This window comes from Blastococcus tunisiensis, from assembly GCF_900112815.1.
Classification (GTDB): Bacteria; Actinomycetota; Actinomycetes; order Mycobacteriales; family Geodermatophilaceae; genus Blastococcus_B; species Blastococcus_B tunisiensis.
The window spans coordinates 265,823-380,083 of sequence record NZ_FOND01000002.1; the positions used below are offsets into that span (position 1 = coordinate 265,823).

The window sequence follows — 114,261 nt, forward strand, 5'->3', positions numbered from 1 at the left end:
CCGCAGTGCCAGCACCACGTGCGGGCCGACCCGGCGCCGTCCGCTGCCGACCGGGATCTCGGCGGTGGTGAGCACGTCGGCGGTCAGCTCCCCGGTCGGGACGTCGACGTGCGGGGGGAGCCGGACGGCCAGGACGGCGGCGGCGCCGAAGACGGCCGCCGTCGCGCCCAGCTCCCAGTCGAAGCCGAGCACGGAGGCGACCCCGGCGGCGATCGCCCCGGCGACCCCCGCCGTCACCAGGCCGAAGACCGAGAGCCGGGCGTTGGCCGAGGTCAGCGACATGGCGCCGGGCAGCACCCGGGGGACGACGGCGGCCCGCAGGACGTTGTGCGCCTTGGACAGCACGAGGACGCCGAGGGCGGCCGGGTAGAGCCAGAGGTCGTCGAAGTGCCGCATCATCACCAGCGCGAGCACCGCGCGCCCGACGTGGCTGCCGGCCATCGCCCAGCGCCGGCCCCGCTGCAGCCGGTCCAGCAGCGGCCCGATCACCGGCGCGAGGACGGCGAAGGGCGCCATCGTCACCAGCAGGTACAGGGCAACGTTGCCGCGCTGCGCGTCGGTCGTCGCGGCGAAGAACAGCGTTCCCGCCAGCGAGACGGCGATCATCGCGTCGCCGGCCATGTGCAGTGCGTTCACCCACAGCAGCTGGGTGAGCCCGCTCTCGCCGGCGCCGTCCGCCCGGCTGGCGGCGCGCACCCGGCGCGCGGCCGCCGTGGTGAGCTCCTTCGACCGGGCCGCCGCGACGCGGGTGACGGTCAGCTTCGCCGGTCCGGTCCCCCGCCCGGGGAGGGTCGGTGCAGGGCTCTCGCCCTCGGCCGGGGGGTGGTCCACCGGAGGCATCGGCCGGGTCGGGGGCGACGGCACCTCGAGCGGAGTCGTGTCGGCCCGTTCCAGGGGCGGGGGGACGCTGCGACCGCCCGTGCGCAGGCGCCGGCCGGCACCGGGGGGACGACGGGAGGCGCGCACGGCTCCCATGGTGCCGCACCGGGCCGATCGGGTGGTCCGCAGCGGAGGTGGACGCGTCAGGGACACTGGACCGGTGACCGAGTCTCCTGCCGATGTCCCCGTCGACGTGCTGGCTGCCGCGGTCGATCTCGCCCGCGCCGCCGCCGTCGAGACCGCCGGCGACCCCGCCCTCGTCGGCGACCACCTCGGGGCGACGCCGGAACCGGTCGGTCCCGCGACCGACGAGGTCCGCCCCGAGGCTCTCGGCGAGGTGCTGACGCACACCTTCGCCAGCACGGTGCCCGGCTACGTCGGCTGGCACTGGGCGGTCACCGTCGCCCGGATCCCGGGCGAGGACCAGGTCACCGTCGACGAGGTGGTCCTCCTCCCCGGCGACTCGGCCCTGCTGGCCCCCGCGTGGGTGCCCTGGCAGGAGCGGCTGCGCCCCGGGGACCTCTCGGTCGGCGACGTGCTGCCCTCCACGGAGGACGACTCCCGGCTGGTGCCGGCCTACCTGGCCGACGACGACTCGGCCGAGGACCCCGAGGGGCGGGTGGTCGCCGAGGAGCTCGGCCTGGGCCGCGAGCGGGTCATGTCCGCCGAGGGTCGCAGCGACGCGGTCGGACGCTGGGCGACCGGCGAGTTCGGCCCGTCGTCCCCGATGGCGCGCCAGGCGCCCGGTCCCTGCGCGACCTGCGGGTTCTACCTGCCCTTGGCGGGGTCGCTGCGCCGGCTGGTGGGTGCCTGCGGCAACGCCTACGCCCCGGCCGACGGCCGGGTGGTCGCCGCCGACTACGGCTGCGGGGCGCACAGCCAGGCGACCCTCGTCGCCGACGAGGCCACCGAGGTGGTCCGGACCGCGCGCTACGACACGGGCACCTACGACGTCCTGTAGGAGAAGACCCCGTCCTCCCCACCCCTCGCGGGCTCGGGGCGGCGCCCTGGACGGCCCCGGCCCTGGAGGACGGCCGCTCCCTCACCTCACCGGCGGGGGAGCTGGCCCTGCAGCTTCATGATCCACAGGCCCAGCGATCCCAGGGCGATCGCGGCGACGCAGGTCCAGGTCCACATCCGGTCCACGCGGTCGCCGAGCACGAGCAGGACGACGAGCGCGACCGCCCAGAGCCCGATGCCGACGAGCACGACGCGGGCGGTGTCCACCCGCAGGGGCGGCGGTGACTGCTTGGTCGGTCGGGGCACGGGGCGACCTTAGGCGCAGCGCCCGCCGGCGGCGCAGAAGACCGTGCGACGGGTGGGGCGGCGCGTGATCCCGGCGCAACGAGCGTGTGGCACGCTGTCGCCGCTCGTCGCCAGCAGTCGTCCGTTCCGGGGAGTCCGCATGCCCGACCCGTCCCGTCCCACCGCGGGATCCACCAGCAGCCCCGACGAGGGCACCCCCGCGGACGTGGTGGCCGCCGAGCCGAGCGCGCCCCGTCGCAGTCCGGGTCCGCAGGTGCGCCCGAAGAACGGGATCGACCGGTACTTCGAGATCAGCGCACGGCACTCCACCACGGCCCGCGAGCTGCGCGGCGGGCTGACCACCTTCTTCACGATGGCCTACATCGTGGTGCTCAACCCGATCATCCTGACCAGCATCGCCGGGCCCGACGGCACGCCCGGGGCCGACGTCGAGGGCACCGTCCTCCCGTTCGGCTCCATCGCCGCGGTCACCGCCCTGATCGCCGGCGCCATGACGATCCTGATGGGTGTCGTGGGCCGGTACCCCTTCGCGCTGGCGACCGGCCTCGGCATCAACGCGATCGTCGCGGTCTTCGCGGCCACCCAGCTGTCCTGGCCGGAGATCATGGGCCTGGTCGTGCTGGAAGGCCTGCTCATCACGGTGCTCGTGCTCACCGGTTTCCGGAAGGCCGTGTTCGAGGCCATCCCGCCGCAGCTGAAGACGGCGATCGCGGTGGGCATCGGCTTCTTCCTGACCATCATCGGCCTGGCCGACGCCGGGATCATCCGGCCGGGGAACCCGCTGATCAGCTTCGGGATCGGCGGCCAGCTGGCCGGCTGGCCGACGCTGGTGTTCGTCGTCGGCCTGCTGCTCATGAGCGTGCTCGTCGTCCGCAAGGTCAAGGGCGCCCTGCTGATCGGCATCGTGGTCACCACCGTGCTGGCGATCGTCGTGGAGGCGATCGCCGACATCGGTCCGCGGTTCGGCGACGACGGCGAGAACGCCCGCGGCTGGTGGCTGCAGGTCCCCGAGCTGCCCGACGACGTCGTGAGCAGCCCGGACCTCTCGCTGCTCGGGAACTTCTCGCTCTTCGGTGGCTTCGAGCGGATCGGCGTCCTCGCCGCCCTGCTCATCGTCTTCTCGATCATGATCGCCGACTTCTTCGACACCGTCGGGACCGTGACCGCCGTCGGTGCCGAGGGCGAGCTGCTCGACGAGAACCGCAACCTGCCGAAGTCGCAGCCGGTGCTGCTGGTCGACTCGCTCGCCGCCGCGGCCGGCGGGGCCGGCAGCGTCTCGTCGAACACCACCTACATCGAGAGCACCGCCGGTGTTGCCGACGGTGCCCGCACCGGCCTGGCCAGCGTCGTCACCGGTGCGCTGTTCCTGATCGCCGTGTTCTTCACCCCGCTGGTGGCCGTCGTGCCGGCGGAGGCGGCCGCACCGGCGCTGGTCATCGTCGGCGCCCTGATGGTCACCCAGATCCGGTATCTGAGCTGGGACGACATGTCCCTGGTCATCCCGGCCTTCCTCACCATCGCCCTGATGCCGTTCACGTACTCCATCACCAACGGCATCGGGGCGGGCGTGGTCAGCTTCGTGCTGCTGCGCCTGGTCACCGGGCGGCGCCGGGACATCCACCCGCTGATGTGGGTCATCGCGGCGATGTTCGTCGTCTACTTCGCCCTGGAGCCGCTGCAGCAGCTGCTCTGACGAAGGGCCCCGTCCCCCCACCCTCCGCGCGCTCGGTGCGGGACCCGGGACAGGCCCTGCACGGGGGCCGGGCGGCTGGTCCTGAGCTAGGCTAAGCACCGTGAGTCGGACGACGCTGGACACCGCGGCGCTGGCCCACGACCTCCGGCTGGCCGTCATGCGCTTCTCCCGGCGGCTGCGCAACCAGCGGGTCGACACGTCGGTCACGCTCACCCACCTGGCGGCGCTGTCCACGCTGCGGCAGCACGGGCCGATGAGCCCCGGCGAGCTGGCGGCGCAGGAGCGGGTGCAGCCACCGTCGATGACCCGGGTCGTGGTCGCGCTCGAGGGCATGGGCCTGGTGACCCGGACGCCGCACCCGACCGACGGCCGCCAGGTGGTCATCGACCTCACTCCGGCCGCCCAGGGGCTGCTCGACGAGGAGGCCCGCGCCCGTGAAGCGTGGCTGTCGGGGCGGCTGCAGGACCTGGCGCCGGAGGAACGGGCGGTGCTCCGCGAGGCGGCGGAGATCATGGAGAAGCTCGCGGGTGGGTGAACCGCACGAGCACTGACCAGTCGCCGCCGCCGGACGCGGGCACGGGCTCCTTCCGTGCGCTGCGCGTCCGGAACTTCCGCATCTACGCCTCGGCCAACCTGGTCAGCCTCACCGGCACCTGGATGCAGCGGATCGGCCAGGACTGGCTGGTCCTGCAGCTCTCCGACGACAGCGGCATCGCCCTCGGGCTGATCACCGCGCTGCAGTTCGGCCCCAGCCTGCTGCTGAGCATGTACGGCGGTGTCCTCGCCGACCGCTACGCCAAGCGCAAGGTGCTGCTGGTCACCCAGGCGCTGATGGGCGTGCTCGCGCTGCTGCTGGCCGTCCTGGTGGTCACCGACGCGGTGGCGCTGTGGCACGTGTTCGTGCTGGCCGGCGGGCTGGGGTCGGTCTCGGCGATCGACGCCCCGGTCCGGCAGGCGTTCGTGTCGGAGATGGTCGGCCCCGCGCTGCTGACCAACGCGGTGAGCCTGAACTCGACGATCTTCAACGGCGCCCGCCTCATCGGGCCCGCCGTCGCCGGCCTACTCATCGGCTGGTCGGGCGGGGACACCGCCCCGGCGTTCTTCGTCAACGCGGCCAGCTTCGCGTTCACCATCGCCGCGCTGGCCGGCATGCGCGCCGCCGAGCTGCAGCCCAGTCCGCCGGTGGCCCGCGGGAAGGGCCAGCTGCGCGAGGGGCTGCGCTACACCTGGGCGCACCCCGACCTCGTGCTGGCCATGACCCTGGCCTTCGTGATCGGCACGTTCGGCTTCAACTACCAGGTGACCATCGCGCTCATGGCCCGGGAGCAGTTCGACCTGGGCGCGGAGGCGTTCGGGCTGCTGTCCACCACCTTCGCCGTCGGCTCGCTGACCGGCGCGCTGCTGTCCACCCGGCGCAGCGTCCGCCCGCGGCAGCGGTTCCTGGTGATCTCCGCCGTCGTCTTCGGGCTGCTCACCGTGGTCGCCGGACTGATGCCGGGGTACGCGTCCTTCGCCGTGCTGCTCGTGCCGACGGGGGCGGCGGCCCTGGTCTTCAGCGTCGCCAACAACAGCTTCGTGCAGCTGGGCGTCGATCCGCAGATGCGCGGCCGCGTGATGGCCCTGTACTTCATGTGCTTCATGGGTGGCACGCCCGTCGGTGCGCCGCTGATCGGCTGGATCTCCGAGCACCTGGGTGCGCCGTGGGGGCTCATCCTCGGCGGGGCGGTGTGCGCCGTCGCCGGGCTCGGCGCTGCCGCCTGGTTGGCGCGGGGACGGCGGGTCCGGCTCGAGGGCGGGTTCCGGCCGCCCCGGCTGCGGATGCGGATCGGCGCCCCGGGGACGAGGGTGCCGTCCGCGCGGCTGCGCGCCGCCGGGGAGGCCGCCGCCGAGCAGGGGTCGGGCCACTCCAGCGTCGGTGGCTGACCCTCCCGTCCGCCCCGCCGGCGGGGTACCGTCGCCGGCACCCTGAGGGGACCGGGAGGCGACATGCACGTCCCACTGCTGCAGATCGGCGGCACCGTGGCCGTCATCGCTGCACTCATCGCGTGGACGGGGCCGTCCGTCCGCTGGGCGCACCGGACGGTCCAGCGCCGCCGGCAGGCCCGCAACCCGGCGCCCGGGCACCGGCCGCTGCAGGTGGTGGCCGCCGACGTCCGCCGGCTGGCCCGCTCGATCGCCCTCGTCCCGGCCGGGGCGCCGATGGCCCGCCGCCGCGCCCTCGCCGCCGCCTACGACGACGTGCTCGTCGAGGCCGCCGAGCTGCTGGAGATCCCGCACGAGCTGCGGACCGCGCCCGCCGGGCCGCCGCGGGACGCGGAACGGCTCCGGCTCCTCGCCGCCCTCGAGTGCGCCGGGCTGACGGTGCAGGGCTGACCGCCGGCGGCCGGCGGCTGTTCGTCGCCGTCGACCCGCCGGAGCCGGTCCGCTCGCACCTCGCCACCGCGGTGGCGGCCCTGCGCGACCTGCCCGGCGCACCGCGGTGGGGAGCGCCCGACCGCTGGCACCTCACCCTGCTGTTCCTCGGTGCCGTCCCGCCGGAGCGCCTGCCCGCCCTCGTCGCGGCCGCGGGCCGGGCGGTCGACGGCACGCCACCGATGACGCTGCGGCTGGCCGGGGGCGGCCGGTTCGGGTCGCTGCGCCGCCCGCAGGTGGCCTGGGTGGGCGTCGAGGGCGACGTCGCGGCGCTGACCTCCCTCGCCGGGCGTCTCGCGGCGGCCGCCCGCGGGCTGGGGCTGCCGGTCGAGGACCGGCCGTTCCGCCCGCACCTGACGCTGGGGCGCTGGCGGCCACGGCAGCCCGCGGACGGGTCGGTGACCGACCGCCTGGCCGGGTACCGCGGGCCCGCCTGGCCGATGACCGAGGTGCGGCTGCAGGAGAGCCACCTGGGCCCGGCACCCACGTACGAGACGGTCACCTCCTGGCCCCTGGTGAGGTGAGGGGGTCCTTCGATCACCAGGCGTACTCCATGGGGGCCGGCTGGTAGCCGGGGAAGATCTCGTCCAGCCGGGCCAGCGCGGCGTCGTCCAGCTCGACCTCGAGCGCGGCGAGCGACCCCTCGAACTGCTCCATGGTGCGCGGGCCGACGATGGGCGCGGTCACGGCCGGCTGGTGCAGCAGCCACGCCAGCCCGACGTCGGCGGGACCCCGGCCGAGGTCGCGGCAGAACGCCTCGTACTGCTCGAGCGCCGGGCGGTGCTGCTCGATCCGCTTCTGCTGGCGGTCCTCGTTGCGCCGTCCGCCTTCGGTCTTCTCCAGGACGCCGCCGAGCAGCCCGCCGGCCAGCGGGCTCCACGGGATGATGCCGACGCCGTAGTGCTGCGCCGCCGGCAGCACCTCGAGCTCCACGTGCCGGGTGAGCAGGTTGTAGTGCGACTGCTCGCTGACCAGGCCCTGGAAGGAGCGGCGGGCGGCGGCCTCGTTGGCGGCCGCGATCTGCCAGGCCGCGTGGTTGGAGGAGCCGACGTAGAGCACCTTGCCCTGGGCGACGAGCGTCTCGCAGGCCTGCCAGATCTCCTCCCACGGCGTGCGCAGGTCGACGTGGTGGAACTGGTAGAGGTCGATCCAGTCGGTGCCCATCCGGCGCAGCGAGGCCTCGCAGGCGCGCACGATGTTGCGGGCGGACAGGAAGGTGTCGTTCGGCCAGTCGCTCATGCCGCCGTAGACCTTGGTGGCCAGCACCGTCTTCTCCCGGCGCTCCCCACCCTGCGCGAACCAGCTGCCGAGCACCTCCTCGGTGCGGCCCTTGCCGGCGTCGAAGCCGTAGACGTTGGCGGTGTCGAAGAAGTTGATCCCCTCGGCGTGCGCCCGGTCCATGAGGGCGTGCGAGTCGGCCTCCTCGGTCTTCCAGCCGAAGTTCATGGTGCCCAGGCAGAGGCGGGAGACCGTCAGGCCGCTGCGGCCGAGGTGCGTGTACTCCATGGAATCCCACCCTGGCACCCTGATCGTCGTGCCGCAGAACGAGCAGACGACCGCCTTCGACACCGCCACCGCCGTCCGGCGCACCGAGGGCGGGGGGCTGGGCGCTGACCTCGACCCGGGGTGGGACGTCGGCGGCGGCATCCTCAACGGCGGCTACCTGCTGTCCGTCGTGGGCCGGGCCGCGGTGCTGGAGAGCCCGCACGCGCACCCGGTCGCGATGTCGGCCAGCTACCTGCGCGCCCCGGCCGCGGGACCCGTGACGCTCACGGTGGAGCCCGGGCCGTCGGGCCGGACGCTGGCGCACTCGCTGATCACGCTCGCCGACGCCGGCGGGCCGGCGCTGACCGTCCAGGCGACGACGGCGACCCTGACCTCGGCGCCCTCGGACTACGGCCACCCGATGCCCGACGTCCCGCCGGCGGAGGAGTGCTTCTCCATCGCCGAGCACCGGGACCTGGCGCCCCCCGGGGTGCAGGTGCCGGGACTGTCGCTGAAGGTGGACAGCCGCATCGACATCGCGACGGCGGGGTGGGCGTTCGGGCAGCCGTCGGGGGAGCCGGTGCTGCGGGCCTGGATGCGGTTCGCCGACGGCCGCGAGCCCGACCCGCTGGCCCTGCTCACCTTCGCCGACGCGCTGCCGCCCACCAGCTTCGCGATGGGCGCCATGGGCTGGGCGCCGACGGTGCAGCTGCAGGTGCTGGTCCGCGCGCTGCCCGCACCGGGGTGGTGCCTGGTGGAGGCGCGGTCGAGCGAGATCTCCGGCGGGTGGATCGACGAGGACTACCGGATCTGGGACTCCACCGGCCGCCTGGTCGCCCAGAGCCGCCAGCTCGCCCGCGCCCCGCGCTGACCGCTGCGATGAGTTCCGGCCGCGGCCGCGGTCTGCACGTCCATGACCACCGCGATCGACACCCGCACGCTCGACACCCCTGAGGCATCGCTGGCCTACGACGTCCGCGGTCCGCTGCCGGCCGCGGACGGCCGGCCGCCGCTGTTCCTCATCGGGCAGCCGATGGACGCCAGCGGCTTCGGCACGCTCGCCGGGCACGTCGCCGACCGGACGGTGATCACCTACGACCCGCGCGGCCTGGGCCGGAGCACGCGCACGGACGGGCGGACCACGCAGACACCCCAGCAGCAGGCCGACGACGTCCACCGCATCATCGAGGCGGTCGGCGGGCCGGTGGAGATGTTCGCCAGCAGCGGGGGAGCGGTGACGGCGCTGGCCCTGGTCGCCGCGCACCCGGCGGACGTGACGACGCTCGTCGCCCACGAACCGCCGCTGCTCGCCGTCCTCCCGGACGCCGACCGGGCCGTCGCGGCCACCCGCGCGGTGCAGGAGCTCTACGCGGCCAAGGGCTGGGGCCACGGCATGGCGGCGTTCATCGGGCTCACCTCCTGGCAGGGGGAGTTCACTGACGACTTCTCGGCCACCCCCGCCCCGGAACCGGCGGCGTTCGGCTTCCCGGCCGAGGACGACGGCTCGCGCGACGACCCGCTGCTGTCGTACGACTCCGACGCGATCACCGCCTTCCGGCCCGACGTCGCGGCGCTGACGGCCGCCCCCACCCGGATCGTCATCGCCGCCGGGATCGGCTCCCGGAACACCCTCACCTGGCGCACCTCCGTCGCCACCGCCCGGGCGCTGAACCGGGACGTCACCGTCTTCCCGGGCGACCACGGCGGCTTCCTCGGCGGCGAGTTCGGCCAGCAGGGCGAGCCCGAGGCGTTCGCCGCCCGGCTGCGCGAGGTCCTCGACGGGGACTGACCCGGCCGATCAGGGCTCGGGCAGCTCGATCGGCCCGGTCAGGTAGCGCTGGACGTTCGGGCCGACGGTCGCGGCGAGCCAGTCCGGGGAGGCCGACACCAGCGGCTCGAGCTTCAGGACGTAGCGCCCGACGACCAGGCCGATCAGCTGGGAGGCGGCGAGCGAGCCGCGGATCTCCCGTTCCCGGGCCGGCATGTCCAGCGTGCCCACGACCCGGCGGAGCACCTGGCTGACGAGGAACTCCCGCAGCAGCCGCGCCGACCACTCGTTGGTGACGGCCGACCGCACCAGGGCCAGCGCCGCGGGCCGCATGGGTCCGTCCCAGACCCGCAGCAGCATGCGGACCACGTTGCGCCCGAGGTCGTCCCGCCCGCCGGCGAGCACCTCGGGCAGGAAGTCCCCGGGGTCCGCCGGCGCCTGGATCGCGGCCAGGAAGAGCTTGTCCTTGCTGCCGAAGTAGTGGTGCACCAGCGCCGGGTCGACCTTCGCGGCGGTGGCGATCTGGCGGATCGTGGCGCCGTCGAAGCCACGCTCGGCGAAGGCCTCCCGGGCAGCCGCGAGGACGGCGTCCCGGGTGTCGGGGTTCCCGGGGCGCCGTCCCGACCGGCGTGCCGGTCCCGGTGCGCTCAGCTGGTCCTCCTCCGCAGGGTCGCCGCCGCGAGGGCGAGCGCGATCAGGGCGGCGCCGGCGACGATCGCGACGTCCACCCACATCGTGCCGGTCGCCTCGGTCGACCGCCCGACCTCCTGCAGCGCCTCGACCGCGTAGGTCAGGGGGAGCACGTCGCTGATCGCCTGCAGCCAGCCGGCCATCTGCTCGCGCGGGACGAGCAGCCCGCACAGGAAGAACTGCGGCAGCACGACCACCGGCATGAACTGCACCGCCTGGAACTCGCTGCGGGCGAAGGCGCTGGCCAGCAGGCCCAGGGCCACACCGAGGACCGCGTCGACGACGGCGATGAGCACGACGAGCCACACCGAGCCGGTGACCTCGAGGTCGTAGACGGTGGTCGCGATCGTCACCGTGACCACGGCCTGCAGGGCCGCCGCCAGCCCGAACGCGATCCCGTACCCGAGCAGCAGGTCCAGCCGGGCCATCGGCGTGGTGAGCAGCCGCTCGAGGGTGCCCGATGTGCGCTCGCGCAGCATGGCGATGCTGGTGACCAGGAACATGACCATGAACGGGAAGATGCCGAGCATGGTCAGGCCCACGCGGTCGAACAAGCTCAGCTGCCCCGGGGGCGTCGGCAGGTCCTGCCACAGCAGGTAGAGCAGGCCGAGCAGGACGCTCGGCAGGACCAGCATCATCGCGATGGTGCGGTGATCGTGCCGCAGCTGGCGGAGCACCCGGCCGGTGGTCGCCATGATCAGCCGAGGACTGACGTGCCCGGTCGTGACGCGGGGCGGGGTGGACGTCGTGGCGCTCATGCCGCCACCTCCTCACGGGCGCGGACCACGTTGAGGAACGCCTCTTCGAGATCCTCGGAGCGGCCGTCGGCGCGCAGCTGGGCCGGCGTGGAGTCGGCGATCAGCTCGCCGTCGCGGAGCAGGAGCAGCCGGTCGCAGCGGCCGGCCTCGTCCATCACGTGGCTGGAGACGACGAGCGTCGTCCCCGCGTCGGCCAGGGCGTGGAACCTCGCCCACAACTCGACCCGCAGCACGGGGTCGAGCCCGACCGTCGGCTCGTCGAGCACGAGCACCTCCGGTCCGCCCACGAGTGCGCAGGCCAGGGATGCCCGGCCGCGCTGCCCACCGGAGAGGTTCCCGACCAGCTGCCCGGCGGCGTCGGCGAGGCCCACGTCCGCGACCGCGTCGTCGGCCTCCCGGCTGCCCTTCCCGTACAGGGCGGCGAAGTAGCGGGCGTTCTCCCGGACGGTGAGGTCCTCGTAGACGCTCGGCGCCTGGGTGACGTAGCCGACCCGGCTGCGCAGGGCGGGGGAGCCGGCCGGCTCGCCGAGCACCGTGACGGTGCCGGACCGGACCTGCTGCACGCCGACCAGGGCCCGCATGAGGGTGGTCTTGCCGCTGCCGCTGGGCCCCAGCAGGCCGGTGACCTGCCCGGCCGGGACGGCGAACGACAGCCCGGGCAGCACGCGCCGGCGGCCCCGGTCGACGACGAGATCGGTGACGGTGACGGCGTCCATGCCGGCCTCCAGAAAACTCAACGGCTGATGAACTCAACGCTAGATGAGTTGCCCGCCCGCGGTCAACGGAGCCCTTGGTCCCGCCCGGCGATGATCAGCCCACCTGATCGTGGAGCGTCCTCCCTCACGTGCTGCGGTGAGGGAGGACGCCGCATGATCAGGGACCCTGATCGTGGCTGGGGCGGGCAGGCACAATCGCGGGCGTGCCCGCACCCGTCGTCATCACCGATCCGCAGGACCCGCGGGTCGCCGACTTCCGCGACCTCAAGGCCGGCGACCGGCCGGAGGGCACCCCTCGCTGGGGCGGGCCGGTGATCGTGGAGGGCGTGCCCGCCGTCCAGCGGCTGCTGGCCTCGCCCTACCGGGTCCGCGCCGTGCTCGGCGTGCCGGGACGGGTCGCGGCCCTCGACCTGCCGGAGGGTGTCGCCGCCTACGAGGCGGACAAGTGGCTGCTGTCGGAGGTGATCGGCTTCCGGCTCACCCGGGGCGTCATCGCGTCGGCCGACCGGCACCCGCCGGCCCCGCTCGACGAGCTCCTGGCCGGCCCGGACCCGTCGGCGCCGCGCCGGCTCGCGGTCCTGGAGGGCCTCAACGACGCCGAGAACCTCGGCTCGATCGCCCGGTCGGCGCTCGCGCTCGGGATCGACGGGCTGCTGCTCGACCCGCGCTGCGCGGACCCGTTCTACCGGCGCTCCGTGCGGGTCTCGATGGGGCACGTCCTCGCGCTGCCGTTCGCCGTCCTGACCGACTGGCCGGCCGGTCTCGACCGGCTGCACGACGCGGGGTACACGACCGTCGCGCTGACGCCGGCACCCGACGCGATCGACCTGGCCGATCTCGACCCGGTCGCCCACCCGCGCACGGCGGTGCTGCTGGGCGCCGAGGGTCCGGGGCTCACCCCGGAGGCGCAGCAGGCCGCCACGGTGCGGGCGCGGATCCCGATGCGGGCGGGCGTGGACTCCCTCGGCGTCGCCGCGGCCGCGGCCATCGCCTTCGCCACGCTGCGCTAGCGAAAGGGCCCGGTCCCCCTCACCACTCGCGAGCTCGTGGCGAGCCTCTGGACGGGGCCGGTCAGCCGCGGAGGGAGAAGCGCGCGAGGTGCGCGCGGGCCTCCTCGGCGTGCGCCGGGTTGCACATGACGTCGTAGCGCCCGGCGACGATCGTGCGGGTGCTGACGAAGTCGCGGCGGCCCTGCGTCGCGGCGTAGCCCATGCCGCCGAAGACGGCGCCGAACACGAGCCCGACCGCCAGGCCGAGCAGCACCGAGCCGATCCAGCCCCCGCCGTCGGTGGCGAAGATGCCCAGCAGCAGCCCCACGAACAGGCCCCACCAGGCGCCGGCGGCGGCACCCGCGGCGACGGCCCGGCCCATGGTCAGCCGACCGGTCACCTTCTCGACGCTGCGCAGGTCCGATCCGATGATCGTGACGTTCTCGACGGCGAACTTCTGGTCCGACAGGTAGTCGACGGCGGCCTGGGCCTGCTCGTAGGTGTCGTAGGACCCGACCTGGACGCCGCCGGTGGGCATGGAGACGGAGGCTGTCATGCCCTCTTCAACTGCCCGGCCGGCCGGCGTGTTCCCCGGGGCTCAGCGGTGCCGGCGGACCCCGAAGACGATGTCCTCCCACGCGGGGATGCGGGCGCGCGGGTCCTCGTCCTCGCCGCGGCCCAGGACGACGGTGTCGTGGTCGGCCACCTCGTCGAGGAGGGCGTCGAGGGACCGCTCGTCGGCGGGGGAGCCGCTGGCGGGGTGCACGTCCCGCACCGGTTCGTCGTCGTCGTGGGCGAGCAGCTCGGCCGGCAGCACGTCGGGGGTCACCGTGTCGTGGACGACCGCGTCGTCCTCGCTGTCGCGCACCACGCTCACCGGGCGCGGCCGGTGAGCCGCCGGGGCCAGGCCCGCGGGGACGTCGGGGACGACGCGCACCAGCCGGGTGCCCTCCGCGAAGTCCATCGTGGCCGCGTCGGCGGGGGTGACCGTGCGCGAGGGGAGGTCGAACGTCCACCGGGTGAGGCCGGACTCCTCGCCCGCCCGCCAGGCGCCGGTGACCTGCCAGCTGCCGTCGTGCGTGCGGTGGGCGTCCCAGGCGACGTCGCCGATGTCGGAGTCGATCAGCCGCAGACGCTCGTCCATGAACCGGTGCAGGGTGCCGCCGGGGGCGCCCTCGCTCAGCCGGACACGGGCCTCGCGGGCCTGCTCGGCCACCCGCTCCCGCTCCTGCAGCACCGGGGAGGCGAACCGCATGATCCGCTCGACCCGGGTGCCGGAGGCGGCCGCCACCTGCTCGGGGGTCTCGCCGGCACGGATGCGCGCCTGGATGACCCGCGGCGGCAGCTCCACCCCGGCGTCGACGTCGATCTGGGTCAGCCGGCGGGTGTCCCCGCGGGCCGCGGCGCGCAGCCGGTCGTCGATGGGCAGCGAGAACCGCTCGCCCTCGGCGCCATCGGCCCCCTCGGTGGCCAGCACCAGGCTCTTCCCGTCGTCGGAGAGCGCCACGAGGCGCAGCGTGCGCATGGGCGGACCTCCTGACTGCGCGACCCGGCCGCCGGAGAGACGGACCGGAGCACGAGGCTATCGGCGTGCCGGGGACAGTGCGCGGAGGCGGCCCCGTGCGGCGCGTCCCGGCCGCTCTCGCGACGGCGGTGCCGAACCGGCCGGCCCCCGCCGATACCGAGCGATGTCACGTGCTGGAAACACGCGGTCCGCACAGTGGAGCCTGCACGCGGGCCGGCGAGCGATCGAGGAGGTGTCCCGTGGTCAGTCCACTGACCGATCGGCGGTCGTCCGCGCCCGCCGGACTGCTGGCCGCCCCCGCCGAGGCGTCCCCCGAGCTGCTGCCCGCCGAGGTGCGCAGCGCCGTCACGGAGATCGCGGCGGCCCCGGGTGCCTGGTGCCCCGCGCTGTCCCCGGACGGCTCCTGCGTCGCCTACGTCACCGACCGCTCCGGCATCCCGCGGCTGGAGGTGGCCGACCTGGACGGCGCCGCGCCGCCGGTCGTGCTGTCGGGCCCGGGCCAGGAGGTGGTCTCCGTCGCCTGGTCGCCCGACGGCGGCTGGCTGGCCTACCTGGTGAGCCCGGGCGGGTCCATCTGCGCCGAGCTGCACGTCGTCCGCCCGGACGGGAGCGACGCCCGCCTCGTCGCCGGGGAGGATCCGCGCGCCACGGTCTTCGCCGGCGGCTGGACCGGGCCCGGGCACTACGCCTGCTCGATCGCGCCCGGGGACGGTCCGGACGCCGACGTCGTCCTGGTGGACGCCGCCACCGGCGAGCACCGCACCCTCGCCCGCGGCGGTTTCCTCGCCGTGACCGCGGTGTCGACCGACGAGCGCTTCGTCCTGGCCCGGCGCGGGCCCCGCGCCTACCGGCACGTCGTCGTGGTGGACGTGGCCACCGGGGTGCAGCGCCGGTTGATCGGTCTCGACGCCCCCGGCGGCATCGCCTCCGAGGACGGCCGCTTCGGGCCCGACGGCCGCTCGGTCTACCTGCGGGCGTCCCTGCCCGGGGAGCCCTTCGCCGACCGGTCCGGGCTGGTGCAGGTCCCGCTGTCCGAGGACGGCGTCCCGGGCGCCGGCCGCGTCGTCCTCGCCCGCCCGGACGCCGACCTGGACGGCTACGCCCTGCGCGCCGACGGGACGGCGCTGGCCGTCTGGAACGCCGGCGGCGTCACCGAGCTGCGCGTGCACGCGCTCTCCGACGGGTCCTGCGTGCGCGAGGTCCCGCTGCCGGAGCCGGTGATGCCCGGCTGGTCGCTGTCGGCCGACGGCGCGACGATGATCGCCGAGCTCACCGGGCCCCGTTCCCCGCGCCGGCTGGTCCGCCTCTCGCCGGCCGACGGGACGGCGGAACCGCTGCCGTCGCAGCCGCCTCGACCGCGGGCCGCCGGTCTCGTGACCCCGGTCCGGTACGACTACCGCGCACCCGACGGGCTGCCGCTGTCGGGGTGGCTCTACGTGCCCCGCGGGGTGCGGGGACCCAACCGCACGGTGGTGAGCTTCCACGGCGGCCCCGAGGGCGAGGAACGACCGGACTGGTCACCGCTGGCCCAGTCGCTGGTGGCCGCCGGTTTCACGGTCTTCGCGCCGAACGTGCGCGGCTCGGGCGGCTTCGGCCGGGCCTTCCTCACCGCTGACGACGGTCCGGCGCGGGAGGGCTCGTTCGCCGACGTCGTCACCACGGTCACCGAGCTCGTCGCCGCCGGCATCGCCGCACCGGGCCGGATCGGCGCGCACGGCTGGTCCTACGGCGGCTACCTCACGCTGGTGGCCCTCACCCGCTGGCCCGACCTGTTCGCAGCGGGCGTCACGGGCGCCGGCATGAGCGATCTGCGGACCTTCTTCGCCGGGACCGAGCCGTGGATGGCGGCGGCGTCGGTCACCGAGTACGGCGACCCCGTCGCCGACCGCGACCTGCTCACCGCGCTGTCGCCGATCACCGACCTGGAGCGGCTGACCTCCCCGGTGCTGTTCGTGCACGGCGACCGCGACACGAACGTGCCGGCCGCGGAGTCGGTGCAGGCCCACCAGGCGCTGCAGGCCCGGGGTGCGCCCAGCGACCTGCTGCTGCTGCCGGGCGAGGGGCACACGATCGTCGGCCGGGACCACCTGGTCGAGCTCAGCGAGCGCGTCGCCGCCTGGTTCGATCGCTGGCTGTGAGCAGCCCCTTCGCCGACTACCCCGCATCCGCTCCGGACGAGGCGGTCCTGCCCGACGGCCGGCTGCGCGCGGAGTACGCCGGGCTGGCCGCCGTCCTGGCCGGGCTGGGGACCACGGGGCTGACGGCCACCGCGGGCGCCCTCGCCGCCGAGGGCGCTGCCCGGGGGCTCGCGGTGGCGACCTGGGCCGACGGGCGGCAGACGGTGCGCCCCTTCTCCCTGGACCCGGTGCCGTGGATCCTGCGCGCCGACGAGTGGGCCCGGATCGCCGCCGGCGTGCAGCAGCGGCACCGGGCGCTCAACGCCTTCCTCGCCGACGCCTACCGGGCGGCGGGCCGCCGGCGCGGTGACGTGGACCGGGACCCGGAGGTGGTGCGGGCCGGCGTGCTGCCCGGGTGGGCGGTCGCGCACAGCCCGGTGCGCGACCCCGACGCCGTGGCCCAGGCCTGGCCGGGGCAACGCCGGGCCACCCTGGCCGGGGCCGACGTGATCCGCACGGCGTCCGGGGGGTGGGTGGTGACGGCGGACCACCTCCGGATCCCGGCCGGCCTCGGGTACGCACTGGCGGCCCGGGACGCCGTCCGCGCCGCCGCCCCCGGGCTGCTCGCGGCGGCGGGCGACGTCGCCGACCCGCGGGACGCGTTGCCGCTGCTGCGCGCCGGGCTGGCGGCCGCCGCGCCACCGAGGTGCACCGGCGCGCCCCGGCTCGCCGTGCTCACCGCGGGGAAGAGCGACAACGCCTGGTTCGAGCACCGGCTGCTGGCCGACGCCCTGGGGGCGCCGCTCGTCCGGGCCGGGGACCTGTGGCCACGCGCGGACGGGGGGATCGAGGCGGCGGTCGACGGCGAGCGGCTCCCGGTCGACGTCCTCTACCGGCGCTTCGACGACGGTCTGCTGGGCGCCTTCCGCACCCCCGTCGGCCAGCCGCTGGACGGGCTGCTCACCGAGGCCGTCCGTGCCGGCCGGCTGGGGCTGGCCAACGTGCCGGGCAACGAGCTCGCCGACGACGCCGCCGGCTACGCCTGGGTGCCGCAGATGATCCGCTTCTACCTCGCCGAGGAGCCGCTGCTCGGCTCGGTGCCGACGTGGGTGCTCGCCTCCGAGGACCAGTGGGCGCAGGTGCGCGGCCGGCTGCACGAGCTCGTCGTCACGCCCGTCGCGGGGTACGGCGGGCGGGGGTCGGTCGTGGGGCCGGCCTGCTCGGCGGCGGAGCTGGCCTTCCTGCAGGCGGAGGTGGCGGCCGCGCCCTACCGCTTCGTCGCCCGGGAGCCGGTGCCCTCGACGACGGTGCCGACGCTGGTGGACGGCGTGCTGCGACCGCAGCAGGCCGACCTGCGGGTGCTGTCCGTCGTGGGACCGGACGACGACGTGACCGCGCTGCCGGCGCTGCTCGCGCGGGTGACCGACGGGCCGGACCCCGCGGCCCGCTGGTCGGGCGGGGGCAAGGACACCTGGATCGTGGGCTAGTACCGCGACGGGCAACCTTCGCCTGCACGCACTCGCGCCCAGGAACATTGTGCGCAAGTCGGCAGCTTCCCTTCCGGAAACTGCTGACCAGCGCACATTGTTCGGCCGCGGCAGACGCCTCCCGCAGGGGCGAACGTTGGCAGCCGGGGCACTAGCTAGCCGACCGGCCCACTCCGTCGGCTCGCGATGACCACCGTGGTGCCCTCCGGCCCCGGGATGGCGGTGACCTCGCCGACGGCGCTCATCAGCGTGGAGCCGCGTCCGCGGTCCATGCTGGGCACGCGTTCCCGCCACTGACCGTGGTCGCGGACCGTGATGCGCACCCGCCCGCCGCTGATCGCGGCGGTGACGTCGACGTAGGGCTCGGTGGGCTCCTGGGCGTGCTCGATCGCGTTGGTCGCCGCCTCGCAGGCGGCCAGCAGCAGGTCGTAGGCGTGGTCCTCCCCGACGCCGGCGGCCGCCAGCCAGGCGCGCAGCCCCCGGCGCAGCGCCGGGATCGACGAGGCGACCGAGGGCAGCCGCCACCGGGCGTCCGTCCCCGGCCCGGAGGGCTCCTGCGGGCGGCGCGGCTCGGGCGCGGCCGGCCGGAGCGGCGCCGCTGGTGGGGTGGTGGCCCGGACGGCGGTCCGGACGGCGGGTGTCCCCGGCTGCGGTGCCGGGACCGGCCGGGCGTCCGGGCGGCCGGCCGCGCGATCGAGCACGGCCCGCACCCGCGCGATCGAGCACGGCCCGCACCCGCGCGATCAGCTCGTCGGCGCGGAACGGCTTGGCCAGGTAGTCGTCCGCGCCGGCCTGCAGACCCTCGACCGAGGCCTCCTGCCCTGCCCGTGCGGTCAGCATGATCACGGGGACCGACCGGGTGGCGGGGTCGCTGCGCAGCGCACGCAGCAGCTGGAAGCCGTCGACCCGGGGCATCATGACGTCGGTCAGCACGACGTCCGGCCGGCGCTCCGCGACCGCCGCCAGCGCCTCCTCGCCGTTCGCCGTCGTCCGCACCGACCAGTGCGGGCCGAGCAGCCGGGTCAGGTAGGCACGCATGTCGGCGTTGTCGTCGACCACCAGCACGTGCGCGTGGTCCGCCGCGGCCGGCTGGTCGGCGGGGCGGGAGGTGTCCTCCTCCCAGCTCGCCGCTTCACCCCGGGCCCCCTCCGACGGGTGGACCGGGGTGATGCTCTCCTCGTCGGCGGCGTCGGGGGCGCCGTAGGGGAGCGCGACGGTGAACGTGCTGCCCGCCCCCGGCTCGCTGGTCACCGACACCTGCCCGCCGTGCAGCGCGACCAGTTCGTGGACCAGGGCGAGGCCGATGCCGGTGCCCTCCCGGGTGCGTGCGGTCGCCCCCGGGACCCGGTGGAACCGCTCGAAGAGGTGCGGCAGCTCGGCGGCGACGATGCCGACGCCGGTGTCGGCCACCGTCAGCTCGACCCCGTCGTCCCGGGCGCGCAGGGCGACGTCGATCCCACCGACGAACGTGTACTTCACCGCGTTCGCCAGCAGGTTGACCACGACCTTCTCCCACATCCGCGGGTCCACGTGGACCGGCCGGTCCAGCGGGGGGCAGTGAACGGTCAGGCGCAGGCCGGCCCGCTCGGTGGCGGCGCGGAAGATGCCGGCGAGCTCCCCGGTGAACGTGGCCAGGTCGGTCGCCACCCGGACGGGGCTCGCCCGGCCGGCCTCGATGCTGGCGACGTCGAGCAGGTCGTCGACCAGGCGCTGCAGCCGCCGGCCGTTGCGCATCGCCAGCTGCAGCTGCTCGCGCGCCGCGGCCGGCAGCGGGTCGGCGGTGTCGTCCAGGACGTCGCCGATCGGGCCGAGCAGCAGGGTCAGCGGCGTGCGCAGCTCGTGGCTCACGTCGGAGAAGAACGTCGTCTTCGCCCGGTCGAGCGCGGCCAGGGACTCCGCGCGTTCCCGCTCGGCCGCGAACGCGCGCACGGTGGCCACCGCGCCGGCGAACTGGCCGCTCACCAGCTCGTGGAACGTCCGGTACTCCTCGTCCAGCGCCCGGTTCGGGCTGGTGCCGAGCAGCAGCAGCCCGACCGGGTCGCCGTCGCGCGACGGCGCCATGGGCAGCACGACCGCGTCGGCGACGGCGTCGCCGAACGGGCCGCCGGCCAGGCCCAGGCCGCGCACGTCCGTCGGCAGGTCCGCGGCCCCGCCGGCGACGTCGGGCAGCAGGTCGGGGTCGCAGCCGGCCACCGCCACGCGGCGGTGCCGCCGCCCGTCCGGATCGGCCAGGTAGACCGCGGCGAACGGCACGTCGAGCGGGCTGTCGGCCAACGCGCCGCACATGGCCGTGACGGTCTCCTGCTCGCTCCGCAGGGAGCGGCCCTCGGTCGCCAGCCGGTGCAGCAGCCGCTGGCGTCGCTCGCCGAGCACCTGGCCGGTCACCTCGGTGCACACGGCGTGCATGCCGGCGACCTGCCCGGAGTCGTCGAAGGCGGGGGCGTGCGAGACGGTGAAGTAGGTCTCCTCGCGGTACCCGGAGCGCTCGAGGAGCAGCAGCAGGCCCGGCAGCCAGGACGCGTCGAGCGTCGTCATGGCGTGCTCGATCGGCGGGCCGAGCGCGTCCCAGCCCTCGGCGAGCGTCTCCCGGATGTCCTGGCCGATCGCCGGGTGCTTGCCGCCGATCAGCGGGGCGTAGGCGTCGTTGTAGAACTGCAGGTGCTCCGGGCCCCAGGTCAGGACCATGGGGAACCTCGACACCAGCACCGTGCGCACGGCGTACCGCAGGGCGGCCGGCCACGTCTCGACCGGGCCGACGGACGTGCCCGACCAGTCCAGCCCGGCCATGAGCCGGCCGGCCTCACCGCCCGCGGCGAACAGCTCGCCGCGGTCCGGCCCCGGCACGGGATCGGGAACCACGTTCACCTCCAGCCGGGGACGGCCATCAACCGCAGGATCCGGACGGACCGGCCGGCTACAGGCGTTCGACCACGTGGTCGATGCAGGCCGTCAGCGCGCTGACGTCGTCGGGGTCCACGGCCGGGAACATGCCGACCCGCAGCTGGTTGCGGCCGAGCTTGCGGTACGGCTCGACGTCGACCACGCCGTTCGCGCGCAGCGTCCGCGCGATCGCCGCCGCGTCCACGGAGTCGGCGAAGTCGACGGTCCCCACGACCAACGACCGGTGCGCCGGATCGGCCACGAACGGGGTGGCGTACTCGGACTTCTCCGCCCAGCCGTAGAGCCGGTTCGAGGAGTCGGTGGTCCGGGCGACCGCGCCGGAGAGCCCGCCCAGGGACAGCAGCCAGCGGATCTGGTCGGCCAGGAGGAAGAGCGTGGCCACGGCCGGGGTGTTGTAGGTCTGGTCCTTGGCCGAGTTGTCGACGGCGATCGACAGGTCCAGGAAGCCCGGGATCCAGCGGCCGGAGGCCTTGATCTCGGCCACCCGCGCCAGGGCGTCGGCCGACATGACCGCCACCCACAGGCCGCCGTCGGCGGCGAAGGACTTCTGCGGCGCGAAGTAGTAGACGTCGGTCTGGTCGATGTCGACCGGCAGGCCGCCGGCCCCGCTGGTGGCGTCGATCAGCACCAGGGCGTCGAGGTCGGCGCCGTGCGGGCGCTCGATGGGGGCCATCACGCCGGTCGACGTCTCGTTGTGCGCCCAGCCGTAGACGTCGATGCCGTCCCGTCCCCGGGGGAGGGCCAGCGTGCCGGGCTCCGCCCGGGTGATCACCGGGTCGCCCAGGAACGGGGTCTCCTGCACGCCGGAGGCGAACTTCGCGGAGAACTCGCCGTAGGTGCCGAACGCCGCCCGGTCGCGGATCAGCCCGAAGGCGGCGGCGTCCCAGAAGGCCGTCGTCCCCCCGTTCCCGAGCACCACCTCGTAGCCGTCGGGCAGGTCGAAGAGCTGGGCGAGACCCTCGCGGATCTCCCGGACCAGGTTCTTCACCGGCGCCTGGCGGTGCGAGGTGCCCATGACGGCCGCGCCCTCGCCGGCGAGCGCCCGGAGCGCCTCGGGTCGCACCTTGGACGGCCCGCAGCCGAACCGCCCGTCGGCAGGCAGGAGCTCGGCGGGGATCGTGATGCTCATCCGGGGGCTTGCCTTTCAGCGAGACGCGGCGTCGGCCCCCTGCTGGGTCCCCCGCGAGCCTGCGGGTGGGGGAGGCAGGGGTCCTCACCCGAGGGGGGACGGGGTCCTTCTGCTAGCTCGGCGCGACCTCGGTCATCGACTTGGTCTGGATGGTGTCCCAGCCGGCGACCTCCTCGGGCTTGCGCGGGTCGGGGCCGATGTAGCGGGCCGACGGGCGCACCAGGCGGCCGGTGTTCTTCTGCTCGAGGATGTGCGCGCACCAGCCGGCGGTGCGGGCACAGGTGAACATCGAGGTGAACATGTGGCTCGGCACCTCGGCGAAGTCGAGGACGATGGCCGCCCAGAACTCCACGTTGGTCTCGACCGGGCGGTCGGGACGGCGCTCGCGCAGCTCCTTGAGCGCGGCGTTCTCCAGGGCCAGGGCGGCCTCGAACCGCGGTGCGCCGAGCTCCTCGGCGGAGCGGCGGAGGACGCGGGCACGGGGGTCCTCGGCCCGGTAGACCCGGTGGCCGAAGCCCATCAGCCGTTCCTTGCGGTCGAGCAGGTCCTTCACGTACTTCTCGGCGTCGCCGGTCTGCTCGACCTCGTCGAGCATGTGCAGCACGCGGGAGGGGGCGCCGCCGTGCAGCGGGCCGGACATCGCGCCGATGGCGCCGGAGAGGGACGCGGCCACGTCGGCGCCGGTGGAGGCGATGACGCGGGCGGTGAACGTGGAGGCGTTCATGCCGTGCTCGGCGGCCGACGTCCAGTAGGCGTCGACGGCGGCGACGTGCGCGGGGTCGGGCTCGCCGCGCCAGCGGACCATGAACCGCTCGACGATCGTGTCGGCCTCGTCGATGCGGCGCTGGGGGACGGCGGGGATGCCGATGCCGCGGGCGGACTGCGCCACGTAGGACAGCGCCATGACGGCGGCCCGGGCGAGCTCCTCGCGGGCCTCCTCGGCGTCGATGTCCAGCAGCGGGCGGTAGCCCCAGATCGGGGTGAGCATCGCCAGGGCGGCCTGGACGTCGACGCGGACGTCACCGGTGTGCACCGGGATCGGGAACGGCTCCGCCGGGGGGAGGCCGGGGCCGAACTTGCCGTCGACCAGCAGGGCCCACACGTTGCCGAAGGTGACCTTGCCGACGAGGTCCTCGATGTCGACGCCGCGATAGCGGAGCGCACCGCCGTCCTTGTCCGGTTCGGCGATCTCGGTCTCGAAGGCGATGATGCCTTCCAGGCCGGGTACGAAGTCGTCGGCCATCTCGCATGCTCCTCTGCGCGCGGGCGCTGCGCGCCGGGTTCTTGGCGCGCAGATTGCCAGCCGACCCTAGGCGGTGCGGCCCGGCAGGGCACACGGGGGGCCGGTCCCGGGCTGCCGCGGGGCCTGTCCGCGCCGACGACGGCCCGCGGTGCCAGCATGGCGGGGTGCCCGACCTCTCCCGCATGCGCAACGACTACACGGCCGGCCGGCTGACCGAGGAGGACCTCGCCCCGACGTGGGTCGAGCAGTTCGACCGCTGGTTCGGCGACGTCGTGGCCGCCGGGATCCCCGAGCCCAACGCGGTGGTCGTCGCGACGGCCGATGCCGACGGGGCCCCGGACGCCCGCGTCGTCCTGATGAAGGGCTACGACGAGGTCGGCTTCATCTTCGGCACCAGCTACGCCTCGGCCAAGGGGGCCCAGCTGGCGGCCAACCCGCGGGCCACGCTGGTCTTCCCCTGGCACGCCCTGCAGCGGCAGGTGCGGGTGAGCGGGCGGGTGGAGCGGATCGGTGACGCCGCCTCGGACGGCCTCTGGGACCCGCGGCCGCGGGGGGCGCAGCTGGCCGCGGTGGCGTCGGTGCAGTCGACCGTCGTCGACTCGCGGGAGGAGCTCGTGGAGCGGCTGCGGCTGCTCGACGAGCAGACCGCCGACGGGCCGGTGCCGCGGCCGGAGATCTGGGGCGGCTACCGGGTGCTGCCCGAGCGGGTGGAGTTCTGGCAGGGCGGCAAGGACCGGCTGCACGACCGGCTGCGGTTCGTCCGGGACGACGAGGAGGGTGGCGGCTGGATCGTGCAGCGACTGGCCCCGTGACGGAGGACCCCGCGACCTCGGCGGCGTTCAGAGGCTCGCCCCGAGCGAGCGAGGGGTGAGGGGAACGCGGTCCTTGCTCCCGCGAGCCCGGCGCGGGCCCCTGCAGCGGGTCCGGACGAGCGAACCGGCGACCTCGTGACCTCTCCCGTCGACCCGGTCGAGGGTGGCAAGGCGGTCGAGGAGCCGATCCCTCTCGGACGGCGGCGCAGCTGGGCGATCGACACCACCCCGCTGCGCAACCCGCACTACCGCCGGCTGTTCTGGGGCGTCGCCGCCACGATGCTGGGCCAGCAGATGACGCTGGTGGCCGTCCCGTTCCAGGTCTACCTCCTCACCGGGTCCTCCCTCCTCGTGGGCGTCACCTCCCTGGTGGCGCTGGTGCCGCTGGTCGTGCTCGGGCTGCTGGGCGGCGCGATCGCCGACGCGATGGACCGGCGCCGGCTGATGCTGATCACCTCGGTGGGTGCGGCGGTCACCAGCGCGCTGCTCGCCGTCCAGGCCCTGCTGCCCGGCGGCGGGAACCTGGTGCTGCTGTGGGTGCTCACCGCCTGCGTCTCCGGCTTCGCGGCGGTCAACCAGCCCACCCGGGCGGCGGTGATCCCGGCGATCGTGGGCCAGGCCAACATCGCCGCGGCCAACGCGCTGGCGATGACCGTCCGGCAGGTCGGCGTGATCGTGGGGCCGCTGCTGGCCGGCGTGCTCATCGGGATGGGCGAGCTGTTCCTCACCTACGCCGTGGACGCCCTGGGCTTCCTCGCGGCGGCCGTGCTGCTGCGCGGTCTGCCCCCGCTGCCGCCGGCCGGGGTGGACGGTCCGCTGCGGCTGCGGGCGGCCGTGCGCGGGGTGGGGGAGGGGTTCGCCTTCCTGCGCACCCAGCCGGTGCTGCTGATGACCTTCGTGGTGGACATCATCGCCATGATGTTCGCCTGGCCGCAGGCGGTCTTCCCGGAGCTGTCGCAGACCCGGTTCGCCGAGTCGCCCAACAGCCTCGGCTGGCTGTTCGCCGGCATCTCGATCGGCGCCCTGGTCTCCGGGCTCACGTCGGGCTGGGTCTCGCGGGTGGACCGGCAGGGGGCCGTCGTCCTCGCCGCGATCGCCGTGTGGGGGGTGGCGATCATCGGCTTCGGGTTCGCGCCGACGCTGTGGCTGGCCGTCCTCTGCCTCGCGGTCGCCGGCGCCGGCGACATGGTCAGCGCGGTGCTGCGCACGTCGATGCTCCAGCTCGCCGCACCCGACGACATGCGGGGGCGGATGCAGGGGGTGTTCATCGTCGTGGTCGCCGGCGGTCCGCGGCTGGGCGACCTGCGGGCCGGTGCGCTGGCCAGCGCCGCGTCGGTGAGCGTCGCGATGGTGTCCGGCGGCGTCGTCGTCGTGCTGGCGATGGCCGTCGTCGCGCTGGCCGTGCCGTCGTTCTGGCTGTTCCGCGCGTCGCGTGCCGACGCAGGTGCCCGGCCGGGCTCGCCCGCCCCCGAGAGTGGCGAGGGCCGGCCGGGCAGCGACTGAGGATGCCACAGCTCCGGCACGCCCCGGTGCCGGTACCGGGGCTCAGGCCAGCGCGTGGGCGACCACGGTGAGGTCGGCGACCAGGGCCCGGTAGGCGGCGTCGCGGGCGTCGTCCGGCGTGCGCAGGATCGCCGAGGGGTGCGTGGTCGCCAGCATCCAGGTCTGGGACGGCGCGTCCTCCTCCTCGTCGGCCGCCTCGACGCCGGGCGGGGTCCACGGGAGCAGCTGCCCGCGGTCCCTGGTGATCCGGAAGGACGGCGAGATCAGCGCCGTGGCGGCCGTCGCCCCCAGGCACACGACCACCTCGGGCCGGAGGACGGCGAACTCCGCCTCCAGCCACGGGCGGCAGGCCCGCAGGTGCTCGGCGCCGGGCTTCTGGTGGATCCGCCGCTTGCCCTTCTGCGTGAACCGGAAGTGCTTGACCGCGTTGGTGATGTAGGCGTCGCGACGGTCGATGCCGGCGTCCCCGAGCGCCTCGTCGAGCAGCCGGCCGGCCGGTCCGACGAACGGTTCGCCCTGGCGGTCCTCCCGGTCACCGGGCTGCTCGCCGACGAACACGATCCGGGCGGTGGGCGGGCCGTCGCCGAACACCGTCTGGGTGGCCGGCTCCCACAGCTCGCACGCCCGGCAGCCGGCGGCCGCCGTCCGGAGCCCGTCGAGCCCCACGCCGCCCGGCGGCTGCGCGATCCCGTTCTCGGTCACGCCTCGATGACACCGCAGGTCACGGTCCGGCGCGACAGGTGGCGGCCGATACGGTGCTGACCAGGAGATCCACCTACTGCTGGGGGAGATGTGCTCGAGTTCGACGGGCTCCACAAGAGCTTCGGCGACATCCGCGTGCTCGACGGGGTCGGCTTCACGGTCGCACCCGGCTCGATGTTCGGCTTCTGCGGCTCCAACGGGGCCGGCAAGACGACGACGATGCGCATCGCCATGGGCCTGGTCCGGCCGGACGCGGGCGAGGTGCGCTGGCAGGGCCGGGCCCTGGACCAGGCCACCCGGCGCCGGATCGGCTACATGCCGGAGGAGCGCGGCCTCTACCCCAAGATGAAGGTCGGGGAGCAGGTCGCCTACTTCGCCAGGCTGCACGGGCTCGACGGCGCCGCCGCCACGAAGGCCGCCGCCGAGTGGGTGGAGCGGCTCGGCCTCGGGGCCCGCCGGGGCGATCCCGTCGAGAAGCTGTCGCTGGGCAACCAGCAGCGCGTCCAGCTGGCCGCCGCCCTGGTGAGCCGCCCGGAGGTGCTCATCCTGGACGAGCCGTTCTCCGGCCTGGACCCGATCGGCGTGGACTCGCTGGCCGAGGCGCTGCTCGGGCAGGCCCGGGCCGGCGTCCCCGTCGTCTTCTCCAGCCACCAGCTCGACCTCGTCGAGCGCCTCTGCGACTCCGTCGGCATCCTGGCCCGCGGCCGGATGGTGGCCACCGGCACGGTCGAGGAGCTGCGCCGGCGCGAGGCCGGCCGGCTGCTGCGGGTCGTCGTCCCCGATGCCGCGCCGGACTGGGCCGCCGCCCTGCCCGGCGTCCGGGTCGTCTCCGAGCAGGCCGGTGACACGGTGCTCGAGCTCGCCGACGGGGCCGACGACCAGACCGTCCTGGCCGCGGCGCTGCGCACCGGCCGGGTCGCCCACTTCGCCTGGCAGCAGCCCACTCTCGTCGAGCTTTTCCGCGGGGCCGTGGCGGCCCCGACCGTCGAGGAGGCGGCATGACCGAGCCCAGCACCCTGAGCAGCACGTCCCTCGTCGGCCTGGTGGCCAGGCGGGAGATCTCGGCGCGCATCCGCGACAAGAACTTCATCATCAGCTCGGCCGTCATCCTGGTCCTCCTGCTCGGCAGCATGGCGCTGCAGGTGGTCCTCCAGTCGGGCACCGAGGAGTCGAGGATCGGCGTCGTCGGCGCCACGCCCGGCCTCGAGCAGGCACTGCAGGCCCAGGGCGACGCGCTGGAGGTGGACGTCTCCGTCGTCGAGCTGGACGACCAGGCCGCCGCGACGGCGGCGATCGAGGCCGAGGACGTCGACAGCGCGCTCGTCGTGCAGGACGGCGAGTACGAGCTGCTGGTCCAGGAGTCCGCCGGCGGGAGCCTGGAGGCCATCGTGCAGGGCGCCGTGGCGCAGCTGTCGCTCGCCGAGCAGCTCGCCGAGGCGGGGATCTCCGACGTCACCGTCCCCGAGGTCCCGGTCACCGCGCTGGACCCGGACGCCGACCAGGACGGCCAGCGCGTCGTCGCCGCGATCATCGGCGCGGCCCTGCTCTACGGCCTGCTCATCCTCTTCGGCCAGTTCATCGCGCAGGGCGTCGTGGAGGAGAAGTCCAGCCGCGTCGTGGAGCTGCTGCTCGCGACGATGAAGCCGTGGCAGCTGCTCGCCGGCAAGATCCTCGGGCTCGGCGTGCTCGGGCTGGCCCAGATCGTGGTCATCGCCGTCGTGGGGGTGGCCGGTGCGATCACCTTCGACGTCGTCGACATCCCCGGCGACCTGGTCGGGACGGCGATCTCGGTGGTGCTGTGGTTCGTGCTGGCCTACGCCTTCTACGCGGCCATCTTCGCCGTCGCCGCGTCCCTGGTCAGCCGGCAGGAGGACCTCGGCACGGTGCTCATGCCGACCACGCTGGTGCTCGTCGTCGCCTTCGTCGTCGGCATCCAGGCGGCCTCGGCGCCGGACGGGACGCTCGCCGTCGTCACGTCCTTCGTCCCCGGCCTCTCCCCGCTGGTGATGCCGGTGCGGCAGGCGGCCGGGGAGGTGGCGATCTGGGAGATCGGGCTGTCCGTCGTCCTCATGCTCGCCGCCGTCGCGCTGATCGTGCGGCTGGGCGGACGGATCTACGCCGGTGCGCTGCTGCGCACCAGCGGCAAGCTGAAGATGCGGGAGGCGCTGAGGGCCGAGCGCTCGTGACGAAGGACTCCCTTCCCCCCACGCCTCGCGTGGCTCGGCGCGGGCCCCTGAAGGGAGCCGGTGGCGGTGCGCGGACGAGGTGGGTTGGCTGTTCTGCCGGTCGGGTAGCCGCGCGGCATGGGCATGCAGCTGGGCTACACGATGATGACCGAGCAGGCCGGGCCGAAGGACCTCGTCCGCCACGTGGTGGGCGCCGAGGAGGCCGGCTTCGACTTCGCCGTCAGCAGCGACCACTACTTCCCGTGGCTCGACGAGATGGGTCACTCGCCGAACGCGTGGGTGACCCTCGGGGCGGCGGCCCAGGCCACCAGCCGGATCCCGTTCATGACCTACGTGACCTGCCCGACCTTCCGGTACCACCCGGCGGTCGTGGCACAGCAGGCCGCGACGCTGCAGATCCTCTCCGACGGCCGCTTCACCCTGGGCATCGGCGCGGGGGAGAACCTGAACGAGCACGTGGTCGGCGGCGGGTGGCCCGCGGCGGACGTGCGGCACGAGCGGATCGTCGAGGCCCTCACGATCATCCGCGACCTCTTCGACGGCGAGGGGTACACCAACTTCCGCGGCGAGCACTTCGACGTCGAGTCGGCCAAGCTCTGGGACCTGCCGGAGAAGCGGGTGCCGATCGGCTTCGCCGCGGGCGGGAAGCAGGCGGCGACGATCGCCGGTGAGCTGGCCGACGTCCTCATCGCGACCGACCCGATGAGCGAGCTCGTGGAGCAGTTCGAGTCCGCCGGTGGTGCCGGCAAGCCGAAGGTCGCCCAGATGCCGATCAGCTTCGGCACCGACAAGGCCGCCGCGGTCACCCGCGCGCACAGCCTCTTCCGGTGGTTCGGCCTCGGCTGGAAGGTCAACGCCGAGCTGCCCGGCCCGTCGGCGTTCGACGCGGCCAGCTCCGTCGTCCGGGAGGACGACGTCGAGAGCTCCATCCCGTGCGGCGACGACGTGGACGCCGTGATCAAGGCCGCGAAGGAGTACGCCGACGCCGGGTTCACCCACCTCGCCCTCGTGCAGATCGGCGGCGACCAGCAGGCCCCGTACCTGGAGTGGAGCCAGAAGTCGCTGATGCCCGCCTGGCGGGAGGCGTTCGGCGGCTGATCCGCCGCCGGCACACCTTGGGGTGAGGTCATCCCGCCGGGGGGCGCGGGGACCGCTCCCGGGCCGCGATCATCGGCGGCATGACCGAGGACCTCGACGCCCGACTCCGGGCGCTGCAGTCCTCCGACGACGTCTACGCGCTGATCGACCTCGGCTGCGACCTGGCCGACGTCGGGAGGCAGCAGGACGCCGAGTGGTGCTTCCGCCGCGCCGCCGAGCTCGGCGACTCCGTGGCCTGGTTCAACCTGGGCAACGCGCTCGCCGCGCAGCAGCGGTTCCCGGAGGCCGTCGAGGCCTACGAGGTCGCGCTGTCCCACGGCGAGCCGGACGCCTGGCGCAACCTCGGCAAGGTGCTCGAGGACCTCGGCGACCTCGCCGGCGCCATGCGCGCCTACCGCGGCGCGGTCGAGGCCGGTGACCTGGAGGGCGGGCTGCAGCTGGCCTTCCTGCTCCGCGAGCAGGGGGAGCGGCACCAGGCCATGGACGTGGCGATGGAGATCGCGGCCATGGGTGACCAGGAGGCGGCCGCCGTCGTCGCCTGCTGGCGCTGGTGCGCGACGCTGGACCCCGCGCTGGAGCCGGACCTGAGGGTCGGCGCCGACCACTTCCCGGCGGCCCGCGCCGACCTGGCCCACCTGCTCCGGGAGACCGGCCGGCACGACGAGGCCCGCTTCCAGCTGGAGAAGGGGGCCAAGCGCGGCGAGGCCGTCGCCTGGCTGCCGCTGGGCAACTTCTACGCCGACCACCTGCAGGACGACGAGGCGGCGGAGGAGGCCTACCGCGGGGGCATCGCCGCCGGTGAGGCGTACTGCCACCACAACCTCGCCGTGCTGCTGGCCGAGCGGGGCGACTACGACGGCGCCGTCGAGCAGTTCCGCCTCGGCGCGGCCGCGGGCGACCAGATGGCCGCCGACGCGCTCCGCGAGCTCGAGCACGGCTGAGCGACGACCCGTCCGGCTGCCGGGCGTCGGTACCTGCACCGACGTTCCGTGGCTGAGGACGCCGGTCCAGGTACCTGTGCCTGCGCCGGCCGGGGCCGGCCGGCGGACAGGGCCGTAGCCTGCACGACACACACGGGCCGGATACTGATCGTGTGTCCGAAGCCACTGTCGACGTCGCCGACCTCCGTTCCTCCAGCTCCGCGGGAGGGGCCGACCGGGCCGACGACGCCCCGCTCCGCGATGACATCCGCCTGCTGGGCCGCGTCCTCGGGGAGGTGATCGGCTCCCAGGCGGGGCAGGACGTGCTGGACCTGGTCGAGTCGACCCGCGTCGAGGCGTTCAAGATCCGCCGCTCCGAGATGGACCGGGCCGAGCTGGCGCAGCGGTTGGCGGAGCTGGACATCCGGTCCGCCAACCACGTGATCCGGGCGTTCAGCCACTTCTCGGTGCTGGCCAACCTGGCCGAGGACATCCACCACGAGCGCCGCCGCCGCTTCCACCGGCGCGAGGGCTCACCGCCGCAGGCCGGCAGCCTGGCCGCCTCCATGGAGCTCGTCGACGCCGCCGGCCTCAGCGCCGACGTCGTCGCCCGCGAGCTGACCGGGGCGCTCGTCTGCCCCGTGGTCACCGCGCACCCCACCGAGGTGCGGCGCAAGACCATCTCGCAGGTCCAGCGGCACATCGCCGACCTGGTCCGGGAACGCGACCGCGCCGCCGGCGGGGAGCTCGACGACGCGCGGTGGTCGGCGCAGCTGTGGCGCTCGGTGCTCACGCTCTGGCAGACGGCGCTGCTGCGGCTGTCCCGGCTGCGGCTGCAGGACGAGATCGACGAGGCGCTGCGCTACTACGACCTGTCGCTGTTCGAGGTCGTCCCCGCCATCAACGCCGAGCTGCGGCGGGCCCTGGATGCGCGCTGGCCGGACGCCGGCCTGCTGCGCCGGCCGATGCTGCTGCCCGGGTCCTGGATCGGCGGCGACCGCGACGGCAACCCGTTCGTCACCGCCGACGCCCTGCGGCGGGCCACCACGCGGCAGGCGGAGACGGCCCTGGGGCACTACCTCGACGAGCTGGACGTGCTGCGCGCGGAGCTGTCGATGTCCGACCGGCTGGTCACCCCGACCGCCGAGCTCTACCACCTCGCCGAGGCCTCGCGGGACGACTCGCCCTTCCGCGCCGACGAGCCCTACCGGCGGGCCCTGAACGGCATCTCCGCCCGGCTGGCGCACACCGCGCACGACGTGCTCGGCCGGATCCCCGGGCCGGCGCCGGCCACCCCGCTGCCGGCGTACGAGTCGCCGGACGAGCTGCGCGCCGACCTCGACGTCGTCGACACCTCGCTGCGCAGCCACGGCGCCGGGCCGCTGGCCGACGACCGGCTGCTGCGGCTGCGCGAGGCCGTCGAGGTGTTCGGCTTCCACCTGTGCGGTCTGGACATGCGGCAGAACTCCGCGGTGCACGAGGAGGTGGTCGGTGAGCTGCTGGCCTGGGCCGGGGTGTGCGAGGACTACACCGCCCTCGACGAGGCCGCCCGCGTCGACCTGCTCGCCGGCGAGCTGACCCTGCGCAGGCCGCTGGTCCGCCCGGGCGCCGAGCTGTCCGACACCGCCCGCGGGGAGCTCGACGTCCTGCTCGCGGCGGCCGACCAGGTGGCGCTGCTCGGCCCGCGGACCATCCCGAACTACGTCATCAGCATGTGCGAGTCGGTCAGCGACGTCCTGGAGGTCGCCGTCCTGCTCAAGGAGGTGGGCCTGCTCGACCCCGGCGCCGACGGGGGACCGGCGTCGTCCGTGGGCATCTCGCCGCTGTTCGAGACGATCGACGACCTGGAGGCGGCGGGGGCGACGCTCTCGGCGATGCTCGACCAGCCGCTGTACCGCTCGCTGGTCGCGGCCCGGGGCGACGCGCAGGAGGTCATGCTCGGGTACTCCGACAGCAACAAGGACGGCGGCTACCTCGCCGCCAACTGGGCGCTCTACCGGGCCGAGCTGGACCTGGTCGAGGTGGCCCGCCGGGAGGGCATCCGGCTGCGCCTCTTCCACGGCCGCGGCGGCACCGTGGGCCGCGGCGGCGGACCGAGCTACGAGGCGATCCGCGCGCAGCCGCCGGGGGCGGTCGCCGGGGCGCTGCGGATCACCGAGCAGGGCGAGGTCATCGCCGCCAAGTACGCCGACCCGGACCTGGCCCGGCGCAACCTGGAGGCCCTGGTCGCCGCGACCCTGGAGTCGACGCTCCTGGACATCGAGGGGCTCGGCGACGGCGCCGAACCGGCGTACGCGCTGCTCGACGACCTGGCCGGCCGCGCCCAGCAGGCCTACCGGGCGCTGGTGCACGAGACGCCCGGCTTCGTCGAGTGGTTCCGCGCCGCGACGCCGATCAGCGAGCTCGGCGAGCTCAACATCGGCAGCCGGCCGCCGTCGCGCAAGGCGGGCACCTCGATCGCGGACCTGCGGGCGATCCCGTGGGTGTTCAGCTGGTCGCAGGCCCGGATCATGCTGCCGGGCTGGTACGGCACCGGCTCGGCCCTGGAGAGCTGGATCGAGGAGGGCGGAGCCGGCAGCTCCGATGCCCGACTGACCCGGCTGCGCGAGCTGCACCGCACCTGGCCGTTCTTCCGCACCGTGCTGTCGAACATGGGCATGGTGCTGGCCAAGACCGACCTCGGCCTGGCCGCGCGGTACGCCGAGCTGGTGCCCGACGAGGAACTGCGCAGCCGCGTCTTCGACCAGATCACCGCCGAGCACGAGCGGACCTGCCGGATGCTGCTGGCGATCACCGGCGACGAGGAGCTGCTGGCGGACAACCCGTCGCTGGCCCGGTCGATCCGCAACCGCTTCCCCTACCTGGAGCCGCTGCACCACCTGCAGGTGGAGATGCTGCGACGCCGGCGGGCGGGCGACGACGACGAGCTGACCCGGCGGAACATCCAGCTGACCATCAACGGCATCGCGACCGCCCTGCGCAACAGCGGCTGACGAAGGAGCCCCTCCTCCTCACCGCTCGGGGGGTCGCTCCGCTCAGCTGCGGGCCGCGGCGGCCCGGACGGCGGCCAGCAGGGTCTCCCGCTCGTGCAGCGTGGTCCGGGCGCGCCCGCGGCTGGCGCCGAGGGCCGTCTCGGCGGCGTCGATGGCCCGCCAGTCGTCGAGCAGCACCGGCTCGACGCCGCGGGCGACCAGCGTGTCCACCAGGTCGTCCACGGGGCCGGCGGTCCGCAGCACGCCGTCGGCCGCGTCGGCCAGGAGGGAGGCGATGGTCTCCCGGGCGTCGTGCTTGTTGTGCCCGACGACGCCGCTGGGCCCGCGCTTGATCCAGCCCGCCGCGTACTCGCCCGGCGACACCTCCCCGTCCCGCAGGACGCGGCCGGCCTCGTTGGGCACGGTGCCCGAGCGCTCGTCCACCGGCAGCCCCGGCAGCGGGAGGCCGCGGTATCCCACCGAGCGGACGACGAGGTCGGCGGGGAGCACCTCCAGCTCGCCGGTGCCCATCGCCCGGCCGTCGCCGTCCACGGCGGTGCGCTCCACCTCCACGCCGGCCACCCGGTCGGTGCCGAGCAGCCGCACGGGCCGGCGGAAGAAGCGCAGCCGCAGCCGCACCCGGCCGCCGGTGGCGGTGTGGTCGGCCCAGCCGCGCAGCACGGCCAGGTTGCGGCTGACGTTGCGGTCGGTGGCCGCCCGCTCCTCGCTGCCCGGGTCCAGCTCGAGCTCGGCCGGGTCGACCAGCACGGTGGCGTCGGCCAGCCCGTCGAGCTCGCGCAGTTCCTGGGTGGTGAACGTCGCCTGCGCCGGGCCACGGCGGCCGAGCACGGTGACCTCCTCCACGGGGGCGGCGGCGAGGACGTCGAGCACGTGCTGCGGCATGTCGGTCGGCTCGAGCTCCTCGGGCGTGCGCGACAGCACGCGTGCCACGTCGAGGGCGACGTTCCCGACACCCACGACGACGACCGACCGCACGCCGGCCAGCGCCGCCTCCACCCGCGCCCGGTCGGCGTCGGGGTGGCCGGTGTACCAGGCGACCAGGTCGGTGGCGGCGAGGCTGCCCGGCAGGTGCTCGCCCTCGATGCCCAGCCGGCGGTCCAGCGAGGCGCCGTAGGTGTAGACGACGGCGTCGACGTGGCGGCGCAGCTCCGCCAGCGTGATGTCGCTGCCGACGTCGACGTTGCCCACGAAGCGCACCAGCGGGTGTTCCAGGCTGCGGTGCAGGGTGTCCCGGATGGCCCGCATCTTCGGGTGGTCGGGGGCGATCCCGTGCCGCACCAGGCCGAACGGCGTCGGCAGCCGGTCGATCAGGTCCACCGCCACCGGGACGGCGTCCTGGCGGGTGAGGGCGTCGGCGGCGTAGATGCCCGCCGGACCGGCGCCGACGACGGCCACGCGCAGCGGGTGCGCTCCGGACGGGGGAGCGGCCGACGGGACAGGGGCGGGTTCGTCGGCGGGCACGACTGGCATCCTGACCCCGTCCGGGCGGTCAGCACCAGAGCTGGCGCCCGATCCATCGTTCGCGGAGGCCTGCGTGTCCGTCGTCGTCGTCGCCACCATCACCCCGAAGCCCGACCAGGTCGACGCCGTGCGGGAGGCGATCACCGCCGCCGTCCCGAAGGTGCACGCCGAGCCGGGCTGCGAGCTGTACGCGCTGCACGAGGGTGATGGCTCGTTCGTCATGGTCGAGCGCTGGGAGAGCCCCGAGGCGCTGAAGGTGCACGGCCGTGCGGAGGCGCTGACCACGCTCGGCGGCGAGCTGGCCGACAAGCTGGCCGCCCCGCTGGACGTGCGGCGGCTGACCCCGGTCCCGGCCGGGGACGCCGGGAAGGGCGCGCTGTAGCGCTCAGTCGCAGGAGGTGTTGTGGTCCAGCCCGTCGCGGACGTACTGGCTGAGGACCACCTCGCCGCCGGGCAGCAGCGGGTCCTGCTCGCAGGCCTCGCGCGCCTGGTCGAGCGTCAGCGAGCCGGCCAGCCAGCTGTCCAGCCCGGCCAGCACGCTGTCGTCGTCGACCTCGCCGACGATCCGCGACCACTGGTAGCCGGTCGAGTAGACCCCGACCTCCGCGTCGCGGGAGAGCAGGTAGCCGGCCATGCCCTCGAGCGTCGCCCGGTTGCGGGCGCGCGCCTCGTCCGAGCCCTGCTGCCAGGTGTTCATCGTCTCGACGTCCAGCCACCAGGTGTAGCGGGCCGGCTGGCTGTCCAGCTGGGCCGCCCGCGCGGCGGGGACGAAGAACGACAGCACGCTGTTCTGCGCGCGCTCCCAGCCGTACTCCCAGGAGCAGGCCATCGAGTTGGTGCCGTCGCAGCTGCCGTACGGGGTCCAGCCGTCCGTGGGCCAGGTGGTGATCCGGTCGATCAGCTCGCCCGGGTTGGCGGTGTTCAGGTACAGCTGGGCGGGCGGCTGGCCGTCGACCTCGCCGGAGGAGTTCCAGGCCCAGGTCAGCTGGTCCTGCAGGCAGGGGTTGGCCCGGGTGGACAGGCCGCCGTTGACCCCGACGACGGCGAAGGCCCGGTCGCGGGGGAGCTCCGTGCCGCACTGCGGGTAGGACACGTCGTAGCCCACGGTGGTGGACGACGGGGAGCCTGCGGTGGGCGCCGCGGCCGCGGTCGCGGGCACGGCCAGGGCCGCTGTCGCCCCGAGGGCGACGACGGCGGTCCTCCACGCTGATGTCGGCATTGGCGGCGAACCTACACGCGTGGGCGATCCCGTGTCGCCGGGTCGCACTCATCCTGGGGAGCGCCGGTGACCGTCAGATCGCCTGGCACACCGGGCACCAGTAGAGGTTGCGCCCGGCCATGACCTCGGTGCGGACGGGGGTCCCGCAGATCCGGCAGGGCAGCCCCGTGCGCCGGTAGACGTAGTGCGCGTCGTCGCGCTGCACGACGCCGCTCCGGCGGGTGCGGTGCTCGGGCAGGGTGGTGACGATGCGGCCCATCCGGACCCCCGAGCGCATCAGCACGACCAGGTCGGCCCACATCCGCTGCCAGAGGTCGGCCGCCACCTCGCGCCCGGGCCGGAAGGGCGAGATCCCGTGCCGGAAGAGCAGTTCGGCCCGGTAGACGTTGCCGACGCCGGCGAGGACCGACTGGTCCATGAGCAGCGCGCCGATCGCCGTCCGGCTGCCTCCGATGCGGCGGTGGGCGACCCCGCCGTCCGCCCGGGGCCGCAGCGGGTCCGGGCCCAGGCGGGCCAGGATCGCCGCCACCTCCGGGGGAGCCAGCACCTCGCAGGCCGTCGGGCCCCGCAGGTCGGTCCACGCGCCGGCGCCGTCCGGACCCGGGGCGGTCCACCGCATGCGGAGGGCGCCCTTCGCCGGGGGCGGGTCCCCGGTGCCGCCGGTGAAGGCGCCGTACAGGCCGAGGTGCACGTGCAGGACGTCGCCGCCGAAGTCGGCGAACAGGTGCTTGCCGTAGGAGGACGCCGCCTGCAGGACCCGGCCGTCGAGCAGTGCGGCGCCGGCGGCGAAGCGCCCCTGCGGGCTGGTCACGTGCACCGGCCGCCCCGCGAAGGTCTGCTGCTGCTCGCGGGCCAGGCGGTGGAGCGTGTGCCCCTCAGGCACGGGATCCCCTCCGGGTTCCGGTCGCGGTCCCGCCGGAGCGGACCTGTTCGTAGCGGGCGAGGGCGACCTGCTGCTCGGCGGCGTGGTCGACCACCGGCTCGGGATAGCCGGGCGGGGGCCCGCCGGGTGCCAGCCACGGTTCGTGCACGAACCTGGCGGGGACGTCGCGCAGCTCCGGGACCCACCGCCGCACGTACTCGCCGTCGGGGTCGAACTGCTTGCCCTGCCGGGTGGGGTTGAACACCCGGTAGTAGGGCGAGGCGTCGGTGCCCGTCCCGGCCACCCACTGCCAGCCGTGGTTGTTGCTGGCCAGGTCGCCGTCGACCAGGTGCTGCAGGAAGTGCCGGGCACCCCGCCGCCAGTCCTGGTGCAGGTCCTTGACGAGGAACGAGGCCACGATCATCCGCACCCGGTTGTGCACCCAGGCCTCGCCGAGGAGCTGGCGCATGCCGGCGTCGACGATCGGGTAGCCGGTGCGGCCCTGCGCCCAGGCGGTCCACAGCTCCTCGGTCCCCGGGCCGCTGTCGTACTCGATGGCGCCGGCCCGGGCATCGAGCGGCTCGCGCGCCGACTCCGGGCGGTGCCACAGCACATCGGCGTAGAACTCCCGCCAGGCCAGCTCGTCGGCGAACCGGCGCACCGCCTCGGCGGTCCGGTCGTCGTCGGGGAGGGCGGCCAGCAGCGTCCGCGGGTGCACGCAGCCGTACTTGAGGTAGGCCGACAGGCGGCTGGTGCCGTCGGTGGCGGGGCGGTCCCGGGTGTCGGGGTAGCCGGGCAGCAGCTCCTCCCGGAACCGGTCCCAGGCCGCCAGCGCGGCGCTCTCCCCGGCCGCCGGGAGCCGGGTCGCGCCCAGGTCCTGGGCGGGCGGCAGGTCCTCGGACGCGACGTCGCGCAGCCAGCGCACCGTCTCCGGCCGCGGTGCCGGAGCCCGCCAGCCGTGCGCGCGCCAGGCCCGGGCGAAGGGCGAGAACACCTTGAACGGGGTGCCGTCGCCCTTGGTCACCCGGCCCGGCGTCACCGCGTACGGGGAGCCGGTGCGGAGGAGGGGGACGTCGCCCAGCGCCGCCTCGACCGCGGCGTCGCGCCGCCGGCCGTAGGGGCCGGTGTCCGCCGAGACGTGCACCGAGGTCGCGCCGACCTCCCGTACCAGGGCCGGCAGGACGGTGGCCGGTTCGCCGGAGCGGAGCACCAGCGCACCCCCGAGCGACTGCTGCAGGTCGGCCAGGCAGTCGCGGAGGAACTGCCGGCGCGGCCCACCCGCCGGCCGCCAGAGCCGGGGGTCGAGGACGAACACCGGCAGCACGTCCCCGCCGGGGCCGGCGTCGTCCAGGGCGGCGAGCAGTGCCGGGTGGTCACCGAGGCGGAGGTCGCGGCGGAACCACAGCAACGACGTCGGCACCTGCGGAGCGTAGGCAGCGGCCGGCGCGACCGCAGGTCAGCGGTCGGCGGTCTCCAGGCCGAAGTGCGGCCGGTCGTCGGCCGCGACGAGGTCCACCAGCTCGGGATGCTGCTGGATGTAGTGCCGGATGAAGGAGCAGTAGGGCAGCACGGTGAGCCCGCGCTCGCGGGCGGCGTCGAGGACCCCGGCCACCAGCGTGGTGCCGATGCCGCGGCCCCCGACACCCGGATCGACCTCGGTGTGCGGAAGGGTCATCGTGCTGCCGTCGACGTGATAGCTGGCCAGGCCGACGACGCGGTCGTCGAGCCGGATCTCGAAGCGTCCCCGCTCGGGGACGTCCACCACCTGCATGTCCATCGTGCTCGTCCTTCCGTCTTCCCCCCGGCGCCGTTGCCGGAACCTGACGTCTACCCGGACGGTAGTCCCGAGACGCGCCAGTTCGTCTCACCGGTGGTGACGAGTCGGGTGTGCCGCGTGTTCCAGGGGGACCGGCTAGCCTCTCCGCATCGGCGCGGCGGTTCCACCCCGTCACGCCGCCGCCCCCGTAGCTCAGGGGATAGAGCATCGGTTTCCTAAACCGTGTGCCGCAGGTTCGAATCCTGCCGGGGGCACCCACAGAAGAACAGCTGGACCGGTGCGTGGCGGGTGGGCGGTGGGTCTCGCCACGCGCGGGGTCCACGACCACACCGGTGCTGCGCCTTCGTGGCGCGCTGCCAGGCGGCCCGAGTCGCCCGACCGGGTGACCGTGCGGGCGCGCATGATCACGATCGCCCAGGATGCTCGCGATGAACGCGTGGTTGTTGCGTGCGGCCTGGTGGAAGCTCTCGATCGTGGTGGGGCTGCTCCTGGCCCCCTTCTTCGTGCTCCTCTTCCGGCTGATCGGCGACCGCAGTTGGACGGCGGCCGTCGTCCTCGCAGTCGGTGTGACGGTGATCTGCGCCCCAGGGCTCGGCTACCTGACCGCGAACGAGGTCCGCGACTCGATGGCGGCTGCCGAGGAGGTGCCCGAGCACGAACGCGCCCTGGTCGAGCGGGCGGCCCGCCGAGGCCCGGTGCCCGATGACGAAGGTCAGCGGGAAGCCGCTCTGCACCTCGTGGAGGATCGCCTGCTCGCGCTCCGGGCGACGCGGACTCGCGCTCTGACGTTCTCCGCCGTCCTCGTGCTCGTCACCGGCTTCTTCGCCGTCGCGCAGTCCGCATGGTGGTGGATCGCGGTCGCAGCGACCCTGGCGCTGGTGGCCCTCGTGCTCACCACGCCCGTGCGCCTGGAGCGACGGGTCGAACTCCTCCGCCGCGACGGCGGCTGAGTCCGGAGCCGTCGGCGACGTCGGCGGGACGCCACCCTGCCGGGCGCTCCCGGTCGGGGACCGCGCCGTCGTTGACCCCGGAACCTGGATATGAAACTCTCGCGCGCCGGATCCGGCCCGGGAAGGAAGCCCTTGTCAGCACAGCGACGGCGTCGCGGCCGCAGCGCGGTCGGTGCGATCCTGGCCGGCGTCGCCGTCCTGACCGGTACGGCCGGCTGCGGATTCCTCGACGACCTGGCCACGACCGAGGCGGAGGATCGGCCCGATGAGGCGTCGCCCGACTCCGGCGCCGTCCCCGTGGTCGTCGCTCCGGACCCCGACCTCCCGGTCGTCGTCGCCGAGGGCGACCTGCACACCGCCGGGGGTGGTCCCCTCGGGCACCTGGTCGTCACCCAGGGCCCGGTGCGCACCGGGCTCGTCCCGCCCGTGCCCGGGTTCTCCAGCACCTGCCCGGTGGAAGGGCCGTCGCTGCAGTACGTGGCGCTGGACTTCACCTACACCTCGACGAGCGATAGTGCCGCGCCCCTCGGCGGGCTGGCTGCCCACGTGTCGGTGAGCGCCGGACCCGGCACGCCGCCCGACATCGGGGACGTCGGGGTCTTCGCGGACTCCGGAGGCGATCCGGGGCCCTACTGTGCCGACTACCCGCCGCTGCCGACGACGGACACGTTCTGGAACCAGATGGGCGCCGACTCCGTGACCGTCTTCGTCGTCCTCGACCGGGCCGTCGGTCCCGGGTCGCCGGATGGCCGCAGCGACGCCTTCCCCACCGTGCAGCTGAGGATCTCGGAGCTGCGCTGGTTCACCGACCCCGCGTCGGTCCGCCGACTCTCCGCCGGAGAGATGTCGGCGGGGGCCGCCTGCTCGGACGACCCGGCCGCCTTCTGCGCGCAGCTGGGCTGACCAGGAGCCGGGCGAGCTCCGCTGATCGTCGGTCAGCCGCGGAGTGCTGCACGCGCGGCCCGGATGAGCGCGTCGGCGACCCGGCCGAGCGGGTCGGACTCGAGCCGCCACTGCTGCCAGTGGAGGGCGACGTCGACGGCACCGGCCGGGTCGAAGGACGTGACCGTGCGCTTCCCGTCCGCGAGCTGCAGCTCCGGGAGCATGCCCCAGCCGAACCCGAGCTCCACGGCGGTCAGGAAGTCCGCCGACGAGGGGACGTAGTGGACCGGCACGTCCACCGTCGAGGTCAGGTGCCGGCGCAGGTAGGTGTGCTGGAGGTCGTCGCGGCGGTCGAAGACGACCACCGGCGCCCGGCGCAGGGCCTCGTCGTCGGGACCGTCCGGCAGCCAGCGGTCGGCGAACGCGGGGGTGGCGCAGGGCAGGTAGCGCATCGCGCCGAGCGGTGTCACGCGGCAGCCGGCCACCGGTTCGGCGTCGGAGGTGACCGCGCCCATGACGGTGCCGGCGCGCAGCAGGGCGCTGGTGTGGCTCTGGTCGGAGCTGTGCAGGTCGAGCCGGAGCCGGCCGGCCAGCGGAGCGAGCGCCGGCAGGGCCCAGGTGGCCAGCGAGTCGGCGTTGAGGGCGATCGGCACGGTGGGCGCGGCGGCGCGGTCGTCCGGGTCGAGGGTCCGGCTGGTGTCGGCCACCAGGAGGCCCACCTGGCGGGCCAGCCGCAGCACCGGCTCGCCCGCGGGCGTGACGGTCGACGGCTTCCCCCGCTGCACCAGCACCCGGCCGGTGGCCGCCTCCAGTGCGCGGAGGCGCTGGGAGACCGCCGACGGCGTGACGTGCAGCCGCCGGGCGGCGGCCTCGAGGGTGCCCTCGTCGATCACCGCGACCAGCGTCCGCAGCTGGGCCAGATCCACGTCCATGAACAGCGACTCTAATCGTGCGTAAGAAACATGAGCTGGACTGTCGACACAGCCGCTCCTAGCGTCGGTCCCCGTGACGACGGGAGTGCTGGCCGCACTGGCAGGGCTGGGGATGGGCCTCTCGCTCATCGTGGCGATCGGGGCGCAGAACGCGTTCGTCCTCCGGCAGGGCCTGCGCCTGGAGCACGTGACCGTGGTCGTCGCGGTGTGCGCGGTGTCCGACGCGGTGCTCATCCTGGCCGGGGTCGCGGGCCACTCCTGGCTCGGTGAGCGGCTGCCGGGCGCGATCACCGTCATCCGCCTGGGCGGTGCCGCCTTCCTGCTGGGCTACGCCGTGCTCGCCGCGCGCCGGGCGCTGCGTCCGTCGGCCATCGCCGTCGACCCGGCGGGCACCCGCAACGGCCTGCTGGCCACCGTCGTCACCTGCCTGGCCCTGACGTGGCTCAACCCGCACGTGTATCTGGACACCGTGCTCCTGCTGGGCTCGGTGGCCGACAGCCGCGGCATCGGCCGGTGGTGGTTCGCCGCCGGTGCCGCCGTCGGCAGCGTGCTCTGGTTCACCGCCCTCGGCTACGGCGCCCGGCTGCTCCGGCCGCTGTTCGCCCGTCCGGCGGCCTGGCGGGTGCTGGACGCCGGCATCGCCGTGGTCATGGCCCTCCTCGGGCTGGGGCTCCTGGCCGCCGCGCTCTGACGCCGAACCCTCTGGTTCCCCGCCCGCCGTCGGCGTAGCGTCCGGCAGCACTGTGCACTGGATCACGGTCGAGGTGTTCGACGGCGCGACGCCCGCCGCCGGATGGGCCCGCGTGTGGCACGACCGGCTCATCGAGGCGGCGCTGACCGGTGCCGCCGTCTTCTGGGACGAGCACGAGCACCGGTGGGGCGTCGTCCTGGAGTTCACCTTCGACGACGAACGCCGGCGCGACGCCTTCCGCCAGGCCCCCGTGCTCCTCGCCGCCCTCGACGCGGCCCCCGACCCGGTCAACGGGGTGCTGGTCTACCCGCACCGCGGGGGTGGGTCCGGCAGCCGCCAGCCACGGCGCCCACGACCCGTGCTCGGCAGCGGTGCCGCGGAGCTGCCGGTGCCCACGAGCGACGAGGCCGTGCTGCCCTGCACGGCGTGGCCGGTGGGCCGGCCGACGCCCTGATCCCGCCCGGGCCAACTACCGTCGGTGCATGGTCCTGGTGGTCCTCGAGCTGGTGGTGATCCTCGCCCTGCTCGCCGCGCTCGCGTGGGTCCTCAGGAACAGCTGGCGGGAGGGCGACCCCGCGGCGCTGCCCGCCCGGCAACGGGCCGAGCTCGCGGCCGCGATCGAGCAGGCCAGGTGGGTGCCCGCCCACGACGAGGTGGACGGCGTCACGCGGGTGATGGTGCGGCGGGCCTACGTCGCGCTGGACGGCCGGCCGGAGGTGCTCGACGAGCGTGTCCTGGAGACCTTCCCCGCCCAGGACCCCGCGTGGGAGGCCCGGTTCACCGAGGCGATGTCCGCGGCCCGCTTCCGATGCACCTACCTGAACGCCGAGGAGGCGGGGTGACCGGTCCGCGGCACCGGGCACCGCGGACGGCAGGATGGGGTGCATGAGCCAGGTCGTCGCCACCGCCGAACGAGTCGTCCGAGCGCCTGCCGAGCAGGTGCGTGCCGCCCTCGCCGACTACGAGGGCGCCCGCCGCCGCGCCCTGCCCGAGCAGTTCAGCGACTACCGGGTCGAGGCCGGTGGGCAGGGGGCCGGCAGCCGCGTGCACTGGCGGTTCGCGGCCACGTCCAAGCGGGTGCGCGACCAGCTCGTCGCGGTCACCGAGCCCACCGCGGACTCCCTCGTCGAGTCCGACGAGAACTCCTCGATGGTCACCACCTGGACGGTGCTGCCCGCGGACGCCGGCGTCGCCACGGTCCGGGTCCGGACCACCTGGAACGGCGCGGGCGGCATCGGCGGCTTCTTCGAGCGCACCTTCGCCCCGAAGGGCCTGCGCCGGGTGTACGACGAGATGCTCGGGCGGCTCGAGGCGGAACTCACCGGCAGCTGAGCGGCGGCGCGGCCGGCGATCAGCAGGGACGATGGTCGGCGTGACCGCCGCACCCATCGCCGATCCGGGCCGCGACGTCGCGCTGGACGCGCTCGCCGACCTGCTGGCCGACGGGGAGTGCGTCGTCCTCTCCGGGGCGGGGCTGTCCACCGACTCCGGCATCCCCGACTACCGGGGCGCCACCGGAACACTCCGCCGGCACACCCCCATGACCTACCAGACCTTCACCGGCGACCCCCGCGGCCGGCACCGCTACTGGGCGCGCAGCTACGTGGGCTGGCGGCAGATCCGCGCGGCCCGGCCCAACGGCGGTCACCGGGCGGTGGGCCGGCTGCAGGCCGCGGGGCTCCTCGGCGGCGTCATCACCCAGAACGTCGACGGGCTGCACCAGGCCGGCGGCGCCTCCGGCGTCGTCGAGCTGCACGGTGGCCTGGACCGCACGGTGTGCCTCACCTGCGGCGACGTGGCCTCCCGGGCCGGGCTCGACGAGCGGCTGCAGGAGGCCAATCCGCACTTCGGGCCGCGCACCGACGAGATCAACCCCGACGGTGACGCCGAGCTGCCCGACGAGGTTCTCGACGGGTTCGTCATGGTGGGCTGCGTCGTGTGCGGGGACGGGCCGCTCAAGCCCGACGTCGTCTTCTTCGGCGAGACCGTGCCGCGCGACCGGGTGGACCGGTGCTTCCAGCTCGTCGAGTCGGCGGGCAGCCTGCTGGTCCTGGGCTCCTCCCTGGCCGTGATGAGCGGCTACCGCTTCGTCCTGCGCGCCGCCAAGCTCGGCATCCCGGTGGCGATCGTCAACGTGGGGCCCACCCGGGGGGACACCAAGGCCGACGTCCGGGTCGACGCGCCGCTGGGCGTCGTCCTGCCGGCGCTGGCCGCCCGCCTGTCCTGACCGGCGCCCTGACCCGGCGCCCGGGCCCGGCCTGACCGAGACTGGCGACGATGCAGACCTTCCTGCCCGTCGCCGACTTCGCCGAGAGCGCCCGGCTGCTGGACTCCCCGCGGCTGGGCAAGCAGCGGGTGGAGACGCTGCAGATCCTGCGCGCCATCGAGCTGCCCGACTACGGCTGGGCCAGCCACCCCGCCGTCCAGATGTGGCGCGGCCGAACGCCGGCGCTGGTCGCCTACGGCCTGGCGATGGCGCGGATCTGGCGGGAACGCGGTTTCGCCGACACCACCGCGGCGCAGATCGGTGAGTTCGCACCCGCGGTCGTCGGTCTGCCGCAGGAGGAGCTCGCCGCGGCCGGGCTGCTGCCCTCCTGGCTCGGGGACGAGCAGTTGCACCGGTCCCACCGGTCGAACCTGATCGCCAAGGATCCCGGCTTCTACCGGACGCGGTTCGCCGAGCTGTTCGGTCCCGAGCCCGACGACCTGCCCTACGTCTGGCCGGGACCGGACGACGTCCCGCCCGCGGCACCGCCGGAGGGGATCCCCGTCTGGGTGGTCCGTCCGCGCGCCCACAACGAGCTCGGCGCCTGCCTGGCGGCGGGCGTGGTCGGTCTCGGCACGCAGTCGGGCATCGACGTCGACGCCACCGGGCTGGGCCCGGTCGAGCTGCGCGCGCTGGCCAGGGAGCTGTCGGGACGGCGTCCGGCGAAGGACCTGCGCCAGCTCTCGGCGTTCCTCGACGAGCTGGTGCCCGGGCAGCGGGTGGCGCTGCCGGTCGAGCACGGCGCCGGCCTGCTGCTCGGCGAGGTCGTCGGGGACTACCTGTTCCAGGGCCGCGAGCTGCTGCCGCACCGGCGCCCGGCCCGCTGGGAGCGGGTCGTGCCCCGCTCGGCGGTCCGCCCTCCGGCGACCCTGCAGGACCCGCGGGCGCTGTTCCGCGTCACCCTGGACCCGGCGGCGCTGCCGGGCTGACCCCGCCCAGCGCCGCGGCGAGCCGGTCCGCGGCGGCACCGGCCGCCTCGGGGTGGGCGCTGGCGTGCACCACCGACCAGGCGGCCGCGTGCAGCCGGCGCAGCTCGACCCACGGGGCGAGCTCGGCGTCGGTCGGGGCGCCCGGCAGCGCGTCGAGGGCCGCGCGTCCGTCCAGGCGTCCCGTCGTCCGGAGGCAGGCGAGGTCCCAGGCGAGCGGGCCGCTGCAGGTGTCCTCCAGGTCGGTCCAGCGCCAGCCGTCGGGCGTGGCCAGCAGATTGCCGGGGTGGGCGTCGCCGTGCAGCCGGCGCAGCTCGCCGTGCAGGCGGGGGCGCACCCGCTCGAGCCGCCCGGCGAGCGCGTCGAGGTCCGCGTCGCTCACCCCCCACGCCCCGGCGCGGGCGCAGAAGGCCTCCAGGTCGCGCAGCGGGGTGTCCAGGGGGAGGCCGGTGGCGGGCTGCCGGGCGAGGTGCTCGTGCAGGTCGGCGAAGGCGGCGGCCGTCTCCGCCGGGCCCGGCCGCCGCGGCAGCACGGTCACGTGCGTCCAGAACGAGAGCACGGTGCGGCCGCGCCGGTGCGGGCCCGGGGGCAGGACGTCGCTCGGGGCGAGCACCGGCGCGCCGGCCGCCGCGAGCTCCCCGGCCAGCGACACCTCGCGGCCGAACGGGGTCAGCCCGTCGTCGCGCAGCAGCCGGGTCAGCGTCGCGACCCGGGCGACCACCGGTGCCGGCCGCAGGTGGAGGACGACGTTGATGCCGTCCTGGAGCACCTGCGGATCGGTGCGCAGGCCGTGCTCGGCGGCCACGCCCCGCGCGACGGCGACCGCCTCGGCGAGCCGGGCCTCGCTCACGCCCCGGGCAGCGGCACGTTCTGCAGACGCACCTGCCCGCGGGCGACGAGCTTGCCGTCGTCGGCGCGGGTGAGCACCACCTGCCAGAGCTGAAGGGTCCGGCCCTGCTGCACCGGCTCGGCGGCCACCTCCAGCCGCCCCGATGTCATGGGGCGCACGAAGTCGGTGTTGTTGTTCACGCCGACCGCGAACTGGCCACGGTCCCGGACCGCCAGGCTCGCGCCGATGGAGGCGGCCGACTCGACGACCGAGCAGTACACGCCGCCGTGCACGACGCCCCACGGGGTGTGCTGGTCGGGTCCGAGCTCGACGGAGCCGGTGACCCGGGAGCCGTCGGCGTCGGCCACCTCGAACCTCATCGCCGCCACGAAGGCGCTGGTGGCCGTGAGGTCGACGGCCGGGACCTCGCTCACGCGTCCCAGACCAGGCAGAAGGGGTGCCCGACCGGGTCGGCGTACACCCGGAAGTCGCCGCCGCCGCCGGGGAGCCGCCGGGCGCCCAGGGCGAGCACCTGCGGCTCGGCCGCGTCGACGTCGGCCACCCGGATGTCGAGGTGGAACTGCTGGGGGCGCTCGGGGTCCGGCCAGTCGGGCGGCCGGAGGTCCGGCGCCTGCTGGAAGGCGATCCGGTAACCGGCGCCGGTGACGACGACCCAGTCGTCGCCGGGGGAGCCCTGCACCTCCATGCCGAGCAGCTGGGCGTAGAAGCCGGCGAGCGCGTGCGCGTCCGGCGCATCGATGACGACGGAGTGGAGCTGACCGATCATGGCCTCATCCTGGCGGGACGGGGCGATGCGCGACAGCCGGAACCCGGCCGCGGTGCACGGCGTTCCGGACAGCCCCTGCTGCGGCGGCCCGGCGGCGTGACGGAGGATCGGGGCGTGGCCCTCCCTCCTGCGCCCCGCCTCGGTTCCCTCGAGTGGCTGCCCGCCGCCGAGTACCGCGACCTGCTCGCCGCGCCGGTCGCCGGTGCGCTCCCGTCGCTGGGCGCCCCGGCGTGGGTGGCCGAGATCGACGACGACCTGGCCGACACGGCGGCGTTCAGCGAGGCCTACGGCGTGCCCCTGGCGGCGTCGGCCAACTGCGTGGTCGTCGCGGCCCGCCGGGCCGGGCAGACGACGCTCGCCGCCTGTCTCGTCCTCGCCACCACCCGCGCCGACGTCAACGGGCTGGTGCGCCGCCACCTCGACGCCCGCAAGGCCTCGTTCGCGCCGCAGGACGTCGCGGTCGCCGAGTCCGGGATGGCGTTCGGCGGCATCACCCCGCTGGGGCTGCCCGACGGCTGGCCGGTGCTGGTCGACGAGGCCGTGGCGGCGGCCGACCTGGTGGTGATCGGATCCGGGATCCGCGGCAGCAAGCTGGCCGTCCCCGGAGCCGCGCTGGCCGCGCTGCCGGCCGCCCGGGTGCTGGCGGGCCTGGGCCGGCCGATCGCCGCGGAACCGGCGCCTCCTGCCGCTGCCCCGGCCCGCCCGCTGCGGGCGCCGGACGACAGCGACGTCGGCTGGGGGGACCGGCCCGCCGACCCCTCCGACGCCGACCGTCGCTACCTGGAGGACCGCCCCCCGCACTGGGGCAGTGACTGAGGGGCTACAGCTGCCCGGGCAGGCTGGTGGTTCCCGGGCCCGACGGGTCCTGGCCGGCGCCCATGCCCTGCTGACGGCGCAGCAGGTCACGGATCTCGACCAGCAGCTCCACCTGCGTCGGCTCGGTCGGGCCGGCCTCCTCGCCGCGCTTGCGCCGTTCGATGATCCTCCGCATCGGCACCACCACGACGAAGTAGACGACCGCCGCCGTCAGCACGAAGGTGATGACCTGGTTGACGAACGCGCCCCAGGTGAATGCCTGCCCGTCGACGGTGACCGTGCCCCCGTCGACGCCCCCGCCGCCGAGCAGCCCGATCAGCGGCTGGAGGAACGACTCGGTGAACGAGGCGACCAGCAGCGTGAACGCCGTCCCGATCACCACCGCCACGGCGAGGTCGACGATGTTCCCGCGCAGCAGGAAGTCCTTGAATCCCTTGAGCATGGGCTCATCCAGGCACAGCGGGGACCCGGGCACCAGAGCGGCCCGGCGTGTCACGGTGGCGGCAGGCTGATCGTGAGGGTGGCCGCCGTCGCCATCGCGGCGAGCCGGGCGGCGGTCGGTCCGTCCACGGCCAGGAGGAGCAGCCCGGCGGCGGTGTCCTGACCGTCGGCGCCGTCGCCCGGGGTGGCCAGGACGAGCGCCGCGGCGGCGATCACCTCGGCGGTGCCCGAGTCCGGTGCGGTGGCGAGGACGTCCACCCGGTCCCCGGTGTTCACCAACGCGGCCACGGCGAGGTCGGCCAGCCGCACCGGCGCCGCGACCTGCCCCTCGGGCAGCAGCGCCGTGAGCCCCCGACCCACGAGCCGGACGTCGGTCACCGGCTCGCCGGCACGGACAGCTCCGGCCAGCACCCGGCCGACCAGCTCCGCCGGGTCGGCGGTTCCGCCGGCCGGACGCAGCTCCGGGGGGAACCGCGCGGCGGCCAGGTCGGCGGCGACGAGGACCGCGCCCGCCGGGAGGTCGGCCGCCGCCACCGCCACCGGCAGCTCGGCGCGCACCTGCGGTGCGGCGGGCGACGGGTCGGGGCGCACCGCCAGGACCAGCGCCAGCACGACGAGCATCCCGGCGCCCGTCCGGCGGGCGGTGTGCACCGGGAAGCGGGGACGGGGGATGCGGGTCACCGGCCCAGCCTGGCGCCGGAGCGCGCCGACGGACCCCGGCAGGCCCGGGTTGTGGATCCGGTCGTCGGCTGTGGACGACCGGCCGCGTCAGCCGGCGGAGGTCGCCGTGCTGGAGGAGCTGCTCGCCGACGTGCTCGCGGCCGGGGCGGAAGAAGAGCTCTCCTTCGACGACGACGACGACTTCTCCTTCGACGACGAGCTCTCCTTCGACGAGGACGAGCCGTTCGAGGAGGAGCCCTCCGACGACGAGGCAGCCTTGCGGCTGTCGTTCCGGTAGAAGCCCGAGCCCTTGAAGACCACGCCGACCGAGCCGTACACCTTGCGCACCGCGGCGCCGCACTGCGGGCACTCGCTCACGGGGGCGTCGGTGAAGGACTGCACGACCTCGAACTCGTGCTTGCCCTCGGGGTTGGTGCAGGCGTACTGGTACGTGGGCACGGCGATGGCTCCCTGGCGCAACGATGGGTTCGACCGGCTGGCACTCGCACCCGGTGACTGCCAATGATGCGCCATCGCGGTACCGGGCGTCCACGGACGTCGCCCGGTGTGAGCAATCCGGCGGTAGGGTCCGCGGCGCTCGGGCGCCGTGCGCCGCGACGTCGAGCGGTGGCGCGCCGGCCACGCCCCGGAGGAGGAGGTTCGGACGTGATCGACGACGTCGTCGCCCGGTGGCACCGGTACATGCGGGGCGACCTCCCGGGCGGCCTCGCGGACCTGCTCGCCGACGAGGTCGTCTTCTACTCGCCGGTGGTCTACACGCCGCAGCGCGGCAAGGAGATCACCACGCGCTACCTCGAGGCCGCCGCCGCCTCGCTGGCCGGGGACACCGGGGGCGGGGACGGCGCCTTCCGGTACACGAAGCAGGTCCTCGCCGGCGACACCGCGGTGCTCGAGTTCGAGACGAGCGTGCACGGGAAGTACGTCAACGGCGTGGACGTCATCCGCTGCGACGACGACGGCCGGATCGTCGAGTTCCGGGTGATGATGCGCCCGCTGCAGGCGATCCAGGCCGTGCACGAGGAGATGGGCCGGCGGCTGACCGCGGGAACCTGACCGCCTCTGCAGGCAGTACGGTCTCGCCCGTGGCGGACGGGTGGCTCGACGACGAGCAGCAGCTGGCCTGGCGGGCCTGGCTCACCGTGTCCGAGCTCGTGCCGCGCGCGCTCGACGCCCAGCTGCAGCGGGACGCCGGCCTCAGCCACGCCGCCTACGTGGTGCTCGCGATGCTGTCGGAGTCGCCCACCCGCAGCCGGCGGATGAGCGATCTCGCCCGGCGCGCCAACCAGTCGCAGAGCCGGCTCTCGCACACCGTCGCCCGCCTCGAGGACCGCGGATGGGTCCGCCGCGAACGCGCCGCCGACGACGGCCGGGGAAACCTCGCCGTGCTCACCGACGCGGGGTACGACGTCGTCCTCGCCGTCGCGCCGGGGCACGTGCAGGCCGTCCGCGAGGCGGTTTTCGCCCCGCTCACCGCCGAGCAGACCCGTGCGCTCGGGGACGCCCTGGAGGCCATCGCCGCGCAGGTCGACCCCGACCGCAGTCTGCGGGTGCGGCACGGCGCCGACCTCGCCGACTGAGCCGACCTCCTCAGGCCAGGTGGCGCAGGAACGCCTGCGGACCGTCGAGGAACTGCCGCCAGCTCGCGACCAGCTCCAGCGCGGACCACTCCGCCTCGCGCAGCCCCCAGTCCCCGACCTCGAGGATCCGCGCCCCCGGCAGCGCCGCCAGGACGGGGGAGTGGGTGGCGATGACCACCTGGGCGCCGCGCTCCACCAGGCCGCCGAGCTGGACCAGGAGCGACAGGGTGCCGGTGAACGACAGCGCGGCGTCGGGCTCGTCCAGCAGGAAGAAGCCCCCCGAGTTCAGCCGGCTCCCCACGATCGCGAGCAGCCCCTCGCCGTGCGACATCTCGTGGAACAGGGGATCGGCCCCGCCGGTGGACTCGAGGTAGCTGTACAGGCCGTGCAGGGTCTCGTCGCGCAGGAAATACGCCCAGCGGTCGGCGCCCGGAGACCGCTCGACGATCAGGTCGAGCGACCCCGGCTCGCTGGGCCGGGTGACCAGCCGGGTGTTCCGGGAGCCGCCCTCGGCGTTGATGCCCAGGGCCGCGGCGAGCACCTCGAGGACGGTGGACTTCCCCGAACCGTTCTCGCCGACCAGGACGGTGGCCCCCGGCGGCACGTCCAGCCCGTCGCGCAGGATCTGGGCGATGGCGGGAACCGTCACGGGCCAGGTACCGGACGGCGGCCGCGGTGCGCCGGGATCGGGTCGGAACCTGCGCACGGGTTGTCTGTCCACGGCGGCATCCTGGCCGACCGGTCCGACGGTCCTCCCTCGCCGTCCGACGTCGTCTCGCCGTCCGGCCTGCCCGCTCGCGACAGGACGTCGTCCCGGCCCGGCGTCGTCCGTCGCGGTTCGACGTCCCCTCGTGTCGGGTCCCCGTCCCCGTCCCCGTCCCCGTCCCCGTCCCCGTCCCCGTCCCCGTCCCCGTCCGACGGTCCTCCCTCGCCGTACGGCGTCCTCCCTCACCGCCCACCGTGGGGGAGGACGCGCCACGATCAGGTGAGCTGATCGTGGCCGGGGTGGCCGGGGTGGCCGGGGTGGCCGGGGTGGCCGGGGCGTGGCCGGGCGGGGGCGGGGGTCAGCGGCCGAGGTGGCGGTAGCGGTGCAGCCGGCTGCGGAAGCGCTCGGTGTCGTCCCGCCCCAGCAGCCCGGCCAGCTCCTCGCCGAGCACCCGCCCGAGACGCAGGCAGAACTCGGTCGGCTCGTCGGCGGCGTCCGGCCACTCGGGCACCACCCGGTCGACGATGCCGGCCCGCCAGAGGTCGGTGGCCCGCACGCCCTGGGAGGCGGCCATCTCGTCGGCGCGGTCGACGGTCCGGTGCACGATCGCCGAGGCGCCCTCCGGCGGCAGCGGGCCCAGCCAGCCGTTCGCGGCGGCCAGCACCCGGTCGGCCGGCACGAGCGCCAGCGCGCCACCACCGGTGCCCTGCCCGAGCAGCACCGCGAGCGTGGGGGCCTTGAGGATCACCAGGTCGTGCAGGCAGCGGGCGATCTCGCCGGCCAGCCCGCCCTCCTCGGCCTCGCGCGACAGGGCGGCGCCGGGGGTGTCGATGAGCGTCACCAGCGGCAGCCGCAGCTCCTCGGCCAGGTGCATCCCGCGCCGGGCCTCGCGCAGCGCGGCCGGGCCGAGTGGCGCGGACATGCTCTGCCCTCGCCGGTCCTGCCCCAGCACGACGCACGGTGCGCCGCCGAAGCGGGCCAGGGCCAGCAGCAGGCCGGGGTCCTTCTCGCCGGCCCCGGTGCCGGACAGGCCGACGACGTCGGTGGCCGCCGTCCGCAGCAGCCGCCGCACGCCCGGGCGGTCCTCCCGGCGCGAGGCGGTCACCACCTCCCAGGCGGTGCGGTGGTCCTCCGGGTCGTCGGCGTCGGCGCCGTCCTCCGGTCCCGGCCGCTCGGCACCCCGGACGTCGGTGTGCCACGTCTGGCGGGCGGCGAGCACGCGCAGCGCCCGGTCGGCCAGGTCGGCGACCTCTTCGTGCGGGACGACCGCGTCGATCAGCCCGCGCTCGGCCAGGTGCTCGGCGGTCTGCACGCCCTCGGGGAACGGTTCGCCGTAGAGGGCCTGGTAGACGCGGGGCCCGAGGAAGCCGATCGAGGCGCCCGGTTCGGCGATGGTGACGTGGCCGAGGGATCCCCAGGAGGCCAGCACCCCGCCGAACGTGGGGTTGCGCAGGTAGACCAGGTAGGGCAGCCCCGCCTCCTTGTGCCGGGCGATGGCCGCGGTGATCCCGATCATCTGCAGGAACGCGACGGTGCCCTCCTGCATGCGCGTCCCGCCGGACACCGGCGCCGCCAGCAGCGGCAGCCCCTCGTCGGTGGCCCGCTCCACGGCGCTCATCAGCCGCTCGGCGGCCGCCACCCCGATCGAGCCGGCCAGGTAGCCGAACTCCCCGGCGACGACGGCGACGCGGCGGCCGCGCAGCCGGCCCTCGCCGGTGATGATCGACTCGTCCTGCCGGGACTTCTCCGCGGCGGCCCGGAGCTCCTCGGCGTACTCGGCCGACACGTCCGGGCGGACGACCGGCGAGTCCCACGACGTCCACGAGCCCGGGTCGAGCACGAGGTCCCGGAGGGACCGCGCGTCGAGCCGGGCGGGCTTCCCCGTCACGACTGCAGCCAGGCGCGGATGGCGTCGCCGTCGGCACCGAGGACGGGGGGCGCGCTGTGCTCGCGGCGGGTCGTCTCGGTCTCGCCGTCCGGCCCGGCGGCGAAGAACCGCAGCGGCGGGCCGGGCAGCTGCAGCGGGCCGAGCGTGGCGTGGTCGACGTCGACCAGCAGGCCCTGCGACAGCGTCTGGTCCCAGCCGTAGACCTCGTCGATGGTGCGCACCTTGCCGGCCGGGATGCCGGCGGCGGCGAGGCGGGCGAGCAGGTCCTCGGGCGCGATGTCGGCGAAGGCGCCCTCGAGCAGCTCGATGACCTCCTGGCGGCGGTCCACCCGCTCCCCGTTGGTGGCCAGCCCCGGCGCCTCGGCGTCGAGCCCGAACTCCGCGCACAGCTTGCGCCACAGCGACTCGCTGCCGCAGGAGAGCTGCACGCTCCCGCCCTTGCAGTGGAAGAGGCCGTACGGGGCGATCGAGGGGTGGTGGTTGCCCTGGGCGTGGCCGACCTTCCCGGCCACCGTCCACGCCGTCCCCTGGAACGCGTGCACGCCGACGATCGCGGCGAGCAGCGAGGTGCGCACCACCTGGCCCCGGCCGGTGCGCTCGCGCTCCATCAGCGCGGCGAGCACGCCGTAGGCGCCGTACATGCCGGCCAGCAGGTCGCCGATCGGGACGCCGACCCGCTGCGGGTCGTCCGGGCCGGGTCCGGTGAGCGACATGAGGCCGGCCTCGCCCTGGGCGATCTGGTCGTAGCCGGCCCGGCCGCCCTCGGGGCCGTCGTGGCCGAACCCGCTGATCGCCAGGGTCACCAGCCGCGGGTTGAGCTCGGCGAGGACGTCGGTGCCGAACCCGAGCCGGGCCAGCGTGCCCGGCCGGAAGTTCTCCATCAGCACGTCGGCGCGGCGCAGCAGCTCGGTGAGCGTCGCCTTGTCCGCGGAGTCCTTGAGGTCGAGGGTGATCGACTCCTTGTTCTTGTTGGTCGACAGGAAGTAGGTCGACTCGCGGTCGCCCCCTTCCGGCTCGACGAACGGCGGGCCCCAGCCGCGGGTGTCGTCCCCGCTGCCGGGGCTCTCCACCTTGATCACCCGGGCACCGAGGTCGCCGAGCATCATCGCCGCGTGCGGGCCGGCGAGCGCGCGGGTCAGGTCGACGACGAGCACGCCGTCGAGAGGTCCGGACACAGGAATCTCCCTCCCTCGCCCCCGCTGGCCGCGGCAGCTCCGTGCAGTCTCTCAGCGCTAAGGCATTTCGACCAGGGTGGGTCTACAGCCAGCCCGGGACGACGAACACCAGCCAGGCCAGCAGCGGTCCGATGGCCACCACGATCGCTGCGTAGCCCAGGATCTGCTTGTAGAAGCGGTCGCGGTCGACGTCCTGCGCGTTGGCCAGCACGAGCGCGCCGTTCGTGGAGAACGGGCTGACGTCGACGATGGTCGAGGCCACCGACAGGGCCACCACCACGCCGATCGCGCTGATGTCCCCGGCCTCGAGGAACGGCACCGCCAGCAGGATGGCGACGCCGATGATCGCGGTGGAGGACGCGAACGCGGACACGATGCCCCCGATGTAGGCCAGCAGGAGCGCGATCAGCAGCGGCACCCCGAGACCGATGACCGCGTCGCCGACGTAGTCGATCGTGCCGGCCTCCTCCAGGACGAACACGAAGGTGAGCACGCCGGCGATCAGCAGGATCGTCGACCAGCTGATCTGGGTGACCGCGCCCTTGTGCTGCTGCGCGGAGAACAGCGCCAGGACGACGGCGACGGTGATCGAGACGAACCCGATGTCGAGGTCGAAAGCCAGCGCCAGCACGGCGACGACGACCAGCCCGATCAGCGTGAGGACCTGCTCGAAGCGGACCGGCTCCGGCCGGTCGGGGTGGATGTGCTCGTCGTCGTCCCCACCCACGCCGGGTCCCGGTGCCGCACCGTGCCCGCGGACGAGGGTCCCGTGCGCGTGCTCGGTGTGCGCGATCGGCTCCGCGCCCACCTTGCGGCCGATCAGCTTCCGGCCGCCCAGGACGAAGAACAGCACGAGCGCGATGGCGATGTTGAAGAACAGCGCGCCGAGGAACACCGCCAGCGGGCTGCTGGGCAGGCCCTCGCCCTCGACGATGGTGTTCACCGTGACGCCGTAGACGCTGATCGGGGAGAACCCGCCACCCTGGGCGCCGTGGATGACCATCATGCCCATCAGCAGCGGGCTGATCCCGTGCCGGGCGGCGAAGGTCAGGGCGATCGGCGCGATGATCGCGACGGCGGCGGGGGAGAGTGCGCCGATCGCGGTGAGCACGGCGGTGACGAAGAACATCACCCACGGGATGGCGGCGACGTGCCCGCCGACCAGCTTCACCGCGCCGCGGACGAGCAGGTCGACCGTGCCGTTGTTCTGCGCGATGGCGAACAGGTAGGTGACCCCGATCAGGGTCAGCACCAGCCCGGCCGGGAAGCCGCTGATGATGTCGTCGGTGCTGAGGCCGACCGACAGGGTCCCGACGACGAAGGCGGCGACGAAGGCCAGCGCGCCCATGTTGATCGGCAGGAAGGTGGCGATCGCGAAGATCACGACCAGCGCCAGGATGGTGATGATCTCAGGGGACACGGGCGCTCCCGCGACGTCGGGGGGATGAGGCCCGCTCACTGTCCCAGTGACCGGCCGGTACCGCCTGCCGGCCGCCGGAGCGGGGACGGGTGGTCCCCGCGGCTCTGGCTAGGCTGCCGCCATGACCAGCCTTTCCCCGCGTCCGGCGCGCAAGGCCGTCATCCCCGTCGCGGGGATGGGCACCCGCTTCCTCCCCGCCACCAAGGCCGTGCCCAAGGAGCTGCTCCCGGTCGTCGACCGGCCGGCGCTGCAGTACATCGTCGAGGAGGCCGCCCGCGCGGGGCTGCCCGAGGTGCTCATGGTCACCGGCCGCAACAAGGCCGCCATCGAGGACTTCTTCGACCGCCACCCGGAGCTGGAGACGGCGCTGGAGAAGAAGGGCGACGACAGCCGGCTGGCCTCGGTGCACGAGTCCACCGACGTCGCGCAGGTCCACTTCGTCCGGCAGGGCGAGGCGAAGGGCCTGGGCCACGCCGTGCTGCAGGCCGCCGCCTTCGTCGGGGACGAGCCGTTCGCGGTGCTGCTCGGCGACGACCTCATCGACGCCCGCGACCACCTGCTCGAGCAGATGCTCGCCGTGCAGGCCGAGCACGGCGGCTCGGTGATCGCCCTGCTAGACGTCGGCCGGGAGAACATCGACAAGTACGGCGCCGTGGCGGTCGAGCCCGGTGCCTCCCCGGCCGCCGGCGGCGACGAGGTGGTCCGGGTGACCGGCCTGGTGGAGAAGCCGCCGGTCGACGAGGCGCCCAGCAGCCTGGCGATCATCGGCCGGTACGTCCTTTCGGCGTCGGTCTTCGACGTCCTGCGGGAGACCGCCCCGGGCCGCGGCGGGGAGATCCAGCTGACCGACGCGCTGGCCACCCTCGTCGAGCGCGGCGAGCCGGTGCACGGCGTCGTCTTCAGCGGGCGCCGCTACGACACCGGCGACCGGCTGGACTACCTCAAGGCCGTCGTCCGCCTGGCCTCCGAGCGCGACGATCTCGGCGAGCCGTTCCGCGAGTTCCTGCGGAACTTCGTCGCGGACCTGCCCGACGAGGGCGCGTCGTCGTCCTGACCGGGTCCGGCAAGGGCACCATCGCAGGGATGAACGGTTCGTTCGACGGCGAGGGCGGCGTGGCCGGTGCGCACCGGGACACCGCACAGGTCGACATGTCGATGGCGCCACCCCGGGCGAGCGGCCCGGTGGGGGTGCCGGGCGCGCGGCTGGTGACCCCGTCCCCCACCGCGGCGAGCCGCCCGGTCCCGGGACCGCGCGACGTCGTCGACGGGCCCATCCCGCTGCCGACCACCGAGTCGGTCCCGCTGGACCTGATCTGCACCGTCGAGCGCCACCTGGACGAGATCCTGGCCGCGGTGCCCCAGCCGCACCCCATCGAGCTCGCCGTCCTCGACGCGCAGGGGCTGCTCTGCGCCGAGGAGGTGGAGAGCCGGCGCGCGCTGCCTGCCTTCGACCAGGCGGCGCTGGACGGGTACGCCGCCCGGGCCGACGACGTCGAGGCCGCGACCCCGCAGGTGCCGGTCGAGCTCGCCGTGGTCGGGGAGACCGTGGCCGGGGCGGGCGCCGAGGCGTCGATCGGCCCCGGCCTCGCCGTCAAGGTGGCCGCCGGCGCGATGCTGCCGACCGGGGCCGACGTCGTCGTCCCCGCCGTGTGGACCGACCAGGGCACGGTGCGGGTCGCCGTGCAGTCCGGGCCGCCGCCGGGCGGCTACGTCCGCCGCACAGGTGAGGACGTCGCGCCCGGTGACGTCGCGGTCCAGGTGGGCACGCCGATCGGGCCCGCGCAGATCAGCCTGCTGGCGGCCGTCGGACGCGAGCGGGTGCTGGTCCGCCCGCGGCCCCGCATCGCCGTTCTCTCCGCCGGCACGGAACTGGTCGACATCGGCACTGCGCCGGCGCCGGGCCAGGTGGTCGACGTCAACAGCTACGCCCTCGCCGCGGCCGCCCGGGACGCCGGGGCCGAGGCCTACCGGTCGGGCATCCTGCCGACCGACCCGCGGCGGCTCGGCGAGGTGCTGGAGAGCCAGCTGCTGCGCAGCGACCTCGTGCTGATCGCGGGCACCTTCGCCACCGACGGGTTCGACCCGGTGCAGGAGGCCCTGGCCACGCTGGGGGACATGCGCTTCCGGCAGGTGACGATGCACCCCGGCCCGGCGCAGGGCTTCGGGCGGCTGGGCCGGGACGAGATCCCGGTCATCTGCATCCCCGGCGAGCCCGTCGCCGCGCTGGTCGCCTTCGAGGTGTTCGTCCGCCCGGCCATCCGGCTGATGCTGGGCAAGCGCCAGCTGTTCCGGCGCACCGTGCAGGCGGTGGCCGGGCAGGAGCTGGTGTCCCCGCTGGGGTACCGGCAGTACCTGCACGGCACGGTCATGCGCCACCCGGACGGCGGCTACGTCGTCGAGCCGGTGGGGGACGGCACGGAGGCGCTGCTGGCCCGCATGGCCCGCGCCAACTGCCTGATCGTCGTCGACGAGGACGTCACGCAGGTCGCCGCGGGCGGCCTGGTCACCGTGATGCCGCTGCTGCTCGGCGGCTGAGCTGGACCCCCTGCACCCCGGCTGGCCGGCGCGGCTGGCCTGGGGGCCCGTCGAGCTGCACCCCCTCCGGTGGCGGGACGCGGGGGAGTGGAGCCGGCTGCGGCTGGCCAACGAGGGTTGGCTGAGCCCGTGGGAGCCGACCAGCGCGGTGCCCTGGGCCCAGCGGCACACCCCGGCGGCCTACCGGGCGATGCGCCGTGTGGTCAACGGGCGGGCCCGGCACGGCACCTCGCTGCCCTTCGCCGTCCGCGTCGAGGGCCGGCTGGCCGGGCAGGTGACCCTGGACAACGTCGTCCGCGGGGCGCTGCGGTCGGGCTACCTGGGCTACTGGATCGACCGCGCGGTGGCCGGCCGCGGCATGACGTCGCTGGCCGTCGCGCTGGTCTGCGACCACGCCTTCGGCGACGTCGGGCTGCACCGGGTGGAGGCCGACATCCGGCCGGAGAACCTGCCCAGCCAGCGGCTCGTCGAGCGGCTGGGCTTCCAGCGGGAGGGCCTGCTGCGCCGCTACCTGGACATCGACGGCGCCTGGCGGGACCACTACGCGTACGCGCTGCTGGCCGAGGACGTGCCCGGCGGCGTGCTGGCCTCGTGGCGGCGCGGCATACCAGGCTGAGCGGTGCCGGTGGCGGACCGGTCGGGCGACACGCCCCTGTCGTCACACGGGCACCAGAAACCCTCCGCGACACACCGCGCGCCTCCCGGTCCGCACCCGCCCACCTGCTTAACCTCGCCTCTGCGAGTGACTCATGTGACAGGTGGTGTTCGAATGGGATCGGGCGTGCTCTTGGCCGCTCTGGTCGTGCTGTGGTTCGTCGTGCTGGTGCCCATGGTGGTGACCCGCGGCGACGCGCAGACCGGCCGGTTGGGGCTGGCTGACTCCGGTCGGACGCTGCAGCGCCGGCGGACGGTGGACCCCGTGGTCCACGCGGACACCGAGCGGGTGTCGATCGACCGTGACCTGCTGCGCACCAGTGGTGAGCTGCAGGTGGACGTGCACGCCGTCCGGCGTCGCACCCTGGCGGGCCTCGTGGCCCTGACCGTGCTGACGCTGGTCGGTGCGCTGGTCTACAGCCCCTGGCTGTGGGTGGCGCAGGGCCTCTTCGACGTCGCCGTCGTCGGCTACGTGCTGGTGCTGCGCAAGGTCGCGCGCCGCGAGCGGCTCGCCGCCCGCCGCGCCGCCCGTGCCGCCGCTCGTGCGGCGATGCGCACCCCGACGGCGCCGCCCGTCCCGGTGCAGCGCGAGGCGCCGGCGGTGCACGAGACGGTGGCGCAGGAGGACCTGCCCCAGCTCCAGCACCCCAGCCTCCCGCTGGCCCCGGTGCACGCGTTCCCGGTCGGCCGGGTGGTCGCCGCCCGCACCCCGGCCCCGGCCGGCTGGCAGCACAGCGCCGTGGTCGGCCTGGACGACGACGACATCGGCTTCGCCGACATCGACGAGTACCAGCCGCGAGCGGCCAACGGCTGAGACACCGGCCCTCCTGCCCCCGCCCCGCGCACGTCCGCGGCGGGTCCCGGCAGGAGGGCCACCCGGTGGTGGCGTCCTCGCGTCGGGACGGTAAAGTCACCGGGGAAGGGGCTGTGGCGCAGTCCGGTAGCGCACCTCGTTCGCATCGAGGGGGTCAGGGGTTCAACTCCCCTCAGCTCCACACCTTCACCGCACCAGCCGACGCCGTCGGGGCCACCGCCCCGGCGGCGTTCGTCGTCGGTGGGGCCGCTACCGGGCGTTGCGGAAGTCCGGCGCCCGCTTCTCGACGAATGCCCGCACCCCCTCGCGGCCCTCCGGGTCGGCGGCGGACTCCGCGATGAGCTGCGCCTCGTCGTCCAGCTGCTCCTCGAGCGTGCGCGTCGCGGCCCGGCGCACCAGCGCACGGGTGCGGACCATCGCCCGCACCGGCCCCGCGGCGATCTCGCGGGCGACCTGCTCGGTCGTCGCGCGCAGCTCGTCGTCCTCGACCAGCCGCGCCACCAGCCCGGTCAGGTGGGCCTCGGCGGCGGTCAGCGCGCCGTTGGTGAGCATCAGGTCGAGCGCGCGCGGGGCCCCGAGCGCGCGGGCGAGGGCCCAGGACGTGCCGCCGTCGGGGGAGAAGCCGATCGCGCCGTAGGCCGGCCGGATCTTCGTCGTCCGGGCGCAGATGACCAGGTCGCAGGCGCCCATCAGGCCGACCCCGGCCCCCGCCACCGCGCCCTGCACGCCGGCGACGACCGGGACGGGGCAGTGCAGGACGGCGCGGATGACCTCGTGCCAGTCGTGCGCCAGCTGCCCGACGAACGCGCTCGGGTCGTCCGCATCGGCGAAGGACCGCACGTCCCCGCCGACGCAGAACCGCGGCCCCTCGGCCAGCAGCAGGACGACGCGGGTGTGCTCCGGGATCTCGCCGAAGGCCGCCGCCAGCTCGGTGGCCATGGCCGGGGTGAGGGCGTTGCCCGACTCGGGCCGGTCCAGGGTGATCCGCCAGACGTCGCCGTCGGCCTCGGTGCGCACGGCGGGGCGGTCCTCGGTCATCGTCGTCCCTTCGTCCGGCCGGTCGCCGTCACCGTACGGGCCACCGGTCAGAACCAGGAGGGGAACCACATCCGCAGCAGCCACTCCGGGTGCGACAGCGGCTGGCCGGTGAGCACGGGGTAGAAGAAGACGAACGTGGCCGCGACCAGCGCGACGTAGAGGCACACCACGACGAGGCCGACCTGGCGCCGCAGCGGGTCGGCGCCCCGGCCGCCGAGGACGTCCTGCAGCACCAGCACCACCGCCAGGACGAAGAACGGCACCGCCGGCGCCATGTAGAAGATGAACATCGTCCGGTCCAGGCTGACGAACCAGGTGAGCCAGCCGGCCGCGATGCCCACCGCCACGGGGATCGCCGCCGGGTCCCGCCGCGCCACGATGCGCCAGCCCAGCCACAGCACCGCCGGGGTGAAGGCGAACCAGAGGGTCGGCGTCCCGAGCATGAGGATGTAGCGGATCACCTGGTCGCCCGCCGAGTCGGTCAGGCCCTGCGGGTTCCACAGCAGGATGGGCCGGCCGCTTACCAGCCACGACCACGGCCCGGATTCCCAGGGGTGCGGCGAGGACAGCTCGTTGTGGAACCGCAGCCACTGGGCGTGCTCGTGCCAGAGCGAGCGGAGCGCGTCCGGCACCCAGGGGACGGCGGTGTCCGGGTTCTGCTGCGCCCACGCCTTCCCCTGCGAGGTCTCGCCGAGGAACCAGCCGGTGAACGACGACAGGTAGGTGAGCACGGGGACGACGGCCAGCGCCCACAGCGCGCCGGGCAGACCGCGGCGGACGGTCGTCCGGGTGGGGCTCGGGACGCCGGCCTCGCGCCAGGCCGCCCGGTCCCAGAACAGGCTGAGCACCGCGAAGAAGGCGAGGAACCAGACGCCGCTCCACTTCACCGCGCAGGCGCAGCCGAACAGGACGCCGGCCGCGATCCGCCAGCCACGCGGCCCGATCCGCGCCGGCCCGCCCTGCATGGCCCGCACCCGGGCCCGGACGACGTCCCGGTCCACCACCAGGCAGGCGACGGCGGAGACGACGAAGACCTGCAGGAAGACGTCGAGCAGGCCGATCCGGGACAGGGTGAAGGAGAAGGCGTCGAGCGCGAGCAGCAGCCCGGCCAGCAGGCCCAGCAGGGTCGACCCGGTCAGCCGCCGGGCCAGCCGGACCAGGACGACGACGGCGATCGTGCCGGCCACCGCGGAGGGGAACCGCCAGCCGAACGAGTCGTAACCGAACAGCTGCTCCCCGGCCGCGATCAGCCACTTGCCCAGCGGCGGGTGGACGATGAAGGAGTAGCCCCGGTTGTACTCGAACCCCCAGGTCAGCAGCTCGTGCGCGTGGCGTGGGTAGTAGGCCTCGTCGAAGAGCAGGTCCCGCGGGTAGCTGATGCCCCACAGCCGGACGGCGAGCGCCGCCGCGCCGAGCACCGCGGTGAGGATCCACGACAGCCGCCGGTCGTCGGGCAGCGGAGCGCGCACGTCCCGCCGCGGGCGGGGAGGGGGCCAGCGTCGGGTGGCGCGGGCCGGTACGGGGCGCCGCGGTGCCGTCCCCGCCTGCTCGGGAGCCAGCACCGCCATGCCTGCAGGGTAGTGACAGGGCACGGCCGGTCCCCGGCGCTCGCGCCCACGCGGCGGGGGGCCGTGATCGTCGTGGCAGGCTCGGGGGCGTGAGCGGACGGCTGGTGCTCGGTGGCGCCCCCCTCGGGCAGCCGGGCGACGTGGGGCCGCGGCTGCGCGAGGTCATGGCCACCGCCGACGTGCTCGCCGTCGAGGACACCCGCCGGCTGCACCGCCTGGCCTCCGACCTCGGGGTCACGTTCACCGGCCGCGTGGTGACCTTCCACGAGTCGGTGGAGACGGCCCGCCTGCCCGGGCTCGTGGCCGCTCTCGCCGACGGGGCGACGGTGCTGCTGCTCACCGACGCCGGCATGCCGTCGGTGTCCGACCCCGGCTACACGCTGGTGCGGGCGGCGATCGAGGCCGGGGTGCACGTCACCTCGGTGCCCGGCCCGTCCGCGGTGACGACGGCGCTCGCGGTCTCCGGCCTGCCGGTCGACCGGTTCTGCTTCGAGGGGTTCCTGCCCCGCCGCGGCGGCGAGCGGCGGTCGGCGCTGGCCGCGCTGGCCGCCGAGCGGCGGACGATGGTCTTCTTCGAGTCGCCGCACCGGCTGGCCGACGCCCTGGTGGACGCCGCGGCGGCCTTCGGGGAGTCCCGGGAGGCGGCGGTGTGCCGCGAGCTGACCAAGACCTACGAGGAGGTCCGGCGCGGGCCGCTGGCCGAGCTCGCGGAGTGGGCCGCCGCGGGCGTGAAGGGCGAGATCACCCTCGTCGTCGCCGGCGCGGCCGCGGTCCCGGTGGAGATGGACGCCGCCGCCCTGGCCGCCGCGGTGGCCGCGGAGGAGGCGGCCGGCGTCACCCGCAAGGACGCGATCCGCGCCGTCGTCGTCCGCACCGGCCTGCCGAAACGGACCGTCTTCGACGCCGTCGTCGCCCACAAGGGCACCTGACTCCTGCGTCCTTGTGCACCATGGGTGGTCATCCGGCGCGGATGACCACGCTCAGCGCGCAGCTGTGGACGCCGCCGGTGTCCGTGGGCTGGATCGGCCACGGTGATCGGCGTGCGTCCGGCGTCCGTCCCCCCATCGCTGCGGCGAGACGTCTTCCGCGGGACGGACGCCGTGCGGGCGGGCCTGCTGACGGCGAACCAGCTCCGGGGCGCGACCTGGCGGAGGCTCTTCCCCGGCGTCTACGTGCACCACGGCGTCCCGGTCACCCATGTCCTGCGCGCGAGAGCTGCGACCGTGCTGCTGCCGGAGGCGGTGGTCACCGGTCGCAGCGCGGCCGTGCTCTGGGGTGTTCCGCTCGCCGGGCCCGGGGACGACGTGGAGGTGACCGTGCCGCCACGCGCCCACCAGCGCCGCGTTCCCGGGCTGGTCGTCCGGCGGGCGGTGCTGCCACCGGAGGACCGATGGGGTCGCGGCGGCATCCCGGTGACCACCGCCGAGGCGACGGCCGTGCGGCTCGCCGCCGCGCTCCCGCACGACGAGGCGGTCGCGGCCGTGGACCGGATGGTGGCCAGCGGGATCGTCGACCTGGGTCCGGTCCGAGCACACGCGACGCTCGCGCAGGGGCCCGGCTCGGCGCGTGCCCGCGCGGTCTGCGCCCTGGCCGACGGGTTGGCGGAGTCGCCGCGCGAGACCTGGCTGCGCCTGGCGATCTCCGGGCCGGGCTGCCTCGCCCTCTCGCCCAGTACCGGATCGTGCACGGTGGGCGCTTCCTCGCCCGGGTGGACTTCGCCTGGCCGGAGCGGAGGCTGGCGGTGGAGTACGACGGGCTGTGGCACGGCGAGCCCGGTCAGTTCACCCGCGACCGCCGGCGGCTCAACCTGGTGCACGGGGCCGGCTGGCGGGTCGTGTTCGTGACGACCGCGGACCACGAGGACCCGAGCCGCGTGCTCGCCGAGATCGCATCCGCGCTCGGCATCGTGCGCTGAGCGTGGTCATCGGCGTCGAGTGGCCACGCTCACCGCGCAATCGCCGAGCGCCTAGAGCCAGCCGTTGCGCTTGAAGCCGCGGTAGAGCAGCACGATCGCGCCGAGGATCACCAGGAGCACCGCCGGGTAGCCCCACGGCTCGTCCAGCTCCGGCATGTACTCGAAGTTCATGCCGTAGATGCCGGCGATGGCCGTGGGGACGGCGATGATGCCGGCGTAGGCAGAGATCTTGCGCATGTCCTCGTTGTCGGCCTGCGAGGTGCGGGCCAGCGACGCCTGCAGGATCGAGGTGAGCAGCTCGTCCAGCGCGCTCACCTGGTCGCGCACCCGGATGGCGTGGTCCTCCACGTCGCGGAAGTACGAGCGCATCTCGTCCGGGACGACGTCGACCTGGCGGTTGGCCAGCTTCTGCAGCGGCACCTCCAGCGGGGAGACCGCCCGGCGCAACGACATCAGCTCCCGCTTGAGCTGGTACAGCCGGCCGATGTCGTCGGTGCGCCGGTCGCTGAAGACCGACGCCTCCAGCTCGTCGACGTCCTCCTCCACCTGCGCGGCCACGTCGACGAAGTCGTCCACGACGTGGTCGGCGAGGGCGTACAGGACGGCGGCCGGCCCGAGGCACAGCAGGTCCCGCTGCTGCTCGAGGCTGCGCCGCAGGCCGGTCAGGGCCCCGTGGTCACCGTGCCGGACGGTGATCACGTAGTTCCTGCCCAGGAAGATCATCACCTCGCCGGTGTCGACGACCTCGCTGGTCGCGGTGAGCTGCTCGTGCTCCACGTAGGTCGCGGTCTTGAGCACCATGAAGACGCCGTCGTCGTAGTGGTCGATCTTCGGCCGCTGGTGGGCGTAGACGGCGTCCTCGACCGCGAGCGGGTGCAGGCCGTACCGCGCCGCGATCTCGTCCAGTTCGTCCTCGGTCGGCTCGAACAGTCCGAGCCAGACGAAGCCGCCCTTCTCCTCGGCGTAGGTCAGCGCCTGGTGCGGGTGCTCCGGCTCGTGCCGCTCACCGGCGATGTAGACCGCGCAGTCGACGACGAGGTCGATGTCGGGGGCGCGGGCGGATGCCGGTCGCGTACTGCCGGCGGGGCGCGGCCGGACCCCGGGGGCGGGGCTGCCGTCGGGGTCGGACGGCGGCAGCGGGCGGGGGACGGACGACGACGTGTCGCTGCTCATCGGGCCACCTCCTGCCGCGCCGGCCGGGCGCCGAACCCCTGCAGCGTAGGCATGCGGCCCGGGCCGGCCGCGGGACGCCTCGCGGTCCCACCGGACCGGTGGACGCTCCCGTCGGGCCCGCCGCGCCCGACCCGGCCGGCTCTCACCCGGAGGGGGGAGGACCACCGGGCGGGCTGTTCAGCCGGCGGCGGTGCGGGCCGAGCTGACCCGTATGGCGACCACCGTCCTCGATGCGCGCGGCACGCTCGTGCCGCAGCTCCGCCCGTTGCCCTCGGCGCGGCCCACGGACGTCGCCGCACCGACGCAGGCCGCCATCGCACCGACGCAGGCCGCCATCGCACCGACGCAGGCCGCTATCGCACCGACGCAGGCCGCTATCGCACCGACGCAGGCCGCTACCGCACCGACGCAGGCCGTCGCGCGCCGGGTGCCCGTGGCCGTCGTGGGCGTCGGTGCGATCGGTGTCCTCGAGGCGCTCGCCCTCCTGGCCCTCTCGCTCACCGGCCTGGACGAGCTGCTCACCGGCGGGCGCACCGCCGGGTGGCTCGTGGCCGTGGTGCTGGTCCTGCTGGCCGGCTGGATCGTGCTCTGCGCCGGCAGCGCCGCCGCCATGGTCGACGGCGCCGGCCGGTCGCTGCTGGTGGGGGTCGCCTACGCCGAGACGGCCCTGGTGGTCGGGCTGCTGCTGGTCGCGGTCGCCTTCCCGTTCGACAACCCGACCTCGCTGCCCGTGCCCGCCCTCGCGCTGCTGGCGCTGGCCGTCCCGGTCGGGAAGCTGCTGCTGGCCGGCGCGCCGTCCGCGCGGCACTGGATCGCCCAGGGGCCCCGTCCCCGCGTCCGCCGACCGGACCCCGTCCGGATCCACCCCGGCCTGGCCACGGCCACGCTGACCGCCATCGGTCTGACGCTGTTCGCGGTCGCCCTGCTGGCCCCGGTGACCACCGGCGACACCGCCGACCAGGTCCCCGTCGTCCACAGCCAGGAGTGACCCGGCCCGGGCTCGACGGTGCTCCGTACTGTTGACCCGTGAGTGATCGCCACATCCTGACCGCAGTCGCCTGGCCCTACGCCAACGGCCCGCGGCACATCGGCCACGTCTCCGGGTTCGGCGTCCCCTCCGACGTCTTCAGCCGGTACCACCGCATGGCCGGGGACGACGTCCTCATGGTCAGCGGCACCGACGAGCACGGCACCCCCATCACCGTCGCCGCCGACGCGGAGGGGATCTCGCCGCGGGAGATCGCCGACCGGAACAACCGGATCATCGTGGGCGACCTGCAGTCGCTGGGGTTGAGCTACGACCTCTTCACCCGCACGACGACGGCCAACCACGCCGCGGTCAGCCAGGAGATCTTCCTGGGCCTGCTGAAGAACGGGTACGTCTTCCCGAAGACGACGCTCGGCGCGATCAGCCCGTCGACCGGCCGCACGCTGCCCGACCGCTACATCGAGGGCACCTGCCCGATCTGCGGCTACGACGGCGCGCGCGGCGACCAGTGCGACAACTGCGGCAACCAGCTCGACCCGATCGACCTGATCAACCCGGTCAGCAAGATCAACGGCGAGACGCCGAAGTTCGTGGAGGAGGAGCACTACTTCCTCGACCTGCCGGCCTTCGCCCGGGCGCTGGGCGACTGGCTGGGCACGCGCAAGAGCTGGCGGCCCAACGTGCTCAACTTCAGCGTCAACCTGCTCGAGGACCTCAAGCCGCGCAGCTACACCCGCGACATCGACTGGGGCGTCCCGGTGCCGCTGGACGGCTGGCGCGACCGGCCCGACAAGCGCATCTACGTCTGGTTCGACGCCGTCGTCGGCTACCTGTCGGCGTCGATCGAGTGGGCCCGCCGGTCCGGGGACCCCGAGGCCTGGCGGCAGTGGTGGCAGACGCCGGACTCCGACGCCTACTACTTCATGGGCAAGGACAACATCGTCTTCCACTCCGAGATCTGGCCCGCCCAGCTGCTCGGCTACAACGGCGAGGGCGACAAGGGCGGCACGCCGAGCTCCTACGGCCGGCTCAACCTGCCCACCGAGGTGGTGTCGAGCGAGTTCCTCACCATGGAGGGCCGCAAGTTCTCCAGCAGCCGCCAGGTCGTCATCTACGTGCGGGACTTCCTCGCCCGGTACGACGCCGACGCGCTGCGCTACTTCATCGCCGTCGCCGGCCCGGAGAACCAGGACACCGACTTCACCTGGGCGGAGTTCCTGCGCCGCAACAACGACGAGCTCGTGGCGGGCTGGGGCAACCTGGTCAACCGGTCGGTGTCGATGGCGGCCAAGAACGTCGGCGCCGTCCCGACGCCGGGCGAGCTGACCGACGACGACCGGGCGCTGCTGGCGACTACGTCGGGCGCGTTCGCCCCGGTGGGTGACCTGCTCTCGCGCAACCGGCAGAAGGCCGCGATCAACGAGGCCATGCGGGTGGTCGGCGAGGCGAACAAGTACCTGTCCGACCAGGCCCCGTGGAAGCTCAAGGAGGACCCCGCCCGCCGCGACACCGTCCTGCACACGGCGCTGCAGGCGATCAAGGACTGCAACGCCCTGCTCACGCCGTTCCTCCCGCACTCCTCGCAGCAGGTGCACGAGCTGCTCGGCGGGACCGGCGTGTGGTCGGTGGCGCCGCGGATCGAGGAGGTCACCGACCTCGACGACGGCTCGCCGTACCCCATCATCACCGGCGACTACGACCAGGGCCAGGCCGTGTGGGCCTCCACGCCGCTCGCGGCACCCGGGACGCCGCTGGCAGCCCCGAAGCCGATCTTCACCAAGCTGGACCCCTCGATCGTCGAGGACGAGATCCGGCGCCTGGAGGAGGGCGGCGAATGAGCCGGTCGGCGTCGTCCCGCGCGAACCGGCGGGGCGAGCCTCCGCCGTCCCCGGAGCCGCTCCCGGCCCCGGCGCTGGACAGCCACACCCACCTGGACATCGTCCTGGGGGAGCGGCCGGCCGGCGACGAGCACGGGGAGTGGGCGCCGGACGACGCCGTCGACGCGGAGATCGCCGCCGCGGCCGCGGTGAACGTGACCCGGCTGGTGCAGGTCGGGGTGGACGTGGCGTCGTCCCGCTGGTCGGCCGCGCTGGCGGCGCGGCACCCGGGCGTGCTGGCCGCCGTCGCCCTGCACCCGAACGAGGCCGGTGCCGGCCGGGCCGACGACGCTGCGCTGGCCGAGATCGACCGGCTGGCGGCCCTGCCCCGGGTGCGCGCGGTGGGGGAGACGGGCCTGGACCGCTACCGCACCGGCGCCGAGGGCTGGGCGGCCCAGGAGGCGTCCTTCCGGGCGCACATCGACATCGCCAAGCGGCACGGCGTCGCCCTGGTCATCCACGACCGGGACGCGCACGAGGAGATCCTGCGGGTGCTCGACGACGAGGGTGCACCCGAGCACACCGTCTTCCACTGCTTCTCCGGTGACCCGCAGTTCGCCCGGGCCTGCGTGGAGCGGGGTCACGTGCTCTCCTTCGCCGGCACCGTCACGTTCGGCAACGCCGGCTACCTGCGCGAGGCGGCGGCGCTCACGCCGGTCGACCAGCTGCTCGTGGAGACGGACGCGCCGTTCCTGACGCCGATGCCGTACCGCGGGCGGCCGAACGCCTCCCGGCTCGTGCCGCACACCGTCCGCGCCCTCGCCGAGGTCACCGGCACCGACCTCGCGGAACTCTGCGACCGCCTCACCGCCACCGCCGAGAGGGTGTTCGGCCCCTGGGAACGGGACGCGCCCAGCGGCACCTGACCGGCCCGGCCCCACGCCACGATCAGCTCACCTGATCATGGCGCGTCCTCCCGCACGGTGGGCGGTGAGGGAGGACGCAGTACGGCGAGGGAGGACGGCGATCGGGGTCATCGCCGGAGGACGATCGGGGTGACCGGCGGACGGGGATCCGGGTCGCCTCCTGGCGGGGATCGGGGTCGCCTCCTGGCGGGGATCGGGGTCGCCGACCGGCGGCGATGTATGTCGACAGCCGGCCGGTGACGTCGGTCCGCGGCCGGCCCGGAACCGTGGTGTCGCACCCGGGACGATGGTTCGTGGCCGCGGTGTCCACAAGAGGGGGACAATCATCTCGTGGGCCGCCTCATCGCTGTACTCCTGTTCATCGCCGTGCTGGTCCCGGGCGTCCTGCTGGCCCGGGCGTGGGGCCTCGCCGCCGGTCGCCGCGCGGTCGCCGGCGGTGGGGTCGAGCTCGTCGAGCCGACCGCCGAGGGCATGCGCACGCTGCGCCGTCAGGCCGTGCACGGCCGGCGGGTCCGCCGGTTGGGTCTCCTGGCCGGGATCGCGGGGATCGTCGCCGGCGTGATCGTGCTGGCCGAGGAGTCGATCTTCCTGTGGGTGCCGATCCTGGTGGTCGGCCTGATCCTCGGCGTGCTGCTGGCCGAGGCGACGCGGCCGCGGCCGCGCTGGAAGACTGCCGAGCCCGCCCGCCGGCCGCGCCGGTCGGAGCAGATCTCGGGATGGCTGCTCTGGACGATGCGGGTCGTCGTCCTCGTCCAGCTGGCGGTCACGGTCGCGCTGTGGCAGCAGGAGCAGCTGGAGGATCCGGTGGCGGTCGCCGCCCTCGCGGCTCCCGGCCTGGCCTGGCTGCTGGCCGAGGTCGCGCTGCTGCGGATCCTGCTCCGCCCGATGCCGGCTGACGGCGCGGACGTGCCGGTCGACGAGGCGCTGCGCACCTGGACCGCGCACCTGGTGACCGCCTCCGCCACGGTGCTCGCCCTGCTCCCGCTCGGGGTGCTCCTGCTGCGCGCGGGGATCGACCCCGACGGGATCAGCGAGGGGTACGACTTCCTGCCGGTCGGCCTGGTCGCCGGCGGCTTCTCGGCGCTCGCCTCCGGGGTGGCCGTCGCCGCGTTCCTCATCACCTGGCTCCGCCCGGTGCGGTCGAGCGCCCGGGCGCTCGCCGGCTGACGGACGCACCCGTCCCCGCACGACACGGGCCGGTGCCCGGTGTGGGCTTGCTCGCCGGTCACGGCGCGGTCACGCGACGCCCCACCTGCATCTTCTGCGCTCAGTGTCACTGACAGTGCCCGCGCGCCCACGCGTGGCGTGCGAATCCCTCTGCTGTACTTCGCGTGCACCATTGCCACACGCACCGTGTTCGTTATCGTGTCGTGACCGACAGCCGGGGTGGAGATCCATCCGGGCGGCGATCACCGGCTGGGCGCCCGCGCCCGACCGGCTGCCGGCCCGGACTCCTGCCCGGGTTCTGTGACCCCTGTGGAAGTGTTCGTGCGCCGCTCGCTCCAGCTCAGCCTGTTCGCCGTGGTCCTCCTGGGCCTGCTCGGCGGCACGCTCGCCTACTTCGCCGCCCAGAAGTCCGTGACGCTCACCGTCGACGGGCAGGTCCGGACCGTCGGCACCTACGCCGCGACGGTCGGCGACGTGCTGGACGCCGAGGGCCTGGAGCCCGCGCCGCAGGACGTCGTCCTGCCGTCGGCCGAGCAGGCCATCGCCGACGGCGACGCCGTGGTCCTCAACCGGGCCCGGCCGCTGGAGCTCACCGTGGACGGCGTCTCCCGCCAGGTCTACGTGACGGCGCTGTCGGTGGACGAGGCCCTCGCCCAGCTCGGCTACCGCACCGACGGCCTGGTGCTGTCGGCCAGCCGCAGCGAGCGCCTCCCGCTCGAGGGCATGCAGCTGACCATCTCGACGCCCAAGGACATCGTCCTGGTCAGCGACGGCCAGGAGCGCGTCGTGACGACGACCGCCGCCACCGCCGGGGACCTGCTGGCCGAGCAGGGCATCGCGCTGAGCGAGACCGACCGCACCAGCCTCTACCTGAACCAGGGCCTGCTGAACCGGATGCGGCTGCAGGTCTTCCGGGTGCAGGTCTCGGAGATCACCGAGGCCGCGGCCATCCCGCACGAGCGGGTCGAGACGGCGAACCCCGAGGCCCTCGAGGGCGACGAGACCGTCACCCAGCAGGGCGTGGCCGGCGAGCAGGTCTCCACGGTGCGCGTCACCGTCGTCGACGGCGTCGAGACCGCCCGCGAGACGCTCAGCACGAGCGTCACCCGCGAGCCGGTCCCCGAGCTGGTCACCGTCGGGACCAAGCCGCGGCCGGCCAACAGCCCCTCCGCGGACGGGCTGAACTGGGCGGCCCTGGCCCAGTGCGAGTCGGGCGGCCGCCCGAACGCGGTCAGCTCCACCGGCAAGTACCGCGGCATGTACCAGTTCTCGCAGGCCACCTGGAACTCCGTCGGCGGCACCGGCGACCCGGCGGCGGCCTCGGCCGACGAGCAGACCTACCGCGCCCAGCTGCTGTACCAGCGCTCCGGTGCCGGCCAGTGGCCGCACTGCGGCAAGAACCTCTGATCGGGCGCTGCTGAGCACCCATCCCGACCAGGCCGACGGCCTGCTGGGTCCCGCGGTCATCCGCGAGCTGGCCCAGCAGCTGGGCCTGCGCCCCACCAAGACGCTCGGGCAGAACTTCCTGCACGACGCGAACACCATCCGGCGGATCGTCCGGACGGCGGAGCTGCGCCCGGACGACGTCGTCCTCGAGGTCGGCCCCGGCCTCGGCTCGCTGACCCTGGGACTGCTGCCCGCCGCCGCACGCGTCGTGGCGGTGGAGATCGACCCGCGGCTGGCCGACCTGCTGCCGCACACGGTCGCCGACCGGCGTCCCGACCTGGCCGACCGGCTGGAGGTCGTCACCGCCGACGCCCTGCGCCTCGCGGAGCTGCCGGGGCCGCCGCCGACGGCCCTGGTCGCCAACCTGCCCTACAACGTGGCGGTGCCGGTCCTGCTGCAGCTGCTGGAGCTGCTGCCGACGCTGGACCGGGCCCTGATCCTGGTCCAGGCCGAGGTGGCCGAGCGGCTCGCCGCCCCGCCCGGGGGGTCGGCCTACGGCGTGCCCTCCGTGAAGGCAGCCTGGTACGGGGAGGTCCGCCGGGCCGGCTCGGTCGGGCGCAAGGTCTTCTGGCCCGAGCCGAACGTCGACTCCGGGCTCGTGGCGCTGGTCCGCCGGCCGCCCCCTCCCGGTGACCGCCAGGCCACCTTCGCGGTGGTCGACGCCGCCTTCGCGATGCGCCGCAAGGGGCTGCGGGCGGCGCTCGCGCGGTGGGCCGGCAGCCCGGCGGCCGCCGAGGTCCGGCTGCGGGCAGCCGGCATCGACCCCGCCGCCCGGGGGGAGCAGCTGTCGGTCACCGACTTCGCCCGGCTCGCCGCGACCGAGCCGGTGCAGCCGTGACGGCCGTCGTCGCCCGGGCGCCGGCGAAGGTCAACGTGCACCTGGGCGTCGGCCCGCTGCGCCCCGACGGGTTCCACGAGCTGCGCACGGTCTACCTCGCGGTCTCGCTGTTCGACACCGTGACGGCCTCCGCCGGCGACGGGCTCGCGCTGACCGTGACGGGCGAGGGGACCGGTGCGGCCCGTGGCGCCGACCTGGTGCCGACCGACCGGCGCAACCTGGTGTGGCGGGCGGCCGAGCTGCTCGCCGCCTCGGCCGGCGTGGCGGCGGACGCGACGCTCGCGATCGACAAGGCGATCCCCGCGGCGGCCGGGCTGGCCGGTGGCAGCGCCGACGCCGCGGCCGCGCTGGTCGCCCTCGACGCCCTGTGGGGCACGCGGGCCGGCCGCGAGGACCTCGCGGCGATGGCCGCGCAGCTGGGCAGCGACGTGCCGTTCAGCCTGGTGGGCGGCGTGGCCCTGGGCGTCGGCCGCGGTGAGCAGGTCACGCCGGTGCTCTCCCGCACCCGCTGGCACTGGGTCCTGGGCATCGCGGGGGAGGGGCTCTCGACGCCCGCCGTCTACGGCGAGCTCGACCGGATGCGGGCCGCCGGCCGGATCCCGGACGGCGGCGACCTCACCACCCCGGAGCCGCTCCTCGCGGCGCTGCGCAGCGGCCCCGCGGACGCACTGGCCGCGGCGCTGGACAACGACCTGCAGGCGCCGGCGCTGGCGCTGCGGCCCGATCTGCGCCGCGCACTGCGGGCGGCCACCGAGGCGGGCGCCGTCGGGGCCCTGGTCAGCGGGAGCGGGCCGACCGTCGCCGTCCTCGTCGCCGACGAGGCGGACGCGCACCGGCTGGCGGCGGAGCTGGCCGGCGCCGGTGTCTTCCGCACCGTCCGCGCGGTGCACGGCCCCGTGGCGGGCGCCCGCCTGGCGGGCTGAGCAGCCGGCCAGGCCGGCGCCCGAGGACCGGAACCGACCACCGGGGGCCGGCTCTGCAGGCGGGCGGTCACTCCTCCCGCGGAGCCGCGCCCAGACCCGGTCGCGGCTCCAGGTGCGCCAGTCCGTTGTAGGACAGGTTGACCAGGTGCGCGGCCACCTCGTGCTTGCCCAGGGTCCGGTTGTCCAGCCACCACTCGCCGACCAGCGAGACCATGCCGACCAGCGCCTGGCTGTAGAGCTGCGCGAGGCGGGGGTCGTAGCCGCGGCCCCCGAACTCGCGGCCGAGGATGTGCTCCACCTTGCGCGCCACCTCGCCGATCAGCGAGGAGAACGAGGTGCCGCCGCCGGTCCCGGGGGCGTCCCGGGTCAGCACCCGGAAGCCGTCGGTCTCCTCCTCGATGTAGTCGAGCAGGACCAGCGCGGCGCTCTCGAGCATCCCGCGCGGGTGGCCCGGGGTCGACAGCGCCGACGTGAACCGCCCCAGCAGGGCCTGCATCTCCCGGTCGACGACCGCGCCGTACAGGCCCTCCTTGCCGCCGAAGTGCTCGTAGACGACGGGCTTGCTCACCGCGGCGTGGGCGGCGAGCTCCTCGACCGAGGTGGCCTCGAACCCCCGCTGGGCGAACAGTTCGCGCCCGATGTCGAGCAGCTGCCGACGGCGCTGCTCACCGGTCATCCGGACCCGGGGGTGCGTCGTACCGGTCATGGGGCGTCCCTCTCTCGGTGGCATCGTGCCCTGCTCACGGCTCCGCCCGGGCGGTCCGCTGTCCGCGGATCGCCCGGGCGGGGGAGGCACCGGCCCCGTCGGAGGCTCGGCCGGGCCTGCGGCGGGGGAGGGGACGGGGTCTCCTCTCAGGCGGAGGCCGCCGCCGGCGCGGCGTCCCGGCGCTTGGCCGCGAGCCGGACCGGGTCGGGCCACTTCACGTCCCGGGCCCAGCCGAGCTTCTCGAACACCCAGATGAGCCGGGCGCTGATGTCGATCTGCCCCCGCAGCACGCCGTGCCGGGCGCAGGTCGGGTCGGCGTGGTGCAGGTTGTGCCAGGACTCGCCGCCGCTCAGGATCGCCAGCGGCCAGAAGTTGGTCGCCCGGTCCCGGGACACGAACGGGCGGTTGCCCACCACGTGGCACACCGAGTTGATCGACCAGGTCACGTGGTGCAGCAGGGCGATGCGGACCAGGCCGGCCCAGAAGAACGCCGACCACGCGCCGGCCCAGGAGCCGGTCACCAGGCCGCCGATGACCGCCGGCGCGGCCAGGCTGAGGAACGCCCAGACGACGAACAGCTTGCTCGTCGTCACGAGGGCGCCGTCCTTGAGCAGGTCGGGGGCGTAGCGCTCCTGGCTGGTCTTGCGCCGGTCGAACAGCCACCCGAGGTGGGCGTGGAACATCCCCTTGAGCAGCGAGCGCAGGTCGGTGCCGTAGCGCCACGGCGAGTGGGGGTCGCCCGCCCGGTCGGCGAAGGCGTGGTGCCGCCGGTGGTCGGCCACCCACTGGATGACGGGTCCCTGGATGGCCATCGAGCCCGCCGCGGCCAGGGCGAGCCGCAGCGGCCGCTTGGCCTTGAACGAGCCGTGCGTGAAGTGCCGGTGGTAGCCGACGGTCACCCCGAGCAGGGTGAGGTAGTAGAAGCCGACGCCGAGGCCGACGTCGAGCCAGGACATGCCCCAGCCCCAGACGGCGGGCACGACGACCGCCAGGGCGAGGAAGGGGACGGCCACGATCACGTAGAGCGTGACGATCTCGAGCGTGCTCTTGTGCCGGCCGATGGCGTTGGCGGGCAGTCCGGCGTACGGGTCCGCGAGCGGGGGAGCCGTGGGCCGGGTGAGAGCGGGAGCGGACAAGAAGAACTCCTGAGCGGTGTCTGGCCTCGCGCGGGGTCGATGACCGTCCGGCGCCGTGGCTACGTCCCCGTAACCTACGGCAGCGTAGGGAGTCCGGCGACCCGGCCGCCCGGCTCCCGGTGGATGCCCGGACGGCCCGGCGGCCCTAGGCTCGCCTCGGGTGCCGGCGGTCCGCGGTGCCCCCGTGGGCCGCACCGACCGCGCCCTGCGGGTGGGGGATGGGGTAATCGGCAGCCCGCCGGCCTTTGGAGCCGTGCAGTCTCGGTTCGAGTCCGAGTCCCCCAGCGAGAACTCGCCGTCCGTCCGAGGAGATCCGTGACCCTGCAGGAGCCGTCCGCCGCCACACCGCCGTCCCCGTCGGTGGCCGCCGTCGTGGTGCTCGCCGCCGGCCAGGGCACCCGGATGCGATCAGCGACGCCGAAGGTGCTGCACACCCTGGGCGGGCGCAGCCTGCTCGGGCACGTGCTGGCCGCCGCCGAGCCACTGGGCGCGGGCACCACCGTGGTCGTCGTGGGCTCCGGCCGCGACCAGGTCGAGGCCCACCTCGGCCAGATCGCGCCGAGCGCCCTGCCCGTCGTCCAGGAGGAGCAGCTCGGTTCCGGGCACGCCGCCGCGGTCGCGCTGGCCGCCGTCCCCGACCTGGAGGGCGCCGTCCTCGTCCTGAACGGCGACTCCCCGCTGTTGACCAGCGCGACGCTGGGCACGCTCGTGGCCGCGCACGACGCGGCCGGCAGCGTGTTCACCGTCCTCACCGCCGAGGTGGACGACCCGACGGGCCTGGGCCGGATCGTCCGCGACGAGCGGGGCGCCCCCCGGGCGATCGTCGAGGAGCGCGACGCCACCGCCGAGCAGCGCGCCATCCGCGAGGTCAACGCCGGCGTCTACGTCGCGAACGCGGGGACGCTCCGGCGGGTCCTGGCCGGGCTGGGCACCGGGAACGCGCAGGGCGAGCAGTACCTGACCGACGCCCTCGCCCCGCTGGTCGAGGGCGGCGCCCCCACGGCGGCCGTGCGGGCCGGTGACCCCGACGACGTCCTGGGCTGCAACGACCGGGTGGAGCTGGCCGAGCGCCGGCGCACCCTCAACGACCGCGTGCTGACCGACCTGATGCGCAGCGGGGTCACCGTGGTCGACCCGCTGACCACGTGGGTCGACGTCACCTGCTCGGTCGCGCCCGACGCCGTCCTGGAACCGGGCACCCAGCTGCGCGGCACGACCTCCGTCGGCACCGGCGCCGTGGTCGGTCCGGACAGCACCCTGGTCGACTGCCAGGTCGCCGAGGGGGCGAGCGTCGTCCGGTCGCACTGCCTGGGGGCGGTGATCGGGCCGGAGGCCGCGGTCGGCCCGTTCGGCTACCTGCGCCCGGGCACCCGCCTGGACCGCGACGCCAAGGTCGGGGCCTTCGTGGAGACGAAGAACGTCGAGGTGGGCGAGGGGTCCAAGGTGCCCCACCTGTCCTACGTGGGCGACGCGACCATCGGCCGGGGGAGCAACATCGGGGCGGCCACCGTGTTCGTGAACTACGACGGCGTGGCCAAGCACCGCACGACGGTCGGCGACCACGTGCGGGTCGGCTCGGACACGATGCTCGTGGCGCCGGTCACCGTGGGCGACGGCGCCTACACCGCGGCGGGTTCGGTGATCACCTCGGACGTGCCTCCGGGTGCCATGGCCGTCGCACGGGCCCCCCAACGGAATGTGGCAGGCTGGGTGCGCCGCCGCCGCTCCGGAACGGCCGCCGCGGACGCCGCGGAGGCCGCCGAGAAGCGGGCGGAGGTACCTCCGGGAGGCCGCTCCGACGCCGCCCTGACGGACACCGAGCAGTAGGGACAGCAGAACCGATGAGCGCGATCCGGCAGGCGAACAGCAAGAGCCTGATGCTCTTCTCCGGGCGGGCCTTCCCGGAACTCACCGACGAGATCGCCGGGCACCTCGGGGTCACGGCCACCCCGACCGCCGCCTACGAGTTCGCCAACGGCGAGCTGTTCGTCCGGTTCGAGGAGTCCGTCCGCGGCTGCGACGCGTTCGTCGTGCAGAGCCACACCGCACCGATCAACACCTGGCTCATGGAGCAGCTGATCATGGTCGACGCGCTCAAGCGCGCCTCGGCCAAGCGGATCACCGTCGTCGCCCCGTTCTTCCCCTACGCCCGCCAGGACAAGAAGCACCGCGGCCGGGAGCCGATCTCCGCGCGCCTGGTCGCCGACATGTTCAAGACCGCCGGCGCCGACCGGCTGATGACCGTCGACCTGCACACCGCCCAGATCCAGGGCTTCTTCGACGGTCCGGTCGACCACCTCTTCGCCCTCGACCTGCTGGTCGACCACGTCTGCCAGCGCTGGGGCGACCGGGACATCACCGTCGTCTCGCCCGACTCCGGCCGGGTCCGCGTCGCCGAGCGGTGGACCGACAAGCTCGGTGGCACCCCGCTGGCGTTCATCCACAAGACCCGCGACCCGCTGCGGCCCAACGAGGTCAAGGCCAACCGCGTGGTGGGTGAGGTCGAGGGCCGGGTCTGCATCCTGGTCGACGACATGATCGACACCGGCGGCACGATCGTGAAAGCCGCGGAGACGCTGTTCGAGGCCGGCGCCGCCGACGTCATCGTCACCGCCACCCACGGCGTGCTGTCCGGGCCGGCCGTGGACCGGCTGAAGAACAGCAAGGTCAGCGAGGTCATCGTGACCAACACGCTGCCCATCGAGGCCGAGCGGCACTTCGACAAGCTCACCGTCCTCTCGATCGCCCCGCTGCTCGCGCGGGCCATCAAGGAGGTCTTCGAGGACGGCTCGGTCACCTCCTTGTTCGACGGGGCCAGCTAGGCGCCTCGCTCGAACGTCGTGCGCCGGTCAGCAGGAATCCGCCGCGGAACTGCCGACGAGCGCACACCCCACCGGGGCGCGACGGCGCTCGGGTACTCTCGACCCGTTGCCCGGCGAGGGAGCGCTCCGCGTTCCGTGATCGACGTGCGTTCGCCCTCAGGGGTGTGCCCGCGCTCGTGCGCCGGCCCGCAGACCCGATCCACCTCCTGAGGAGCACACCACCGTGGCCGACTACCGCCTCGAAGCCGAGACCCGCACCGAGTTCGGCAAGGGCAGCGCCCGCCGCACCCGCCGCGAGGGCCGCATCCCCGCCGTCCTGTACGGGCACGGCCAGGACGTCGTCCACCTGTCGCTGCCCGCCCGCGAGTTCGCCGCGGCGCTGCGCAACGGCGGCACCAACGCCCTGTTGACCGTCGTGCTCGACGGCAAGGAGCAGCTGGCGCTGACCAAGGCCGTCCAGCGCGACCCCCTCAAGCGCACCCACGAGCACGTCGACCTGCTCGTCGTCCGCCGCGGTGAGAAGACCACCGTCGAGGTGCCGATCGTGATCGTCGGCGACGTCGCACCGGACACGATCACCAACCAGCAGCTCAACACCGTGCAGATCGAGGCCGACGCCACGAAGCTGCCGGACAACATCGAGGTCGACGTCCAGGGCCGGTCCGCCGGTCAGGGCATCACCGCCGGCGACCTGGTGCTGCCGAAGGGCTCGACGCTGATCACCGACCCGGAGGCCCTGGTCATCGGCTTCCTGGGTGCCCCGACCGCGGAGGCGCTGGAGGCCGAGCTGGAGGAGCTCGAGGCCGAGGCCGGCATCGAGCGCGAGGAGTCCGGCGAGGCCGAGGAGGGTGCCGGTACCGGCGACGTCGTCCCCGAGCCGCAGGACCAGGGCAGCGGCGAGTCGATGGACTCGGCCGGGAACAGCTGAGGCATCCGCTGACCGATAGCACGACCCCCGGGGGCGCCGGCACTGCCGGCGCCCCCGGTCGTGGGGTGTCCGAGGGCCCGTTCCTCGTCGTCGGGCTCGGCAACCCCGGGCCCGGCTACGCCGGCAACCGGCACAACGTCGGCGCCATGGTGCTCGACGAGCTGGCGGACCGGGCCGGTCTCAAGCTCTCGGCCGGCAAGGGCGCCCGGTCCCGCGCGCTGGCCGGGGAGGGGCGGCTCGCCGGCCGCCGGGTGGTCCTGGCCCGGCCGCTGACCTACATGAACGAGTCCGGCGGGCCGGTCCGTGGCCTGCTCGACTACCACCACCTGCCGGCCGAGGAGCTCGTCGTCGTGCACGACGAGCTCGACCTGCCCTTCGCCACGGTCCGCCTCAAGCGCGGTGGGGGCGAGGGCGGGCACAACGGCCTGCGCTCGATCACCCGCTCCACCGGCACCAAGGACTACCTGCGGGTGCGCGTGGGCATCGGCCGCCCGCCCGGCCGCCAGGACCCGGCCGACTACGTCCTCAAGGACTTCTCCGCCGTGGAACGCAAGGAGCTCGGCCTCCTCGTCGCCGAGGCCGCGGACGCCGTCGAGGAGCTCGTCGGCACCGGGCTCGAGGCCGCGCAGAACGTGGTCCACCCCCGCAGCTGATATCCGCCCACGGCTCCTTCGATCGGTCGGAGCCGCCTCCACCCAACGGGTGAAGGTGCCCGTTCGAGCATTGACGCGTCCATCACTCTCCGTGAGCCTGGTCAGGACTACAGGAGTCGTGCGGGGAGGAACATCCTGATAGCAGGGTGTTCCGATGGAATTCCTGTGCGGCGTTCGATCACATATCGTGATGCTTGCGCAGGGGGCGACGTGCTGCTGGACCACAACGGGCTGAAGTCGGGCCTGGAGCGAGTGCCGAGGCAGCGGGCAGCCGGGGATCCCTTCGACGGGCTGCCCGTGGCCGACGCGGTCGACCGGCACGGCCGCCTCCAGTGGGTCCGGCGCTACGCCGTCTCGCTCTTCGCCTTCGAAACGTTCGTCGCGGCCGTTGCGGGCGGCGGGGTGCTGCTCGCACGACCCGAGGCCATCAGCGCTTCCGACGCGCTCTTCTGGGCGTGCCTGTTGCTCATTCCGACCTGGCCGCTGCTGCTCAGTGCAACCGGCGCCCACTCCGAGCGAGTCTTCGGAACAGGCAGCGATGAATACCGCCGCGTCGGCCGCGCCGGCTTCACGCTGATCGCGCTAGCTGCGCTCACCTCCTACGTCGGAGGTCTCGACCTCAGCCGCGCGCTGGTCCTCGTCGCAGTTCCCGCGCTGATCCTCGCCACCCTGGCCGGACGCGTCGTCGCCCGCTGGCAGCTCCGCCACCTGCGCGCCCGCGGGCTGTGCACCAAGCGCGTCGTCGTCGTCGGCCGCGGTGGCTCGGTACTCGAGCTGAGCGGACTCCTGCAGCGCGAGAACTACGCCGGCCTCGACGTCGTGGCCCTGTGCGTACCGCCGGCCGACCGCGCCCGGGTCGCCGACGCGGCAGGCGTCCCCGTCGGCGGCCTCGATCAGGTCGTGGAACTGGCCACCCGACTGCGTGCCGACACCGTTGCCGTGACGTCGGCCAGCGAGACCGCGGCGCAGTACCTGCGCCAGCTCTCCTGGCAGCTCGAGGGCAGTGGGATGGAGTTGCTCGTCGCCCCCGGGCTGATCGAGGTCGCCGGCCCGCGCCTGCACATCCGCCCCTTCGAGGGTCTGCCGCTGCTCTCGGTGGAACAGCCGCGCTTCGAGGGATGGCAGCGCATGGTCAAGGGCGTCTTCGACCGCACCAGCGCCGCGCTCGCCCTACTCGTGCTGGCACCACTGCTGCTCGGTATCGGGCTCGCGGTGCGCCTCTCCAGCCCCGGTCCCGTGCTGTACCGCCAGGAGCGTGTGGGCATCAATGGTCACTCGTTCACGATGCTCAAGTTCCGCAGCATGGTCGTGGACGCCGACAAGGTGGTCGACGAGTTCCGCGACTCCAACATCTCCGACGGGCTGCTGTTCAAGCTGCGCAAGGACCCCCGAGTCACGCGTGTGGGTCGCTGGCTCCGCCGGTTGTCTCTCGACGAGCTGCCCCAGCTGCTCAACGTTCTGGGCGGCACCATGTCGTTGGTCGGTCCCCGCCCGCCGCTTCCGGGCGAGGTCGCGCGCTACGACTCCTCGGTGAGCCGACGACTGCTCGTCAAGCCGGGGCTTACCGGGCTGTGGCAGATCTCCGGTCGCAGCGACCTCCCGTGGGAGGAAGCTGTGCGGCTGGACCTGCGCTACGTGGAGAACTGGTCGCTCGCGCTTGACACGAAGATCATCTGGAAGACGTTCGCGGCCGTCTCGCGGGCTCGCGGCGCCTACTGAACCGGCTCCGTACCGCCGGCGGCGGCGGAATGCTGGGCCCGCGCGCACTCGCCGTCGCCCGGCGGTCCCGCCGCCCCCCGCCGCGCTAGCAGGGTGGGTTGCTCAGTGGGGATCGACGATCTCGGAGGGGACGCCGAGGGCGACCCCTCCCGGCGCGACGTCCCGCAGGACGAAGGAACGGGCGCCGAGGAAGGCCCCGTCCCCGACGGTGATCGGCCCGAGCACCGTCGCGTGCGCTCCGAGGTAGACGCCGTCACCGATGACAGGGGCACCCGGGGTTGGGTATGCGGCGCCGACCGACGCGTACGGGGCCATGACGACGTCGTCCCCGAGCACCGCGTCGCGGACGATGATGATCCCGCGGCCGCCGTGGGCCAGCACGAGCCGCCGCCCGCAGGCCAGCTCGCCGGGGAGCTCGCAGTTCAGGCCGAGCCGGGCGAAGGCGACCAGCGGCAGGGACAGCACCCGCACCACCGAGGCCACCGGTCCGCGCCGGCGGGTGCCGTACTGATTGATCCGGAAGATGCCGGCGGCGAGCACGCTGAGCGTGCCACCCCCGCGCCGGCGGTTGACCTCGGCGTCCTCGGCCATCCAGCGGAGCAGCTCGCGGAAGGAGCCGGGGTGGGTCGGTGCCGCCGGCATGTCGACCGCTGCCCCGGGGGCTCCGGCGCCGGCCAGCCGGGTGAGCTCGCCCAGCGTTGGGGCGGTGATGAAGTCGGTGATCGGGACGTCCCGACCGACCTCGGTGCGCAGCCGGTGCAGCAGCCCCATCACCTGGCGCGACGTGCCGCCCAGGTCGAAGAAGTGGTCGTCGGGCTCGGCGGCGGCCAGCCCCAGCGTCTCGCGCCAGATGCGGGCCACGGCCCCCTGCAGGTCGCCGTCGGCGGACGGGCGGCGGGAGGGGACGACAGCCGGCGCCGGGGGAGCCGGGAGCCGGCCGTCGAAGGCCAGGACGGCGGCGCGGATCGCGGTCAGGCTGTCGGGGTTGCGCAGGGCCGCCACGTTGACGACCGGATCACCGTTCACGGCGTCCCGCGCCGCCCGCTCCGAGCGCTTGCCGTTGTGCGTGAGAGGCAGCTCGGGGACGGCCACGACGAGCGACGGCACGTGCGCCGCCGAGGCCTTACGGCGCAGGGTGCGCCGGATCTCGCGCTCGAGTGTGCCGTCGAGACGGGCGCCGGCGGAGAGGACGAGGAGCAGCACCATGCGCGTCGTCCCGGGCCGCGCCCCGTCCCGCTGCTCGACCGCCATCGCCTCGGTGACCGCGTCGATCCCGCGCAGCGCGGTGTAGACCTCGGCCGGACCGATCCGGATGCCGTTGACGTTCAGGACGCCGTCGGAGCGCCCGTGCACCCGGGCTGAGCCGTCGGGCGCGAAGTCGATCAGGTCGCCGTGCGTCCAGACACCGGGGTGGTCGGCGAAGTAGGCGCTGTGGAACCGGCTGCCGTCCGGGTCGCGGAGGAAGTGGACCGGCCGCGACGGGAAGGGCGCGCGGCAGACGAGCTCGCCGACGGCGTCCACGACCTCCGCGCCGTCCTCGTCCACGGCGACGGTGTCCAGACCGAGGCTCCGCGCCTGGCTGCGGCCTCTGCGCACGGGCAGCTCGGGATGGCCCAGGACGAAGCAGCCGATGATGTCGGTGCCGCCGGAGATCGACTGCAGCGGCTGCGCGCCGACGGCCTCGGCGACCCAGTCGAACTGCCAGTCGTGCAGGACGGCGCCGGTCGAGAGCACCGACCGCAGCGCGCCGAGGTCGACCTCGTCGGCCGGCTGGTAGCCCTCGTCCTGGCACATCTGCAGGTATGGCGGGCTGGTTCCGAGGACGTGCACCTTGTGGTCGGCGGCGAGCTCCCAGAGGGTCTGCGGGCCGGCGATCGGGCCGTCGTAGACCACGACGTGGGCGCCGACCGCCAGCGCCGACAGCTGCCAGTTCCACATCATCCAGGCGGTGGTCGTGTGGAAGTACAGCGTCTCGCCGGCGCGCAGGTCTCCGTGCAGGCGGTGCTCTTTCACGTGCTCGAGCAGCGTGCCGCCGGCGCCGTGGACCATCGCCTTGGGTGGACCAGTCGTGCCCGAGGAGAACATGACGAAGAGGGGGTGGTCGAAGGCTAGGCGCGGCCAGTCCACCGGGTCCCCCTCCTCCGCGGCGAGGTCGGCCCACCGCAGCACGGGGAGGTCACCGAGGTCGGGCAGCGGGCCGCCGTCCAGCACGACGAGGCGGCGCACCGTGGGTAGGCCGTCGAGCAGGGCCAGGGTGGCGTCCTCGGCGTCCTCCATGCCGGTGCGGTCCAGCAGGAGGAGCACGGGCTCGACCTGCTCGAAGCGGCCGAGGAGCGCGGTCGTCCCCATGTCGGGGGTGGCCGTGGAGAGCGTCCCGCCCAGCGCGGCGACCGACAGCGCGGCGATCGCCACCCCGGTGGTGTTCGGCGCAATGGCGACCACGCGCTCGCCGGCGGTAAGACCCAGGCGGGAGAGAGCGGCCGCGCCGCGCTGAACCGCCGTGCGGAGCTCACGGCGGGTCCAGGTCTCCGGCGGGCGGTCGGCGTGCACCCCGGTCAGCGCGGGTGCATCGTCGTCGGCGCCGTCGATCGGGCGCAGGAGCGCCTCGGCGTAGTTGAGCCGCACGTCCGGGAAGAAGCGCGCGGTCTCCACGTCGGAGCTGGTGCGGACGACGTCGGCCGAGCCGGACCAGGGCAGGCCGGTCCACTCCAGCAGGGTGCGCCAGAACAACTCCGGGGAGTCTACGGAGAACGCGTGCAGCGCGGAGGGGTCGCGTAGGTCCCGGCGGCTGAGCTCCTCGCAGCGGTTGCGGAAGTCCGCCAGTTGGGCAGCGGGGAACCGGCGCGCGGCCGCGGCCTCAGGAGTGGGCGTGACCACGGGTGCTCCGCTCTGCTGCCGCCAGGGGGGCGGGGATGGAGTCGGGGAGGGTCGCGATGCTCGCGACGTGCCCCGGAGGCGCGAGCAGGGCGCGGATCCGCCAGCCCGCGACCAGTGTGTCGAACCTGCCGACACCGACGTCGAGATCGGCCAGCGTGTCGGTGAGCCCGGTGCCGAGCCCTTTGAGGAGGGACTCTTTGCGCGTCCAGCAGCGGGCGGCGGCGAGGCCGCGCGCCGCGGGCGGCAGGGCGACGAGCGCGCGGGTCTCGGCGGGGGAGAGCCAGCCCTCGGCCAGCACCTCGTCCCGCCAGTCGAGGACCGGCTCGGCGTCGATGCCGAGCCGCTGCCCGGTGCTGACGGCGACCAGCCCGACGCCCGCGCTGCGCGTGCAGCTGACGTCCGCACCCGGCACGTCGAGCTCCGGGCGGCCGTCCGCCCCCTCCCGCAGCGGTACCGCCTCCGGGAGGAGGCCCAGCACGTCGCCGGCCAGGCGGCGCAGGCCCGCCCGGGTCAGGATCCGCTGCCGGGCGACCACGGGAGCCGCGCGGTCGGCGTAGGCCAGTTCGGCAGGCGACAGCAGCAGCCGCGCGCGGGCGACGGCAGTGTCGTCCGCGTCCAGGCGCACGGTCGAAACAGCGGCCTCCCTCAGCCGCGCGGACCTGGGGACGATCGGCGGGGCGCGATGTCCTGCGACCGCGACCGACATGATGGACATGCTCCCACCGCGGGCCCGGCCCGACCTCCCCCCTTGGGGCGAAAGCACTGGTCGGCGCACCGGTTGGGGATGCGGCTGTCGCCCGCGGGCGCCGGTGGTCCGCCGACGCGGTCGCGCGACGCGGGCTAACCTCGACGGAGGCCCCTGCCGCAGACGGCGGTGTGCGCGGCCGCCAGATCTCCAGGAGTGGACCCCCCGTGACCTTGCGCGGCGTGCTCGACGTCGTCCTCACCGATCCCGGCATGGCGCGCGTCGTGGCCTCGGCCGGGCGCGCCTCGCTGGCGGTCACCGCGCCGCCGCCGGTCCAGCCGCTGGTCGCCGGCGCCCTCGCGGCCGCCGCGCCGGGCGCCGGGGTGCCGGTGCTCGTGGTCACCGCCGGGGAGCGGGACGCCGACCAGGTCGCCGACCTGCTCCGCTGCGTCGTCCCGGGACGCCGGGTCGAGACCTTCCCCGCGTGGGAGACGCTGCCGCACGAGCGGCTCAGCCCCCGGGCGGACACGGTCGGTCGCCGCCTCGCTGTGCTGCGCGACCTGACCCACCCCGGCGAGAACGGGACGATCGACGTCCTGGTCGCACCGGTGCGCAGCGCGCTGCAGCCGCTCGCGCCCGGGCTGGGCGACCTGGTCCCGGTCGAGCTGAAGCCCGGCGACAGCGCGGACCTCGACGACGTCGCCCGCGCCCTGGTCGACGCCGCCTACACCCGCGTGGAGCTGGTCGAGAAGCGTGGCGAGTTCGCGCTCCGCGGCGGCCTGCTGGACGTCTTCCCGCCGACCGAGCCGCACCCGGTGCGGGTGGAGTTCTGGGGCGACGAGGTCGACGAGCTGCGCTACTTCTCCGCCGCCGACCAGCGCTCGCTGGACGAGCGCCCCGAGCGGCTGTGGGCCCCGCCGTGCCGGGAGCTGCTGCTCTCGCCGGAGGTCCGTGAGCGGGCCGCCGCGCTGGCCGTCGAGCACCCGGAGCTGGCCGAGATCCTCGGCAAGCTGGCCGAGGGCATCGCGGTGGAGGGGATGGAGTCGCTGATCCCGGCGCTGGTGGCCGGCAAGATGCAGCTGCTCACCGACCTCGTGCCGAAGGGCACGCACGTGCTGGTGTGCGACCCCGAGCGGGTGCGCACCCGCTCGGCCGACCTGGTGCGCACCGCCGAGGAGTTCCTCGCCGCGTCCTGGTCGACGGCCGCGGAGGCTGGCCAGGCGCCGATCGACCTCGGGGCGTCGTCGTTCAAGGACCTCGCCGAGGTGGAGACCGCGGCCCGGATCCGCGGGCTGCCGTGGTGGACCACCGGCGCCTTCACTCTCCAGGCCGAGGACGACGACGAGCAGGTCACCCTCGACGCCACGACCGTCGACCGATTCTCCGGCGACGTGCCGAAGGCCGTCGAGCAGGTGCGCGCCTGGACCCGGGACGACTGGCGGGTCGTCGTCACCTTCGCCGGGCCGGGGCCGGCGCAGCGGGCCGCCGACCAGTTCGCCGAGGCCGACCTCGGCGTCCGGCTGGTGCCCGACATCGGCGCCGTCCCCGACGCGGGCCTCGCGCACGTCACCCAGGGCAACCTGGAGTCCGGCTTCGCCTTCCCCGGGATCGGGCTGGCGCTGCTCACCGAGCACGACCTCACCGGCCAGCGCGGCACCTCGATGCGCGACACGGCGAAGATGCCGGCCCGCCGGCGCAACGCCGTCGACCTGGCCCAGCTGCAGCCCGGCGACCTCGTCGTCCACGAGCAGCACGGCATCGGCCGCTACATCGAGATGATCAGCCGCACGGTGAACGGCGGGCAGCGCGACTACCTGATCGTCGAGTACGCGCCGTCGCGGCGGAACCAGCCGCCGGACCGGCTGTTCGTGCCGACCGACGCCCTCGACCAGCTCACCCGCTACGTCGGCGGCGAGGCGCCGGCGCTGTCGAAGCTGGGCGGCGCGGACTGGCAGAAGACGAAGAACTCCGCGCGCAAGGCGGTCAAGCAGATCGCCGCGGAGCTGATCCGGCTGTACTCCGCGCGCATGGCGACGAAGGGCCACGCGTTCGGGCCGGACACCGTGTGGCAGCGCGAGCTCGAGGACGCCTTCCCGTTCCAGGAGACGCCCGACCAGCTCGGCGCGATCGACGAGGTCAAGGCCGACATGATGCAGCCGGTCCCGATGGACCGGATCATCTGCGGCGACGTCGGCTACGGGAAGACCGAGATCGCGGTGCGGGCGGCGTTCAAGGCGGTGCAGGACGGCAAGCAGGTCGCCGTCCTGGTGCCGACGACACTGCTGGCCAACCAGCATTTCAAGACCTTCTCGGAGCGATTCGCGCAGTTCCCGGTGACGGTCGCCGTGCTGTCCCGGTTCCAGTCGAAGACCGAGAGCGACGAGATCATCCGCAAGCTGGCCGCGGGGGAGATCGACGTGCTCGTCGGCACCCACCGGCTGCTGCAGCCGACCACCCGGTTCAAGGAGCTCGGCCTGGTGATCGTCGACGAGGAGCAGCGCTTCGGCGTCGAGCACAAGGAGTACCTGAAGAGCGTGCGGACGGCGGTGGACGTGCTCTCGATGTCCGCGACGCCGATCCCGCGCACGCTGGAGATGTCGCTGACCGGCATCCGGGAGATGTCGACGATCCTCACCCCGCCCGAGGAGCGGCACCCGGTGCTGACCTACGTCGGCGCGTGGGAGGACAAGCAGATGGCGGCGGCGATCCGCCGCGAGCTGCTGCGCGACGGCCAGGTGTTCGTGATCCACAACCGGGTGCAGTCGATCGACAAGGCGGCGGCGAAGATCCGCAACCTGGTGCCCGAGGCCCGCGTGGCGGTCGGCCATGGGCAGATGAAGGAGCACGAGCTCGAGCGGATCATGGTCGGCTTCTGGGAGAAGGAGTACGACGTCCTGGTGGCGACGACGATCGTCGAGTCGGGCCTGGACATCCCGAACGCCAACACGCTGATCGTCGACCGCGCGGACACCTTCGGCCTCTCCCAGCTGCACCAGATCCGGGGCCGGGTGGGCCGCGGCCGCGAGCGGGCGTACGCCTACTTCACCTACGACCCGACCCGGCCGCTGACCGAGACTTCGGTCGACCGGCTGACCACGATCGCGCACAACACCGACCTCGGCGCCGGCATGGCGGTGGCGATGAAGGACCTGGAGATCCGCGGGTCGGGCAACCTGCTGGGTGGCGAGCAGTCGGGGCACATCGCCGGCGTCGGGTTCGACCTCTACGTGCGGCTGGTGGGTGAGGCGGTGGCCGACTACCGGTCGCAGGTGACCGGCGAGTCCGCGCCGGTCGAGCCGCTGGAGGTGCGGGTGGACCTGCCGGTCGACGCCCACCTGCCGCACGACTACGTGCCGGGGGAGCGGCTGCGGATGGAGGCCTACCGCAAGGTGGCCTCGGTGCAGACCGACGAGCAGGCGCAGGCCGTGCTCGACGAGCTGACCGACCGCTACGGCGCCCCGCCGGCGCCGGTGCTCAACCTGCTCGCCGTGGCCCGCTTCCGGACGGCGATGCGCGCGCTGGGCATCACCGAGGTGTCGCTGCAGGGCCGGGCGATCCGGATCAGCCCGGTGTCGCTGCCGGAGTCCAAGCAGATGCGGCTGGCGCGCCTCGCCGACGGCGCCTCCTACAAGGCGGCCGTGGAGACGATCTCGCTCAAGGTGCCGGTCGGCCCCGACCGCCGGACCCCGCTGCGCGACGTCGCCCTGCTGGAGAACCTGCACTCGGTGCTGAAGGCCGTTCTCGAGCAACCGCAGCAGGCTCCGTCCGCACCCCTGGTCGGTGGTCCGCACCGTTGAAAGTCGGGGGCAGGGCGCTGGATCGTCGGGGGAGGGTAGGACCGAGGGCGGGGCGTGCCGCCGTGGTGGACGCGCTCCGATTCCTGAGCCGCACCGAGCGTCGTCGCGGGCGCCGCGCCCTGGAGCCAGCGCCTCCGGCCTCCTCGACGTCCCTCGAATGCATGACGCGTCCCACTCGGATTGGGCAAGAGCCCTCGGTTCCGCCCGCCCGCCCTGAATCGGCTCGGACAATTGACGGCATGGTGGCCCCCGATCCCTTCAGTGTGCTCGTGGTGTGCACGGGGAACGTCTGCCGTTCCCCGATGGCCGAACGCGTGGGCCGGGCGCACGTGGCCCCGTTGCTTCCCGACCCGGCCGTCCTCCGGCTCGAGAGCGCCGGAACTCGGGCCGTCGTCGGCGCGGGCATGGATCTGGCCAGCGCCCGCGTCCTGCAGTCACTGGGCGGGGACCCCGGCGGCTTCGTGGCACGTCAGCTGACCGACCAGATCGCGGGCTCGGCCGACCTCGCTCTGACGATGACCCGGGACCACCGCCGCGACGTCCTCGCCCGCGCCCCGCGCGCCCTGTCACGTACCTTCACCCTCGTCGAGGCGGCCTGCCTGCTCGACCTCCTCGGCCCCGACGTCGAGTTCCTGGACGCCGGTCCGGCCGACCGCGCCCGCGCCCTCGTCAAGCACATGGCCAAGGCCCGGGCCTTGCGCCCGAGCAGCGCCACAGACGACGTCGCCGACCCGATCGGCCAGCCCGACGAGGTCCACGCCACGGTGGGGGAGACCATCGCCGCCGCGATCCGTCCTGTCCTCGGCAGGTTCGCCGAACTCGTCAGCTCCCCGGCCGGAGCTCCGGCCGCGGACTGGCGGGCGTGACGGTCCCTCCCGGCCCGCACTCCGCCGAGAGTTCGGATCCACCCGCAGTAGGACGGCGCGCCCTGGGCCGCCGCGGGTTCGTCGTCACCGCACTCGCCGGCGGCACCGTGGTCGGCGCGGCGGCGGCGGCCACCCAGCGTCCCGGCGGCCGCGGCGACGTGGCGACACCGGTCGACGCACCCACCGGCGTCACGGTTCTCGCCGGCCCCGGGATCGACGTCTCCGGGACGCGCGACAGCACAGCCGCCCTCCAAGCCACCGTCGACGCCGCTGCCGAAGGCGCGCAGCTGTGGCTGCCCGGGGGGCTCTACCTGGTCGACGGGATCACCCTCCGGCGCGGGCAGGTCCTGACCGGGCCGTCGGGGCGCTCCTACACCGGCCGATCCGAGAGCGGGGCGCGGCTGCGGGCCCGCTCCGTCGACTCGGCCGGGCCGGTACTGACCGTCGGCGAACTCGGCGTCGTCACCGACATCGCCGTCGAGGGGGAGGGGCGGGCCCAGCCGGCAGTCCGCCCCGCCGGTATCGGCGTGGTCCTGGAGCGGGTCACCATGGCCGAGGCATCGGTCGGCTTCGACGCCGCCTACGTGAGCGGCAGCATCCTCACCGAGTGCCAGATCCACCAGAACGGGACCGGCATCAAGGACATCGTCGACTCCATCGTGCAAAGCACCGTCATCAACGCCAACGAGGGCGACGGGATCTCCCTGGCCTCCGGCGCCAACGACAACACGTTCCTCGGCAACAAGGTCGAGTGGAACGACGGCTACGGGGTCCAGGCATTTCAGGCCGAGCACAACGTGCTGATCGGTGGCGTCATCGACCGCAACGGCAAGGCCGGCGTGCGACTGGTCGAGTGCTCGCACAGCACGGTCGTGGGCGCGGTGCTGCGCCGCAACGGAAGGCTCGCCGAGGACACGCCGGACGACGACTGTCACCTCTTCCACGCCGGGTGCACCGGGTTGGTCGTCACCGGCCTCAGCACGAACTCCGGCAGGGACGACGGCGGGACGAGCGGCTACGACTCCCCGGCGGTCGCCCTTCGCGCTGACGGCGGCACCGATGTGACGATCACCGGCAACGACCTGACCGGCTCGACGTCCGGGACCGCCATCGCGACTGCGGCACCCGGCGTCCGCGGGACGCACCTGCTCAACGCCGGGCCCGGCCTGCAGGCCGCGACCGGGATCCAGCTGCGGGTCGGCGTCGCGGACCTCGCGGTGGCGGGTGGGTCCACCGAGCCGGCCGTGTTCGCCGTCGACGCCGGGGACGTGGACGGCCCGGGCCGCGTCTACCGGTTGCTGCTGTCGTACCGGAGCGGCGGGACAGGCACCCGCGGCGCGGCCGAGGCCTTGGTGCTGGTCGGCCGAGGGGACGCAGGGGCCGAGGCCACCCTCGGTGCAACCGACGACCGGATCGGTGTGGAGTTCGGGCCCACCGGACCGATGCGCGTGACCGCCGACGTCACCGCCGACGGGCGGGTACTGACCGTCTCGGTCACCAACACAGGTGCCGCCGCGCTCCGGATCCGGCTGGAACTCCTCTAAGGAACGTCGCCGCACCTGCCGATGAGAGGAGGTCGGGCACAGCTCCGCCCGACTGCTGCCTGCGCGACGACCGGGAAGGACACCGCAGATCACCGTGCCCGCATCGCTGAGCTCCCCTCACCCGGTGGACGCCCCGGCCGGACCCGGCCCCGAGGTGACCGCGGGGCTCGACGGCGGCCGCGGCAGGATCGCCCGGATTCGGCGGCGGGCCATGGGGGGTGCGGGGACGGCCGACCGGGCGAGCTGGTCCGAACGGGTCCTCTACGGAGCACTGCTCCTGCTCGCCGTCACCGGCGTGGTCTCGCCCGGCGAGTACAACTACAACCTGCTGCCCGCCGCCTCCCTTCTCGAGCTGGCGCTGATCGGCTGCGCCGCACTCCTGGCCACCCGTCTCACGGCGGGTGCTTGGCCGGTCCTGGTTCTCGGCGGCCTGTACGTCTTCGTAAAGACGCTGACCTGGTTCACCTACAGCTCGGCGAGCGTCGTCGACTTCGTACAGGCCTACAAGGCCTACATCTACCTCGTGGCGCTGGCCTTCTTCGTCGGGAAGAAGGTCTTCTCGGCCCGCCGCCTGGCGAACTTCACGACTGTGCTCGTCGGTGTCTTCCTGCTGAAGTACGGCTACTCCGTCGTCCTGGGCCTCGCGCAGCGCCCGGGCGTCTACATCGAGAACAACTTCGAGCTGATCCTGCTCATGGGCCTGGTCTACCTGGCCTGGCCTCACCTCGGCGACCGCCGGAACTGGGTCTTCCTCGCTCTGGCAGCCACCGTGCTGCTGTCCGGGTCCCGCAGCGCCGCGCTCGCGCTGCTCGTGGTCTACGTCTTCCTCTACGTCCGGACGAGCAACCGCACCTGGCCATTGCACATCGCGGGTGTCGCGGCGGTCGGCTACGCCGTCTTCGAAGTCATCACCAGCCGGCTCAGCCAGGACGGTGGTCTGTCGAGCCTGGACCGGCTCAACTTCCTCCAGGTGTATCTGGGCGACGTCGACAGCTGGCCGGTCTGGCAGTTCTTCACCGGCTCCGCCCCGCTGACGCCGCTGTCCTCCGGCGCGTGCGCCGACCTGTCGTACTACGCACCGCTGTTCAGCTCCACCGACCCCGGTGTCTGTTACTCGGTCATTCTGCACTCGTTCGTGCTGCGCGCCCTGTTCGACCACGGGATCCTCGGCCTGGTCCTGCTGTACGCGCTCGTCTGGCTCGGCCTGCGCCTCTCGGGGGTCGGCGTCCGTGACGCGCTCGCGTTGCTGGCGCCCATCACCGCCAGCGCCTTCTCGGTCTCGGCCTTCAACAGCGTCTTTACCGCGATCCTGCTGGCCATCGCCATGGGCCTGGACCGCAGCGGTCCTCCGGTCGCGACGTCGCCGCGACCGGAGCGCGGGCGCCGGCGTCGGTGGCCGGTCGATAAGGGAGAGGACCGTCGACGGCCGGGTGCATCCCGCCGCGCTGCTGCTGTCCGGCGTCGGGTCGTCCGCGCCCTGCCGTAGCCCGCCGGCCTCCGGGCCCGCGGGCCCCACCACCACGTACGTTCGTCACGGCGGAGACGTTCCCGCGAGGCTCACGGGAACGAACGGAGGGGGACGACGGCGAGCAGCCGTCTCCCCCTCCGTCCGTTCAGGGGTGCGTCACTCCGGGACGGGTGCGCTAGGAGGAGCGTTCGTTTCGCCCTGCGGCTCCCGGCCGGCATCGGCCCGGGGCTCGTCCACTGTTGCCACCTCCGGGGTGGGGGGCGGCTCGGTCGCCGAGGGCACCGCTGCCTCCGGAGCAGCGGCAGGGGCAGCGGGTGCGGTGACCGGGGGAGCGGGCGCAGCGGCCACCTCCGGAGTGACGTCGGCCGGCGCCGTCCAGGCCTGGACCTCCGACAGCCCGGCGTTGCCGGTCCACTCGCCGACCGAGGTCAGCGTGATGCGCACCCAGCTGACCGAGCGCGCAGGGAAGTCCACCGCGACCGCCTCGCCGGCGTTGTCGAGCGCCGGCACGGCGACGGTCGAGCCATCGGAGAACGTGAGGGTCCCCCCGGTCACGTGCTCCCACTCGTTCGGCCGGTTGTGCAGCACCACACGAGTCAGTTCGACCGGAGCGGTCCAGTCCAGCTGCAGCCAGGCACCGGCCCGCTCACCGCGGGAAGCCCATTCGGCGGTGTAGTCGCCGGGGTAGCCATCGATGACGCCGTCGATGGCCTTGGCCGCCGTCTGGCCGTGCTCGGTGGTCTCCGAGGACGCCGTCGCCGTCGCGGACCGGGCGACGTTCGTTCCGAGAGCCGGTTCGGGCTGCGGCTCCGGTTCGGGCTGCGGCTCCGGCTCCGGCTCCGGTTCGGGCTGGGGCTGCGGCTCCGGGTCGGGCGTGCTCCCCGCAGTCCACGTCTGCACCTCGGACAGGCCGGCGTTCGACGTGTACGTGCTGACCGAGGTCAGGGTGACCCGCACCGAGGTGGTCGCACGGGCCGGAAAGTCGACCACCGCGGCCGAGCCGGCGTTGTCGAGCGCCGGGACGATCACCGTGGAGCCGTCGGAGAAGGTGATCGTGGCGCCGGTGACCTGGTCGTACTCGTTCGGCCGGTCGTGGAGCACCAGCCGGGTGAGTGTCGCCGGCGAGGCCCAGGTCAGTTGGAGCCAGCTTCCTGCACCCTCACCCTGCGTCGCCCACTCCGCGGTGTGGTCGCCGGGGTAGCCGTCGATGACGCCGTCCACGGCCTTGACCGCAGTCTGGCCGGTCTCGGTGTTCTGCGACGACGCCGTCACAGCGGCAGACGCGGCCACGTTCGACCCGAAGGTCGGTTCAGGTTCCGGTTCCGGCTCCTGGACAGAGCCGTCGGTGAACGCCTCGACCTCGGACAGGCCGGCGTTCGCCGTGCTGCCGCTCACCGCGGTGAGGTCGATGCGCACCGAGGTGGTGGTGCGTGCGGTGAAGGTGATCGGGGTCGCGGCGCCGCTGTTCTCCAGCTTACCGGTGGTCGCCGTGGAGCCGTCGGAGAAGGTGATCGTCGCGGCGGTCACCTGGTCGGAGTCGTTGGGCCGGTCGTGCAGCACCAGGTGGTTGAGCGCGACGGGGGACGCCCAGGTCAGTTGCAGCCAGCTGCCCGCACCCTCACCCTGCGTCGCCCACTCGGCGGTGTGGTCACCGGGCCACCCGTCGACGACGCCGTCCACGGCCTTGACCGCAGTCTGGCCGGTCTCGGTGTTCTGCGACGACGCCGTCACCGTGGCCCGCGACGCGACGTTGGTGCCCAGGCTCGGGGGCGGCTCGACCGCGCCCTCACCCGAGGCGAGGTATGAGCGCTGCAGCCATGCACCCTCGGCGCCCCACGCGCACTCCTGCACCGAGGTGCAGACGGCGGAGTCGGGGGCGGCATAGGCGAACAGCGCGGCACGCTTGGCGTCGAGGTCGGTGCCGACGACGTTGGCCGGCAGCTCCTCGCTGTCGTAGCCCATGTACCCGGTGAACGCGACCGAGGGGACGGAGACCGTGTGTGCCTCGGCCGCGAGGCGGCCCACTGCGTAGTGGTCGCTGTGGTCGCCCTCGCCGAAGTCGCCCAGGTGGTCCAGGGACCGGACCACCGAGGGGGAGGCCGAGGCCATGAGCTCGCCGAGCGTGCTCACCAGCTCGGCGCGGGTGTAGGTCTGCGTCGGGGAGCTCTCGACGGTGGCGAGGGCGGAGATCTCACCGGTGTAGAGCTGCTGCAGGCTGGTGTAGTCCGAACGGGGGCTGCCGGTCCCCTCGGGGTAGCCGTCGGGCAGCCGCATGAAGTACAGCTCGACGCTCGGCCGGCCCACGAGCTCGCTGCGCACGATCGACTTGCCCGCGACGGTGACGCGGGAGGTGGTCCAGTTGCTGGCGACGCCGGCCATCTGGGCGTACGCGGCGCGGGCGCCGACCTCGCGGCCTTGGTAGTAGGCGTCGGTGCCGCCCGCGTCGGCCGCGGTCACGTACACCGTCGTCGAGCACCGGCCGGCACGGATGTCCCTGAGGATCGACGGGTTGACGAAGAAGAAGTCGTCATCGGGGTGGGCCACGACGTTAACGGAACCTGCCCCGCACGTGGCTGCGCCGGCTGGCCCGGCGGTGAGGAGGACCGCCGCGACCATCCCGACGAGGACGAGGAGGGCGCGGACGGCACCCGGCCGGCGGACCCCGACCACGGAGGCGTCACCGCGCCGCTGACGACGCACTGCCTCGGTCGAGTTCCTTGCGAACAACGGGCCAGCCACGTAAGTCCCCCTCGGTGCATCTGATCTCGCGATGAGACCACGGACGGTAAGCGAGTTTCGGCCGGATTCGGCCGCCTGCCTGCGGTTTCTCCGTCCATGGAGTGAGGCCAAGGAGTCACTTGATCACTCTGCGTGTTTGGGCCGCTGCGCCCCGCTGCAGGAGCGGGATGGCGCTGGGCGGGGCGGTCCACCCCGCGGTGCCCGGCCCGTCGTTGGTCGTCGTCCGGGAGAAGAGGGTCGGGAATGCATCCAGGTGACGCTCGTTCGCCTGTTCGCCGTTGCGGGGGCCATCCCCCAAGGGAGTGACGGAGGGCTCCGAACAAAGGCTTTTCCGTCCGAGATGAATTTAGCTCTAGTTGCTTCTCGTGATGTGCGACTCGTGCTTTCCGGGTCGTATACGGAAACGACGACAAAGGATCCCTATGGCGGCGACGCATCCGGCCTCTCTCAAGGAACTCCTCGAGTGGATGGCCGAGGACATCGAGGTAAACCGCCGTCGCGGTGGCCTGCTGAGTGTCGTCGCAGTCGTGGCGTTCCGGCTGAACCAGTTCGGCGTGCGCGTCTCCGGGCCCGCCTCCGCCCTTGCCCGCGTGGTCTCCCTGCCCCTCGTCGCGTTCGCGCGGCTGGGCATCGGCGTGGAGATCCCCGGTGGCCTGGCGTGCGGTCGGCGCCTGGTCCTCGCGCACGGTGGTCGCGGGGTCATCTTCCACCCCGACGCCGTCCTGGGGGACGACGTCGCTGTCGCCTCCGGCTGCGGTGCCGGTGTCGCCTTCCCGCACCCGGGAGCGCCGGTAATCGGCGATCGGGTCTACTTCGGCGCCAACTCGAGCATCATCGGGGACGTCACGGTCGGCGACGACGCGGTCATCGGCGCCCACACGCTGGTCACCAGGTCCGTGCCCGCCGGCATGGTGGCCGTCGGCGTCCCGGCGAAGATCCTGGGCCCCGCGCCCGAGCGTGCCGCCCCGACCATCCCCGCGCAGGCGGACGGGGCCGCCGACGACGCCGCGGTCGGCACCCTCCGGCGGTCCTCGTGGTGACGGCTGTCCCCGCCGAGCCCGCCCAGGCGGCCGAGTGGTTCGCCCAGTTGCTCGCCGACAACCTGACGGCAGGGACCGGCGGCACCCTCACCTGGCTCAACCACTACACCGCCCTGCAGTCCATGCGGGCCGGGGTGCCGATCGACCGGTTCGACTACCTGGGCCTCGACGGGCTCCTGCTGTGCCGCCTGGTCCGGACCGAGTGCGAGCGGACCAGCGCCGACCTGCTCATACCGGCGTTGCTCTCCCGGACGAGTGGCCTGCGGATCGCGCTGATCGGCTCCACGGCGGAGACCCTGCGCACCGTGGCCGAGAAGATCGAGGGGCAGAACGAGCACCGGGTGGTCCTCGTCCGCGACGGTTACGACGGACTGCCGGAACCGACGGACCTTCGGCGGCAACTGCGGGTGGCCCGGGCACAGGTCGTCGTCGTGGGTCTCGGTGCCCCGCGCCAGGACTTCTACGTGCTCGACATCGCAATGCCCGGCATGCTGGTCTTGACCTGCGGCGGCTGGCTGGACCAGTTCGCCGGGGACCGTGACTACTACCCGGCCTGGGCCTACCCGCTGCACCTGAACTGGCTCGTCCGGCTGGCCCGTGAGCCGAAGCGGCTCTGGAGGCGGTACACCGTCGAAGCGGTCCGGGCGGTCGCCGAGAGGTCGGCGTTGACCGAGTACGTCACCGGTCTCGGTGGCGAGTCCCTGCGAGCGGCCGGCGGCGCCTCGGTGCACATCGCCGACCGGCCCGCTGCCTGATGGGGGAACCGTGCTGATCAGCGTGCAACCGCACCTCCGCTTCGGGGGTGCGGAACGGCAGACCGTCCTGCTCGCCAACGCCCTGCAGCGGCGGGGGAATCGCACCGCCGTCGTGCTCCACGAGAAGGTCGGCGGCCTCCTGCCCGAGCTGCACCCTGACGTCCCGGTCGAGGAGCTCGGCCTGGACAACCACCTGCTCACGCCGGTGGTCGCCCGGCGGCTGCGGTCGATGCTGGACCGCAGGTTCCGGGACGGCGAGAAGTCGATGGTCTCGCTGCACCTGTGGGGCAGCGTCCTCGCCGGCGCCCTGGCCGAGCGGCGCCGGGACGACGACTTCACCTTCGTCTACTACGAGGACCTCGATCCCTCCGAGCATGCCCGGTTCATCCGGCTCGGCGGGCTCAAGCAGCGGCTGGTGCGCCGCGTCTACCGCCGCAGCGACGTGGTCGTGGCGAACACCGAGCGGGTGGCCGACGCGATGGTGCGCGTCTACGGCCTCGAGCGCCGTCCTAGGGTCATCAGCCCCGCCGTGGACCTGCTCGCCCTCCGCGCCGCCGCGGAGGCGCGGGCCCCGGCCGCGGAGCGCGTGCGACCGCTCAAGGTCGTCACAGTCGGCTCGCTGGTGCCCCTCAAGGGCCTCGACGTCGTCTACGCGGGGCTGCTCGCATCCGGGCTGGAGTGCGAGTGGCACGTCGTCGGCGAGGGATCGCTGGGCGGCTGGCTGGACTCCCTGCCCACCGACGGTCCCGTCGTCGTCCGGGCCCACGGTGGAACCCCCCGGCCCTACGAGCTGGTCCGGGACGCCGACCTGCTGGTCCACGGCTCGCACTCCGAGGCGCTCGGACTCGTCCTGCTCGAGGCGATCGGGGTGGGTGTGCCCGTGGTGAGCGCAGCCGCCCTGGGCCCCGCGGAGCTCGCTGCGACGCTGGGCGACCGGCCTGAGATCCTCAGCCTGTTCCCGGTGGGCCAGGCCGATGCGCTCGCCGTCCTGCTGAAGGAGCGCGCCGCGGAGCTGGACGAGACGCCAAGCCTCGACGAGATGCAGCGCCACATCGCCCGCTTCTCCATCGAGGCGACCGCCGACGCATGGACGGAGCTGGCCGACGAGCATGGCTGCTCCCTCTAGCGACGGCGCGCCGGCGCCCCGCACGACGCTGCCCTGGCGGCGGCTCGCGTCCTTCGCCAGCCTGCCGATGATCTCGCTGGTCTCCTCGGTTGTGATCATCCCGGTCATCGCCTCGGTCGCCGGCGCCCAGGGCTGGGCTGCGGTCGCGCTCGGTCAGGCCCTCGGCGCGGGTGCGGCGACCGTCCTCCAGTACGGCTGGGGGTTCACCGGGCCGACCCTGCTGGCGCCCCTCGGCCCCACCGAACGGGCCCGTCTGCTGTGGGTCAGCATCCTGTCGCGGCTGATGCTCGCCGTGATCCTCATTCCTGCGGCAGCCGGTGTCGCCGCCTTCCTGGCGCCGGACGGCCGGGTGCTGCTCGCCGCGCTCACGACTGTGGCGACGGCGACCTTCGGGCTCTCGGCCTTCTGGTTCTTCGTCGGCACGGGGCGGGCAAGTGACGCCGCGCGGTACGAGACGGTGCCGCGGCTGCTGGCCGTCTCGTCTTCCGCCGCGCTGGTCCTCGCGACCGGCGATCCCCTCTACTACCCGGTGGTGTTCCTGGCCGGCCAGATGCTGGCCCTGGGCTGGCTCACGGTGAAGCTGGCGTCGATCTCGTTCTCCGGGCAGACCTGGTCGCAGGCGTTCGCTGCCTTCCGCACCCAGCGCTACGCGGCCGGAAGCGACGTCGTCGTCGCCGTCTCCCAGTCGGTGCCCACCAGCATCGTGGCCGGAGTCGCGCACGACGCGCTCGCTGTTTTCGCCGCGGGGGACCGGCTGCAGAAGCTCGCCCAGTCGGCGATCCAACCGCTGTTCAACGCCTTCCAGGGCTGGGTGTCGGAGTCGCCCCGAGAGAGCCGGGCGAGCCGGATGAAGCTCTCCGTCCTCGCCACCTCGGTCTCCGGGGTGCTCGTGGGCGCCGTCCTCGCAGTCGGGCTGCCACTCGTCGACTACGTGCTCTTCGCCGGTGAGGTGGAGGTTCGCTACGACGTCGCCATCCCGGTCGGCATCGCGTTGGCGCTGTACTCGTTGACGTCCTCCATCAACTTCAACGTCCTGGCACCGGCAGGGCACACCGCGCACATCTTCCGCAGCACCGCTGCCGGTGCCGTCGTCTCCGTCGTCGCCGTCAGTCTCCTGGCGCACGAGTTCGCTGCCCCGGGCGGCGCGTGGGCGATCGTCCTGGCGCAGCTGACCGTGCTCGTGGTCCAGCTCTCCGGACGTCGCCGTCCGCAGCGCGCCGGCGCTCCCGCGCCGGCCGAGGTCGCCGGCGGGGTGCCGGTCGCCTAGACATCACCCGAATGGTGCAGGCGTTCCCCGGATCGGGGGACGCGCGCATTGCAGCCGTGACACGCTATGTCCAACAGAGGAATTCGTACGGCAGAGGCCTTTCCGGCCAATTCACACATGGGGGTAATTCGTGGATCCGAGGGCTGTATGGTCCGCCCTGCGGCAGGGCTGGAAATACTCCGTCGCGGGTCTGGTCCTCGGCGCCCTCCTCGGTTTCGGTGTGGGCTTCGTCGTGGGCCCCAGCTATTCGACGAGCATGCAGTTCTTCGTCTCCACAACGGAATCGGCCTCGACGTCCGAGGCCTTCCAGGGTTCTCAGCTCGCTCAGCAGCGGGTGGCGTCCTACGCCGACCTGCTGACCGGCAAGGAGCTGGGTGAGCGCGTCGCGCGGCGGCTGGACTCGGACATGGCTCCGGAGGAACTGGCGAGCAAGGTCTCCGCCTCGACGGTCACCGGCACCATCCTCATCGACGTGACGGTCAGCGACTCCACCCCGGACCGGGCAGAGGAGATCGCCGAGGCGATCGGCATCGAGTTCCCCGAGCTCGTCGCCGACCTGGAGAACCCCACCGGTGACGCGCAGTCCCCGGTGTACGTCGCCCAGACCGACAAGCCGGGCGCCGCCTTCTCCCCTTCGCCTCCGCTGACGGTGCGCAACGCGCTGTTCGGCGGCGTCCTCGGGCTCCTGGCGGGTGCCGCTCTCGCTATCACCCGGGTGCTCCTCGACCGCTCGGTCACCAACCAGGAGGACGTCGAGGAACTCACCGGCGCCCCGGTGATCGGCGTCGTCTTCCGGGACGACGCCCTGGACGAGCGGCACACGTTCGAGCAGGTGGAGAGCCGCACCGCCGAGCACTATCGGCAATTGCGCACCAATCTGCAGTTCCTCAGCGTCGACGACCCTCCCGAGGTCATCATGGTGTCGAGTTCCGTTCCCGCCGAGGGCAAGACCACCATGGCGATCAACCTCGCCATGGCGCTCGCCGACGCCGGCCGCCGCGTCACCGTGGTAGAGGCCGATCTGCGTCGCCCCAAGGTGACCGAGTACCTGCAGCTGGTCTCCGGCGTCGGCCTGACCAACCTGCTGGCGGGGACCGCCGACCTCGACGACGTCGCCCAGCAGGTCGGCGACCGCGACCTGTACGTCATCGCTGCGGGCCCCACGCCGCCGAACCCGAGCGAGCTGCTCGGCTCGAGCAGCATGGCGACGCTGCTGGAGAAGCTGCGCAGCGAGAACGACTACGTCATCGTCGACGCCGCGCCGCTGCTGCCGGTCGCCGACTCCTGGGGCCTGGCCGCGCACACCGACGGTGTCCTCCTCTCCGTGCGCCACGGCAGCACCCGGATGGAGCAGCTCGCGGAGGCCGGCGTAGCGATCGCGAGGGTGGGGGCCAAGCTGCTCGGCGTCGTACTGAACATGGTCCCGCTCAAGGGGGAGCTGGCCGCCGCGCACGCTCAGGGCTACGACTACGGCTATGCCGCCGACCGGCTGCCGACCGGGTCGGCTACCCCGTCTTCGTCGGCCGAGGCGGCGCGCTCCGGGGTGTCCGGCGGCGCGGTCGCGAAGATTCCCACCTCGGCAGAGCGCCCGCCGGCCGGAAGCGGGCGGAACCTCATGGAGCCGGCCGGCCAGCGCTCGGCTCCGGTGCCGCCGGTCCCTGCTATCCCGAGGACCAACCGCGTCAAACCGCGCAGGTTCCCGAAGTAGGGCTCACGCCTCGATCCGCCGGCTATCTCGATGCTCCTGATCTTGGTCGGGGCGGTGCGGGGAGGGGCATGAGTGGTCGGCCGGTCGTGTCCGGCTGCTTCATCTGGGGTCGTTCCTCGCACCGCTCTGCGGCTGGAGCAGTCATGTGGTGGCTGTGCCGGGGCGGCCGGGTGGCATCCGTTCGTCACGAGCCACCGGCGATCCCCGCTCGACCGGCGGATCGAGGCGGAGACGTCGGACACGGTTGGACCCTCTGACCCCGAGGAGCTAGTTGCGTCCACATACCCGGCGAAACGACCTAGCGTGGGCGCCTGCTGCTTCGGCCGACCGGGCCGTCGCCGAGTCATGGGAAGTGGAGGAATGGGCACTCGGTCTCGATGGAAACTCGTAGCTCTCGGGGCGGCCGTGTGCGTCCTCGTCACGGCGTCGTGCTCGTCGTCCGAGGCGCCGGATGGCCTCGCTGCCAGCAGCCCGCGCACCAATGGCACGTACCTGGCGTTGGGCGATTCAGTTCCTTTCGGGTCGTACGACGGCGCAGGGGACGCGTACGAGGACGCCGACAACTTCGTCGGTTATCCGCAGTTGGTCGGGGCGCAGCTCGGTCTCGCCGTGAGCAACGCGGCGTGTCCTGGAGAGACGACGGTGTCCTTCCGGGACGGCGGATGCGGCTATCGGGAGTCCTACCCGCTGCACGTGTCGTACGGGTCGGCCGGCCAGCCGCAACTGGACTTCGCCCTGGAGAAGCTGGCCGAGCTTGACGACGTGGAGTTGGTGACGGTGCAGCTCGGTGCGAACGACGCATTCGAGTGCCAGCGGTCCACCCGAAGTCGCTGCACTGACGCAACGGACGTGCAGGCATTCGCGCGGTCGGTGCAGTCGAACCTGGACTCGATCTTGTCGGCGCTGCGTGAGAAGGCGGGTTACGGGGGGCAGCTCGTCGTCGTGACGTACTACGTCCCCAACTCAGATGAAGCGTTCGGGCAGGCGCTCCGGACGTTGGACGAAGTGATCGACACGGTGGCCAGGGCCCACGACGCTGCCGTCGCGGACGGCTACGAGGCCTTTCGCGAGAAGGCCGAGACGACCGCTGGCGATACGGTCGAGGCGGGACTGGTCTACCCGAACGACGTGCACCCGACCGACGCGGGGCAGCGGGTGCTCGCCGACGCGGTGCTCGCCGTCGTCGACTGAGCTGAGGCGCGCACGAACTCGCCGCAACCGTCGGCGCGGTGCGTTGTCTCACACCGGGTGTGGCAACCTGCGGGCGTGCTGAAGCGTCGAGTTCGCCGGGTGGTCGTGTCCGGGTTCCTCCTTGCCGTCGCGGTGACCGGCCTCACGGCCTGCCGGACCTCGCCCAGCGTCGCCGCCTACGTGGGCGACGAGCAGATCTCGGTGAGCGAGCTGGAATCGGCCGTCGACGACCGGCTCGCCGAGCCCGAGGTCGCCGCCTTCGCCGAGGGCCAGGAGGACGAGTTCACCCGGCGTGTGCTCGGCCTGCTCGTGCAGGAGGAGGTCTACGACGCCGCCGCCGAGCGCTACGACGTGCGGGTCACCGACGCCCAGGTGCGCGCCCGCATCGACGAGCTGCTCGGTGGCGAGGACGAGGACGACGTGTTCGGCCAGCTCGCCGAGCAGGGCATCGGCCGCGCCGACGTCCTGGAGAACGTCCGCCAGCAGCTCGTGCGGCGGGAGATCGCCGAGGCCGAGGGCGGAGCCGACGCGCTCAGCCAGCAGGCCCTGCGGGCCCGCTACGAGGAGGTCCGGGAGACCCTCGGCCAGGTCTCCTTCGGCTACATCACCGTGCCCGACGACGCGACGGCGCAGGCCGTCGTCGCCCAGCTGAACGCCGACCCGGCCGCCTACCCGGCCCTCGCCGCGCAGTACCCCGGCGCCGCCACGACCCCCGCGCTGGAGTCGCGCGCACCCGGTGAGCTGCCGGCGGTCCTCGCCGAGGGGATCCAGGCGGCCGAGCCCGGCACCGCGTTCGCGACCCCGGTGCCCGAGGCCGGCGGCGTCGTCGTCACGTTCGTGGAGGGCGTCGTCTACCCGTCGTTCGAGGAGGTCCGCCCGCAGCTGGAGGACGAGGCCGCCCAGGCGGTCGAGGCGGTGGGCGACGAGCTGATCGGCACCGTCCGCGAGGACCTCGGCGTGACCGTGAACCCGCGCTACGGGGTGCTCGAGGAGGGCCGCCTGGTGCCCGCCGACGGCGGCGTGGTCGACATCCTCGGCGACGACGACCCCGAGCTGGCGGCCCCCGCCGAGTAGCCCGTCGGCACCGCTCGCGAGACTGGCCGGGTGCCCGTCGCCCTCGTCGTCCGCGTCGACCCCCGTCTCCCCGCGCTGCTCGGGGCGGCCGGGTGGCAGGCCGTGACCGGGCCCCGGGCCGTGGTCGCCCTCCCCGGGGCCGACGCGGACGCGGCGATGCTGCGGGCGGCCGGCGTCGCGGTGCAGGACCTGCCCGACGCCGTGGCGGCGGCGGAGCGGGCCGACGACGTCGTCTGCCTGGCATCGCCCGCCGAGGCCGCCGCCTTCTCCGGTGTCCCGGTCGTCGTCGGAGCGCCGGAGCCGCCCGGCGCGCGGCTGCTCGACGTCGTCGCCGTCATGGACCGGCTCCGGTCACCGGGCGGCTGCCCCTGGGACGCCGAGCAGACGCACTCCTCGCTGCGCGGCTACCTGCTCGAGGAGGCGCACGAGGCCTACGACGCGATCGTCGACGACGACCCGGTGGCCATGCGGGAGGAGCTGGGCGACGTCCTGCTCCAGGTGGCCTTCCACGCGCGGGTGGCCGCCGAGGCCGCACCGGAGCGCCGGTTCGACATCGACGACGTCGCCGGCGACCTGGTCGACAAGCTGGTCCGGCGGCACCCGCACGTCTTCGGGAACGCCGGCCCGCGCGACGTGGCGCAGGTCGAGGCCGGCTGGGAGGAGATCAAGAAGGCGGAGAAGCAGCGGCGGTCGCCCACCGAGGGGGTCTCGCGGTCGCAGCCGGCGGCCGCGTGGGGAGCCGCCCTGGTGCGGCGGGCGGGGCGGGCCGGGCTGAGCATCCCCACGCCGGCCGAGCTGTCGGCGCGTAGTCCCGAGGAGCTGGGGGAGCGGCTGCTCGCCGTCGTCACCGCCGCCGAGCAGCGCGGCTGGGACGTCGAGGACGCCCTCCGCGAGGCGGTCCGCCGCTACGCCGGCGAGCTCGACGCCGAGGCGGAGGAGCGCGGCACCGTCGACTCACCCGAAGGAGACCGGCCCTGATCGCCGAACCGCTCGACATCCCGTCCCTGACCGCTGCCGAGGACGTGGCGGACCTGGTGCCCGACGAGACCTGGCAGCTCGTCGCCCTGCTGGCCGTCGCCGCGTTGGCGGCCTGGCTGGTCGGCGTGCTGATCGGGGTCCTGGTGCGCCGGCTGGCCCGCACGTCGGTGGTCGCGGCCGACCTGTCCCGTCGCGGCCGGGCGCCGCTGCGGACGCTGCTGGTGCTGATCGCCGTCACGGTCGTGCTCGACGCCGGGCCCGCCCTCGGCGGCTGGCGGGACCCGGTGGTGCGGGTGCTCGGGCTGGCCCTGATCGCCACCGTCGGCTGGCTGCTGGCGGTCGCGGTGCAGGTGGCCGCGGACATGGCGCTGGCCCGGTACGACGTCGACGTCGTCGACAACCGGCACGCCCGCCGGGTCCGCACGCAGATCTCGCTGCTGCGCCGGCTGGCGATCGTGCTCGTCGTCGTCCTGACGATCGCGGCGATGCTGCTGACCTTCCCCGCGGCGCGGGCCGCCGGCGCCGGCATCCTGGCCAGCGCGGGGGTCATCTCCATCGTCGCCGGCCTGGCCGCCCAGACGTCGCTGGCCAACGTCTTCGCCGGGCTGCAACTGGCCTTCACCGACGCGATCCGGGTCGACGACGTGGTGGTGGTCGAGGACGAGTGGGGGCGGATCGAGGAGATCACGCTGACCTACGTCGTCGTCCACATCTGGGACGACCGCCGGCTGGTGCTGCCCTCGACGTACTTCACGACCACGCCGTTCGAGAACTGGACCCGCAAGGAGTCCGCCGTCCTGGGCTCGGTCGAGCTGGACGTCGACTGGACGGTGCCCTTCGACGAGATGCGCACCGAGCTGCACCGGCTGCTGGAGGACGAGGGCGGTCGGGGCCCCGAGCTCTGGGACGGCCGGGTGGGCGTGCTGCAGGTGACCGACGCGGTCGGCTCGGTGGTGCGGGCCAGGGTGCTGGTCAGCGCCCAGGACGCCGGGACGCTGTTCGACCTGCGCTGCCACGTCCGCGAGCACCTGGTCGGCTGGCTCCAGCGCGAGCACCCCGAGGGTCTGCCGCACGTGCGCGTCGAGGGCGCCTCCATCGCGCCGAGCGCGGTCCGGGCGGGCCGGCGCCCGCTCGCGCCGTCGTCGTCCGACAGCTCGCTGTTCACCGGCAGCACCCAGGCGCGCGAGCGCTCACGGGCGTTCGCCGGGCCCAGCCAGGAGGAGGTCGCCGACCGCGACACGGCTCCCGGACCCCCGGAGGACGACCGCCCGGAGCGCGGCAGCTGAGCGGGTCTGGCGCGGCTGGTTAGGCTGCCCCCGTGCCGAGCATCGATGCCGTAGGCGCGCGGGAGATCCTGGACTCGCGCGGAAACCCCACCGTGGAGGTCGAGGTCGCCCTCGACGACGGGACCATCGCCCGGGCCGCCGTGCCCAGCGGCGCCTCCACGGGCGCCTTCGAGGCGGTCGAACTGCGCGACGGCGGTGACCGCTACGGCGGCAAGGGCGTGACCAAGGCCGTGGACGGCGTCCTCGACGTCATCGGCCCCGAGCTGGTCGGCTACGAGGCGACCGAGCAGCGGCTGGTCGACCAGCGGCTGATCGACCTCGACGGCACGCCCGACAAGTCGCGCCTGGGCGCGAACGCCATCCTGGGCGTCAGCCTCGCCGTCGCCCGCGCGGCCGCGGACTCCACCGGCCTGCCGCTGTTCCGCTACGTCGGCGGCCCCTCGGCCCACCTGCTGCCGGTGCCGATGATGAACATCCTCAACGGTGGCGCTCACGCCGACAGCAACGTCGACGTCCAGGAGTTCATGATCGCCCCCATCGGGGCCGCCACGTTCGCCGAGGCGCTGGCCATGGGCACCGAGACCTACCACGCGCTCAAGGCGGTCCTGAAGAAGGACGGCCTCGCCACCGGGCTCGGGGACGAGGGCGGCTTCGCGCCCAACCTGTCGAGCAACCGCGCCGCGCTGGACCTCATCGTCCGCGCCGTGGAGCAGGCCGGTTACGCGGTCGGCAGCGACATCGCCTTCGCCCTCGACGTCGCGGCGACCGAGTTCCACTCCGACGGCGCCTACGCCTTCGAGGGCCGGAAGCTGTCGGCGGAGGAGATGACCGCCTACTACGCCGAGCTGGTCGACGCCTACCCGATCGTGTCCATCGAGGACCCGCTCGACGAGGAGGACTGGGCCGGCTGGGTGTCGATGACGCAGCAGCTCGGCGACCGCGTGCAGATCGTCGGCGACGACCTGTTCGTCACCAACCCGACCCGGCTCGCCGACGGCATCTCCCGCGGGGCGGCCAACGCGCTGCTGGTGAAGGTCAACCAGATCGGCACGCTGACCGAGACCCTCGACGCGGTCAACCTGGCCCACCGCAGCGGCTACCGCTGCATGATGAGCCACCGCTCCGGCGAGACCGAGGACACCACGATCGCCGACCTCGCCGTCGCCACCGACTGCGGTCAGATCAAGACCGGCGCCCCGGCGCGCTCCGAGCGGGTGGCCAAGTACAACCAGCTGCTGCGCATCGAGGAGGAGCTCGACGACGCGGCCCGCTACGCGGGCGCCGGGGCCTTCCCGCGCCTGGCCGGCTGAGCCGCCCAGCGATGAGCGCGAGCGGATGAGCAACGTCCGTGCCCGGCGCGGCGGGTCGCCGGGCGACAGCCGGCGCACCGGCCGGGCCCCCCGGGTGCACTCCACCCGGCCGGTCCCGGCCGGGCTGCGCAGCAGCGCCACCAGCCGGCCGGGCGCCCGCCGGGGGATGCGCCGGTCGGTCCGGTCCACGACCGCGACGGCGCCCCGCCGGCGGCCGATGGTCACCGGCCGGGCGGTGCTGCTGGGCGGCCTCGTGCTGCTGCTCGCGCTGACCCTGGCCGGGCCGATCCGCCAGTACCTGGCCGGGCAGGCCGAGCTGGAGCAGCTCGCCGCCGAGGGCCGGGAGCTGGACCAGCGGGCGGTGGAGCTGGGCGAGCAGCTCGAACGGCAGTCCGACCCCGTCTACGCCCAGCGGCAGGCCCGCGAGCGGCTCACCTACGTGCTGCCCGGCGACCGGCTGGTCGTCGTCGTCGACGGCGAGGCGGTGGAGGGCGACGCCGGCACGCTGGCCTCGGCCGGCCCGGACGAGCAGCTGCCCTGGTACGAGGGCCTGATGCAGTCACTGGCCGACGCCGACGGCTGATCAAGGACCCCCTCCTCCCCGCCCCTCGCAAGCTCGGGGCGGTGCCCTGGAGGGGGCCGTTCGCGCCCGGCCAACGCCCTCCCGCACACTCGTCGGGTGGACGAACGCGTGACCGACGTCGAGCGGGAGATCGTCGCCCGGCAGCTCGGCCGGCCGCCGCGGGCCCTGGTCGCGGTGGCGCACCGCTGCCCGTGCGGTCAGCCCGACGTCGTCGAGACGGCACCGCGGCTCGAGGACGGCACGCCGTTCCCGACGCTGTACTACCTGACCTGCCCGCGGGCCACGGCCGCGGCCAGCCGGCTGGAGTCGGCCGGCCGGATGCGCGACTGGCAGGACGAGCTGGCCACCGATCCCGAACTCGCCGCCGGTTACCAGCGGGCGCACGAGGCCTACCTCGCCACCCGGGACGAGCGGGACGTGCTGCCGACGCGGATGACCGCCGGTGGCATGCCCGACCGGGTGAAGTGCCTGCACGCGCTCGCCGGGCACGCCCTCGCCGCCGGCCCGGGCGTCAACCCGATCGGCGACCGGGCGGTCGAGGAGATGGGGGAGTGGTGGGCCGCAGGCCCCTGCGCCCGCCCTGCCGAGGGAACCCCGTGAGCGAGCGTGCGAGCTCACGCGGGGGTACAGCACCCTGGGGCACGTGCTCGACGAGCGTCAGCGAGGCGAGCGCGTGACCCGGGTCGCGGCCATCGACTGCGGCACCAACTCCATCCGGCTGCTGGTCGCCGACGTGCCCGAGGACGGCGCGCACACCGACCTGACCCGCCGGATGGAGGTCGTCCGCCTCGGTCAGGGAGTCGACGCCACCGGCCGGCTCGCCCCGGAGGCGATCGAGCGCACCCGGCTCGCCCTCGCCGGGTACACCGACGCCGCCCGGGACCTGGGTGCCACGGCGATCCGGATGGCCGCCACCAGCGCCAGCCGGGACGCGGCCAACCGCGCGGACTTCGAGCAGATGGTGCTCAGCACGCTGGGCCGGCTGCCGGACGTGATCACCGGGCGCGAGGAGGCCGAGCTCTCCTTCCTCGGCGCCACCGCCTCGCTCGACGCGGCGGCCGTCGCGCACGGTGCGCCGCCGCCCCGCCCGCCGTTCCTGGTGGTCGACATCGGCGGGGGGTCGACGGAGTTCGTGCTCGGCGACGACGCCGGCGTGCGGGCGGCCCGGTCGGTCGACATCGGTTGCGTCCGGCTCACCGAGCGGCACCTGCACGGCGACCCGCCGTCCGCCGAGGAGATCCGCCGGGCCGTGGACGACGTCCGCGCCGCCCTGGCGCAGGTGACCGCCGAGGTGCCGGTGGCCGAGGCGGGCACCCTGGTCGGCGTCGCCGGCTCGGTGACCACCGTCGCCGCGATCGCCCTCGGGCTGCCGGCCTACGACCCGGTCGCCATCCACGGGTCCCGCATCCCCGTGGCGACGGTGCGGGAGGTGTCCGAGGACCTGCTGGCCGCGACCCGGGAACGGCGCGCCGCAATGCCGGTCATGCACCCGGGGCGGGTCGACGTCATCGGCGCCGGCGCGCTGATCCTCCGGGTGCTGATGGACGAGTTCGGGCTCGCCGAGGTCGTGGTGAGCGAGCACGACATCCTCGACGGCATCGCCCTGCGCCTCGCCCGCGGCTGACGGCCGTGGCTCTCGACGCCGGCGGCTACCCCGTCACCCGCAGCGCCGGCGGTGTCATCCGGTCCGCGGCGGGTGCCCGCGATCTCGCCGTCCTGGAGACGCGGATCTCCGGCTGCCGCGCCTGCCCGCGGCTCGTCGCCTGGCGCGAGGAGGTCGCGCGGGTCAAGCGGGCGTCGTTCCGGGACGAGGAGTACTGGGGCCGCCCGGTGCCGGGCCTCGGGCCGGCCGACGCGCGCATCGCCGTCGTCGGCCTGGCGCCGGCCGCGCACGGCGGGAACCGCACCGGCCGGGTGTTCACCGGCGACCGCAGCGGGGACTGGATCTTCGCCGCCCTCTGGCGGGCGGGGCTGGCCAACCAGCCGACCTCGACGCACCTCGGCGACGGGCTGGAGCTGACCGGCGTCCGGGTCGCCGCCGCCGTCCGCTGCGCGCCCCCGGACAACGCGCCGACCCCGCAGGAGCGCGACACCTGCAACCCGTGGCTGGCCCGGGAGCTGGCGCTCCTGCCGGACCTGCGGGTGGCCGTGGTGCTCGGTGGCTTCGGCTGGACGGCGCTGTGGCCGGTCCTGGCTGCCGCGGGCTACCGGATCCCGCGGCCCCGGCCGGCGTTCGGCCACGGCGTCGAGGTGCGGCTCGAGGGCCCGCGCGGCCCGCTGACCCTGCTGGGCAGCTACCACGTCAGCCAGCAGAACACCTTCACCGGCCGCCTCACCGAGCCCATGCTGGACGCCGTGCTCGGCCGGGCCACCGCGCTGGCCGGGTACCCACCGCTCACCCCGTGACCGGCCGGTCCTCCCGGTCGGCCAGGTGCGCACCGAGGGAGGCGCCGAGGGAGGTGACCGCCGCCGTCGACGCCGTCACCAGCCCGGCCGAGGCGTGCGCGACGTGCCAGAGGCCGTCCAGCCGGCGCAGGTCCACCGGCACCCCGGCCGCGCGGGCGCGGTGGGCCAGGCGGACGGCGTCGTCGAGCAGGATCTCCTCGCTGCCGACGTGCATCGTGATCGGCGGCAGGCCGGCCAGGTCGGCCTCCAGCGGGGCGAGCTCCGCGGGGTCGGCGTCCCGCCCGAAGTCGCGGGCGCACCGGCGCAGCCACGAGGGCCGGAGCATCGCGTCCGTGCGGTCGGCGGGCCACGTGCCGGCCAGGTCGAGCCAGGGGGAGATGAGCCCCAGCGCGGCGGGTGCGGGGTCACCGCTGTCGCGCAGCCACAGCGCGGCGGTCAGCGCCAGCCAGCCGCCCGCGGAGTCGCCCGCCACCGCGGTGCGCGCCGGCGTGGCCCCCCGGTCGAGCAGCTCCCAGTAGGCGGCCAGCACGTCCTCCAGCGCCGCCGGGTAGGGGTGCTCCGGAGCCAGGCGGTAGTCCAGCACGTGCACGGTGGCGCCGCTGGCCGCCGCGAGGTGGCCGGCCAGCGCCCGGTGCGTGGCGGGCGAGCCGGTGGTGAACCCGCCGCCGTGCAGGTAGAGGATCGCGGCGCCGGGATCGCCCCCGTCCGGGACGTGCGTCTCGGCCGGCCGCCTGCCCAGGCGGCCGGGACGGATCGTCACGTCCTCGGCCAGCGGCGTGTGCGCGGTGACCAGGGTCATCCACCGGCGCTGCACGCCGACCGGCACGCGCGGGCCGAGCACCGGGCGGAGGAGTCCGCGCACACCCGCGCGCATGATCCGTACGGGCACCTGGGGACGGCGGTTCACGGCGGAACCGTACGACAGACCCGGGCGCCGCACCGCTAGCGTGCGCAGGACGCCCCCGTAGCCCAATCGGCAGAGGCAGGCCCCTTAAAAGGGTCCCAGTGTCGGTTCGATCCCGACCGGGGGCACGTCCGGGCGCCCGTCCGGGGGAACCCGCGACACGCCGGAACGTCCTGGGGACCTCGGGCGTTGACCTGACCGAGTGGAGTGCAGCACCGTGAGCTCCACGGACCGACCAGTCACCTCAGGGAGATGACGATGCCCAGCAGCAACCCGGCGTTCAGCCGGCTCGGTGGCGCCGGTAACGGCCAGCAGAGCGCCGGCTGGGGCGCACAGCCCCAGCAGTACGGTGCTCCCACCCAGCACGACCCCTACGCCGCACCGTCGCCGTACGCGGCGACGACCACGCAGTACATGACGATGGACGACGTCGTCGCCAAGACCGGGATCACCTTCCTGGTGACGGTGGCCACCGCCGCCGCCACCTGGGCGCTGCCCGGCCAGACCGGCTGGGGCTTCGCGCTCCCGGCGGTGCTGATCGCGTTCGTGCTCGGCCTGGTGATCGCCTTCAAGCAGATCGCCAACCCGGCCGCGACGCTGTCCTACGGCGCGCTCTACGGTGTCGCGCTCGGCGCCATCAGCGAGGCGTTCAACGACATCTACCCGGGCATCGTCATGCAGGCGCTGATCGGCACCTTCGGTGTCTTCGCCGGCATGCTGGTGATCTACAAGACCGGCGCAATCCGGGTCACCCCGAAGCTCACCCGCTGGGTCGTCGCGGCCGCCATCGGCGCGTTCGTGCTCATGCTGGCCAACCTGGTCGCCGGCTTCTTCGGCGCCTCGCTCGGCATCCGGGACGGCGGCCCGCTCGCGATCGGGTTCAGCCTGCTCGTCATCGGCATCGCCGCGTTCTTCCTGCTGCTCGACTTCGACATGGCCGACGAGGCCATCCGTCGCGGGGCGCCGGCGAAGTTCGCCTGGTACATCGCCTTCGGCCTGCTGGTCACCGTGATCTGGCTCTACATCGAGATCCTGCGGCTGCTCAGCTACTTCCGCGAGTAGAAGGACCCCCTGCCCCCCCACCGCTCGCAGGCTCGCGGCGGGGCCCTGCAGGGAGCCGTTCCAGCACGGACGAAGGCCCGGTCCCCGCGAGGGGGCCGGGCCTTCGTCGTGTGCGCCGCCACCGGCGGTGACCATCGGCGGATGGCTGCAGCCGACGGCGTGTCGGACAGCCATCCGCCGATGATCACCGCGAGGTGGCCTCCATCAGGAAAGGCGCTCGAGCACCATCGCCATGCCCATGCCGCCGCCGACGCACATGGTCTCCAGGCCGAACGTCTCGTCCCGGGTCTGCAGGCCGTTGAGCAGCGTGCCGGTGATGCGGGCGCCGGTCATGCCGAACGGGTGGCCGACGGCGATCGCGCCGCCGTGCACGTTCAGCTTGTCGATGTCGATGCCCAGGTCGCGGTAGCTGGGGATGACCTGGGCGGCGAACGCCTCGTTGATCTCCACGAGGTCGATGTCGCCGATGGTCATGCCGGCCCGCTGCAGCGCGAGCTTCGAGGCGTCGACCGGGCCGTAGCCCATGATCTCCGGCGACAGGCCGGTGACCGCGGTGGAGACGATCCGGGCCAGCGGGGTCAGCCCCAGCTCGGCGGCCTTGGTGTCGCTCATGACCACCACGGCGGCCGCGCCGTCGTTGAGCGGGCAGGCGTTGCCGGCCGTCGCGCGGCCGTCGGGGCGGAAGACCGGCTTGAGCTGGGAGAGCGCCTCGACGGTGGTGCCGGCGCGCGGGCCGTCGTCCTTGCTGACGACGGTGCCGTCGGGCGTGGTGACCGGGGTGATCTCCCGCTCCCAGAAGCCGTTGTTGATGGCTTCCTCGGCCAGGTTCTGGCTGCGGGCGGCGAACTCGTCCATCTCCTGGCGGCTCACGTCCTTGATCAGCGCCAGGTTCTCCGCTGTCTGCCCCATGGCGATGTAGATGTCGGGGATGTCGCCGTTCTCGCGGGGGTCGGTCCAGGAGTCGCCGCCGCTCTCGGCGACCTTGGCCGTCCGGGCCTGGGCCTCGGCGAAGGCGGGGTTCTGCGTGTCCGGCAGCGAGTCGCTGTTGCCCTTCACGAACCGGGACACCATCTCCACGCCGGCGGAGATGAACACGTCGCCCTCGCCGGCCTTGATGGCGTGCATCGCCATGCGGGTGGTCTGCAGCGACGAGGAGCAGTAGCGGGTGATCGTCGTCCCCGGCAGGTGGTCCATGCCGAGGAGGGTGGCGACGACGCGGCCCATGTTGTGGCCCTGCTCGCCGCCGGGCAGGCCGCAGCCGAGCATCAGGTCGTCGATGTCCCGCGGGTCCAGCGCCGGGACCTTGTCCAGCGCGGCCCGGACGATGGTCGCGGTCAGGTCGTCGGGGCGCAGGTCCTTCAGCGACCCCTTGAACGCGCGGCCGATGGGGGAGCGGGCGGTCGCGACGATGACGGCTTCGGGCATGGGTCCTCCACGATGAGGTGGGCGCCGGGCGCGGGTGCGCGGGCGACGGGTCGACCCCGAAACTACCCCGCGGTAACGGGGGTGGGCGTGCCCCGCCCGCGACCGCGCTCAGGCGGTGCTGTCGGTGAGCTCCTGGGCCTCGTCCGGCGTCGGGATCTCGGGACGGCGCCGACGACGGAGCAGCGCCCACGGTCCCCACGGCCCGGTGTCGGAGCCCCGGACCTCGGCGGGCTGCACCTCGGTGCCGGTCCGGCTCGCCGCACGGGCAGCGGCCTGGGCGATCGGCTTGACCGTCCCGCGCCGGATGGGCCGGCGGCCCCGGTCGGCCGAGGCGGGCCAGGCGCCGACCGCGTCGGCGACGGAGGGGAGCAGCACGGCGGCGGCCTGCGCGTAGCCGTGCGCGCTCGGGTGGAACTCGTCCACGCTGAACATGTCCCGGTCGGTGGCGAAGGCCGGGCCGAGGACCGAGCCCAGCGACACGGTGCGGCCGCCGGCCTCCACCACCGCGACGGTCTGCGCGGCGGCCATCTGCCGGCTCCACCGCCGGGCCAGCGTGCGCAGCGGCTGGGCGATGGGGCGGATCGTGCCGAGGTCCGGGCAGGTGCCCACGACGACCTCGCAGCCGGCCTCGCTCAGCCGCCGCACGGCGTCGGCGAGGTGGCGGACGGAGTCGGCCGGGCGGGTCCGGCTCGTGACGTCGTTGGCGCCGATCATGATCAGCGCGACGTCGGGCCGCTCGGCGAGCGCCTGGTCGACCTGCTGGTCCAGCTGCGCCGAGCGGGCGCCCGAGACGGCGAGCCGGATCAGCCGCACGGGGCGCTCGGCGAGCTCGGTGAGGGCGGCGGC

106 protein-coding genes, 4 tRNA genes and 3 pseudogenes (2 of these 113 only partly in view) are annotated in these 114,261 nt (G+C 74.3%); 72 read left to right on the plus strand and 41 right to left on the minus strand.

Going from position 1 to position 114,261, the window contains the following annotated elements:
* Positions 1–840 carry the 5' portion of an MFS transporter gene (locus BM142_RS03760; protein WP_254790513.1) on the minus strand. 588 nt of this gene lie to the left of the window's left edge, so only the first 840 of its 1,428 coding nucleotides appear in the window; the start codon lies at positions 838–840; the stop codon falls past the left edge of the window.
* Positions 841–1,039: 199 nt separating this feature from the next.
* On the opposite strand from BM142_RS03760, the gene BM142_RS03765 reads away from it, so the two are divergent.
* Positions 1,040–1,840, plus strand: coding sequence for a DUF3027 domain-containing protein (locus BM142_RS03765; RefSeq protein WP_254790514.1), 801 nt, complete (start codon positions 1,040–1,042; stop codon positions 1,838–1,840).
* An 86-nt stretch (positions 1,841–1,926) separates the two neighbouring features.
* On the opposite strand, the gene BM142_RS03770 is transcribed toward BM142_RS03765, so the two are convergent.
* A complete protein-coding gene (locus BM142_RS03770) occupies positions 1,927–2,145 on the minus strand; it encodes a DUF2530 domain-containing protein (RefSeq protein ID WP_092195427.1) in 219 nt (72 codons plus the stop codon).
* Positions 2,146–2,284: 139 nt separating this feature from the next.
* Here BM142_RS03770 and BM142_RS03775 point away from each other — a divergent pair, with 139 nt between their 5' ends.
* The 5 genes from BM142_RS03775 (at position 2,285) to thpR (ending at position 6,774) form a co-directional block, all read left to right on the plus strand.
* Positions 2,285–3,838, plus strand: a complete 1,554-nt coding sequence (locus BM142_RS03775) for an NCS2 family permease (protein ID WP_092195428.1) — start codon at positions 2,285–2,287, stop codon at positions 3,836–3,838.
* A gap of 100 nt (positions 3,839–3,938) precedes the next feature.
* Complete coding sequence (locus BM142_RS03780) at positions 3,939–4,373, plus strand: MarR family winged helix-turn-helix transcriptional regulator (RefSeq protein ID WP_175527076.1); 435 nt, start codon at positions 3,939–3,941, stop codon at positions 4,371–4,373.
* On the plus strand, positions 4,370–5,761 hold the full coding sequence (locus BM142_RS03785; RefSeq protein WP_092195429.1) for an MFS transporter: 1,392 nt from the start codon (positions 4,370–4,372) through the stop codon (positions 5,759–5,761). The genes BM142_RS03780 and BM142_RS03785 overlap by 4 nt, the downstream gene beginning before the upstream one ends.
* A gap of 63 nt (positions 5,762–5,824) precedes the next feature.
* Positions 5,825–6,211, plus strand: a complete 387-nt coding sequence (locus BM142_RS03790; RefSeq protein WP_092195430.1) for a hypothetical protein — start codon at positions 5,825–5,827, stop codon at positions 6,209–6,211.
* The gene (thpR, locus tag BM142_RS03795) at positions 6,184–6,774 is read left to right on the plus strand and encodes an RNA 2',3'-cyclic phosphodiesterase (RefSeq protein WP_254790515.1); all 591 of its coding nucleotides are present in this window, start codon (positions 6,184–6,186) and stop codon (positions 6,772–6,774) included. The genes BM142_RS03790 and thpR overlap by 28 nt, the downstream gene beginning before the upstream one ends.
* A 13-nt stretch (positions 6,775–6,787) precedes the next feature.
* Here thpR and BM142_RS03800 read toward each other — a convergent pair whose 3' ends face one another.
* Entirely contained in the window at positions 6,788–7,756 is a 969-nt protein-coding gene (locus BM142_RS03800; RefSeq protein ID WP_092195431.1) for an aldo/keto reductase, read from the minus strand.
* Here BM142_RS03800 and BM142_RS03805 point away from each other — a divergent pair.
* Both BM142_RS03805 and BM142_RS03810 read left to right on the plus strand, forming a co-directional pair.
* A complete protein-coding gene (locus BM142_RS03805; protein WP_254790516.1) occupies positions 7,755–8,606 on the plus strand; it encodes a thioesterase family protein in 852 nt (283 codons plus the stop codon). The two genes, BM142_RS03800 and BM142_RS03805, sit on opposite strands and share 2 nt — an antisense overlap.
* Before the next feature lie 42 nt (positions 8,607–8,648).
* The gene (locus BM142_RS03810; protein ID WP_217640551.1) at positions 8,649–9,524 is read left to right on the plus strand and encodes an alpha/beta fold hydrolase; all 876 of its coding nucleotides are present in this window, start codon (positions 8,649–8,651) and stop codon (positions 9,522–9,524) included.
* Between the two features lie 9 nt (positions 9,525–9,533).
* On the opposite strand, the gene BM142_RS03815 is transcribed toward BM142_RS03810, so the two are convergent.
* From BM142_RS03815 to BM142_RS03825, 3 genes are read right to left on the minus strand one after another with little or no spacing between them, the layout of a single operon-like run.
* Positions 9,534–10,235: a TetR/AcrR family transcriptional regulator gene (locus BM142_RS03815; protein ID WP_217640552.1), complete on the minus strand. Its 702-nt coding sequence runs from the start codon at positions 10,233–10,235 to the stop codon at positions 9,534–9,536.
* Positions 10,151–10,951 carry an ABC transporter permease gene (locus tag BM142_RS03820; protein WP_092195432.1) on the minus strand — a complete coding sequence of 267 codons (801 nt, stop codon included), beginning with the start codon at positions 10,949–10,951 and terminating at the stop codon, positions 10,151–10,153. Before BM142_RS03820 ends, BM142_RS03815 begins: the two co-directional genes overlap by 85 nt.
* Positions 10,948–11,667, minus strand: coding sequence for an ABC transporter ATP-binding protein (locus tag BM142_RS03825; protein ID WP_092195433.1), 720 nt, complete (start codon positions 11,665–11,667; stop codon positions 10,948–10,950). Before BM142_RS03825 ends, BM142_RS03820 begins: the two co-directional genes overlap by 4 nt.
* Positions 11,668–11,870: 203 nt before the next feature.
* Between BM142_RS03825 and BM142_RS03830 the strand changes: the two genes are divergently transcribed.
* The gene (locus BM142_RS03830; RefSeq protein ID WP_092195434.1) at positions 11,871–12,677 is read left to right on the plus strand and encodes a TrmH family RNA methyltransferase; all 807 of its coding nucleotides are present in this window, start codon (positions 11,871–11,873) and stop codon (positions 12,675–12,677) included.
* A 61-nt stretch (positions 12,678–12,738) separates the two neighbouring features.
* Here the strand turns inward: BM142_RS03830 and BM142_RS03835 are convergent, their stop codons facing one another.
* A complete protein-coding gene (locus BM142_RS03835) occupies positions 12,739–13,212 on the minus strand; it encodes a YflT domain-containing protein (RefSeq protein ID WP_092195435.1) in 474 nt (157 codons plus the stop codon).
* A gap of 42 nt (positions 13,213–13,254) precedes the next feature.
* Complete coding sequence (gene sepH, locus BM142_RS03840) at positions 13,255–14,181, minus strand: septation protein SepH (protein WP_092195436.1); 927 nt, start codon at positions 14,179–14,181, stop codon at positions 13,255–13,257.
* 239 nt (positions 14,182–14,420) lie between these two features.
* Here sepH and BM142_RS03845 point away from each other — a divergent pair, with 239 nt between their 5' ends.
* Together BM142_RS03845 and BM142_RS03850 are read left to right on the plus strand one after the other, a co-directional pair.
* Entirely contained in the window at positions 14,421–16,319 is a 1,899-nt protein-coding gene (locus tag BM142_RS03845) for a S9 family peptidase (RefSeq protein ID WP_092195437.1), read from the plus strand.
* Entirely contained in the window at positions 16,316–17,785 is a 1,470-nt protein-coding gene (locus BM142_RS03850) for a circularly permuted type 2 ATP-grasp protein (RefSeq protein ID WP_092195438.1), read from the plus strand. Before BM142_RS03845 ends, BM142_RS03850 begins: the two co-directional genes overlap by 4 nt.
* A 155-nt stretch (positions 17,786–17,940) precedes the next feature.
* Here BM142_RS03850 and BM142_RS25055 read toward each other — a convergent pair whose 3' ends face one another.
* The 5 genes and pseudogenes from BM142_RS25055 to BM142_RS03865 form a co-directional block, all read right to left on the minus strand.
* Positions 17,941–18,486: an ATP-binding protein gene (locus tag BM142_RS25055; protein ID WP_254790517.1), complete on the minus strand. Its 546-nt coding sequence runs from the start codon at positions 18,484–18,486 to the stop codon at positions 17,941–17,943.
* A 13-nt stretch (positions 18,487–18,499) separates the two neighbouring features.
* A pseudogene (locus BM142_RS25590) lies at positions 18,500–18,823 on the minus strand (response regulator transcription factor); the annotation flags it as partial.
* Positions 18,824–19,045: 222 nt separating this feature from the next.
* Positions 19,046–20,572: pseudogene (locus BM142_RS25555) on the minus strand (sensor histidine kinase); the annotation flags it as partial.
* A 127-nt stretch (positions 20,573–20,699) separates the two neighbouring features.
* Positions 20,700–21,815, minus strand: a complete 1,116-nt coding sequence (gene serC / locus BM142_RS03860; RefSeq protein ID WP_092195439.1) for a phosphoserine transaminase — start codon at positions 21,813–21,815, stop codon at positions 20,700–20,702.
* 112 nt (positions 21,816–21,927) lie between these two features.
* The gene (locus tag BM142_RS03865) at positions 21,928–23,058 is read right to left on the minus strand and encodes a citrate synthase 2 (protein ID WP_092195440.1); all 1,131 of its coding nucleotides are present in this window, start codon (positions 23,056–23,058) and stop codon (positions 21,928–21,930) included.
* A 164-nt stretch (positions 23,059–23,222) separates the two neighbouring features.
* Here BM142_RS03865 and pdxH point away from each other — a divergent pair, with 164 nt between their 5' ends.
* Positions 23,223–23,870: a pyridoxamine 5'-phosphate oxidase gene (pdxH, locus tag BM142_RS03870; protein WP_217640553.1), complete on the plus strand. Its 648-nt coding sequence runs from the start codon at positions 23,223–23,225 to the stop codon at positions 23,868–23,870.
* A gap of 135 nt (positions 23,871–24,005) precedes the next feature.
* On the plus strand, positions 24,006–25,373 hold the full coding sequence (locus tag BM142_RS03875; protein WP_092195441.1) for an MFS transporter: 1,368 nt from the start codon (positions 24,006–24,008) through the stop codon (positions 25,371–25,373).
* A 42-nt stretch (positions 25,374–25,415) separates the two neighbouring features.
* On the opposite strand, the gene BM142_RS03880 is transcribed toward BM142_RS03875, so the two are convergent.
* Positions 25,416–26,075, minus strand: a complete 660-nt coding sequence (locus BM142_RS03880) for a UdgX family uracil-DNA binding protein (RefSeq protein ID WP_092195442.1) — start codon at positions 26,073–26,075, stop codon at positions 25,416–25,418.
* Positions 26,076–26,165: 90 nt separating this feature from the next.
* Here BM142_RS03880 and BM142_RS03885 point away from each other — a divergent pair, with 90 nt between their 5' ends.
* The 5 genes from BM142_RS03885 (at position 26,166) to ppc (ending at position 33,272) form a co-directional block, all read left to right on the plus strand.
* Positions 26,166–27,077 (plus strand): ABC transporter ATP-binding protein, encoded by a 912-nt coding sequence (locus BM142_RS03885; RefSeq protein ID WP_092195443.1) that lies wholly within the window; start codon positions 26,166–26,168, stop codon positions 27,075–27,077.
* A complete protein-coding gene (locus BM142_RS03890) occupies positions 27,074–28,261 on the plus strand; it encodes an ABC transporter permease (RefSeq protein WP_092195444.1) in 1,188 nt (395 codons plus the stop codon). Before BM142_RS03885 ends, BM142_RS03890 begins: the two co-directional genes overlap by 4 nt.
* Before the next feature lie 117 nt (positions 28,262–28,378).
* The gene (locus BM142_RS03895; RefSeq protein ID WP_092195445.1) at positions 28,379–29,359 is read left to right on the plus strand and encodes a TIGR03557 family F420-dependent LLM class oxidoreductase; all 981 of its coding nucleotides are present in this window, start codon (positions 28,379–28,381) and stop codon (positions 29,357–29,359) included.
* 80 nt (positions 29,360–29,439) lie between these two features.
* Entirely contained in the window at positions 29,440–30,300 is an 861-nt protein-coding gene (locus BM142_RS03900) for a tetratricopeptide repeat protein (protein ID WP_092195446.1), read from the plus strand.
* Positions 30,301–30,452: 152 nt separating this feature from the next.
* Positions 30,453–33,272 (plus strand): phosphoenolpyruvate carboxylase, encoded by a 2,820-nt coding sequence (gene ppc, locus BM142_RS03905; RefSeq protein WP_092195447.1) that lies wholly within the window; start codon positions 30,453–30,455, stop codon positions 33,270–33,272.
* A gap of 42 nt (positions 33,273–33,314) precedes the next feature.
* Here the strand turns inward: ppc and BM142_RS03910 are convergent, their stop codons facing one another.
* Positions 33,315–34,733 carry an FAD-dependent oxidoreductase gene (locus BM142_RS03910; RefSeq protein ID WP_254790518.1) on the minus strand — a complete coding sequence of 473 codons (1,419 nt, stop codon included), beginning with the start codon at positions 34,731–34,733 and terminating at the stop codon, positions 33,315–33,317.
* Between the two features lie 73 nt (positions 34,734–34,806).
* Between BM142_RS03910 and BM142_RS24810 the strand changes: the two genes are divergently transcribed.
* Positions 34,807–35,115 carry a putative quinol monooxygenase gene (locus BM142_RS24810; protein ID WP_217640554.1) on the plus strand — a complete coding sequence of 103 codons (309 nt, stop codon included), beginning with the start codon at positions 34,807–34,809 and terminating at the stop codon, positions 35,113–35,115.
* Positions 35,116–35,118: 3 nt separating this feature from the next.
* On the opposite strand, the gene BM142_RS03920 is transcribed toward BM142_RS24810, so the two are convergent.
* The 4 genes from BM142_RS03920 to BM142_RS03935 form a co-directional block, all read right to left on the minus strand.
* Positions 35,119–35,952, minus strand: a complete 834-nt coding sequence (locus tag BM142_RS03920; RefSeq protein WP_092195450.1) for a glycoside hydrolase family 25 domain-containing protein — start codon at positions 35,950–35,952, stop codon at positions 35,119–35,121.
* A 73-nt stretch (positions 35,953–36,025) separates the two neighbouring features.
* The gene (locus tag BM142_RS03925; RefSeq protein ID WP_092195451.1) at positions 36,026–36,835 is read right to left on the minus strand and encodes an Fpg/Nei family DNA glycosylase; all 810 of its coding nucleotides are present in this window, start codon (positions 36,833–36,835) and stop codon (positions 36,026–36,028) included.
* The gene (locus BM142_RS03930; protein ID WP_092195452.1) at positions 36,828–38,234 is read right to left on the minus strand and encodes a cryptochrome/photolyase family protein; all 1,407 of its coding nucleotides are present in this window, start codon (positions 38,232–38,234) and stop codon (positions 36,828–36,830) included. Before BM142_RS03930 ends, BM142_RS03925 begins: the two co-directional genes overlap by 8 nt.
* A gap of 36 nt (positions 38,235–38,270) precedes the next feature.
* Positions 38,271–38,591: a GNAT family N-acetyltransferase gene (locus tag BM142_RS03935; protein ID WP_092195453.1), complete on the minus strand. Its 321-nt coding sequence runs from the start codon at positions 38,589–38,591 to the stop codon at positions 38,271–38,273.
* 181 nt (positions 38,592–38,772) lie between these two features.
* Here BM142_RS03935 and BM142_RS03940 point away from each other — a divergent pair.
* The 3 genes from BM142_RS03940 to BM142_RS03950 all read left to right on the plus strand — a co-directional run bounded on the left by BM142_RS03940 (position 38,773) and on the right by BM142_RS03950 (position 40,444).
* Positions 38,773–38,845: transfer RNA gene (locus BM142_RS03940), tRNA-Arg, on the plus strand.
* 165 nt (positions 38,846–39,010) lie between these two features.
* Entirely contained in the window at positions 39,011–39,541 is a 531-nt protein-coding gene (locus BM142_RS03945) for a hypothetical protein (protein WP_139228755.1), read from the plus strand.
* A 132-nt stretch (positions 39,542–39,673) separates the two neighbouring features.
* Positions 39,674–40,444: a hypothetical protein gene (locus tag BM142_RS03950; RefSeq protein ID WP_092195455.1), complete on the plus strand. Its 771-nt coding sequence runs from the start codon at positions 39,674–39,676 to the stop codon at positions 40,442–40,444.
* A 32-nt stretch (positions 40,445–40,476) separates the two neighbouring features.
* Here BM142_RS03950 and BM142_RS03955 read toward each other — a convergent pair whose 3' ends face one another.
* Complete coding sequence (locus tag BM142_RS03955; RefSeq protein WP_092195456.1) at positions 40,477–41,355, minus strand: LysR family transcriptional regulator ArgP; 879 nt, start codon at positions 41,353–41,355, stop codon at positions 40,477–40,479.
* A 73-nt stretch (positions 41,356–41,428) separates the two neighbouring features.
* Here BM142_RS03955 and BM142_RS03960 point away from each other — a divergent pair, with 73 nt between their 5' ends.
* The 6 genes from BM142_RS03960 to BM142_RS03985 are packed head-to-tail and all read left to right on the plus strand — an operon-like array spanning position 41,429 to position 45,241.
* Positions 41,429–42,046 (plus strand): LysE/ArgO family amino acid transporter, encoded by a 618-nt coding sequence (locus tag BM142_RS03960; RefSeq protein ID WP_217640555.1) that lies wholly within the window; start codon positions 41,429–41,431, stop codon positions 42,044–42,046.
* Positions 42,047–42,098: 52 nt separating this feature from the next.
* Positions 42,099–42,500, plus strand: a complete 402-nt coding sequence (locus tag BM142_RS03965) for a hypothetical protein (protein WP_092195457.1) — start codon at positions 42,099–42,101, stop codon at positions 42,498–42,500.
* 28 nt (positions 42,501–42,528) lie between these two features.
* On the plus strand, positions 42,529–42,888 hold the full coding sequence (locus BM142_RS03970) for a hypothetical protein (RefSeq protein ID WP_092195458.1): 360 nt from the start codon (positions 42,529–42,531) through the stop codon (positions 42,886–42,888).
* A 43-nt stretch (positions 42,889–42,931) separates the two neighbouring features.
* The gene (locus tag BM142_RS03975; protein ID WP_092195459.1) at positions 42,932–43,378 is read left to right on the plus strand and encodes an SRPBCC family protein; all 447 of its coding nucleotides are present in this window, start codon (positions 42,932–42,934) and stop codon (positions 43,376–43,378) included.
* 31 nt (positions 43,379–43,409) lie between these two features.
* Positions 43,410–44,273 carry an NAD-dependent protein deacetylase gene (locus tag BM142_RS03980; protein ID WP_092195460.1) on the plus strand — a complete coding sequence of 288 codons (864 nt, stop codon included), beginning with the start codon at positions 43,410–43,412 and terminating at the stop codon, positions 44,271–44,273.
* 50 nt (positions 44,274–44,323) lie between these two features.
* Entirely contained in the window at positions 44,324–45,241 is a 918-nt protein-coding gene (locus BM142_RS03985; RefSeq protein ID WP_092195461.1) for an MSMEG_6728 family protein, read from the plus strand.
* Here the strand turns inward: BM142_RS03985 and BM142_RS03990 are convergent.
* Genes BM142_RS03990 through BM142_RS04000 form a run of 3 tightly spaced genes read right to left on the minus strand, consistent with a single transcriptional unit; the run spans position 45,210 to position 46,854 of the window.
* Positions 45,210–46,088, minus strand: coding sequence for a phosphotransferase (locus tag BM142_RS03990; protein WP_092195462.1), 879 nt, complete (start codon positions 46,086–46,088; stop codon positions 45,210–45,212). The two genes, BM142_RS03985 and BM142_RS03990, sit on opposite strands and share 32 nt — an antisense overlap.
* Positions 46,085–46,501 (minus strand): PaaI family thioesterase, encoded by a 417-nt coding sequence (locus BM142_RS03995; RefSeq protein WP_254790520.1) that lies wholly within the window; start codon positions 46,499–46,501, stop codon positions 46,085–46,087. Before BM142_RS03995 ends, BM142_RS03990 begins: the two co-directional genes overlap by 4 nt.
* The gene (locus tag BM142_RS04000; protein WP_092195463.1) at positions 46,498–46,854 is read right to left on the minus strand and encodes a VOC family protein; all 357 of its coding nucleotides are present in this window, start codon (positions 46,852–46,854) and stop codon (positions 46,498–46,500) included. The genes BM142_RS03995 and BM142_RS04000 overlap by 4 nt, the downstream gene beginning before the upstream one ends.
* 114 nt (positions 46,855–46,968) lie before the next feature.
* Here BM142_RS04000 and BM142_RS04005 point away from each other — a divergent pair, with 114 nt between their 5' ends.
* Positions 46,969–47,670: a YbaK/EbsC family protein gene (locus BM142_RS04005; protein ID WP_092195464.1), complete on the plus strand. Its 702-nt coding sequence runs from the start codon at positions 46,969–46,971 to the stop codon at positions 47,668–47,670.
* Positions 47,671–47,674: 4 nt separating this feature from the next.
* On the opposite strand, the gene mscL is transcribed toward BM142_RS04005, so the two are convergent.
* Positions 47,675–48,112: a large conductance mechanosensitive channel protein MscL gene (mscL, locus tag BM142_RS04010; protein WP_092195465.1), complete on the minus strand. Its 438-nt coding sequence runs from the start codon at positions 48,110–48,112 to the stop codon at positions 47,675–47,677.
* A 50-nt stretch (positions 48,113–48,162) separates the two neighbouring features.
* Entirely contained in the window at positions 48,163–48,792 is a 630-nt protein-coding gene (gene cpaB / locus BM142_RS04015; RefSeq protein WP_092195466.1) for a Flp pilus assembly protein CpaB, read from the minus strand.
* A gap of 70 nt (positions 48,793–48,862) precedes the next feature.
* Here cpaB and BM142_RS25065 point away from each other — a divergent pair, with 70 nt between their 5' ends.
* Positions 48,863–49,069, plus strand: a complete 207-nt coding sequence (locus BM142_RS25065) for a hypothetical protein (RefSeq protein ID WP_254790536.1) — start codon at positions 48,863–48,865, stop codon at positions 49,067–49,069.
* 14 nt (positions 49,070–49,083) lie between these two features.
* Here the strand turns inward: BM142_RS25065 and BM142_RS25070 are convergent.
* A pseudogene (locus BM142_RS25070) lies at positions 49,084–49,305 on the minus strand (FmdB family zinc ribbon protein); the annotation flags it as partial.
* A gap of 132 nt (positions 49,306–49,437) precedes the next feature.
* Between BM142_RS25070 and BM142_RS04025 the strand changes: the two are divergent.
* Positions 49,438–49,845: a nuclear transport factor 2 family protein gene (locus BM142_RS04025; RefSeq protein WP_092195468.1), complete on the plus strand. Its 408-nt coding sequence runs from the start codon at positions 49,438–49,440 to the stop codon at positions 49,843–49,845.
* A gap of 29 nt (positions 49,846–49,874) precedes the next feature.
* Positions 49,875–50,369 carry a MarR family winged helix-turn-helix transcriptional regulator gene (locus BM142_RS04030; protein WP_092195469.1) on the plus strand — a complete coding sequence of 165 codons (495 nt, stop codon included), beginning with the start codon at positions 49,875–49,877 and terminating at the stop codon, positions 50,367–50,369.
* 10 nt (positions 50,370–50,379) lie between these two features.
* On the opposite strand, the gene BM142_RS04035 is transcribed toward BM142_RS04030, so the two are convergent.
* The 4 genes from BM142_RS04035 to BM142_RS04050 form a co-directional block, all read right to left on the minus strand.
* The gene (locus BM142_RS04035; RefSeq protein WP_217640556.1) at positions 50,380–51,018 is read right to left on the minus strand and encodes an AAA family ATPase; all 639 of its coding nucleotides are present in this window, start codon (positions 51,016–51,018) and stop codon (positions 50,380–50,382) included.
* 415 nt (positions 51,019–51,433) lie between these two features.
* Positions 51,434–52,963 (minus strand): carboxyl transferase domain-containing protein, encoded by a 1,530-nt coding sequence (locus BM142_RS04040; protein WP_092195471.1) that lies wholly within the window; start codon positions 52,961–52,963, stop codon positions 51,434–51,436.
* A complete protein-coding gene (locus tag BM142_RS04045; RefSeq protein WP_092195472.1) occupies positions 52,960–54,138 on the minus strand; it encodes a CaiB/BaiF CoA transferase family protein in 1,179 nt (392 codons plus the stop codon). The genes BM142_RS04040 and BM142_RS04045 overlap by 4 nt, the downstream gene beginning before the upstream one ends.
* A gap of 82 nt (positions 54,139–54,220) precedes the next feature.
* Positions 54,221–55,558: an SLC13 family permease gene (locus BM142_RS04050; RefSeq protein WP_092195473.1), complete on the minus strand. Its 1,338-nt coding sequence runs from the start codon at positions 55,556–55,558 to the stop codon at positions 54,221–54,223.
* A 121-nt stretch (positions 55,559–55,679) separates the two neighbouring features.
* On the opposite strand from BM142_RS04050, the gene BM142_RS04055 reads away from it, so the two are divergent.
* The 5 genes from BM142_RS04055 (at position 55,680) to BM142_RS04075 (ending at position 59,742) form a co-directional block, all read left to right on the plus strand.
* Positions 55,680–56,612, plus strand: a complete 933-nt coding sequence (locus tag BM142_RS04055) for a UTP--glucose-1-phosphate uridylyltransferase (RefSeq protein ID WP_092195474.1) — start codon at positions 55,680–55,682, stop codon at positions 56,610–56,612.
* A 29-nt stretch (positions 56,613–56,641) separates the two neighbouring features.
* Positions 56,642–58,093 carry a molybdotransferase-like divisome protein Glp gene (gene glp / locus BM142_RS04060; protein WP_217640557.1) on the plus strand — a complete coding sequence of 484 codons (1,452 nt, stop codon included), beginning with the start codon at positions 56,642–56,644 and terminating at the stop codon, positions 58,091–58,093.
* 55 nt (positions 58,094–58,148) lie between these two features.
* Positions 58,149–58,709, plus strand: a complete 561-nt coding sequence (locus BM142_RS04065; RefSeq protein ID WP_256381274.1) for a GNAT family N-acetyltransferase — start codon at positions 58,149–58,151, stop codon at positions 58,707–58,709.
* A 165-nt stretch (positions 58,710–58,874) separates the two neighbouring features.
* Positions 58,875–59,561, plus strand: coding sequence for a divisome protein SepX/GlpR (sepX, locus tag BM142_RS04070; protein ID WP_254790521.1), 687 nt, complete (start codon positions 58,875–58,877; stop codon positions 59,559–59,561).
* 107 nt (positions 59,562–59,668) lie between these two features.
* Positions 59,669–59,742, plus strand: a tRNA-Ala gene (locus BM142_RS04075).
* A gap of 68 nt (positions 59,743–59,810) precedes the next feature.
* On the opposite strand, the gene BM142_RS04080 is transcribed toward BM142_RS04075, so the two are convergent.
* Together BM142_RS04080 and BM142_RS04085 are read right to left on the minus strand one after the other, a co-directional pair.
* The gene (locus tag BM142_RS04080) at positions 59,811–60,599 is read right to left on the minus strand and encodes an enoyl-CoA hydratase/isomerase family protein (protein ID WP_092195578.1); all 789 of its coding nucleotides are present in this window, start codon (positions 60,597–60,599) and stop codon (positions 59,811–59,813) included.
* A 47-nt stretch (positions 60,600–60,646) separates the two neighbouring features.
* Positions 60,647–62,167: a dolichyl-phosphate-mannose--protein mannosyltransferase gene (locus BM142_RS04085; RefSeq protein WP_092195477.1), complete on the minus strand. Its 1,521-nt coding sequence runs from the start codon at positions 62,165–62,167 to the stop codon at positions 60,647–60,649.
* Positions 62,168–62,256: 89 nt separating this feature from the next.
* Here BM142_RS04085 and rsmI point away from each other — a divergent pair, with 89 nt between their 5' ends.
* Both rsmI and BM142_RS25075 read left to right on the plus strand, forming a co-directional pair.
* Positions 62,257–63,096, plus strand: a complete 840-nt coding sequence (rsmI, locus tag BM142_RS04090) for a 16S rRNA (cytidine(1402)-2'-O)-methyltransferase (protein ID WP_092195478.1) — start codon at positions 62,257–62,259, stop codon at positions 63,094–63,096.
* Between the two features lie 752 nt (positions 63,097–63,848).
* Positions 63,849–64,082, plus strand: coding sequence for an endonuclease domain-containing protein (locus BM142_RS25075; protein ID WP_254790522.1), 234 nt, complete (start codon positions 63,849–63,851; stop codon positions 64,080–64,082).
* A gap of 51 nt (positions 64,083–64,133) precedes the next feature.
* Here BM142_RS25075 and corA read toward each other — a convergent pair whose 3' ends face one another.
* Positions 64,134–65,255 carry a magnesium/cobalt transporter CorA gene (gene corA, locus BM142_RS04100; RefSeq protein WP_139228756.1) on the minus strand — a complete coding sequence of 374 codons (1,122 nt, stop codon included), beginning with the start codon at positions 65,253–65,255 and terminating at the stop codon, positions 64,134–64,136.
* 211 nt (positions 65,256–65,466) lie between these two features.
* Between corA and BM142_RS04105 the strand changes: the two genes are divergently transcribed.
* From BM142_RS04105 to BM142_RS04135, 7 genes are all read left to right on the plus strand, one after another.
* Positions 65,467–66,243: a hypothetical protein gene (locus BM142_RS04105; RefSeq protein ID WP_139228757.1), complete on the plus strand. Its 777-nt coding sequence runs from the start codon at positions 65,467–65,469 to the stop codon at positions 66,241–66,243.
* A gap of 38 nt (positions 66,244–66,281) precedes the next feature.
* Positions 66,282–68,081: a methionine--tRNA ligase gene (gene metG, locus BM142_RS04110; protein WP_092195480.1), complete on the plus strand. Its 1,800-nt coding sequence runs from the start codon at positions 66,282–66,284 to the stop codon at positions 68,079–68,081.
* The gene (locus BM142_RS04115) at positions 68,078–68,986 is read left to right on the plus strand and encodes a TatD family hydrolase (protein ID WP_092195481.1); all 909 of its coding nucleotides are present in this window, start codon (positions 68,078–68,080) and stop codon (positions 68,984–68,986) included. The genes metG and BM142_RS04115 overlap by 4 nt, the downstream gene beginning before the upstream one ends.
* A gap of 330 nt (positions 68,987–69,316) precedes the next feature.
* Complete coding sequence (locus tag BM142_RS04120; protein ID WP_092195482.1) at positions 69,317–70,153, plus strand: hypothetical protein; 837 nt, start codon at positions 69,317–69,319, stop codon at positions 70,151–70,153.
* A gap of 321 nt (positions 70,154–70,474) precedes the next feature.
* The gene (locus BM142_RS04125; RefSeq protein WP_092195579.1) at positions 70,475–71,560 is read left to right on the plus strand and encodes a resuscitation-promoting factor; all 1,086 of its coding nucleotides are present in this window, start codon (positions 70,475–70,477) and stop codon (positions 71,558–71,560) included.
* Entirely contained in the window at positions 71,523–72,437 is a 915-nt protein-coding gene (gene rsmA / locus BM142_RS04130; protein ID WP_254790523.1) for a 16S rRNA (adenine(1518)-N(6)/adenine(1519)-N(6))-dimethyltransferase RsmA, read from the plus strand. Before BM142_RS04125 ends, rsmA begins: the two co-directional genes overlap by 38 nt.
* Positions 72,434–73,360 carry a 4-(cytidine 5'-diphospho)-2-C-methyl-D-erythritol kinase gene (locus tag BM142_RS04135; protein WP_092195483.1) on the plus strand — a complete coding sequence of 309 codons (927 nt, stop codon included), beginning with the start codon at positions 72,434–72,436 and terminating at the stop codon, positions 73,358–73,360. Before rsmA ends, BM142_RS04135 begins: the two co-directional genes overlap by 4 nt.
* A gap of 67 nt (positions 73,361–73,427) precedes the next feature.
* Here BM142_RS04135 and BM142_RS04140 read toward each other — a convergent pair whose 3' ends face one another.
* Both BM142_RS04140 and BM142_RS04145 read right to left on the minus strand, forming a co-directional pair.
* On the minus strand, positions 73,428–74,066 hold the full coding sequence (locus tag BM142_RS04140; RefSeq protein ID WP_254790524.1) for a TetR/AcrR family transcriptional regulator: 639 nt from the start codon (positions 74,064–74,066) through the stop codon (positions 73,428–73,430).
* A 146-nt stretch (positions 74,067–74,212) separates the two neighbouring features.
* Positions 74,213–75,202: an acyl-CoA desaturase gene (locus BM142_RS04145; protein WP_092195484.1), complete on the minus strand. Its 990-nt coding sequence runs from the start codon at positions 75,200–75,202 to the stop codon at positions 74,213–74,215.
* Between the two features lie 212 nt (positions 75,203–75,414).
* Between BM142_RS04145 and BM142_RS04150 the strand changes: the two genes are divergently transcribed.
* The 6 genes from BM142_RS04150 (at position 75,415) to BM142_RS04175 (ending at position 81,324) form a co-directional block, all read left to right on the plus strand.
* Positions 75,415–75,487, plus strand: a tRNA-Gln gene (locus BM142_RS04150).
* Between the two features lie 30 nt (positions 75,488–75,517).
* On the plus strand, positions 75,518–77,029 hold the full coding sequence (gene glmU, locus BM142_RS04155; protein WP_254790525.1) for a bifunctional UDP-N-acetylglucosamine diphosphorylase/glucosamine-1-phosphate N-acetyltransferase GlmU: 1,512 nt from the start codon (positions 75,518–75,520) through the stop codon (positions 77,027–77,029).
* 14 nt (positions 77,030–77,043) lie between these two features.
* Positions 77,044–78,024 (plus strand): ribose-phosphate diphosphokinase, encoded by a 981-nt coding sequence (locus BM142_RS04160; protein WP_092195485.1) that lies wholly within the window; start codon positions 77,044–77,046, stop codon positions 78,022–78,024.
* A gap of 223 nt (positions 78,025–78,247) precedes the next feature.
* Positions 78,248–78,952, plus strand: a complete 705-nt coding sequence (locus BM142_RS04165) for a 50S ribosomal protein L25/general stress protein Ctc (protein WP_092195486.1) — start codon at positions 78,248–78,250, stop codon at positions 78,950–78,952.
* Positions 78,953–79,017: 65 nt separating this feature from the next.
* Positions 79,018–79,605, plus strand: a complete 588-nt coding sequence (gene pth / locus BM142_RS04170; protein ID WP_092195487.1) for an aminoacyl-tRNA hydrolase — start codon at positions 79,018–79,020, stop codon at positions 79,603–79,605.
* A 297-nt stretch (positions 79,606–79,902) separates the two neighbouring features.
* Positions 79,903–81,324: a sugar transferase gene (locus BM142_RS04175; RefSeq protein ID WP_254790526.1), complete on the plus strand. Its 1,422-nt coding sequence runs from the start codon at positions 79,903–79,905 to the stop codon at positions 81,322–81,324.
* Positions 81,325–81,426: 102 nt separating this feature from the next.
* On the opposite strand, the gene BM142_RS04180 is transcribed toward BM142_RS04175, so the two are convergent.
* Together BM142_RS04180 and BM142_RS04185 are read right to left on the minus strand one after the other, a co-directional pair.
* Positions 81,427–84,201 (minus strand): acetoacetate--CoA ligase, encoded by a 2,775-nt coding sequence (locus BM142_RS04180; RefSeq protein ID WP_092195488.1) that lies wholly within the window; start codon positions 84,199–84,201, stop codon positions 81,427–81,429.
* The gene (locus BM142_RS04185; RefSeq protein ID WP_092195489.1) at positions 84,182–84,826 is read right to left on the minus strand and encodes a 4'-phosphopantetheinyl transferase family protein; all 645 of its coding nucleotides are present in this window, start codon (positions 84,824–84,826) and stop codon (positions 84,182–84,184) included. The genes BM142_RS04180 and BM142_RS04185 overlap by 20 nt, the downstream gene beginning before the upstream one ends.
* A gap of 287 nt (positions 84,827–85,113) precedes the next feature.
* Here BM142_RS04185 and mfd point away from each other — a divergent pair, with 287 nt between their 5' ends.
* The 4 genes from mfd to BM142_RS04205 all read left to right on the plus strand — a co-directional run bounded on the left by mfd (position 85,114) and on the right by BM142_RS04205 (position 92,579).
* Entirely contained in the window at positions 85,114–88,683 is a 3,570-nt protein-coding gene (mfd, locus tag BM142_RS04190) for a transcription-repair coupling factor (RefSeq protein ID WP_217640558.1), read from the plus strand.
* A 239-nt stretch (positions 88,684–88,922) separates the two neighbouring features.
* Positions 88,923–89,549 (plus strand): arsenate reductase/protein-tyrosine-phosphatase family protein, encoded by a 627-nt coding sequence (locus BM142_RS04195; RefSeq protein WP_092195490.1) that lies wholly within the window; start codon positions 88,923–88,925, stop codon positions 89,547–89,549.
* Positions 89,546–91,093 carry a right-handed parallel beta-helix repeat-containing protein gene (locus BM142_RS04200; protein ID WP_092195491.1) on the plus strand — a complete coding sequence of 516 codons (1,548 nt, stop codon included), beginning with the start codon at positions 89,546–89,548 and terminating at the stop codon, positions 91,091–91,093. Before BM142_RS04195 ends, BM142_RS04200 begins: the two co-directional genes overlap by 4 nt.
* A gap of 124 nt (positions 91,094–91,217) precedes the next feature.
* Positions 91,218–92,579, plus strand: a complete 1,362-nt coding sequence (locus tag BM142_RS04205) for a hypothetical protein (RefSeq protein ID WP_092195492.1) — start codon at positions 91,218–91,220, stop codon at positions 92,577–92,579.
* Positions 92,580–92,717: 138 nt separating this feature from the next.
* Here BM142_RS04205 and BM142_RS04210 read toward each other — a convergent pair whose 3' ends face one another.
* On the minus strand, positions 92,718–95,105 hold the full coding sequence (locus BM142_RS04210) for a DUF7402 domain-containing protein (RefSeq protein WP_175527077.1): 2,388 nt from the start codon (positions 95,103–95,105) through the stop codon (positions 92,718–92,720).
* A 617-nt stretch (positions 95,106–95,722) separates the two neighbouring features.
* On the opposite strand from BM142_RS04210, the gene BM142_RS04215 reads away from it, so the two are divergent.
* From BM142_RS04215 to BM142_RS04280, 14 genes are all read left to right on the plus strand, one after another.
* On the plus strand, positions 95,723–96,340 hold the full coding sequence (locus BM142_RS04215) for a serine O-acetyltransferase (RefSeq protein ID WP_175527078.1): 618 nt from the start codon (positions 95,723–95,725) through the stop codon (positions 96,338–96,340).
* The gene (locus BM142_RS04220) at positions 96,337–97,095 is read left to right on the plus strand and encodes a WecB/TagA/CpsF family glycosyltransferase (RefSeq protein WP_139228759.1); all 759 of its coding nucleotides are present in this window, start codon (positions 96,337–96,339) and stop codon (positions 97,093–97,095) included. Before BM142_RS04215 ends, BM142_RS04220 begins: the two co-directional genes overlap by 4 nt.
* Before the next feature lie 10 nt (positions 97,096–97,105).
* Positions 97,106–98,221 carry a glycosyltransferase gene (locus BM142_RS04225; protein ID WP_175527079.1) on the plus strand — a complete coding sequence of 372 codons (1,116 nt, stop codon included), beginning with the start codon at positions 97,106–97,108 and terminating at the stop codon, positions 98,219–98,221.
* Entirely contained in the window at positions 98,205–99,488 is a 1,284-nt protein-coding gene (locus tag BM142_RS04230; RefSeq protein WP_092195497.1) for a polysaccharide biosynthesis protein, read from the plus strand. The genes BM142_RS04225 and BM142_RS04230 overlap by 17 nt, the downstream gene beginning before the upstream one ends.
* Before the next feature lie 130 nt (positions 99,489–99,618).
* On the plus strand, positions 99,619–101,196 hold the full coding sequence (locus BM142_RS04235) for a tyrosine-protein kinase domain-containing protein (RefSeq protein WP_092195498.1): 1,578 nt from the start codon (positions 99,619–99,621) through the stop codon (positions 101,194–101,196).
* 405 nt (positions 101,197–101,601) lie between these two features.
* The gene (locus BM142_RS04240; RefSeq protein WP_175527080.1) at positions 101,602–102,387 is read left to right on the plus strand and encodes an SGNH/GDSL hydrolase family protein; all 786 of its coding nucleotides are present in this window, start codon (positions 101,602–101,604) and stop codon (positions 102,385–102,387) included.
* 75 nt (positions 102,388–102,462) lie between these two features.
* A complete protein-coding gene (locus tag BM142_RS04245; protein ID WP_175527081.1) occupies positions 102,463–103,461 on the plus strand; it encodes a SurA N-terminal domain-containing protein in 999 nt (332 codons plus the stop codon).
* Positions 103,462–103,491: 30 nt separating this feature from the next.
* Positions 103,492–104,439 carry a nucleoside triphosphate pyrophosphohydrolase gene (locus BM142_RS04250; protein ID WP_092195501.1) on the plus strand — a complete coding sequence of 316 codons (948 nt, stop codon included), beginning with the start codon at positions 103,492–103,494 and terminating at the stop codon, positions 104,437–104,439.
* Positions 104,440–104,483: 44 nt separating this feature from the next.
* Positions 104,484–105,725, plus strand: coding sequence for a mechanosensitive ion channel family protein (locus BM142_RS04255; RefSeq protein ID WP_254790527.1), 1,242 nt, complete (start codon positions 104,484–104,486; stop codon positions 105,723–105,725).
* A gap of 32 nt (positions 105,726–105,757) precedes the next feature.
* Positions 105,758–107,035, plus strand: a complete 1,278-nt coding sequence (gene eno, locus BM142_RS04260; protein WP_092195503.1) for a phosphopyruvate hydratase — start codon at positions 105,758–105,760, stop codon at positions 107,033–107,035.
* 25 nt (positions 107,036–107,060) lie between these two features.
* Complete coding sequence (locus tag BM142_RS04265) at positions 107,061–107,618, plus strand: septum formation initiator family protein (RefSeq protein WP_092195504.1); 558 nt, start codon at positions 107,061–107,063, stop codon at positions 107,616–107,618.
* 96 nt (positions 107,619–107,714) lie between these two features.
* Positions 107,715–108,218 carry a DUF501 domain-containing protein gene (locus tag BM142_RS04270; protein ID WP_092195505.1) on the plus strand — a complete coding sequence of 168 codons (504 nt, stop codon included), beginning with the start codon at positions 107,715–107,717 and terminating at the stop codon, positions 108,216–108,218.
* Between the two features lie 43 nt (positions 108,219–108,261).
* Positions 108,262–109,242: a Ppx/GppA phosphatase family protein gene (locus BM142_RS04275; protein ID WP_305764361.1), complete on the plus strand. Its 981-nt coding sequence runs from the start codon at positions 108,262–108,264 to the stop codon at positions 109,240–109,242.
* 5 nt (positions 109,243–109,247) lie between these two features.
* A complete protein-coding gene (locus tag BM142_RS04280) occupies positions 109,248–110,024 on the plus strand; it encodes a uracil-DNA glycosylase (protein WP_092195507.1) in 777 nt (258 codons plus the stop codon).
* Here BM142_RS04280 and BM142_RS04285 read toward each other — a convergent pair.
* Positions 110,014–110,931, minus strand: a complete 918-nt coding sequence (locus BM142_RS04285; protein ID WP_217640559.1) for an alpha/beta hydrolase — start codon at positions 110,929–110,931, stop codon at positions 110,014–110,016. The genes BM142_RS04280 and BM142_RS04285 overlap by 11 nt on opposite strands.
* A gap of 51 nt (positions 110,932–110,982) precedes the next feature.
* On the opposite strand from BM142_RS04285, the gene BM142_RS04290 reads away from it, so the two are divergent.
* Both BM142_RS04290 and BM142_RS04295 read left to right on the plus strand, forming a co-directional pair.
* A tRNA-Leu gene (locus BM142_RS04290) sits at positions 110,983–111,056 on the plus strand.
* A gap of 130 nt (positions 111,057–111,186) precedes the next feature.
* A complete protein-coding gene (locus BM142_RS04295) occupies positions 111,187–111,990 on the plus strand; it encodes a Bax inhibitor-1/YccA family protein (protein WP_092195586.1) in 804 nt (267 codons plus the stop codon).
* 204 nt (positions 111,991–112,194) lie between these two features.
* Here BM142_RS04295 and BM142_RS04300 read toward each other — a convergent pair whose 3' ends face one another.
* Positions 112,195–113,415: an acetyl-CoA C-acetyltransferase gene (locus BM142_RS04300; protein WP_092195508.1), complete on the minus strand. Its 1,221-nt coding sequence runs from the start codon at positions 113,413–113,415 to the stop codon at positions 112,195–112,197.
* Between the two features lie 108 nt (positions 113,416–113,523).
* Positions 113,524–114,261, minus strand: partial view of an SGNH/GDSL hydrolase family protein gene (locus BM142_RS04305; protein WP_092195509.1) — the 3' portion only. Its footprint extends 273 nt past the window's final position; the window shows 738 of its 1,011 coding nt (coding positions 274–1,011); its start codon lies beyond the right edge, outside the window; it ends in the stop codon at positions 113,524–113,526.

Coding starts and splice junctions, on each gene's coding strand:
- BM142_RS03775 (WP_092195428.1), top strand. CDS start 2,285: ATGCCCGACCCGTCCCGTCCCACCGCGGGATCCACCAGCAGCCCCGAC.
- BM142_RS03790 (WP_092195430.1), top strand. CDS start 5,825: ATGCACGTCCCACTGCTGCAGATCGGCGGCACCGTGGCCGTCATCGCT.
- BM142_RS03805 (WP_254790516.1), top strand. CDS start 7,755: ATGGAATCCCACCCTGGCACCCTGATCGTCGTGCCGCAGAACGAGCAG.
- BM142_RS03800 (WP_092195431.1), bottom strand. CDS start 7,756: ATGGAGTACACGCACCTCGGCCGCAGCGGCCTGACGGTCTCCCGCCTC.
- BM142_RS03810 (WP_217640551.1), top strand. CDS start 8,649: ATGACCACCGCGATCGACACCCGCACGCTCGACACCCCTGAGGCATCG.
- BM142_RS03820 (WP_092195432.1), bottom strand. CDS start 10,951: ATGAGCGCCACGACGTCCACCCCGCCCCGCGTCACGACCGGGCACGTC.
- BM142_RS03825 (WP_092195433.1), bottom strand. CDS start 11,667: ATGGACGCCGTCACCGTCACCGATCTCGTCGTCGACCGGGGCCGCCGG.
- BM142_RS03835 (WP_092195435.1), bottom strand. CDS start 13,212: ATGACAGCCTCCGTCTCCATGCCCACCGGCGGCGTCCAGGTCGGGTCC.
- sepH (WP_092195436.1), bottom strand. CDS start 14,181: ATGCGCACGCTGCGCCTCGTGGCGCTCTCCGACGACGGGAAGAGCCTG.
- serC (WP_092195439.1), bottom strand. CDS start 21,815: ATGAGCATCACGATCCCCGCCGAGCTCCTGCCTGCCGACGGGCGGTTC.
- BM142_RS03865 (WP_092195440.1), bottom strand. CDS start 23,058: ATGGCCGACGACTTCGTACCCGGCCTGGAAGGCATCATCGCCTTCGAG.
- BM142_RS03890 (WP_092195444.1), top strand. CDS start 27,074: ATGACCGAGCCCAGCACCCTGAGCAGCACGTCCCTCGTCGGCCTGGTG.
- BM142_RS03895 (WP_092195445.1), top strand. CDS start 28,379: ATGGGCATGCAGCTGGGCTACACGATGATGACCGAGCAGGCCGGGCCG.
- BM142_RS03900 (WP_092195446.1), top strand. CDS start 29,440: ATGACCGAGGACCTCGACGCCCGACTCCGGGCGCTGCAGTCCTCCGAC.
- BM142_RS03920 (WP_092195450.1), bottom strand. CDS start 35,952: ATGCCGACATCAGCGTGGAGGACCGCCGTCGTCGCCCTCGGGGCGACA.
- BM142_RS03935 (WP_092195453.1), bottom strand. CDS start 38,591: ATGGACATGCAGGTGGTGGACGTCCCCGAGCGGGGACGCTTCGAGATC.
- BM142_RS03945 (WP_139228755.1), top strand. CDS start 39,011: ATGCTCGCGATGAACGCGTGGTTGTTGCGTGCGGCCTGGTGGAAGCTC.
- BM142_RS03955 (WP_092195456.1), bottom strand. CDS start 41,355: ATGGACGTGGATCTGGCCCAGCTGCGGACGCTGGTCGCGGTGATCGAC.
- BM142_RS03970 (WP_092195458.1), top strand. CDS start 42,529: ATGGTCCTGGTGGTCCTCGAGCTGGTGGTGATCCTCGCCCTGCTCGCC.
- BM142_RS03975 (WP_092195459.1), top strand. CDS start 42,932: ATGAGCCAGGTCGTCGCCACCGCCGAACGAGTCGTCCGAGCGCCTGCC.
- BM142_RS03980 (WP_092195460.1), top strand. CDS start 43,410: ATGGTCGGCGTGACCGCCGCACCCATCGCCGATCCGGGCCGCGACGTC.
- BM142_RS03985 (WP_092195461.1), top strand. CDS start 44,324: ATGCAGACCTTCCTGCCCGTCGCCGACTTCGCCGAGAGCGCCCGGCTG.
- BM142_RS04000 (WP_092195463.1), bottom strand. CDS start 46,854: ATGATCGGTCAGCTCCACTCCGTCGTCATCGATGCGCCGGACGCGCAC.
- mscL (WP_092195465.1), bottom strand. CDS start 48,112: ATGCTCAAGGGATTCAAGGACTTCCTGCTGCGCGGGAACATCGTCGAC.
- BM142_RS04055 (WP_092195474.1), top strand. CDS start 55,680: ATGACCAGCCTTTCCCCGCGTCCGGCGCGCAAGGCCGTCATCCCCGTC.
- glp (WP_217640557.1), top strand. CDS start 56,642: ATGAACGGTTCGTTCGACGGCGAGGGCGGCGTGGCCGGTGCGCACCGG.
- BM142_RS04080 (WP_092195578.1), bottom strand. CDS start 60,599: ATGACCGAGGACCGCCCCGCCGTGCGCACCGAGGCCGACGGCGACGTC.
- BM142_RS04085 (WP_092195477.1), bottom strand. CDS start 62,167: ATGGCGGTGCTGGCTCCCGAGCAGGCGGGGACGGCACCGCGGCGCCCC.
- corA (WP_139228756.1), bottom strand. CDS start 65,255: ATGAGCAGCGACACGTCGTCGTCCGTCCCCCGCCCGCTGCCGCCGTCC.
- BM142_RS04105 (WP_139228757.1), top strand. CDS start 65,467: ATGGCGACCACCGTCCTCGATGCGCGCGGCACGCTCGTGCCGCAGCTC.
- BM142_RS04115 (WP_092195481.1), top strand. CDS start 68,078: ATGAGCCGGTCGGCGTCGTCCCGCGCGAACCGGCGGGGCGAGCCTCCG.
- BM142_RS04140 (WP_254790524.1), bottom strand. CDS start 74,066: ATGACCGGTACGACGCACCCCCGGGTCCGGATGACCGGTGAGCAGCGC.
- BM142_RS04160 (WP_092195485.1), top strand. CDS start 77,044: ATGAGCGCGATCCGGCAGGCGAACAGCAAGAGCCTGATGCTCTTCTCC.
- BM142_RS04195 (WP_092195490.1), top strand. CDS start 88,923: ATGGTGGCCCCCGATCCCTTCAGTGTGCTCGTGGTGTGCACGGGGAAC.
- BM142_RS04215 (WP_175527078.1), top strand. CDS start 95,723: ATGGCGGCGACGCATCCGGCCTCTCTCAAGGAACTCCTCGAGTGGATG.
- BM142_RS04230 (WP_092195497.1), top strand. CDS start 98,205: ATGGCTGCTCCCTCTAGCGACGGCGCGCCGGCGCCCCGCACGACGCTG.
- BM142_RS04265 (WP_092195504.1), top strand. CDS start 107,061: ATGAGCAACGTCCGTGCCCGGCGCGGCGGGTCGCCGGGCGACAGCCGG.
- BM142_RS04295 (WP_092195586.1), top strand. CDS start 111,187: ATGCCCAGCAGCAACCCGGCGTTCAGCCGGCTCGGTGGCGCCGGTAAC.
- BM142_RS04300 (WP_092195508.1), bottom strand. CDS start 113,415: ATGCCCGAAGCCGTCATCGTCGCGACCGCCCGCTCCCCCATCGGCCGC.